Raw genomic sequence first — 109474 nt, 5'->3', positions numbered from 1 at the left:
GGAGCAGCCATGGCAGATGCTCGGCGAGAACTGCATGTCCCACTTGCGGTTGTAACGCTCGGAGTGCGTCTTGTCGGTGAACACACCGGTCGGGCAGACCTCGGTGAGGTTGCCGGAGAACTCGCTTTCGAGGGTGCCGTCTTCAACGCGACCGAAGTACACGTTGTCGTGGGCACCGAACACACCGAGGTCGGTGCCGCCAGCGTAATCCTTGTAGAAACGCACACAGCGGTAGCAAGCGATGCAGCGGTTCATTTCGTGGGAAATGAACGGGCCCAGTTGCTGGTTCTGGTGGGTGCGTTTGGTGAAGCGATAACGGCGCTCGTTGTGGCCGGTCATCACGGTCATGTCTTGCAGGTGGCAGTGACCGCCTTCCTCGCACACCGGGCAGTCGTGCGGGTGGTTGGTCATCAGCCATTCGACAACACTGGCGCGGAACGCCTTGGATTCTTCATCGTCGATGGAGATCCAGGTGTTGTCGGTGGCAGGCGTCATGCAGGACATGACGATGCGACCACGGGTGTCGTTCTCGTCGGTGTACTGCTTGACCGCGCACTGGCGGCAAGCCCCGACGCTACCAAGCGCGGGGTGCCAGCAGAAATAAGGGATGTCGAGGCCCAGCGACAGACATGCCTGTAACAGGTTGTCTGCCCCGTCGACTTCGAGCGCTTTGCCGTCTACGTGGATAGTGGCCATGGTTCAAAGTTCTTCGTTGGCCCGGTGTCAGCGGGCGTGGCTAATGGAATCTTGTTATTCGTCCGAATCCAGTCAGCCCCGAAAGGCGTCATCGGACGAAAGGCGAAGGGCACGGACCCTTCGCCTTTTTAAGCGTTTACGCGCCGACTACGATCGGCCTTGCCAGAGGCGGGACGGCGGCGCTTGCAGGCGCGATACCGGCTTCGAACTCTGGACGGAAGTATTTGATGGCACTGCCCAAAGGCTCCACGGCACCCGGTGCGTGAGCACAGAAGGTCTTGCCTGGGCCGAGGAAGCCGACCAGACCCAGCAGGGTCTCGATGTCGCCTGGCTGACCGCGGCCTTCTTCGATGGCCATCAAGAGCTTGACGCTCCATGGCAGGCCATCACGGCACGGGGTGCAGAAGCCGCAGGATTCGCGGGCGAAGAACTGCTCCATGTTGCGCAGCAGCGACACCATGTTGACGCTGTCGTCCACCGCCATCGCCAGGCCGGTACCCATCCGGGTGCCCACTTTGGCGATGCCGCCGGCGTACATCTGTGCGTCGAGGTGTTCTGGCAACAGGAAACCGGTACCGGCACCGCCTGGCTGCCAGGCCTTGAGTTTGTAACCGTCGCGCATGCCGCCGGCGTAGTCTTCGAACAGCTCGCGAGCGGTCACGCCGAATGGCAGTTCCCACAGGCCAGGGTTCTTGACCTTGCCGGAGAAGCCCATGAGCTTGGTGCCCATGTCTTCGCTGCCTTCGCGGGCCAACGATTTGTACCAGTCAACGCCGTCGGCAATGATCGCCGGCACGTTGCACAGGGTTTCCACGTTGTTCACGCAGGTCGGCTTGCCCCACACGCCCACGGCGGCAGGGAAGGGCGGCTTGGAGCGCGGGTTGGCGCGGCGGCCTTCGAGGGAGTTGATCAGTGCGGTTTCTTCACCGCAGATGTAACGCCCGGCGCCGGTGTGGACGAACAGCTCGAAATCGAAGCCGCTGCCCAGAATGTTTTTACCCAAAAGGCCAGCAGCCTTGGCTTCTTCCACGGCACGGTTGAGGTGCTTGGCGGCGGTGGTGTACTCGCCACGCAGGAAGATGTAGCCACGGTAGGTTTTCAGGGCGCGGGCACTGATCAGCATGCCTTCGATCAGCAGATGGGGCAGTTGCTCCATCAGCATGCGGTCTTTCCAGGTGTTCGGCTCCATCTCGTCCGCGTTGCACAGCAAGTAGCGGATGTTGATGGATTCGTCCTTGGGCATCAGGCCCCACTTCACGCCCGTGGGGAAGCCTGCACCGCCGCGACCTTTCAAGCCTGCGTCCTTCACGGTCTGGACGATGTCGTCCTGAGCCATGTCGGCGAAGGCCTTGCGCGCAGCGGCGTAACCGTTCTTGGCCTGGTATTCGTCGAGCCACACGGCTTCGCCGTCGTCACGCAGACGCCAGGTCAGCGGGTGAGTCTCGGCCGAACGCTTGATGCGGTTGGCAGGACCGAAAGATGTCAGGGTCATACGTAGCCCTCGAGCAGTTTGGCCACGCCGGCAGGCTGCACGTCGCCAAAGGTGTCGTCGTCGATCATCAGCGCCGGTGCCTTGTCGCAGTTGCCGAGGCAGCAGACAGGCAGCAGGGTGAAACGACCGTCGGCGGTGGTCTGACCCAGGCCGATGCCCAGATTGTTCTGGATTTCGCTGACCACCGACTCGTGGCCGCCGATGTAGCAGACCATGCTGTCGCAGACGCGAATGATGTGGCGGCCGACCGGCTGACGGAAGATCTGGCTATAGAACGTCGCCACGCCTTCAACGTCGCTGGCCGGGATGCCGAGGATCTCGCCGATCGCGTACAGGGCGCCATCCGGCACCCAGCCGCGTTCCTTCTGAACGATCTTCAGGGCTTCGATCGACGCCGCGCGCGGGTCTTCGTAGTGATGCAGCTCGTGCTCGATGGCCGAGCGCTCGGTTTCACTCAAGGTGAAACGGTCTGTCTGGATAAGCGTGCTGTTCATGCTTAGCGGTCCACGTCGGCCATAACGAAGTCGATACTACCCAGGTACGCAATCAAGTCCGCGACCATGCTGCCTTTGATCACCGAAGGGATCTGCTGCAGGTGCGGGAAGCTCGGAGTACGGATCCGGGTACGGTAGCTCATGGTGCCGCCGTCGCTCGTCAGGTAATAACTGTTGATGCCCTTGGTCGCTTCGATCATCTGGAAGGATTCGTTGGCCGGCATGACCGGGCCCCACGAAACCTGCAGGAAGTGCGTGATCAGGGTTTCGATGTGCTGCAGCGTGCGCTCTTTCGGCGGCGGCGTGGTCAGCGGGTGATCCGCCTTGTACGGGCCTTCCGGCATGTTGCGCATGCACTGGTCGATGATCTTGATGCTCTGGCGCATCTCTTCGACGCGGACCATGCAGCGGTCGTAGGCATCGCCGTTGGCAGCCAGCGGTACTTCGAACTCGAAGTTCTCGTAGCCGGAGTACGGACGCGCCTTACGCAGGTCGAAGTCGCAACCGGTCGAACGCAGGCCGGCACCGGTGACGCCCCATTCCAGGGCCTCTTTGGTGTTGTACTGGGCAACGCCGATGGTACGACCCTTGAGGATGCTGTTCTGCAGGGCGGCCTTGGTGTACTCGTCGAGGCGTTTTGGCAGCCACTCAACGAAGTCTTTCACCAGTTTTTCCCAGCCGCGCGGCAGATCGTGCGCGACGCCGCCGATGCGGTACCAGGCCGGGTGCAGGCGGAAACCGGTAATGGCTTCGATCACCGTGTACGCCTTCTGGCGGTCGGTGAAGGTGAAGAACACCGGAGTCATCGCACCAACGTCCTGAATGTAGGTGCCCAGGAACAGCAGGTGGCTGGTGATCCGGAAGAACTCGGCCATCATGATGCGGATGACGTCGACCTTTTCGGGCACCTTGATGCCGGCCAGCTTCTCGACCGAGAGCACGTACGGCAGGTTGTTCATCACGCCGCCGAGGTAGTCGATACGGTCGGTGTACGGGATGAAGCTGTGCCACGACTGACGCTCGGCCATCTTCTCGGCACCACGGTGGTGGTAACCGATGTCCGGCACGCAGTCGACGATCTCTTCACCGTCCAGTTGCAGGATGATGCGGAACGCACCGTGCGCGGAAGGGTGGTTCGGGCCCAGGTTGAGGAACATGTAGTCCTCGTTGGCACCGGAACGCTTCATGCCCCAGTCTTCAGGACGGAAGCGCGCGGCTTCTTCCTCAAGCTGTTGCTTGGCGAGGTTGAGGCTGAACGGATCGAATTCGGTGGCGCGCGCCGGGAAGTCCTTGCGCAGCGGGTGACCTTCCCAGGTCGGCGGCATCATGATGCGCGACAGGTGCGGGTGGCCTTTGAAGTCGATGCCGTACATGTCCCAGACTTCACGCTCGTACCAGTTGGCGTTCGGCCAGATGCTGGTGACGGTCGGCAAGCTCAGGTCGCTTTCGGACAAGGCGACTTTGATCATCACGTCACTATTACGCTCGAGCGACATGAGGTGATAGAACACGGTGAAGTCGGCGCCCGATGGCAGCCCTTGACGCTTGGTGCGCAGACGCTCGTCCACGCCGTGCAGGTCATAGAGCATGACGTACGGCTTGGGCAGGTTGCGCAGGAAGGTCAGGACTTCGACAAGTTTGGCGCGCGCCACCCACAGCACCGGCATGCCGGTGCGGGTCGACTGAGCGGTGAACGCTTCGGCGCCAAAACGGTTGTTCAATTCGACGACCACATCCTGGTCGTCTGCCTTATAAGGCGGGATGTACAGAGCGCTGCCTGTAGTCATGGTTATTTTTTCGCTTTCGGTCAACGTAAAGAATGAAGCCAGCTTCTCGTTTCTTTTGTAAGAACAGATCTGGATCAGACTTCGTCAGGGCTGCGCAGGTTGGTGACTGCGATTCGCTGTTCGCGGCGCTGTTCTTTCTGCGAAGGCATGTCGGCGCGATAAACGCCTTGATCACCAACGACCCAGGACAGTGGGCGACGCTCCTGGCCAATCGATTCCTGCAACAGCATCAAGCCTTGCAGAAATGCTTCTGGACGGGGCGGGCAGCCAGGTACGTAGACGTCCACGGGCAGGAACTTGTCCACCCCTTGAACTACGGAGTAGATGTCGTACATGCCACCGGAGTTGGCGCACGAACCCATGGAGATTACCCACTTCGGCTCGAGCATCTGCTCGTAGAGACGCTGAATGATCGGCGCCATCTTGATGAAGCAGGTACCGGCGATAACCATGAAGTCGGCCTGACGCGGTGATGCCCGGATAACTTCGGCGCCGAAGCGCGCGATGTCGTGGGGCGCCGTGAAGGCGGTGGTCATTTCCACGTAGCAGCACGAAAGGCCGAAGTTGTACGGCCACAGGGAGTTTTTACGCCCCCAGTTGACCGCGCCACTCAGCACGTCTTCGAGCTTGCCCATGAAAATGTTTTTGTGGACTTGATCCTCTAACGGATCGGAAACGGTTTCCCGTTCGCCAATCGGATACTGCTCGTTAGGAGCATCGGGGTCGATTCTGGTGAGATTGTATTGCATTGCCAAAGCCTCATTGTTTCAGCTTCGCCTGCCGCTTGCGACGAGCTTCCGGAGCCCAGTCAAGGGCGCCCACTCGGAACAGGTAGACAAGACCTGCCAACAGAATTGCTATGAAAACGAGAGCTTCGACGAATCCGGTCCAGCCGCTTTCGCGGACGGACACAGACCATGCAAAGAGAAAGAGGGCTTCGATATCGAAGATCACGAACAGCATCGCGACCAGATAGAATTTGGCTGAGAGCCGCAAGCGGGCGCCACCGGTAGGTAGCATGCCGGACTCGAACGGTTCGTTTTTGCTGCGGCCCCAGGCTTTTGACCCGAGGAGGCTGGAGACGCCGAGCATGAAGGCACACAGGCCGACTACACCCAGAAGGAAAATGGCAAAGCCCCAGTTGTGGGCCATGAGTCCTGTCGCTTCGGGCATGCTGGTAATCCTTAACAGAGAGCAAAGGTCTCTGAGCTTGATAAAGAAATAAGGCAGTGACGATATGTCGCAGCAATCAATCGCGCTGATTTTATGGCTAAACACCCTGCAAGTAAAATTCCTATAGCGAAATTATTTATTGGAATAAGGACATAGCGCACCTCCAATGCCCTGCAGCCCATGCATTGCGGGCATTAGCCGGGTTTGTGTGAATTATGTTTTGTAGGAAATGTAACGAACATAGTTGCTGCTAAATGATAATTGATATCGTTTGGAGTGCTTTTGTAACTGTTTAGCGGTGCAGTAAACAGAAAGTTGTCTTATATGCCTGTTACTGCAAGTAGCGGTGGCGTCCGTTTTAGCGGATTTTTCTGACATCTGTACCGCTCTGGATCAATGTTTTCTCCGGACGACACCGATCCCTGCAGGCTCACTCCTACAGGGATTTGTGGTGGTCATTGAATCCTGGGCAAAAAAACGCCCCGAACCAGTCGGGGCGTCAGTCTTGCGGCTTTGCGGTTAGCTTTCTATACGATCCGCAAAGGCCGTTTGCTCAGCGAAGCAGAATCAGTGGAACTGTTCTTCTTCGGTCGAACCGGTCAGCGCGGTCACCGAGGACGAGCCACCCTGAATCACGGTGGTCATGTCGTCGAAGTAGCCGGTGCCCACTTCCTGCTGGTGAGCCACGAAGGTGTAACCCTTGGCGGCGTCGGCGAATTCCTGCTCCTGCAGCTTCACGTAGGCAGTCATGTCGTTGCGGGCGTAGTCGTGCGCCAGGTTGAACATGCTGTGCCACATGTTGTGAATGCCGGCCAGGGTGATGAACTGGTGCTTGTAACCCATGGCGGACAGTTCGCGCTGGAACTTGGCGATGGTCGCGTCGTCCAGGTTTTTCTTCCAGTTGAAGGAAGGCGAGCAGTTGTATGACAGCAGTTGGTCCGGGTATTCCTTTTTGATCGCTTCAGCGAAGCGACGGGCTTCTTCCAGATCCGGCTTGGCGGTTTCGCACCAGATCAGGTCGGCATACGGCGCGTAAGCCAGGCCACGGGCGATCGCTTGGTCCAGGCCAGCGCGAACCTTGTAGAAACCTTCCTGAGTACGCTCGCCAGTCACGAACGGCTGGTCGTACGGGTCGCAGTCGGAAGTCAGCAGGTCAGCCGCGTTGGCGTCGGTACGAGCCAGAATGATGGTCGGAGTACCGGCAACGTCGGCAGCCAGACGGGCAGCGGTCAGCTTCTGTACGGCTTCCTGAGTTGGAACCAGTACTTTGCCGCCCATGTGGCCGCACTTCTTCACGGAAGCCAGCTGGTCTTCGAAGTGAACGCCGGCGGCGCCTGCTTCGATCATGCTCTTCATCAGCTCGTAGGCGTTCAGAACGCCGCCGAAACCGGCTTCGGCGTCAGCCACGATTGGCGCGAAGTAGTCGATGTAGCCTTCGTCGCCCGGGTTCTTGCCGGCTTTCCACTGGATCTGGTCAGCGCGACGGAACGAGTTGTTGATGCGCTTGACCACGGTTGGCACTGAGTCCACCGGGTACAGCGACTGGTCCGGGTACATGGATTCGGCGGAGTTGTTGTCCGCAGCCACTTGCCAGCCCGACAGGTAGATCGCCTGGATACCGGCCTTGACTTGCTGAACAGCCTGGCCGCCGGTCAGGGCGCCCATGCAGTTGACGAAATCTTTCTCTGGGCGGAAGGACGGCTTGGCACCCTGGGTGACCAGGTTCCACAGCTTCTCGGCGCCCATTTTCGCGAAAGTGTGCTCAGGTTGAACCGAGCCACGCAGACGGACGACGTCAGCAGCGGAATAAGTGCGAGTCACGCCTTTCCAGCGCGGGTTTTCAGCCCAGTCTTTTTCAAGGGCTGCAATTTGCTGTTCGCGTGTCAGTGCCATGGAGATAAACCTCGTCGCGTCTTTATGAAAAGTTGTTCTGCGGTGGAAAATTCCTGCGCTCGCTGACCAGAAGCTTAGGTGGTCAAGTCGGGTTCGGCGGGGGAGGCGACGGGATGAACGATGGGCTCGAGGGGAAAGTGAGCAGGTAAAGGCGAACTGGCGGGCGCAATCGGGGCGTCGTGGGCCTTTCATACGAACTGCAGTGTGGTGCCGGGTTACCTAATAACGCTTCCGTCCCTCGGGACAACTTCGTTCCAGTCGACAACCTCGTCAAACACACCTTGTGGGCGGTATAGACACGAAGCGGTTCGCGGGGTAGGTGCGAACGTCGCTTCGAAGGCCCTTGCCAGGGCCTCTGATTAGCGGGAGCGAGGCCATCATGCCTTTGCTTTTTTGCCTCGTCAAACGTTTTGTAGTGCTTTTTTTCAAGCACTACATCTTTGGTCTAATACGACTAATCAGTCAGTTTTCGGTGCTTTAGTCCAGCGCGTCGACTTTGACCCGCAAGGTCATGTCATCCCGGCCTTGAGTCGAGTAGCTGCGGGTCAGGCCCTGTTGGTCGGCCTGAGTCTGGCGATTGACGCCGGCGAGGGTGATCCATTCGCCGAGGCGTCCGCTGACGGTTGTGTCGGTGCTTTGCACGTTCACTACATCGGGACGTTCCTGGCTCATGCGGTCACGGTTGGTACTGATTGCCAGGTGAACGATGTCGCCGGTGACGCTGGCCGTCACGTAAAAACCCTGGGTGACGTTGCGATATTGCGTCTGGCTGCTGTAATCGCCATAGGAGTTGGTCTGGCTGCTGGTGATCGGCACGCTCTGGCCAACCTGGATCAGCGCCGGCATGCCGTCGGTGGCCTGTACCTGCTGCACGCCGCCGTCGCGGCTGGCGGTGCTGCGGCTGATGATCCGGGTCTGGTTCGGCGGCGCGCCGTTGACCGAGTAGCCTTCATCGCCACGGCCGTTGTTTTCGTTGGTGTCGACCGTGATCAACAAGCGTTTGGGTGCAGTGTCGAGTTGGGTGACCAGCGCCTTGAGCTCCTGAATCTTGTCCGGCTCGGCCTTGATGATCAGTTGATTGCCATAGGCGCTGACCTGGCCGTCCTTGCCGATGAAGTCTTGTGCCATCGGCAGCATGTCGGCGCTGGTGCGGTACTTGAGGGGCACGATTTCTGTGGCTGCCATCACCGACAGGCTGCAACCGAGCAGCAGGGTGGTGAGCAGGGTGCGTAGGGACATGTCCGTTATCTCCGCTTTCGAAAGGCTTGATATTGCCAGTTTGTCGGCCTGCGGTGGTGCAAGTTGAATCGTAGACAGCAAAACGCCCCGGCATCGGCGGATGTCGGGGCGTTTTGTGGTGTGCTTGCGAGCCTCTTCGCGAGCAGGCTCATTCCTACAGGGAATCGCATTTCAATTGTAGGAGTGAGCCTGCTCGCGATCGCCGCGCCGCGGTCTCAAGCCGAATGGCGAACCATATCGACATGCGGAATCCCGGCTTCAAGGAATTCCTCACTGACCAGGCTAAAGCCCAAGCGCTCATAGAACGCCGTGGCCTGTACCTGCGCACTGAGCATCTGCTGCTGCAGGCCTCGCGCTTCAGCTTCAGCAATCACCGCTTGCATCAGCGCATCGCCAACCTTCATCCCGCGCCAGTCTTTCAGCACGGATACCCGGCCAATGTGCCCGTCGGGCAACAGGCGCGCAGTGCCAATCGGAAAGTCGCCTTCAAACGCCAGAAAATGCACGGCGGTCGCGTCATCCGCGTCCCATTCCAGCTCGGGTGGCACCGATTGTTCGGCGATGAACACCGTTTCACGAATGCGCCGGATCTCGGCGATGTCCTTCTGCCAGTCTGCGACACGTACGCGAATCTTATTCATCGGCGAACCCCAGGCTGCCTTGCTTGACCAGTTCGCACAGCAGGCCGCGACCGTCTTCGTCGTCCAGCCAGTCGCCGAGGTTGTCGGTGTGCAGGGCGTCGGCGGCGCAGATCAGCTTCAGCAGTTCGCGCAGTTTGCCCGGCAGATAACGGCTCTGGCCGCTGGCGAACAGCAGCAGGTCGTCATCGACTTCCGACCAGGCCAGGCGCGCGCTCGGGTTGCGGATCAGTACCGCGCCATCCTGCAGCGCAGCGAGGAAGTCTTCTTCTTCAACTTCTTCCGGGCCCACCACCAGTTCCGGATAGCGCGGCTCGGTCATGTACTGGCCGAACCAGGTCAGCAGCAGACGCTCGTCGCTCATGTGCTCGGCGAGCAGGGCTTTCAGGCGATCCAGTGCGTCGTGTTGAATCTGATGCGGGTCAGCGGCCGGTTGCGCGTCGGCATCGGTGTAGCGCTCTTCGTCAGTCAGGAACTGGCTGAGGAAGTCGGTGAAGTGGGTCAGCACTTCAGAAGCGCTCGGTGCGCGGAAACCGACCGAGTAGGTCATGCAGTTGTCGACCGCGACACCGCAATGGGCCAGACGGGGCGGCAGGTAGAGCATGTCGCCCGGCTCCAGTACCCACTCTTCGGTTTCGTGGAATTCGGCGAGGATGCGCAGGTCGGCGTGTTGCAGCAGCGGGCTCTCGGAATCGCACATCTGGCCGATTTTCCAGTTGCGCTTGCCGTGGCCTTGCAGCAGGAACACGTCGTAGTTGTCGAAGTGCGGACCGACGCTGCCACCCGGGGCGGCGAAGCTGATCATCACGTCATCGACGCGCCAGCTCGGCAGGAAGCGGAAGTTTTCCAGCAGTTCGCTGACTTCCGGGACGAACTGGTCAACGGCCTGCACCAGCAGGGTCCACTCTTTTTCCGGCAGCTTGCTGAATTCGTCTTCGGCAAACGGGCCGCGACGCAGTTCCCATGGGCGCTCGCCGTGTTCGATCACCAGACGCGATTCGACTTCTTCTTCCAGGGCCAGGCCGGCCAGTTCGTCGGCGTCGATCGGGCTTTCGAAGTCAGGAATCGCCTGACGGATCAGCAGTGGCTTTTTCTGCCAGTAGTCGCGCAGGAATTCGCGTGCTGTAAGGCCGCCCAGAAGTTGAAGAGGAATATCGGAATTCATATGTAACCTATTGAAAAAAAGCACTTTTCAGACGGGAATAAAAACGCCCGGCGCGGCCGGGCGTCTCAAACGGATCAAGCGGTCGATCAGATGCGTTTGGCTTGCGCTACAGCGTTGCCGATGTAGTTGGCCGGGGTCAGTTGCTTGAGCTCGGCTTTCGCTTGCGCTGGCATGTCCAGGCCGTCGATGAAAGTCTGCAACGCTTCAGGGCTGATGCCCTTGCCGCGGGTCAGTTCTTTCAGCTTCTCGTACGGGTTTTCGATGTTGTAGCGGCGCATCACGGTCTGGATCGGCTCAGCCAGGACTTCCCAGCATGCGTCGAGATCAGCGGCAATCTTCTGCTCGTTGAGCTCCAGCTTGCTGATGCCTTTGAGGCTGGCTTCGTACGCGATCACGCTGTGGGCGAAGCCGACACCGAGGTTGCGCAGTACGGTGGAGTCGGTCAGGTCGCGCTGCCAGCGGGAAATCGGCAGTTTGCTCGCCAGGTGCTGGAACAGGGCGTTGGCGATACCCAGGTTGCCTTCGGAGTTTTCGAAGTCGATCGGGTTGACCTTGTGCGGCATGGTCGACGAACCGATTTCGCCCGCGATGGTGCGCTGCTTGAAATAACCCAGGGAGATGTAGCCCCAGATGTCGCGGTCGAAGTCGATCAGGATGGTGTTGAAGCGCGCAATGGCGTCGAACAGCTCGGCGATGTAGTCGTGCGGTTCGATCTGCGTGGTGTACGGGTTGAAGCCCAGGCCCAGTTCGTCTTCGATGAAGGCGCGGGCATTGGCTTCCCAGTCGATCTGCGGGTAGGCCGACAGGTGTGCGTTGTAGTTGCCGACAGCACCGTTGATTTTGCCCAGCAGCGGTACGGCAGCGACTTGAGCGATCTGACGCTCGAGACGGTACACCACGTTCGCCAGCTCTTTACCCAAAGTCGTCGGGGAGGCCGGTTGACCGTGGGTGCGCGACAGCATTGGCACGTCAGCGAAACGGATCGCCAGTTCGCGGATGGCATTGGCGGTCTGGCGCATCAGCGGCAGCATCACGTCGTCACGGCCTTCGCGCAGCATCAGGGCGTGGGACAGGTTGTTGATGTCTTCGCTGGTGCAGGCAAAGTGGATGAACTCGCTGACCTTGGCCAGCTCCGGCAGCTTGGCCGCCTGCTCCTTGAGCAGGTATTCGATCGCCTTGACGTCGTGGTTGGTGGTGCGCTCGATCTCTTTGACGCGCTCGGCGTGCTCCAGCGAGAAGTTTTCAGCCAGTTCATTGAGAACGGCGTTGGCCTCGGCGGAGAAGGCTGGCACTTCCGGGATACCGGCGTGGGCGGCCAGGCGCTGGAGCCAGCGCACTTCAACCAGGACGCGGGCACGGATCAGGCCGTACTCGCTGAAAATCGGGCGCAGGGCCTGGGTTTTGCCGGCGTAGCGGCCGTCAACAGGGGAAACCGCAGTGAGCGAAGAGAGCTGCATGGGGTGTTCTCGGACAGTCGGGCAACGAAATGGGGCGCGTATCATACATGAAAAATCCGCCGGTCCGTTGCCAACTGACCGGCGTATTACGCGCTACAGACTACAAAACTTTTATTGCGCGACGATTTACTCGCTGCGCATCAACGGATACAGCTCTTTGAGCAGCTTGCGCCGGCTGATCACCAACTGCCAGCGGTGCCCGCCAAGCTGACGCCACAGGCGCGCCGAACGGATGCCGGCGAGCAGCAGGGCGCGGATCTTCGAGGCGTTGCTCGGTTGCTGCAGGTTGCGCATGTCGCCGTGCACTTGAATGCGTTGGCGCAAGGTACTCAGGGTGTCCTGATACAGCGCGCCGCATGCGGCGACCACGTTTTCGTGGGCCGGGCCGAAGTGTTCGACCTGCGACTGGATCTGCGGCAGGCGCTTGCCGATGGTGTCGAGCATGTCGCCACGCTTGGCCAGTTGCCGCTCCAGGCCGAGCATCGACAGCGCATAACGCAACGGCTCGCGCTGCAAGGTGCTCGGGTCGCGTTCAAGGGCGCCGATCAACGCACGATAGCCTTCGCGCAGATTGATGTCGTCGCCGCCGTATACGTCGAGCGTGTCCTTGGGGTCGCGTACCAGCAGGCTGCCGAGCATGCAGCTCAGGCCGGCCTCGTTGGTCTGGCCGGTCTTGGCGATGCGGTCAACCAGCACGGCGGCGAGAAACACGCCGCCCAGCGCGGTCAGTTGCTCCTGGGTCGGGCTCATGCCTGGCCGCTCCACGGCTCGGCGACTTCGATCACGCCGCCACCGAGGCAGATTTCACCGTCGTAGAACACCACGGACTGGCCTGGAGTGACCGCACGTTGCGGTTCGTCGAACACGGCGCGGTAGCCGCTGGCGGTTTTTTCCAGGGTGCAGGCCTGGTCGCTCTGGCGATAACGCACTTTGGCGGTGAGGCGCAGCGGCTGGCTCAGGTCGATCGGGTTGACCCAATAGATTTCCGAAGCGAGCAGGGCGCTGGAGAACAGCCACGGATGGTTGTTGCCCTGGCCGACGATCAGCTCGTTGGTGTCCAGGTCCTTGCGCAGCACGTACCACGGCTCGTCGCCGGCGTCTTTCAAGCCGCCGATACCGAGGCCCTGGCGCTGACCGATGGTGTGGTACATCAAGCCGTGGTGACGGCCGATGACGTCGCCTTCGGTGGTCTTGATTTCGCCCGGTTGCGCCGGCAGGTATTGCTTGAGGAAGTCGCTGAAGCGGCGTTCGCCAATAAAGCAGATCCCGGTGGAATCCTTCTTCTTGGCGGTCGCCAGCTCGTATTTCTCGGCAATCGCGCGGACTTCAGGCTTCTCCAGCTCACCGACCGGGAACAGGGTCTTGGCAATCTGTTCGCCGCCGACGGCGTGCAGGAAGTAGCTCTGATCCTTGTTCGGGTCGAGGCCCTTTAGCAGTTCGGTGCGGCCTTCGATGTCGCGGCGACGCACGTAGTGGCCGGTAGCAATCAGGTCGGCGCCGAGCATCATGGCGTAGTCGAGAAACGCCTTGAACTTGATCTCGCGGTTGCACAGGATGTCCGGGTTCGGCGTACGGCCGGCCTTGTATTCGGCGAGGAAGTGCTCGAACACGTTGTCCCAGTATTCGGCGGCGAAGTTGGCGGTGTGCAGCTTGATACCGATTTTGTCGCAGACAGCCTGGGCATCCGCCAGGTCGTCCATGGCGGTGCAGTACTCCGTTCCGTCGTCTTCTTCCCAGTTCTTCATGAACAGGCCTTCCACCTCGTAACCCTGCTCGATCAGCAGGAGAGCGGAAACGGAAGAGTCCACGCCGCCGGACATGCCGACAATGACGCGCTTCTTGGATGTGTCAGAAGGGGCTGGATCACGCATAGGGATTCAATGAGTGTCTTGAAAAAGGACGCGATTCTATCAGGCTCACGGCCTCAAGGCTAAAGAGAAGGGCGGATCAGTTCGAGACTGAAGTGATGACCGGCCAGATAATCGTCGATGCAGCGGATGATCAGCTCGCTGCGCCAGTTGTCGCGCTGGGCGATTAATTCGCTGCGGGTCAACCACTTGGCGCCGACGATGCCATCGTCCAGTTGGTAGTCCGGGTGGTGTTTCACCGCTTTGGCGCTGAAGCACACACGCTGGTAAGTCACGCCGTTGCTCGGCGCGGTGTACAGGTAAATGCCAATCACGCCGGTGGGTTCGACGTCCCAGCCGGTCTCTTCGAGGGTTTCGCGCACGGCGGCGTCGATCAGGGTTTCGTCCGGGTCGAGGTGACCGGCGGGTTGGTTCAGCACGTTACGCCCGGCCTTGTGCTCTTCGACCATCAGGAAGCGGCCGTTGTCCTCGACGATGGTGGCGACGGTGATGTGGGGGAGCCATTCCATGAGTATACCTCGGTGTTGAATATTGAAACCCGAACCCTGTGGGAGCTGGCTTGCCAGCGATAGCAATGGATCAGTCACATCAATGTTGAATGATAAACCGCCATCGCTGGCAAGCCAGCTCCCACAGGGTTTTGTGGTGATCATAAAGCCCGGAAACACAAACCCCGGCACAAGGCCGGGGTTTGTGATGTTCCCTTTACAACCTTAAACCAGCGCAGCAATCGCCGCGTTGAAGGTTGCGCTTGGGCGCATGGCCTTGCTGATCAGCTCGGCATCGGCGTGGTAGTAACCACCGATGTCCACTGGCTTGCCCTGAACGGCGTTGAGCTCGGCAACGATGGTCGCCTCGTTCTCGGTCAGGGTTTTGGCCAGGGTCGCGAACTGCGCTTGCAGTGCAGCGTCTTCGGTCTGGGCGGCCAGGGCCTGAGCCCAGTACAGCGCCAGGTAGAAGTGGCTGCCGCGGTTGTCGATGTTGCCGACTTTGCGCGATGGCGACTTGTTGTTGTCGAGGAACTGGCCAGTGGCCTGATCCAGGGTTTTCGACAGCACCAGCGCTTTCGGGTTGTTGTAGTTCACACCCAGGTGCTCAAGGGACGCTGCCAGTGCGAGGAACTCGCCCAGCGAATCCCAGCGCAGGAAGTTCTCTTCAACCAGTTGCTGCACGTGCTTCGGTGCCGAACCGCCGGCGCCGGTTTCGAACAGGCCACCGCCGTTCATCAGCGGCACGATCGACAGCATCTTGGCGCTGGTGCCCAGTTCCATGATCGGGAACAGGTCGGTCAGGTAGTCGCGCAGGACGTTGCCGGTCACCGAAATGGTGTCCTTGCCTTCGCGAGTGCGCTGCAGGGTGTACTTCATGGCATCGACCGGCGCCATGATCTGGATGTCCAGACCGGCAGTGTCGTGATCCTTCAGGTAAGCCTGAACTTTCTCGATCACCACGCCGTCGTGGGCGCGCATCGGGTCCAGCCAGAAGATCGCCGGGGTGCTGCTGGCGCGAGCACGGTTGACGGCCAGTTTGACCCAGTCCTGGATCGGCGCGTCTTTGGTCTGGCACATGCGGAAGATGTCGCCGGCTTCAACAGCCTGCTCCATCAGCAGCTTGCCCTTGCTGTCGGTCACGCGAACCACGCCGTCAGCCTTGATCTGGAAGGTCTTGTCGTGCGAACCGTACTCTTCGGCTTTCTTCGCCATCAGGCCTACGTTTGGCACGCTGCCCATGGTGGTCGGATCGAACGCACCGTTGGCTTTGCAATCTTCGATCACGGCCTGGTAGATGGTCGCGTAGCAACGATCCGGGATCACTGCCTTGGTGTCGTGCAGCTGACCGTCGGTGCCCCACATCTTGCCGGAGTCACGGATCATCGCTGGCATCGAGGCGTCGACGATAACGTCGCTCGGCACGTGCAGGTTGGTGATGCCTTTGTCGGAGTTGACCATCGCCAGCGCAGGGCGAGCGGCGTAGACCGCTGCCATGTCGGCTTCGATCTGTGCTTGCTGCTCGGCCGGCAGGGCCTTGATGCGTGCGTACAGGTCGCCGATGCCGTTGTTCAGGTTGAAGCCGATCTGGGCCAGCACGTCAGCGTGCTTGGTCAGGGCGTCTTTATAGAACTCGGCAACGATCTGGCCGAACATGATCGGGTCGGAAACCTTCATCATGGTCGCTTTCAGGTGCACCGACAGCAGCACGCCTTGGGCCTTGGCGCTGTCGATTTCAGCGGCGATGAATGCGCGCAGAGCGTTTTTGCTCATTACGGCGCAGTCGAGGATCTCGCCGGCCTGAACGCTGGTTTTTTCTTTCAGAACGGTAGCAGTACCGTCCTTGGCGATCAGCTCGATCTTCACGGCGTCAGCGGCGTCGATCAGGGCAGCTTTTTCGCTGCCGTAGAAATCGCCGGTGCTCATGTGAGCCACGTGGGACTTGGAGTCTTTGGCCCAGGCGCCCATTTTGTGCGGGTGCTTGCGCGCATAGTTTTTAACCGACAGCGGAGCGCGACGGTCGGAGTTGCCTTCACGCAGAACCGGGTTCACGGCGCTGCCCTTGACCTTGTCGTAACGCGCCTTGGCTTCTTTCTCGGCATCGTTGGTCACGGCTTCCGGGTAGTCCGGCAGGTTGTAACCCTGGGCTTGCAGCTCTTTGATCGCGGCTTGCAGCTGTGGCACCGAAGCACTGATGTTCGGCAGCTTGATGATGTTGGCTTCAGGCGTAACGGCCAGGTCGCCCAGTTCGGCGAGGTGGTCGGCTACGGCTTTGTCGCCCAGTTGCTCGGGGAAGCTGGCCAGAATACGTGCTGCAAGAGAGATATCGCGGGTTTCCACGGCGATATCGGCCGAGGCGGTGTAAGCCTCGATGATCGGCAGCAGGGAATAGGTGGCGAGGGCTGGAGCTTCGTCGGTGAAGGTATAGATGATCTTCGAGCGGGTGGGCATATTCGGATTAACTCTCTCTTCTTTGCTAAAGCGTGCGCAGAAACTCGAGGGGCGCCGGGTAAGCGCGTTCGTTCAAAGTCATCCATGAACCGAATGTCGAGATTCTTCGCGGTGATGTTGGGTGCATCAGTAGAGCGTCAAGCAGTCGGACTGCGGTAACAACCCGACCAATCAGGCGGAAAGTCTCGTGCTAGAGAGGCCAGCCGTCGTGACCCTTTGGTCAGCGGGCGCCATTATACATAGGTAGCTGGCAATCTGCCGATGGTTCATATGCAACGATTCTCGTCCATTGGTCTAAAGGTCGCAGGGCGGGGTGGGGCGTAGAGTCGTCGCGAATGCTTGAGTTTGGCGCTTTTCCCTTTGCTTTCAGGCTTGTACGAAACGAGATGTAGGCGCGCCACGAACAGAGGGTTTGCGTGTTGATTTAACTGGGTTACGCTCGAACCAAGCCAGATGTTCAATCCAAACAATGGAGTTCAGCATGGGTTACAAGAAGATTCAGGTTCCAGCCGTCGGCGACAAAATCACCGTCAATGCAGACCATTCTCTCAATGTTCCTGATAACCCGATCATCCCCTTCATCGAAGGTGACGGCATTGGTGTCGACATCAGTCCGGTGATGATCAAGGTGGTCGATGCTGCAGTTCAAAAGGCATACGGCGGTAAACGCAAGATTTCCTGGATGGAAGTCTACGCCGGGGAAAAAGCCACTCAGGTTTACGATCAGGATACCTGGCTGCCTCAGGAAACCCTGGATGCAGTCAAGGATTACGTGGTTTCCATCAAAGGCCCGCTGACCACTCCCGTCGGTGGCGGCATCCGCTCGCTGAACGTGGCCCTGCGTCAGCAACTCGACTTGTACGTTTGCCTGCGCCCGGTGCGCTGGTTCGAAGGTGTGCCAAGCCCGGTTAAAAAGCCTGGCGACGTCGACATGACCATCTTCCGCGAGAACTCCGAAGACATCTACGCTGGCATCGAGTGGAAGGCCGGTTCGCCGGAAGCCACCAAGGTCATCAAATTCCTTAAAGAAGAAATGGGCGTCACCAAGATCCGTTTCGACGAAAACTGCGGTATCGGCGTCAAGCCGGTTTCGCTGGAAGGCACCAAGCGTCTGGCGCGCAAGGCTCTGCAATATGTGGTCGATAACGACCGCGATTCGCTGACCATTGTGCACAAAGGCAACATCATGAAGTTCACCGAAGGTGCCTTCAAAGAGTGGGCCTATGAAGTGGCGGCCGAAGAATTCGGAGCGACCCTGCTCGACGGTGGCCCGTGGATGCAGTTCAAGAATCCGAAAACCGGCAAGAACGTTGTGGTCAAGGATGCCATCGCCGATGCCATGCTCCAGCAGATCCTGCTACGCCCGGCCGAATACGATGTAATCGCGACCCTGAACCTCAACGGCGACTACCTCTCCGATGCCCTGGCGGCGGAAGTGGGGGGTATCGGCATTGCACCGGGCGCCAACCTGTCCGACACCGTGGCGATGTTCGAAGCGACCCACGGCACCGCGCCGAAGTACGCCGGCAAGGACCAGGTCAATCCGGGTTCGCTGATTCTCTCGGCGGAAATGATGCTGCGTCACATGGGCTGGACTGAGGCGGCGGATCTGATCATCAAGGGCACCAACGGCGCCATTGGTGCGAAAACCGTGACCTATGACTTCGAACGTCTGATGGACGGGGCCAAGCTGGTTTCGTCTTCGGGCTTCGGTGATGCGCTGATTTCGCATATGTAAATGAAAGCGGCTGTAACCAAAAATGCCCGGCTCGAGTGATCGAGCCGGGCGTTTTTTTCTGGCAGGTGATTCAGTCGAGTCAGCTGGTTACCGATTGCTGCTGGACGGCAGTCGAGACGGCGCCTCCCACGGTCTCGACGCTTTCAATCTTGGTCGCATGCAGGCCTTTGGGGCCTTGCACAATCTCAAACCTGACGGCTTGCCCTGCCTTGAGGGTTCTGTACCCGCCCATCTCGATGGCGGAGTAATGCGCAAAGAAGTCGATCTCTTTGCCATCCTCATCGCGGCCTTCACGGGCATCGGTATTGATAAAGCCGAATCCCTTGGCATTGTTGAACCACTTGACCTTGCCGACAGCCATGCTCAAATCCCTCTGCACCAGACTCCATCGCTGGAGTATCATCCAATTCATCCGCAATCTAATCCGTAAAAGAATTGACTCCGCGGATCTTTTTTACCCACTGTGGGCTCTATTGGTTGTAACACCGTTTTCCCGATAGTCAAGGTGACCGGGCAGTCGAAGTTGAAAACGTGGACAGCCGCCCCCACCACTGTATTTGCACAACTGAAGAACCTTTCTTTCCATGCATGCAATCAGCCAGATTCGACTAACATTCAATCAGGATCGCCCGCTTCTCCAAAAGGATCTTCCAGAGGAGCACGACGACGATTCGGCAGGCGTTGCTGTTCAGGAAGCAAAGCCTGCGTTACAGGCGCCGCCGATGTACAAGGTGGTTTTGTTTAATGATGACTACACACCGATGGATTTCGTCGTCGAAGTGCTCGAGGTGTTTTTTAACCTGAATCGCGAGCTGGCGACCAAGGTCATGCTGGCCGTCCACACAGAAGGACGGGCAGTATGTGGAGTGTTTACCCGCGACATCGCCGAGACAAAGGCCATGCAGGTCAACCAGTACGCCAGGGAAAGCCAGCATCCGCTACTCTGTGAAATCGAGAAGGACGGTTAATCGCCGACCACTTGGGTATGAGGTGAAGCTATGTTAAACCGCGAGCTCGAAGTCACCCTCAATCTAGCCTTCAAGGAGGCTCGTTCGAAGCGTCATGAATTCATGACCGTCGAACACCTTTTGCTGGCCCTATTGGACAATGAGGCTGCCGCCACCGTTTTGCGTGCCTGCGGCGCAAACCTCGACAAACTCAAGCATGACCTGCAGGAGTTCATCGACTCCACCACGCCATTGATCCCCGTTCATGACGAAGATCGCGAAACCCAGCCAACCCTGGGCTTCCAGCGTGTACTGCAACGTGCTGTTTTCCACGTACAGAGCTCGGGCAAACGCGAAGTAACCGGCGCTAACGTGCTGGTTGCAATCTTCAGTGAGCAAGAGAGTCAGGCCGTGTTCCTGCTGAAACAGCAGAGCGTGGCGCGCATTGATGTCGTCAACTACATCGCTCACGGCATTTCCAAAGTGCCGGGGCATGGCGATCACTCTGAAGGTGAACAAGATATGCAGGACGACGAGGGCGGTGAGTCTTCTTCTTCAGGCAATCCTCTGGATGCTTATGCCAGCAACCTCAACGAACTTGCGCGCCAGGGTCGCATTGACCCGCTGGTCGGCCGCGAAATGGAAGTCGAGCGTGTGGCGCAGATTCTTGCGCGCCGGCGTAAAAACAATCCGCTGCTGGTCGGCGAGGCGGGCGTGGGTAAAACCGCGATTGCCGAAGGTCTGGCCAAGCGCATTGTCGACAACCAGGTGCCGGACCTGCTGGCCAACAGCGTCGTGTATTCCCTCGACCTCGGTGCTCTGCTCGCGGGCACCAAGTATCGCGGCGATTTCGAGAAGCGCTTCAAGGCGCTGCTCAATGAACTGAAAAAACGTCCGCAGGCGATCCTGTTCATCGACGAAATCCACACCATCATCGGTGCGGGTGCTGCGTCCGGTGGCGTGATGGATGCCTCGAACCTGCTCAAGCCATTGCTCTCGTCTGGTGACATTCGTTGCATCGGTTCGACCACGTTCCAGGAATTCCGCGGCATCTTCGAGAAGGATCGTGCCTTGGCGCGTCGCTTCCAGAAAGTCGACGTGGTCGAGCCGTCGGTGGAAGACACCATCGGTATCCTGCGTGGCCTGAAAGGGCGTTTCGAGCAGCACCACAATATCGAGTACAGCGATGAGTCGTTGCGCGCCGCTGCTGAACTGGCATCGCGCTACATCAATGACCGGCACATGCCGGACAAGGCCATCGACGTGATCGACGAGGCGGGCGCCTACCAGCGTCTGCAACCGGTCGAGATGCGCGTCAAGCGTATCGAAGTGCCGCAGGTCGAAGACATTGTGGCGAAAATCGCGCGGATTCCGCCAAAACACGTCACCAGTTCCGACAAGGAACTGCTGCGTAACCTGGAGCGCGACCTGAAGCTGACGGTGTTTGGTCAGGACGCAGCGATCGACTCGCTGTCGACTGCGATCAAGCTGTCGCGTGCCGGGCTCAAGTCGCCTGACAAGCCAGTCGGTTCATTCCTGTTCGCAGGCCCTACCGGTGTCGGTAAAACCGAGGCCGCGCGGCAATTGGCCAAGGCCTTGGGGATCGAGCTGGTGCGCTTCGACATGTCCGAATACATGGAGCGTCACACCGTATCGCGTCTGATTGGTGCGCCTCCGGGTTATGTCGGGTTCGATCAGGGCGGTCTGTTGACCGAAGCGATCACCAAGCAGCCGCACTGCGTGTTGTTGCTCGATGAAATCGAGAAGGCGCACCCCGAAGTCTTCAACCTGCTGTTGCAGGTAATGGACCACGGTACGCTGACCGACAATAACGGGCGCAAGGCGGACTTCCGCAACGTGATCGTGATCATGACCACTAACGCCGGTGCCGAAACGGCGGCGCGTGCTTCGATCGGTTTCACCCATCAGGACCACTCGTCTGATGCGATGGAAGTGATCAAGAAGAGCTTTACGCCGGAGTTCCGTAACCGTCTGGACACCATTATCCAGTTTGGTCGCCTCAGTCATGAGGTCATCAAAAGCGTGGTGGACAAGTTCCTTACCGAGCTTCAGGCGCAGCTGGAAGACAAGCGTGTGCTGCTTGAGGTCACTGATGCCGCGCGTAGTTGGCTGGCGGCGGGTGGTTATGATTCGGCGATGGGCGCACGTCCGATGGCGCGTCTGATCCAGGACAAGATCAAGCGTCCGCTGGCGGAGGAGATTCTGTTTGGCGAGCTGGCCGAGCATGGCGGTGTGGTGCACATCGACATCAAGGATGGTGAGTTGACGTTTGACTTCGAGACGACGGCAGAAATGGCCTGACGGCCTTGGATCAAGAGGGCGCCTTCGGGCGCCTTTTTGTTGTCTGGGTTTTTTGGGTGAATATCCGTTGCTGCGGTGAGGGCTTATTACGGTTTCGCCCTTACGGCGACTCACTTTTTTTACAAACGCCTAAAAAAAGTAAGCAAAAAAACGCTTGCTCCTACGTGCGGCCCGCTCGCTGAGGCTCGGGGTTCCTTCGCTCCGGGATCGATCCGGGCGCAGCGCCTACGGTTTGCTTCGCTGCACCTCCTCTCGCTGTGTTTGGCTGCGCCAAACGGTCGCTACGCTCCCACGCCCGGATCAATCCCTCCACTCAGCCTTCCGATGTCGCCCGTGGATCAAGATCAAAAGCAGGCGAGCTGACACTCGGCCTATTGAGTGGTGAAGAGCGGGTGTTTGGCTTTGGATTTGTGGTGGATTTACCCCTCACCCCAGCCCTCTCCCTAGGGAGAGGGAGCCGATTTGTGGGCTTTTCAAAATCTGAGTTCGACTCGATATCGCACGTCGGCGTAGCTCTCCCAAACACTTCGATCAGTCCTCTCTCTGGGAGGGTGAGGGGCCGATTTATTTGCTTTTTAGAGCCTGAGTTCAACGCGGTATCGCACGTCGGCGCAGCTCCCCCAAACACCACGGTCAGTCCCCTCTCCCTCCGGGAGAGGGCTAGGGTGAGGGGCTCTTGATCTGGCTCTGGCTTTTGATCTGGCTTCGGCTTTTGATCTTTTGCCCCATCGGCAGGCCGAGCGTAGGTGTTCATCCGGGGGTAGGCGCGCAGCGCCGTGCGGCGAAGCCGCATTCATCGAGAGGAGGTGCAGCGAAGCAAACCGTAGGCGATGCCTCCGGATGGACTCCGTAGAGAGGGAACACTGAGCCTCAGCGAAGTGCCGTACGCCGGGGCAAAGCCTTTTGGGTGACCTTTCCGGCGTTTGGAAAAGGTGACTCGCTGTAAGAACGAAACCGCCAGCGGCAGCACCCGCAGCTACGGATATGCCCACAAAACCCAAATCCCAGACAAACAAAAACGCCCGGTATAAACCGGGCGTTCTGTATTGACTTGATTAACGAGCGCGGTAAGTAATGCGCCCTTTGCTCAAGTCATAGGGCGTCAGCTCGACGCGCACTTTGTCACCGGTAAGAATACGAATGTAGTTCTTGCGCATCTTGCCGGAAATATGCGCGGTTACGACGTGCCCATTTTCCAACTCCACGCGAAACATGGTGTTGGGCAGGGTGTCGACGACAGTGCCTTCCATTTCGAAGCTGTCTTCTTTCGACATGCAGTAAAGCCCTCGGTATCCAATGAATGGCCCGGTGCAACTGCGCCAGGCAAAAGCGGCGTGCATTGTGCCCGAAAAATGGGGTTTACGCCAAGGGGTTTAGGGCTTGGGTTTAGTTCAGGACAACCCAGCGCTGATTAATCAGCAATTCGATGGGGCGATATTGCGTCTTGTAGTTCATCTTTTTGCAGTTTTTGATCCAGTAACCGAGGTACACCGCCTCAAGCCCGAGGCGATGGCTTTCGGCGATCTGCCACAAGATGGCAAAACGGCCAAGGCTGCGGCGTTCTTCGGCGGGTTCGTAGAAGGTGTACACCGCCGACAAGCCGTTTGGCAGTAAATCGGTGACCGCCACGGCGAGCAACCGTCCGTCGAGACGGAACTCGTAAAAGCGCGAGAAGGGCAGGTCGCGGACCAGAAATGTCGAGAATTGATCACGGCTGGGCGGGTACATGTCGCCGTCGGCGTGACGTTGTTCGATATAGCGCTGGTACAGATCGAAATATTCTTCGCTGAACTTCGGCTTGGCCGGACGCACCTGCAGGTCGGCGTTGCGTTTGAAAATGCGCTTCTGCTGACGATTGGGGATGAACTGCGCCACGGGAATGCGCGCAGGTACGCACGCATTGCAGTTCTGGCAATGCGGCCGATACAGATGATCGCCACTGCGACGAAAGCCCATTTCCGACAGGTCTGCGTAGACATGCACATCCATGGGCTGGCTCGGGTCGAGAAACAGGGTCGTCGCCTGCTCCTCGGGCAGATAACTGCAAGAGTGGGGCTGAGTGGCATAGAACTTGAGGCGTGCCAACTCGGTCATGATCAACCCTCGGGATAAGCTGGTGAATTAAGTGTAAGCCACGCGCGCAAAAGTCGCTCAGCAAACCCAGGTGGCACGTTGAGGTTGATCCAGATGATTGGCCAGATAGCGCGCGAATTCACTGCGGGGAATCGCCCGGGCGCCGAGGCTGTGCAGATGATCGGTCGGCATCTGGCAGTCGATCAGCACAAACCCCGAGTCTTTCAAGTGTCGCACCAGTGTGGCAAAGCCATATTTGGAGGCGTTGTCGGCGCGGCTGAACATTGATTCGCCGAAAAACAGTTGGCCCATCGCCAGGCCATACAGGCCACCGACCAGTTCGCCCTGATCCCAGACCTCCACCGAATGGGCAAAGCCGCGGCGGTGCAATTCAATGTAGGCGTCCTGCATGGCTTGCGTGATCCAGGTGCCATCGGCGTAATCCCGTGGCGCGGCGCAGGCGCGGATGACGGCATCAAAATCCTGGTCGAAGGTCACCTGATAGCGCGCCTTGCGCAGTAATTTGCCGAGACTGCGCGAGACATGCAGTTCGTCGGGAAATAGCACCGTGCGCGGATCCGGCGACCACCAGAGAATCGGCTGGCCTTCGGAAAACCACGGAAAGCAGCCATGGCGATAAGCCTGAATCAAACGATCGGCGGACAGGTCGCCGCCGGCGGCGAGTAATCCGTTGGGTTCGCGCATGGCCTTTTCCAGCGGCGGAAAAGTCAGTGAGTTGCGTTGTAACCAAGTCAGCATGGCATCCAGGCTTGCAGAAGGGGAGGGCGGTGCGGGTCGTGTGGCCCGCGATAAAGTGTGCCGTTAAATGACAGGAATGTCGTCCAGATACTTCTCCGCATCGAGCGCAGCCATGCAACCGGCGCCGGCGGACGTCACCGCTTGCCGGTAGACGTGGTCGGCCACGTCGCCTGCGGCAAACACGCCGGGGATCGCGGTGGCCGTGGCATCGCCCTCGCTGCCGCCCTTGATCACCAGATAGCCATCGCGCATTGGCAACTGACCCTGAAACAGGTCGGTGTTGGGTTTGTGGCCAATGGCAATGAACACGCCCGCCAACGACAGTTCGCGGGTTTCGCCGGTGTGGCTGTCGCGCAGGCGGGCGCCAGTCACGCCGCTGGCGTCGCCGAGCACTTCGTCAAGGTTCTGGTTCCAGTGCAGGCGCACGTTACCGCTGGCGGCTTTGTCGAACAGCTTGTCCTGAAGGATTTTCTCCGAGCGCAACTTGTCGCGACGGTGGATCAAGTGCACTTCTTTGGCGATGTTGGAGAGGTACAACGCTTCCTCGACAGCGGTGTTGCCGCCACCGACCACCGCCACCACCTGATTGCGATAAAAGAAGCCATCACAGGTCGCACAGGCGGAAACACCCTTGCCGGCGAAGGCTTCCTCCGAGGGCAGGCCCAGATACTGCGCCGACGCGCCGGTGGCGATAATCAGTGCGTCGCAAGTGTAAGTGCCGCTGTCGCCGATGAGTTCAAACGGGCGCTGCTGCAACTTGGCCGTGTGGATGTGGTCGTAAACGATCTCTGTGGCAAAGCGTTCGGCGTGCTTTTGCATGCGCTCCATCAGCACCGGGCCGGTCAGGCCTTCGACGTCGCCGGGCCAGTTGTCGACCTCGACCGTGGTGGTGAGCTGGCCACCGGCCTGCAATCCGGTAATCACGACGGGTTTGAGGTTGGCGCGGGCGGCGTAGACGGCGGCGCTGTAGCCGGCCGGACCGGAGCCGAGAATGATCAGGCGTGAATGCTTCGCTGCGTTCATCAAATACACCTCATAAGCCTTTGTCACAAAAGACAATGCATGCTCAAATTGAACCGCAGGTTTCGTGCGCTTGGCTATGCTCAATGCTGGGCTTTGAAGCATGGCATCAGACGCACAAACCCGTACAATGCCGGGCTGTAACAGAATATTCGCTGCGCACCGTGTTTATAAAAGCCGCAGCGCAGTGTTAAAAGTAGTCTCAGTTGTGCCCGTTCACTTTTCACCTGCCTGGATTGGGCAGTTTTTTATCGTCATTCAATAGATGGACGCGCCTCGGGCGCAGGAAAAGAAGCGTTTTGAAGAAATCCACCGCAGCACCAAAAACAGTCGTCCCGCTCTGGCGCCAACAGTTGCACTACCGGCTCAAGGAAGGTGCATTGATCGCCATCGGTGCCTTGTGCCTGTTCCTGATGATGGCTTTGCTGACCTACGGCAAGGACGATCCGGGCTGGAGCCACAACAGCAAGATCGACGACGTGCAGAATTTCGGCGGCCCGGCGGGTTCCTACAGCGCCGACATCCTGTTCATGGTGCTCGGTTATTTCGCGTACATCTTCCCGTTGTTGCTGGCGATCAAGGCGTATCAGATCTTCCGTCAGCGTCACGAACCGTGGCAGTGGAGCGGCTGGCTGTTCTCCTGGCGCCTGATCGGTCTGGTGTTTCTGGTGCTGTCCGGCGCGGCACTGGCGCATATCCATTTCCATGCCCCGACCGGTCTGCCGGCGGGCGCCGGTGGCGCATTGGGCGAGAGCCTCGGCGATCTGGCGAAGAACGCGCTGAACATTCAAGGCAGCACGCTGCTGTTCATCGCCCTGTTCCTGTTCGGCCTGACGGTGTTCACCGACCTGTCGTGGTTCAAGGTGATGGACATCACCGGCAAGATCACCCTCGACTTGTTCGAGCTGTTCCAGGGCGCGCTCAACCGCTGGTGGTCGGCCCGCACCGAGCGCAAACAACTGGTCGCGCAACTGCGTGAAGTCGACGATCGCGTACATGACGTGGTGGCGCCGACGGTCACCGACAAGCGTGAACAAGCCAAGGTCAAGGAACGCCTGATCGAGCGTGAGCAAGCCCTGAGCAAGCACATGTCCGACCGTGAGAAGCAGGTGCCGCCGGTCATCGCCCCGGCCCCGGCCAAGGCCCCGGAACCGAGCAAGCGCGTGCAGAAAGAGAAACAGGCGCCGTTGTTCGTCGACAGCGCCGTGGAAGGCACCTTGCCGCCGATCTCGATTCTCGATCCGGCGGAAAAGAAACAGCTCAATTACTCGCCGGAGTCCCTGGCAGCGGTCGGCCACTTGCTGGAGATCAAGCTCAAGGAGTTCGGGGTCGAGGTCACGGTGGACTCGATCCATCCGGGCCCGGTGATTACCCGTTACGAGATCCAGCCCGCTGCGGGCGTGAAAGTCAGCCGCATCGCCAACCTGGCGAAAGACCTGGCGCGTTCGCTGGCCGTGACCAGCGTGCGCGTGGTCGAGGTGATTCCGGGCAAGACCACCGTGGGTATCGAGATTCCCAACGAAGACCGGCAGATCGTGCGCTTCTCCGAAGTGCTGTCGACCCCCGAGTACGACAACTTCAAATCGCCGGTCACCCTGGCCCTGGGCCACGACATTGGCGGCAAACCGGTCATCACCGACCTGGCGAAGATGCCGCACCTGCTGGTAGCCGGTACCACCGGTTCCGGTAAGTCGGTGGGGGTGAACGCGATGATCCTGTCGATCCTGTTCAAGTCCGGCCCGGAAGACGCCAAGCTGATCATGATCGACCCGAAAATGCTTGAGCTGTCGATCTACGAAGGCATTCCGCACCTGTTGTGCCCGGTGGTTACCGACATGAAGGACGCCGCCAACGCCTTGCGCTGGAGCGTCGCCGAGATGGAGCGCCGCTACAAGCTGATGGCGAAGATGGGCGTGCGTAACCTGTCCGGCTTCAACGCCAAGGTCAAGGAAGCCCAGGATGCCGGCGAGCCGTTGAGCGATCCGCTGTACAAGCGTGAAAGCATTCACGATGAAGCGCCGCTGCTGCAGAAGCTGCCGACCATCGTCGTGGTGGTCGACGAATTCGCCGACATGATGATGATCGTCGGCAAGAAGGTCGAAGAACTGATCGCGCGTATCGCGCAGAAGGCCCGTGCGGCAGGTATTCACTTGATCCTCGCGACCCAGCGGCCGTCGGTGGACGTGATCACCGGTCTGATCAAGGCCAACATCCCGACCCGTATGGCGTTCCAGGTTTCGAGCAAGATCGACTCGCGGACCATCATCGACCAGGGCGGCGCCGAACAATTGCTCGGCCACGGTGACATGCTCTACATGCCGCCGGGCACCAGCCTGCCGATCCGGGTTCACGGCGCATTCGTGTCCGACGATGAAGTCCACCGTGTCGTCGAAGCGTGGAAACTGCGTGGCGCACCGGAATACAACGATGACATCCTCAACGGTGTCGAAGAAGCAGGCAGCGGTTTTGAAGGCAGCAGCGGTGGCGGCGACGGCGATGATCCGGAAGCGGACGCACTGTACGACGAAGCCGTGCAGTTTGTGCTGGAAAGCCGTCGCGCCTCGATTTCCGCTGTACAGCGCAAGTTGAAGATCGGCTACAACCGTGCCGCGCGGATGATCGAAGCCATGGAAATGGCCGGTGTCGTCACCTCCATGAACACCAACGGTTCGCGTGAAGTGCTGGCCCCGGGCCCGGTACGCGACTGATCCCAGAAGCAAGAGGTGGCACAATGACGTGCCGCCGCTCTCCCACGAGTATTCAAGAGGACTCCCATGCGTCTGATCCGCATGCTGTTGCCAGTACTGGCACTGACCACATTCACGGCCCACGCCGATGACAAGGACGTGGCTCGTCTGACCCAATTGCTGGAAACGTCCAAGACCCTGAGCGCGAACTTCTCGCAGCTGACCCTCGACGGCAGCGGCACGCAGTTGCAGGAAACCACCGGCGACATGACCCTGCAGCGTCCGGGCCTGTTCTACTGGCACACCAATGCGCCGGCCGAGCAGACCATGGTCTCCGACGGCAAGAAAGTCACCTTGTGGGACCCGGATCTGGAACAGGCGACGATCAAGAAGCTCGACGAGCGTCTGACCCAGACCCCGGCGTTGTTGTTGTCCGGTGATGTGTCGAAGATCAGCCAGAGTTTCGACATCACGGCGAAAGAGGCAGGCGGCGTGATCGACTTCACTCTGAAGCCGAAAACCAAGGACACGTTGTTCGACAACCTGCGCCTGTCGTTCCGCAACGGTCTGCTCAATGACATGCAACTGATCGACAGCGTCGGCCAGCGCACCAACATCCTGTTCACCGGGGTCAAGGCCAACGAGCCAGTGCCGGCCTCCAAGTTCAAGTTCGACATCCCCAAGGGTGCCGACGTGATCCAGGAATAAACCCCGGATCCTGAACTGGGCCTTTGTGGTTTGGAGCTTTTGTGGCGAGGGGATTTATCCCCGTTCGGCTGCGCAGCAGTCGCCAAAACCATTGCACTTGGTAGGCCTGATACAACGAAATTGCTGGTTTAAGGGCCGCTTCGCAGCCCAACGGGGATGAATCCCCTCGCCACAGGGTCACCCACAGAGTTCAGAAAATTCGAGGTTTCAACGCTACGTGATGGATCTGTTTCGCAGTGCACCGATTGCCCAGCCACTGGCCGCGCGTTTGCGCGCGACCAATCTGGATGAGTACGTCGGTCAGGAGCACGTGCTCGCTCGCGGCAAGCCTCTGCGTGAAGCGCTGGAGCAGGGTGCCCTGCATTCGATGATTTTCTGGGGCCCGCCTGGCGTGGGTAAAACCACCCTGGCGCGATTGCTCGCGGAAGTCTCGGACGCGCACTTCGAAACGGTCTCGGCGGTGCTTGCCGGGGTCAAGGAGATCCGTCAGGCGGTTGAAATCGCCAAGCAGCAGGCCGGTCAGTACGGCAAGCGCACGATTCTGTTCGTCGATGAAGTGCACCGGTTCAACAAGTCGCAGCAGGATGCGTTCCTGCCTTATGTCGAAGATGGCACACTGATCTTCATCGGCGCCACCACCGAAAATCCTTCGTTCGAACTGAACAACGCCTTGTTGTCGCGGGCCCGCGTCTATGTGCTGAAAAGCCTCGACGAAGCGGCGCTGCGCAAACTGGTGCATCGCGCACTCACCGAGGAGCGTGGGCTGGGCAAGCGCCACCTGACGCTCAACGATGAAGGCTTCCAGATGTTGCTGTCCGCCGCCGATGGCGACGGTCGACGGCTGCTCAACTTGCTGGAAAATGCCTCGGACCTCGCCGAAGACAACAGCGAGATCGGCACCGAACTGCTGCAAAGCCTGCTCGGCGACACCCGTCGGCGCTTCGACAAAGGCGGCGAAGCCTTTTACGACCAGATCTCCGCGTTGCACAAATCGGTGCGAGGTTCCAACCCCGACGGCGCGCTGTACTGGTTTGCGCGGATGATCGACGGCGGTTGTGATCCGCTGTACCTGGCCCGGCGCGTGGTGCGCATGGCCAGCGAAGACATCGGCAACGCCGACCCGCGTGCCCTCAGCCTGTGCCTGGCGGCGTGGGAAGTGCAGGAACGCCTCGGCAGCCCGGAAGGCGAACTGGCCGTGGCCCAGGCCATTACCTACCTGGCCTGCGCCCCGAAAAGCAATGCGGTGTACATGGGGTTCAAGACCGCCCTGCGCGCCGCCGCTGAAAACGGTTCGCTGGAAGTGCCGCTGCACCTGCGCAACGCGCCGACCAAACTGATGAAACAACTGGGCTACGGCGATGAATATCGCTACGCCCACGATGAGCCGGACGCCTACGCCGCCGGCGAAGACTATTTCCCTGAGGAGCTTGAGCCGATCCCGTTCTACCAACCGGTGCCCCGAGGCCTGGAATTGAAGATCGGCGAGAAGCTCAACCACCTCGCTCAACTCGATCGTTTAAGCCCAAGACAGCGGAGAAAATAGTGCTTCCATTGATTGTTGCAGTCTCCGCCGGCGGGATTGCCGGCACCCTGTTGCGCTTCGCCACCGGCAATTGGGTCAATGCCAATTGGCCGCGGCACTTCTATACCGCGACGCTGGCCGTTAATATCGTGGGCTGTTTGCTGATTGGCGTGTTGTACGGCCTGTTTTTGATACGCCCGGAGGTGCCGATCGAGGTGCGCGCCGGGTTGATGGTCGGCTTCCTCGGGGGGCTGACGACTTTTTCATCCTTTTCACTGGATACGGTGCGCCTGCTGGAAAGCGGGCAAGTGCCGCTGGCCCTGGGCTATGCGGCACTCAGCGTATTCGGCGGGCTGCTCGCGACGTGGGCCGGCCTGTCCTTGACCAAACTTTGATAACGAGAAACCGACATGCTCGATTCCAAACTGTTACGTAGCAACCTTCAGGACGTAGCGGACCGCCTGGCTTCCCGTGGCTTTGCCCTGGATACCGCGCGCATCGAAGCGCTGGAAGAACAGCGCAAGACCGTCCAGACCCGCACCGAAGCACTGCAGGCTGAGCGTAACGCGCGTTCCAAATCCATCGGTCAGGCCAAGCAGCGCGGCGAAGACATCGCACCGTTGATGGCGGACGTCGAGCGCATGGCGGGCGAGCTGAGTGCCGGCAAGGTCGAGCTGGACGCGATCCAGACCGAACTGGACTCGATCCTGCTGGGTATCCCGAACCTGCCGCACGAATCGGTGCCGGTCGGCAAAGACGAAGACGACAACGTCGAAGTGCGCCGCTGGGGCACCCCGACCGCCTTCGACTTTGAAGTGAAAGACCACGTTGCCCTGGGCGAGAAGTTCGGCTGGCTCGACTTTGAAACGGCCGCCAAACTGTCCGGCGCGCGTTTCGCCCTGCTGCGCGGGCCGATCGCTCGTCTGCACCGCGCCCTGGCGCAATTCATGATCAACCTGCACGTCAACGAGCACGGCTACGAAGAGGCTTACACGCCTTATCTGGTTCAGGCTCCAGCGCTGCAAGGCACCGGGCAACTGCCGAAGTTCGAAGAGGACCTGTTCAAGATCGCTCGCGAAGGCGAGGCCGATTTGTACCTGATCCCGACCGCCGAAGTGTCGCTGACCAACATCGTGGCCGGTGAAATCGTCGACTCGAAGCAGCTGCCGATCAAATTCGTCGCCCACACCCCGTGCTTCCGCAGCGAAGCCGGCGCATCGGGTCGCGACACTCGCGGCATGATCCGTCAGCACCAGTTCGACAAAGTCGAAATGGTCCAGATCGTCGAGCCGTCGACGTCGATGGAAGCGCTGGAAGGCCTGACTGCCAACGCCGAGAAAGTCCTGCAACTGCTGGGTCTGCCTTACCGCACTCTGGCGCTGTGCACCGGCGACATGGGCTTCAGTGCCGTGAAGACCTACGACCTGGAAGTGTGGATCCCGAGCCAGGACAAATACCGGGAAATTTCGTCGTGCTCCAACTGCGGCGACTTCCAGGCCCGCCGCATGCAGGCGCGTTTCCGCAACCCGGAAACCGGCAAGCCTGAGCTGGTGCACACTCTGAACGGCTCGGGTCTGGCTGTCGGTCGTACCCTGGTGGCCGTGCTGGAAAACTACCAGCAGGCTGACGGCTCGATCCGCGTACCGGACGTGCTGAAGCCTTACATGGGTGGCCTTGAGGTCATCGGCTAAATGAAATATCTGCCGCTGTTTCACAACCTGCGCGGCAGTCGTGTGTTGGTTGTCGGTGGGGGGGAGATTGCCTTGCGCAAATCCCGCCTGCTGGCCGATGCCGGTGCGCTGCTGCGGGTGGTCGCACCTGAAATCGAACCGCAACTGCGTGAACTGATCACCGCCTCGGGTGGTGATTGCCTGTTGCGCGGTTACGGCGAGGCGGATCTGGACGGTTGCGTGCTGATCATCGCCGCCACCGACGACGAGGCGCTCAATGCCCAAGTGTCCAGTGATGCCCATCGGCGCTGCGTACCGGTCAACGTGGTGGATGCGCCGCAATTGTGCAGCGTGATCTTCCCGGCGATCGTCGATCGTTCGCCGTTGATCATCGCAGTGTCCAGCGGCGGCGATGCGCCGGTACTGGCGCGGTTGATTCGCGCCAAGATCGAAACCTGGATTCCCTCGACCTACGGCCAGTTGGCCGGTCTGGCCGCGCGTTTCCGTAATCAGGTGAAGAACCTGTTTCCGGATGTGCAGCAACGTCGCGGTTTCTGGGAAGACGTGTTTCAGGGCCCGATTGCCGACCGGCAACTGGCCGGGCAGGGTGGCGAGGCCGAGCGTCTGCTGCAAGCCAAGATTGATGGCGAAGCGGACATCACCACCGGTGAGGTGTATCTGGTGGGCGCCGGGCCGGGCGATCCGGACCTGCTGACCTTCCGCGCCCTGCGTCTGATGCAGCAAGCCGATGTGGTGCTGTACGACCGTCTGGTGGCGCCGGCGATTCTTGAGCTGTGCCGTCGCGATGCCGAGCGGATCTACGTCGGCAAGCGTCGCGCCGATCACGCCGTGCCGCAGGATCAGATCAATCAGCAACTGGTCGATCTGGCCAAGGCCGGCAAGCGTGTGGTGCGGTTGAAGGGCGGTGATCCGTTCATCTTCGGCCGTGGCGGTGAAGAGATCGAAGAACTCGCGGCTCACGGTATTCCGTTCCAGGTGGTACCGGGGATCACGGCGGCCAGCGGTTGCGCGGCGTATGCCGGGATTCCGCTGACCCATCGCGATTACGCGCAGTCAGTGCGCTTCGTCACCGGGCACCTGAAGGACGGCTCCACCGATCTGCTTTGGGCCGACCTGGTTGCCCCGGCGCAGACCCTGGTGTTCTACATGGGCCTGGTCGGGTTGCCGGTGATCTGCGAGCAGTTGATCAAACACGGTCGCTCGGCCGATACCCCGGCGGCGTTGATCCAGCAGGGCACCACGGTCAATCAGCGGGTGTTTACCGGCACCTTGGCTGATTTGCCGCGCCTGGTGGCGGAGCATGAAGTGCATGCGCCGACGCTGGTGATCGTGGGTGAAGTGGTGCAACTGCGCGAGAAACTGGCGTGGTTCGAGGGTGCTCAGGCGCAGGTTTGAAAACCGCGTCGCCTCTATCGCTGGCAAGCCAGCTCCCACGGGTTTTGTATTGAAGCTGCAATTTTCAGCTTTATACAGATCCCTGTGGGAGCTGGCTTGCCAGCGATGGCGTCCTCAACATCAGCGAATCAATCAGCCCCTGCGCCAAACCCCTTTCCCGCTCAGCCGCGCCCGATCATGGGCCACACTGAAATCCTGCGCCGGCCCCTTCGGCACAACCCCCGTCGGGTTGATCGTCTTGTGACTGCCGTAGTAGTGATGTTTGATGTGCTGAAAGTCCACGGTCTCGGCAATCCCCGGCCACTGATACAGCTCACGCAACCAGTTAGACAGGTTCGGGTAGTCGGCAATCCGCCGCAAATTGCACTTGAAGTGGCCGTGATACACCGCGTCGAAGCGAATCATCGTAGTAAACAGACGCACATCCGCTTCAGTCAGGAACTCACCGCTCAGGTAGCGGTTGGCGCCCAGCAACTGCTCCAGATGATCGAGCTCGGCAAACACCTCATCGAACGCCGCTTCATAGGCCTGTTGCGAGGTGGCGAAGCCGGCGCGATACACGCCGTTGTTCACTGCCGGGTAGATCCGCTCGTTCAGCGCGTCGATCTCGCCGCGTAACGGTGCCGGGTAGAAGTCCAGGTCGTTGCCGGTGAGGTTGTCGAAGGCGCTGTTGAACATGCGGATAATTTCCGCCGACTCATTGCTGACGATGCGCTTGAGCTGCTTGTCCCACAGCACCGGTACCGTGACGCGCCCGGTGTAGTCCGGGGTGTCGGCGGTGTAGCGCTGGTGCATGAAGTCGAAGTGATCGAGTTTGTCGCCGGTCGAGCCGAGAGCCTTGTCGAAGGTCCAGCCGTTTTCCAGCATCAGCCAACTGACCACCGAGACGTCGATCAGCTTTTCCAGACCCTTGAGTTTGCGCAGGATCAGCGTGCGGTGTGCCCACGGGCAGGCGAGGGACACGTAGAGGTGGTAGCGTCCGGCTTCAGCGGTAAAACCGCCTTCACCGCTCGGCCCCGGCTGGCCGTCAGCGGTGACCCAGTGACGCCGCTGCGCCTGTTCGCGCTGGAACGCGCCGTCCTTGCTGCTTTCGTACCACTTGTCCTGCCAGTGGCCATCGACGAGTAAACCCATGATCAAGACTCCATAAACCAATAAACGTTGGAGTCGAGTCTATTCCGATGAGTTCGAACAAAAAGCGCAAAGATCGGGCGCGAATGATCGGTTAAATCGATTTGTTCCGCGCGGCCCAGTAGCGTTCGGCGGTTTCGAAGGCTTGCTCGCGGCTTTGGCCAAGGCCGCGCAGGGCCAGGGCCATGGTCGAGATCAGGGCCAATTGCGGATAGCTGTCGACCACCTCGCCGCGCCACACCGCTTTCAGATGCTCGATGTCCAGCGCGGCCGGTTTGACGTGGCGCTGGCTCGACAGCTGCGGCCATTCCTCGTCCCAGCTCTCGCCGCCGGCGGTGCCGTACAAGTGGCTGTTGGCGTCCGGATTGATCTCGATTTCACCGCCGTCGCCCTTGACCACAATCGCCGTGTCGCCGAGCAGGCCGCTGGCCTCCCGGTGCACGGCTTGATAACCCGGGTGGAAAATACTCTGCAGACCACAACGCGCGCGCAGCGGATTGAGAATCCGTGCCAGCGAGTGGATCGGCGAGCGCAGGCCCATGGTATTGCGCAGGTCGATCATCTTCTGCAACTGCGGCGCCCAGTCCATCAGCGGCATGAACGCCAGGCCGCCGTTATCCAGTGCGCTGCCGACCTGTTGCCAGGTGCGGCACAACGGGATCTGCAGTTCACCGAGCAGTTGCTCGGTATACAGGCGCCCGGCGGTGTGGGCGCCGCCGCCATGCATGAAAATCCGCACACCGTTTTGCGCCAGGCATTTGGCCGCCAGCAGGTACCACGGCAGATGACGTTTCTTGCCAGCGTAGGTCGGCCAGTCGAGGTCGACGTTCAGCGCCGGCGTCTGCAAACGCTCGCGCAAGGCTTCGGTGAAACCGGCCATTTCCTCGGCGCTTTCTTCCTTGTGCCGAAGCAGCATCAGAAAGGCGCCGAGCTGGGTGTCTTCGACCTTATCGTCGAGCACCATGCCCATCGCCTCTCGGGCTTCCTCGCGGGTCAGGTCGCGGGCGCCGCGCTTGCCCTTGCCGAGGATCCGCACGAATTGAGCGAACGGGTGTTCGGCGGGCGTTTCGAGGGTCAGCGCTGGAAAGTCAGTCATAAGCAATTCGTCGGTTTGGGCAGGCCCGCCAGTTTCGCGGCGAGTTTGGCAGGGGTGCCTTTGAACAGTCGGTTCAGGTGCAGGCTGTTGCCTTTTTCCGCGCCGAGTTTCAACGCGGTGTACTTGATCAGCGGGCGCGTGGCCGGCGACAGCTGGAATTCGGCGTAAAAGCTGCGCAACAGTTCGAGGACTTCCCAGTGTTCGGCGGTGAGTTCGATGTCTTCGGCGGCGGCGAGGGCGCCCGCGACATCGTGGGACCAGTCTGCGAGGTCAACCAGAAAGCCATCCTTGTCCAGTTCGATGGCGCGGGTGCCGACGGTCAGGGAATTCATAGCCAGCTGTTGACCTTGTCGTGGTGGATCGATAATTCGACGAAGGCCGGGTAGTCGATGGCTTCGACCCAATCCGGAATCTGCTGGGCGCGGGCCTGGGCGTCTTCGGTGAGGACGAACAGTTGCAGCTGACGGCTTTGCAGCGCCGTGAATGGCGCGGTGCCGGATTGCAAGGCATACACGGCGTCGCCGCACAGCAGCAAGGCGTCGGCCGTGCCGATCACACGCAGGCAACTGCTCAGGCGATCGTCGCCGAACGGGGAATGAGACAACACATGCAAAGTCGACATCAGAGGGTGATCACCTGGTCGTAACGGTCAATAAGGGCGGTGATTTGCTCGGCGGCGAGCGGCTGCGCCTCGTCCAGCGACAGATCGCTCAGCCCACGCAGGCTGGCGCTGTCGGCGCAATAGAACAGTTCTTCAACACCGAACATCGGCAGCGCCTGCAGGTTGGCGCTCAGGTCCTTTTGCTGCAAGGCTTTGGCGTTTTGCCCGGCGGCCAGTTGCAGCACGCCGTCGTCGAGAAACAGCAGGCCGATCGGCAGGTCGAAGGCGCCACCGGCCAGCACGATATCCAGTGCTTCGCGGGCGCCGGGGCCGGACCAAGGCGATTGGCGGCTGATGATCAACAGGGATTTGGCCATGTCATGCGCCTCCGAAACAGATCAAGCGGTCGGCATCTTGCGCGGCGTCGTGCAACTGGCCAAGACCGGACAGCTCCCACGGCGCGCTGACGGACACGGCGTCACGCTGATAGCGTTTGGCTTCTTCGCCGTTCAAGGCACCACGGCGCAGGGCGGCGGCGATGCACACTACGCCATCGAGTTGCTGCTCGGTGATGAACGCACGCCATTGTTTGGGCAGGTCGAGTTCGTCCTGCGGGGTGACCACCGCGTCGGAAGCGTTGTAGACGCCATCCTGGTAGAAAAACAGCCGGACAATCTCATGCCCCCCGGCCAGTGCCGCCTGGGCAAACAGCAGGGCGCGGCGCGAGGAGGGCGCATGGGCGGCGGAAAACAGCGCAATGGCGAACTTCATGACGGACTCGATCAGCGAAACTGCGGCCATGATAAAGCTTTATGAAGTCATCCGCGAAACCGAAGTCATGCACATGACCCCACAGGATCGCATTTCAACGGGGCATGTAGCCTAACTGCCAACGACGCGGAATGGCCAGGGACAGCACGCCCAGCATCGCGGCCAGTACACCACTGGCCAACATCGCCTTGAGGCCAAAATGGTGTTCCAGCACCGCGCCAAGAATCGCGCCGATAAACATCCCGCTCCACGGCACCAGTTGCACCCGCCAGCCATTACGGCGTTCGCCGAGCAACCAGCGGCCCAGGCCACGGCCAAAGCGTGACAGGGCGCCGGTGACATAGGTCAGCCCGACCGGGAGGCCATTCACTTCCTCGACCGACGCGTTGAGCATGCCCATCGCAATGATCGCCGCCAGCAGCGCCGGCAATTGTGCGTCATACGGCCAGATCGCCGCCGCGCAGAGCAGGCTGGCGATACACAGCAGCAGCGGCAGCGCCCGGCGGCCGCCGAGGCGAGCAACGAGCACGCCCAGGGCGTTACCGACAATAAAGGTCGCGACGAGGATCACCAGGCGCACGGTCAGCCCGAAATCACCATCGCTGATCGCCACGGCCAGGCGTGTGGTATTGCCACTCATGAACGAAACAAAGTCGCCGCTGGCCATGAAGCCGATCGCATCGGTCATGCCCGCGAGTACCGATAGGCTGGCCACCAGCGCCAGGCCCACGCGCCCGCGCCACTTTTGCGTGTGCAGGTGGCCGGGGCTGGCGCGGTGAGTCGAGGCGGATGGCAGCATGGGTGCAGGTGTCCTTGCGCAGCGATTAAGGTTCTATGCCATACAGGTCGCAATATTCCAGCCAGTCCATGCCAGCCATCTCTGCGACTTCGCGATGCACCTCCAGGCGCTGCGCGCGATATTCCTGCGGCGAATCGGTGGTCAGTTGCAGGGTCAGTTCCCAGGCAAACAGGCCCTTGCTCTCGGCCTCCGCCTCAAATGCTTCGTGCAGACGCTCTTCGCGATACTGGGCCTGGGTTTCGCCTTTGGCCTGGGCCAGCAGTGGGTTGAGGTTGTCGAGGGTTTCGCGCAAGTCAGGTCGCGCGTCGAGAAACAGTTGCAGGGCATGTTCATGTCGCTGGTCGGTAGGCGCCATGGGTTTTCCTTGTGAGGCTGATGACCGTAGGTTGCCGTAGCTGCCGGCGTGTGTCGCGTGATAAATGCAGTAAAGCAGAACGATTCCTGCCGCTGCGGTGCTACAGTCCGCTTTTTTCTGACTGAGCGAAAACAATGCGAATTCTGATGGTAGCGCTGGCGGCAACACTGCTGGCCGGGTGCGCGGGTTCGGTGATGGATGATGCTCGCACGAGAACGCCGTACAAAGTCATGACCTCGGACAAGCCCGAGAAAAACGTGGCCCAGTGCGTGCAATTCGGCTGGCAGGACGAAGCGGTGTTCGGCGTGGATGCCGCCGCCTATCTGGAACCGCGCAAACAGGGTGGTACGACGGTGTACACGCGTTCCGCCGAGTCGTTTGTCGATGTGACGACCGGGCCGTCGGGCACGACGCTGAATTACTACGTGCAAAAGGATGATTTTGTCGCCAAGCGGCGCTTGGCGGCGTTGGCGACCTGCCTTTGATCATGCATTGATGCGGCCAGCCTCAGCGCGGGCAAGCCCACAGGATTTTGTGTGTCGCTGAAGATTTCAGCCTCACCACAAAACCTGTGGGAGCAGGCTTGCCCGCGAAGGGGCCGGCCCCTTCAAACGATCAAGCGCTTCTGGAAAAAATGCCGTTTATGTCCCGGCGGGTAGTCGTCGATTTCCCCAAACTGGCTATACCCGAGCTTTTCGTAGAACGCCGGCGCCTGAAAGTCGAAGGTGTCGAGCCATGCCCCGATGCAGCCTTTCTCCCGCGCCAGGTCTTCGGCCATGCGCATCAGCTTCGATCCAACACCCTGACCGCGGCCAGCCTCGGGCACTGACAGCAAATCGATGAACAGCCACTGGCACACCAGCCGCCCATACAGCCCGCCAAGGATCTGGTTGTCATCGTCGCGCACCAGCAGGGTGAGCGGCTCAGATACCGCGATCCCGGCCTTGGCGACGTTGTAGGCATGCAGGGGCGCCAGAATGGCCTGGCGTTCTTCTTCGGTGTTGTTCAGCGACTGCTCGATGCGCAACTTCATGCGTGACGTCCTTGTAGTGTGAACCCGCAGCCTAGCCTGTCTAGGGGGCATCTTCAAAGCCCTTGCCCCAACCGTTTGGAACCGCCGCTCCCGCGTTGCGGTCTAGCCTTTACAGCGTCATTCCAGCACGCGGTTGATGAGGACCCCCCATGAATATTTTTGAAGCCCTTCGTGAAAGCCATGACCGCCAGCGTACCTACGCCAAAGCCCTGATCGCGACCAGCGGCGATACGCCGGAGCGCGTTGAAGCCTACAAGCAGCTCAAGGCCGAACTGCAGGCCCATGAAACTGCTGAAGAGCGCCACTTCTATATCCCGCTGATGGAATTCGACAACGGTGTCGATCTCAGCCGCCACGCCATTTCCGAACACCATGAGATGGACGAAATGATGGAAGAGCTCGACGAGACCGAGATGTCCAGTCCGGCGTGGCTCGCGACCGCGAAAAAACTCTCGGACAAGGTGCACCATCACCTCAAGGAAGAGGAACAGAAGTTCTTCCAGATGGCCGGGAAACTGCTCGACGACAAACAGAAAGAACAGCTGGCCGGGCAATACGAAAAGGAGTTCCAGGCGCAACTGCCGTGACGCGTGAATGCGCGATTTCGTAACCTTGACGTGTAGGTCTTTGCCTATGCGTCGAGTGAGATTCGCCGCACTTAACTGTACATATATCCAGTATTTTCGCTGTTTTACCGATTGTGTCCCGGCAGGCTGCGACAAAACCGCCGATGGACAAAAAAATCACCTCCGTTAGCTTGAAGGCCTCTCCTCGGAATGGAGAGTTCTTAAATCAACGGAGTGAAAAACATGAATCAACCACAAGCACAAACCCAACTGCGACACGGTCGCGTCATCTCCCCGGCCAGCCGCGGTGCGGTGGCGATCGAGCAAGGATTGCTCGGCGCCTGGCAGGTCAACGAAATGGAAGGCGGCAAGAATTTCCCGGCCCTGGCTGCCGGGCCTTTTCCGGCGCCTTACCAGACTGACTCCGACAGTGTCACGCCGCCTGCCGATGGCTACATCCTCAGCGGTGGCAAGACCGATGCCCGTGACTGCGTGAACTTCACCCAGGAAGAGATGAGCAAAAAACTCGGCCGCCCGTTCACCTGGCCGCTGCTCAATGTCACCCCGGGGCAGACCCTCGACATCCAATGGGAATACACCGCGCCACACACCACTCGTGGCTATCGCTGGCTGATCACCAAGGATGGCTGGGACCCGAAACAACGCATCACCCGTGCGCAACTGGAAGCCCAGCCGTTCTTCGAGGATTTTTACACGCAGGTGCCTTACTACAGCTATCCGAATGAGCTGAAGGCCAAGGTCAATCACGCGGTGAAACTGCCGGCCAACAAAAAGGGCCACCACGTCATCGTGCTGATGTGGATCGTCGCCAACACCGGTAACGCCTTCTATCAGGCCTTCGACGTCGACTTCAAATAAGTCGTCATCACCCTGAACCCACACGTTCTGAAGGATTAGAACATGTCAAAGATCGACTTTTCTTTAATGCAAAACACCACGAGCGATGCCGCCTCGCTGATGCCAAGCATCGCCGGTAAAAAGATCCTCATGGGCTTCTGGCACAACTGGCCCGCGGGGCCGAGCGACGGCTACCGTCAGGGGCGCTTCGCCGAGCTCGCTCTGGAAGCGGTGCCCAAGGAATACAACGTGGTTGCCGTGGCGTTCATGAAGGGCAGCGGGATTCCAACCTTCAGGCCGTATAACCTGTCCGACGCCGAGTTCCGCCGCCAGGTCGGCGTTCTCAACAGTCAGGGCCGGGCGGTGCTGATTTCCCTCGGTGGCGCCGATGCGCAGATCGAGTTGCGCGCGGGGCAGGAACAGCCACTGGCCAACGAAATCATCCGTCTGGTGGAAACCTACGGTTTCGACGGGCTGGACATTGATCTTGAACAGAGCGCGATTGATTCCGCTGCCAACAAGACCGTCCTGCCGGCTGCGCTGAAACTGGTCAAGGATCACTACGCAGGCCAGGGCAAGCACTTCATCATCAGCATGGCACCGGAGTTTCCGTACCTGACCAGCACCGGCAAATATGTCGGTTACCTGCAAGCGCTGGAAGGCTACTACGACTTCATCGCCCCGCAGTTCTACAACCAGGGCGGCGATGGCATCTGGGTGCCGGAGGCCAACAGCGGCGCTGGCGCGTGGATCGCCCAGAACAACGATGCGCTGAAGGAGGACTTCCTGTATTACCTGACCGAAAGCCTGGTGACCGGCACTCGCGGGTTCACCAGGATTCCTGCCGAGAAGTTCGTCATCGGCTTGCCGGCCAACGTCGATGCGGCGGCGACCGGTTACGTGATCGACAAAGCGGCGGTGGGCAATGCGCTCAAGCGTCTGGCAATCAAGGGGCATCCGATCAAGGGGCTGATGACCTGGTCGGTGAACTGGGACAACGGCAGCAGCAAGGATCATGTGCCGTACAACTGGGAGTTCAGCCAGCGTTATGGTCTGCTGATCAATGGAGTGAAGCTGGCTGAGTAAGTGAGCCAAAGGGCCCGGTAGCGCTGCCGGGCTCTTTGCTTAGCGATCAAAAGAGCACCTCCATTGAAATTCAGTCCCCTGAAGGCGCTGCCGAAGGCTGCGATCTTTTCTTTAAAAACCCTCCAGCCGCCCCGTGCCGGGCCGCTGCCCACCTTCAAGCACCAGCAAGCGCTCCTTGGCCTCCAGCCCCCCGGCGAACCCCGTCAATTTCCCCGAGGCACCAATCACCCGATGACACGGCGCAACAATCGAAAGCGGATTTTTCCCATTGGCCGCACCGACGGCCCGCACGGCGGCGGGATGGCCGATCTGCTCGGCAATCTGGCTATAGGTTCGCGTCTCGCCAAACGGAATGGTCAGCAGCGCCGCCCAGACTTTTTTCTGGAAGTCGGTGCCGACAAAGTCCAGCTCCAGATCGAAGCAATGCCTTTGTCCGGCAAAATATTCTGCAAGTTGCCGAGCGGTTTTCATCAGCAGCGGATTGTCCGGCGCCTCGCTCATCGGCCCGAGACGTACGCGATTGGGTTTGTCGTTTTCCCAGAGGATGGCCACCAGTCGTGAACCGTTCGCGACCAGCTTCAGCTCACCGACCGGTGAGGGCAGGGTGATGAACGTATACGACATGGTGACCAGCTCCGGATCAGAGGATGAACAGTGCTCAGCATACTGCCTGATGGGGGAGGCGCAATACGCAAAGCCGACCATACTGCTTGTTGCTCTTGAAGCGTTCCCCTCTGTTTTGCACAGCCCCTAAAACAAAAAAAGAGATCGACTCATGAAGTACGAACCTTTGGCCAAATCGCTGATCGCGACCTCACTGGCACTCAGTTGCCTCATGGCTCACGCTGCTTCGGTGGCCCCGGTTGCCGCCGAGAACGGTATGGTCGTCACGGCGCAACATCTGGCCACGCATGTCGGTGTCGATGTACTGAAAAGCGGCGGTAACGCGGTAGATGCGGCGGTTGCCGTCGGTTATGCGCTGGCGGTGGTTTATCCCGCGGCGGGCAACCTCGGTGGCGGCGGTTTCATGACGATTCAACTGGCGGACGGGCGCAAGACCTTCCTCGATTTCCGTGAAAAAGCCCCGCTGGCGGCGACCGCCAATATGTACCTCGACAAGGACGGCAACGTCGTGCCCGATCTGAGCACCCGAGGCCACTTGGCGGTCGGCGTGCCGGGCACCGTTTCGGGCATGGAACTGGCGCTGAGCAAATACGGCACCAAGCCGCGCAAGGAAATGATCGCTCCGGCCATCAAACTGGCCGAAGACGGGTTTGAACTGCAGCAGGGCGACGTCGAACTGCTGGAGTACGCCACCGACGTGTTCAAGAAGGACATGCGCGATTCCGGCTCGATTTTCCTGCACAACGGCGAACCGATGCAGGTCGGGCAGAAACTGGTGCAGAAGGACCTGGGCAAAACCCTGCGCACCATTTCCGAGAAGGGCGCCGACGGTTTCTATAAAGGCTGGGTGGCCGACGCGATTGTCACGTCCAGTCAGGCCAACAAGGGCATCATCACTCAGGCCGACCTCGACAAATACAAGACCCGGGAACTGGCCCCGGTGGAATGCGATTACCGTGGCTACCACGTGGTGTCGGCGCCACCACCGAGTTCCGGCGGCGTGGTGATCTGCCAGATCATGAATATCCTCGAAGGTTATCCGATGAAGGATCTGGGCTTTCACTCGGCCCAGGGCATGCACTACCAGATCGAAGCGATGCGCCACGCTTACGTGGATCGCAACAGCTACCTCGGCGACCCGGATTTTGTGAAGAACCCACTCGAACATCTGCTCGACAAGAACTACGCGACCAAACTGCGCAACGCGATCCAGCCGCAGAAGGCCGGTGTTTCGGCGGAGCTGAAGCCTGGCGTGGCCCCTCATGAAGGCAGCAACACCACTCACTATTCGATCGTCGACAAGTGGGGCAACGCGGTGTCGGTCACTTACACCCTCAATGACTGGTTCGGCGCCGGCGTGATGGCGAGCAAGACCGGGGTGATCCTCAACGATGAAATGGACGACTTCACCTCCAAGGTCGGCGTGCCGAACATGTATGGACTGGTGCAGGGCGAGGCCAATGCCATCGCTCCCGGCAAGGCGCCGCTGTCCTCGATGAGCCCGACCATCGTCACCAAGGACGGCAAAGTGGTCATGGTGGTCGGCACGCCGGGCGGCAGCCGGATCATCACCGCGACCTTGCTGACCATGCTCAACGTCATCGACTACGGCATGGGCCTGCAGGAAGCGGTCGACGCGCCGCGCTTCCACCAGCAGTGGATGCCGGAGGAAACCAACCTCGAAGACTTCGCGGCCAGTCCGGATACGAAGAAAATCCTCGAGAGCTGGGGCCACAAGTTCGCCGGCCCGCAGGATGCCAACCATATCGCGGCGATTCTGGTCGGTGCGCCTTCGCTGGGCGGCAAACCGGTAGGGAAGAACCGCTTCTACGGCGCCAACGATCCACGGCGCAATACCGGCTTGTCACTGGGTTACTGAGCGGCGTAAAACAGGGGGCGGACGGCGTTCCGCCCCCGTCTCAAGGATTGATCAAGGAAGGCTCATCATGACCACCGCATTACTGATCATCGATGTTCAGCGGGCTCTCTGCTCGGGCCAATACCAGTGCCACGACATTCACCGCGTGATCGACACGATCAACGCCCTCGGCGCACGTGCGCGCAAGGCCGGCGTGCCGGTCGTGCTGATCCAGCATGAGGAAAAGGACAGCCCGTTGGCCTACGGTGCCGAGGGCTGGCAACTGGCCGAAGGACTGGCAACGTCCGCCAGCGATCTGCGGGTACGCAAGACTGCCCCGGATTCGTTTTATCAGACCGAACTGCGCAAACTGCTGCCCAGTGAAGATTTCGAACAACTGGTGATCTGCGGTCTGCAGACCGACTACTGCGTCAACGCCACCGTGCGTCAGGCGCATCAACTGGGTTACGACGTAGTGCTCGTTTCCGATGGCCATTCCACCCTCGACAACGGCAACATGAGCGCCGAGGACATCATCGCCGAGCACAACAAGGATCTGGCGCACCTGACCGGCTCCGTGGCGCGGATCGATGTCAAACCGGCTGCTGAAATCAGGTTCTGACCGACACATCCAATTTCCCCGTGGGAGCAGTCCCGCTCCCCCAGGATTTCTGTCAGCGTCACTGGCATACTGCGCGCCGTCTGAAGAATGGAATCTACCGATGTTCGCGCTCAAGCTCCGCCACCTCCTGATGCTCTCAGCGTTCGCTGTTGCCCCCGGCGTCCACGCCAGCAGTTTCGATTGCGCCAGTGCCGGCACCCCGACTGAAAAAACCATTTGTGCCGATCCGGATCTCTCCAATCTTGACCAGAGGCTGGGTTCGGCATGGCAGTCCGCTGTGGCAAAGGTCGCCGACCCGAAAGCCCTGAAAGCGGATCAGCGAGGATGGCTCAAGCAACGTAATCAATGTAACGAACAGGTCCCCTGTTTACGCCGGCAGTACCTGATGCGGCTCACGGCCCTTGAATACATGGTCAAGCCGTTTTCCTGGAATAGCACCTGGCAGCTGATTCCCTGGGGTGTTTCAGAAGGGGCAGAGCTGAAAACACAGCGCAAGGGGGCCTCACAGATCACCTTCGATATTTCAGCGGCGAACGGTAGTCACTCGGGTGAACTGGAGGGGGTCGCCACTGTGGAGGGTACGCAGGCCCGTTACGCAGAAGGAGACTGCGTTTTGACGTTCACGGCGCTCAATGGACTCATGGACGTGACACAGACTGGCGATGCTTCCGACTGCGGTGCCGGGATGGGTGTTTACTACGGCGGTCGGTATGTGGCATCGAAGCAAACGGTCGCGGTGGGTTATGACTTGCTCACACTGGGCGTGGTACAGACTCGACGAGAGAACGAGATCGTGCACACGCTTCTCGGCGGCGACTATCAGGTGCTTCTGCAAAACTGTGGCATTACACAGACAGGTGATGCCTCTGTCGATGTACCTAATGGTGATGTCAGCAAATACTGGGTCCGGGGGCTGCCATCGAGCAATGCAGCGATTGTGATGCGTGCACCGGATGAGCGTATCTGGCTGGTGGTGTTGGTATTTGACCAGCAGGGTAAATCCCGTGCGCGCTACTACACCAACGTTGCCGAGTGGAAAGGGCGTTTGCCTGACGCCTTGCGCGCCTGGCACAGGGACCTGGGGGGTGAATTGGTTCTGCCTCTGGACTTCATGCCCTGACCGGGTTGCGCGGCTGCCTCTTCAAGTCGCAAATAAAACCCCACGAATCGCCCCCGTCCGCGGCGGCATCATCACGCCTTCCAGCACCATCCGCGTGATCGTCAGCGCTGCCGTCTGGTAGTCCTCATCCTGCGGCTCGGGTCGGCCAGTGATGCAACCCATCTGCCAGCCAATATTGGTGTACGTGCGCGTCGCCGACCAGATGAACAGCATCAAATGCTCCGGATCCACCGGGGCCAGCAAACCGCGCTCGATCCAGCTGCGCAAACATTCAACATTGCGTCGCGCCTCAGCGTGCAAGAGGTCGCGGCACTCAGCGGGCAGTTGGCGACCACCCAGCAGCAATTCGCCGCTGAACACCTTGGCAGCCGCCGGATTTTCACGGGCGATGCGAATTCTGGCAGCGACATAGGCACGCAGGCCAATCAGCGGGTCATCGCTTTCACGCAACACCGCCGAGGCTTCCAGCAGTGGCTCGACAAAACCCAGCAGCACTTTGCAGTACAGGTTTTCCTTGGTCTGGAAGTAGTAATACAGGTTGGCCTTGGGCACCCCGGCGCGGGCCGCGATGTCACGGGTCTGGGTCGCGTCGAAGCCGTTGGCGGCGAATGCCTCGCTGGCGGCGGCCAGAATCGACTGTTCGTTGCGAACGCGGATGGCGCTCATGGATACACGGTAAGAATGGACGGCATGGGAAGGTTCTGACGAAATCGGTTTCGCAATATACAAAACTATATAGCGATGAAGCCAGCGCACTCGACACGCAGCGCTATGCTGGTTCGAACATTCAAACAAAGGAGGGAAGGGCAAATGACCATCAAGGCGCGGCGAGCGGACGCAACACATCTGGATGCGGTGGCACCGTTGTTCGACGCTTACCGGGGGTTTTATCAGCAGCCGGCGAACCTGGCGCAATCGCGGGCGTTTATTGCCGAACGCCTGGCTAACGACGAATCGGTGATCTTTTTCGCAGAGGATGACAGCGGCGAAGCGCTCGGTTTTGTGCAGTTGTACCCGACGTTTTCCTCCATTGATGCTCACCGCACCTGGCTGCTCAGCGATCTGTTTACCACGCCTGCCGCTCGTGGCTGCGGCGTGGGCCGACTGCTGATGAACAGCGCCCGCGACTTTGCCCTGCAAACCGGCGCCAAGGGCCTGGTGCTGGAAACCGCCACCGATAACCTCACCGCGCAGAGCTTGTACGAATCGCTGGGTTATGTGCGTGACACCGGTTACTACACCTACCTGCTGGATTTGCGTCAGGCTTGAGTGCAGGCCTTCAGCAACCGCTCGATCTGCGCCAATTCCCAGGTACTGAGCAAACTCACAGGATCAGTGCCGTAGCGCTGCCAGGTATCGAGCGCACCTTCCTGGCCATCGGCACTGCGGGCGTATTCACAGTGATGTAACTGCGCGTCTGCAAAATCCAGCAGCAGTCGCCAGCCTTCGATATCGACGGCAATCAGTGCGGATTCGCCTGGCGCTGCGCACACTTCAACTGTCAGTACGCCCAGTGCGGCTTCACGCAGACGCTGGCTCACTTCGCGGGCAGTCAGAAAACACGGCATGTTCTGCACTCATTCAAAGCACGAGCGCGCAGCATAAAGGTCAGGTTGATCAGTGTCAGCGTTCACTGGCCCGCGGCGGAACAATTCCGTAACATCCGCAACCCTCTTTTTCCGCGAACACCCGCGGCCGTGCTCATCGGCCGCCCAGTCAGGTAAGCCATGAAACCGATTCGTCTGCGCGCCGATGTCCTGGCCGGACTCACCACCTCGTTTGCCCTGTTGCCCGAGTGCATTGCGTTTGCGCTGGTGGCTCACCTTAACCCGCTGATGGGCCTGTATGGCGCGTTCATCATTTGTACGCTGACCGCTTTGTTTGGCGGCCGGCCGGGCATGGTCTCCGGTGCAGCGGGTTCGATGGCGGTGGTCATCGTCGCGCTGGTGGTGCAACACGGCGTGCAATACCTGCTGGCGACAGTGTTGCTCGGCGGCCTGATCATGATGGCGTTCGGGCTGCTGCGTCTGGGTAAACTGGTGCGCATGGTGCCGCACCCGGTGATGCTCGGTTTCGTCAACGGTCTGGCGATCATCATTGCGCTGGCGCAACTGGAGCATTTCAAGAACGGTGAAGCCTGGATGAGCGGCACGCCGTTGTACCTGATGACCGGGCTGGTGCTGTTGACCATGGCCATCGTCTATCTCCTGCCGCGCCTGACCCGCGCGGTGCCGCCGGCCCTGGTGGCAATCCTCGGCGTCGGCCTGCTGGTCTACCTGTTTGGCCTGCCGACCCGCACGTTGGGCGACATGGCACACATCGCCGGTGGCCTGCCGACTTTCGCGCTGCCGGACATTGCATGGGATCTCGAAACCCTGCGCATCATCGCGCCATACGCGATCCTGATGGCGCTGGTCGGGTTGCTGGAAACCCTGCTGACCCTCAACCTCACCGATGAAATCACCGAGACCCGGGGCTATCCGGATCGCGAATGCGTGGCGCTGGGCGCGGCGAACATGGTCAGTGGCGCATTCGGCGGCATGGGCGGTTGCGCGATGATTGGCCAGACGGTGATCAACCTCAGTTCCGGCGGGCGCGGGCGTCTGTCGGGTGTGGTGGCGGGGGTGTTGATTCTGTTGTTTATCCTGTTTCTGTCGCCGCTGATCGAGCGTATTCCGCTGGCGGCGCTGGTCGGGGTGATGTTCGTGGTGTCGCAGCAGACCTTCGCCTGGGCCTCGTTGCGGGTGCTGAATAAAGTGCCGCTCAACGATGTGCTGGTGATCATTGCGGTGACAACCATCACCGTGTTTACCGATCTGGCCACGGCGGTGCTGTGCGGCATCATCATCGCCGCGCTCAATTTCGCCTGGCAGCAGGCTCGCGAGTTGTACGCCGATGAACATCTGGAGGCCGATGGCAGCAAACTCTATCGCCTGCATGGCACGTTGTTTTTTGCCTCGACCACGCCGTTCCTCAATCAATTCGATCCGGCCAACGACCCGGCGAAGGTGACGCTGGATTGCCGGCATTTGAGCTTCGTCGATTATTCGGCGATCGCGGCGCTGAAAACCTTGCGCGAGCGCTACGCCAAGGCGGGCAAGGAATTGCAGGTGTTTCACCTCTCCGAGCGCTGCAAGAAACTGCTCAAGCGTGCCGGCGTCGAGCACCACTGATCCTGTGTGGAAGCGGGCTTGCTCGCGAAGGCGTCGTGTCATTCAACGCTGAAGTTGAGTGATCCATCGTCTTCGCGAGCAAGCCCGCGCCCACATTGGTTTTTGCGTTTAAGCGATGGCCGGAAAGTCGATGTCGGTCAGCGCGGTGTTGTTCAGATAGTTGGTCAGGGTCTGCACGGCCACCAGCGCGATCACTTCAATGATCTTCACGTCGTTGATGCCGGCAACGCGTGCGGCTGCGATCTGTTCGTCGTTCAAGTGGCCGCGGCTCTCGGTCAACTGCCGGGCGAGCGTGGCGTAGGCGTTGAGTTCACCCTGACGCGCGGCGACGATGTCTTCGGCCGACAGCCCGGCCTTGCCGGCAAACAGCGTGTGTGCTGCCAGGCAATAATCGCATCCGTTGACCTGTGACGTGGCGAGGTACACCGCTTCCTTTTCCTTGGCGCTGAGCGAGGTTTTGCCGAGGATCGCCGAGGCTTGCACGTAGGTTTCCAGCGCCACCGGCGCCTGGGCCAGGGTGGCGAACAGATTCGGCAGGAAACCGATCTTCTTTTTCACGCCTTCCAGTACCGGGCGAGTGGCGTCAGTGGCGGTGTCGAGGCTGATAGCGTTGATGCGGCTCATGGTGATTCTCCGAAAATCCGCGGCGAAGTGCAGCGGGGGTGGAGGCCATGTTAGGCAGCGCAACTGGCGCCTTGGCGGCAAATCGTCGAGGATATGCGGCAGATCGTCCAGAATTGCCGGCCAAGCGCCTTCGCGACACGGCGTCAGCGGTGCAACCAAAAAAGCAGCAGATTTGCCTCGGAGTCGCCCATGGATCGCCTTTCCACCTTGCTCAGCCATTTCGGCGTAAACGCCGGGACCTTTCACAGCGGCACGTTTTGCGGCCTCAGCGTGCATGCCGACGAACCGTGTGGCCATGTGCACCTGTTGCAAGCGGGCGAGTTGCTGCTCAAACCCGGCAACGCGCGCGAAATCAGACTCGATGAGCCCTCGCTGATTTTCTTTCCCGGCCCCTTTGCCCATCGGATGTTCGCCGACGAGGCCATGAACCCCCGGATCGTCTGCGCGACGCTGACATTTGACGGCGGTTCCGGTAATGCCCTGGCGGCAGCCTTGCCGGATTATCTGGTGCTCAAACTCACGGAGATACCGGAGCTGGGCGGCACGCTGGAGTGGTTGTTCAAGGAAGCTTTCGAAGCGCATTGCGGGCGGGTGGCAGTGATGGACCGGTTGTTCGAGTTGTTGGTGATTCTGTTGTTGCGCCACCTTATCGAGCGTCGCGAACAGCAGCCGGGGATGATGGCCGGGCTGGCCGATCCACGGCTGTCACGTGCACTGAACCTGATCCACGAACAACCGGAAAAACCGTGGAGCGTGGCCGAACTTGCCGCCGCCGCCAACCTGTCCCGCGCAGGATTTGCCGAACACTTTCGCCGCGTCGTCGGGCAGCCACCGGCGGACTATCTGCTGAGCTGGCGAGTCAGTCTGGCGCAAAAACGTCTGCGCGAAGGCAAGCCGATTGCGTTGATTGCCGAAGAAGTCGGCTATGAAAGTCCGTCGGCGCTGGCCCGGGCGTTTCGACGCAAGACCGGGCTCAGTCCTCGAGCGTGGAAGGCAGCCAACTGAGGTCATTTGGCGAATTTCTTCGCTCCGACCACGCATGAAATCACGCCCAGCGTCACTGCCAGCATGCCGAGGCTGACGTGTTCATGCAGCAGTGTCGCGGCCAGGGCCAGGCCGAAAAACGGTTGCAGCAACTGCAACTGACCGACCGCCGCGATCCCGCCCTGAGCCAGGCCGCGATACCAGAAAACGAAGCCAATCAACATGCTGAACAACGCGACGTAGGCCAGGCAAAGCCACGCTGACAGACTGATGTCGCGGAACGAGGCGGGCGCCAGCCACAGACTCAGCAGCGCCATCACCGGCAGCGCCAACACCAGAGCCCAGCAGATCACCTGCCAGCCACCGAGGCTTCGCGACAGTTTTGCGCCTTCGGCGTAACCGAGGCCGCAGGCCAGAATGGCGGCGAGCATCAGCAGGTCGCCGGTGGGCGAAGCGGTCAGCCCTTGGGCCAGGGCGAATCCGACCACCAGCGCACTGCCAAGTATCGAGAAGATCCAGAACACCGGTCGTGGCCGTTCACCGCCGCGCAACACGCCGAAAATCGCGGTGGCCAGCGGCAGTAGTCCGACGAACACAATCGAATGCGCCGAGGTCACGTGTTGCAAGGCCAACGCGGTCAGCAACGGAAAACCGAGCACCACGCCGAGCGCGACAATCAACAGCGACCACCACTGCTCGCGCGCCGGGCGTGGTTCGCGAAACAGCCACAACAGCGCCACCGCACACAACCCGGCAATGGCTGCGCGTGCCACGGTGAGAAACACCGGATCGAATTCCAGCACGGCCAGACGCGTGGCCGGCAATGAGCCGCTGAAGATCACCACGCCGATAAAGCCGTTGATCCAGCCGCTGGTTTTGTCCAGGGTCGGGTGGGGCAGATTCGAGGTTTGTTCCATACGCCTTCATGCTCGGAGAGGGGGTTGTGTTTCGGTCATGCTAGGGCCGAGAATCAGCACAATCAAAGAATTGTCATGGATACATCCAGCGATGCCGCGATCCCGCTACAAGACACTGGTCGACGCTTACGCCGGCGACATCCGCGCCGGGCGTCTGGCGCCGGGCACACGATTGCCGACCCACCGGGAACTGGCGGCCAGCGCCGGGCTGGCGCTGGCCACCGCGTCGCGGGTGTACGCCGAGCTGGAGGCGATGGGGCTGGTCAGCGGCGAAACCGGACGCGGCACTTTTGTGCGGGAGACCTCGTTGGCGCCGGGGCAGGGCATTGATCAGAAAGACGTGGCGGTCGGCATGATCGACCTCAATTTCAACTACCCGTCGTTGCCCGGTCAGGCCGACCTGTTGCGCACGGCGCTGCGCCAGTTGGCACTGTCCGGCGACCTTGAAGCGCTGTTGCGTTACCAGCCCCACGCCGGTCGCCAGCACGAACGCGCTTCGGTGGCGCGCCATCTGACGGCGCGCGGGGTCAACGTCGACGCCGCGCAAGTGTTGATCGTCAATGGCGCTCAGCAAGGGCTGACGGTGACGCTAATGGCGTTGCTCAAGCCCGGCGATGTCATCGCGGCCGACGCGCTGACCTATTCCGGTTTCAAAGTGCTGGCCGAAGCGTTGCATCTGGAGGTGGTGGCGATCCCGTGTGGCGAGCACGGGCCGGATCTGTCGGCACTCGACGCGCTGTGCCGCCAGCGTCCGGTGCGCGCGGTGTACAGCATGCCGACGCTGCACAATCCACTGGGTTGGGTGATGCCGATCGAGCAGCGCGAGCAACTGGTCATGCTTGCCCGCCAACATGACCTGATCCTGATCGAAGACGCGGCCTACGCCTTTCTGGTGGACAACCCGACACGGACCTTGATCGACATGGCACCCGAGCGCACGGTGTACGTGTCCGGGCTGTCAAAAAACATTGCGACCGGTCTGCGCGTCGGTTTTATTGCGGCGCCCGACACGAGGGTGCCGGCACTGGAGCGGATCATCCGCGCCACCACTTGGAACACCCCCGGGGTGATGACCGCGATGGCATGCGGCTGGCTCGATGACGGCACCGTCGCGCTGCTCGAGGCGCAAAAGCGTCACGATGCCAGGGCGCGTCAGGCGCTGGCCGCCGAGTTGTTGACAGGACTGCGCTGCATTGGCCATCCGTCCTCTTACTTCCTGTGGCTACCGCTGCCGGAAGACGTGCGCGCCGATCAGATCGTCGTGGCGTTGATGCACGAACAGATTTCGGTCACCACGGCGGAGCCGTTTTCGGTGTCGGCGCAGGTGCCCCACGCGATTCGGCTGGCGTTGGGGTCGGTGGACATGGACGTCTTGCGTCAAGCGTTAATCACCGTCAGAAAGGTCATCGGCGCGTACCTGTAAGCTTTCGCTGGCGAGAAAACCGTGGCGAGGGAGCTTGTTCCCGCAGGACTGCGCAGCAGTCCTGTGTTTGCGGCCGCTTCGCCACCCGGCGGAAGCAAGCTCGCTCGCCACAAAATGTTAGCCTTGGCGCACTTGCACGACACTGCTTTGGATCGTTTGATGAAAAACAGCGCTTTCCTGTCCCTGACCTTGATCCTTGCCGCAGGCCTTTTCGGCACCACCGCGCACGCCGCCGGTGACCCGGAGGCTGGCGCCAGGATCTTCCCGCGCCTGTGCGGCGGCTGCCATCAGGTCGGCGAATCCGCCCGGCCGGGCTTCGGTCCGCAACTCAACGGCATCATTGGCCGCAAGGCCGGGACCTCGGCGAACTACGTTTATTCCGACGCGATGAAAAATGCCGGCCTGACTTGGGACCGCGACACGCTGACGGCGTACCTGAAAGATCCGAAAGGCGTGGTGCCTGGCACGCGGATGATTTTCTGGGGGCTGAGCGACCAGGAAAAACTCGACAACCTGCTGGCCTACCTCCAGACCTTCGCGCAATAAGGGCCGGCGCTTGATTTCTGATCGCCGCCACGCTTGGCGTGGGAGTGCCTCACGGACTGCGTACCCACGTAGCGCGTGGGAACGATCAGAGAGGCGAGGTGATGATTACGTGATGCGCCACTCGGTTGCGTCCCGCCGCTTTCGCCTGGTACAGCTGTTGATCGGCGCGTTTGATCAGGGCGGTGGGGCTGTTGTCCGCCGGGTCAGCCAGGCCCACGCCGATGCTCACCGTGACGTGTTCGACCACCGGGAAGTGCGTGTCGGCAATCGCCGCGCGGATTTTCTCGGCGACCACTTCCGGGGTGTCGGGCTGGGCGATTTCCGGCAACAGGACAGCGAACTCTTCACCGCCGTAACGGGCGACGAAATCGGTGGTGCGCAGGCTGGCGCCGATCAATTGGGCCAATTGCCTGAGCACGTCATCGCCCACCGCATGGCCGTGGGTATCGTTGATGCGTTTGAAATGGTCGGCGTCGATCAACAGCAGTGCAAACGGGCGCCCGGTGCGGCGCGACAGCAGCGTGTATTCGGTGAGTTTTTCGTCGAAGCGGCGACGGTTGTAGGCGCCGGTCAGCGCGTCGTGGGTCGCCAGGCTCAGCAGCTCGGCGTTGGCCTGGCGCAGATCGGCCGTGCGCTGCGCCACGATGGCTTCCAGCGATGCATTGGCCTCCTGCAGTTCGCGTTCCTTGCCGAGCAGCGACTGCGTCATTGCATCGATCGACTGGCCAAGCTGGGCGATTTCCCGCACCGGGTGCTGCAACGGAAAGTGCGCACCGGGCTGGTTGTCCTGCACCTGTTTGGCCGAACGCGCCAACTGTTCGATCGGACGACTCAGGTACAGCGCCAGATAATAGGCCACCACGCCAAACAGCACGGCAGCGACCACCCCCAGCAAGAGCAATTTATACAGCAGCATATGCGCCGGTTGCAGCGCGGTTTCCAGGGGCTGGCGCACGGCAATCGACCACGACAGTGCACTGCTCGACGGTGTTGGCACTTTGACCATACTGGTCAGGTAGCCATCGCCCACCGACCAGCCCGGCGCGCGTGAATCACTCGTCGACAATCGCTGGCCCATCAAGGCTTCGGGGTAGAGCACTTTGCCGTCGTGATCGATGATCAGCGCTTCGATGTCCGGTGCCGAGTTCTTGTGGGAGAACGCCGCCGATTCGACAATGCGCGTCACCCAGTTCCAGTGCGCGTGCGCGCCCAGCACACCAATCACCTGATCGTCGGCATTACGGATCGGCGCCGCGAAGTCGATGAAACGCAACGGTTCGCCGCTGGGCGACCCCGGCAGCATTTTGGCCAGCAGCACCGCTTCATGAGGATTGCCGGTGTATTCGCCGCGCAGTCCGGCCTGAAACCACGGCCGTTGTTGCACCGATTGGCCGACCAGCAAGCCATTCACCGCTTGATGCACGTTGCCTTGGGCATCGGTCACACCCATCCACGCATATTCGGCACGGGCCTGAGTGCGCAGTTGCAACGATTTGAGAATGGCCGGGTTGTCCAGATCACCGCGTTCCAGATGCGGTGCCCGGCTGAGCAGATACACCTCCAGCTGCCGCTCGCGCAGTTGTTCACCCAGCAACGACGCGGCCGAACGTGCCGTATTGAGCAGCGCGCTGCCACTGGCCTGCTTCATCTGCTCGGTGGCGATATGGCCCACATAAAAGCCCACGCTCAATAACGTCAGCAGGGACAAACCGGTAAACCAGAGAGTGAGATGGCTACGCAGACTGGCTTTGAGCATGGGCGGTGTCTGTCTTCATTGGAGTGGCGCCATGGTATGCGACATCGACGATCAGCTGCCAGCGAAGCGGTTCACGAACCGGGACGAAACCGCCGACACGAAAAAGCCCGGCTGATCAGGCCGGGCTTTCAATGGGGACAGCGGCAGTGCTTTGGGCTCAAGCGTTGCGGCTTTCGATCAGACGATCCGAACCGCCTTCGGCAACGCGGCGTTCGAGCAGACGATCCGAACCACCTTCGGCAACGCGGCGTTCGAGCAGACGATCAGAGCCACCTTCGGCAACGCGGCGGTCGATCAGACGATCCGAACCACCTTCGGCAACGCGGCGTTCGAGCAGACGATCCGAACCACCTTCGGCAACGCGGCGTTCGAGCAGACGATCCGAACCACCTTCGGCAACGCGGCGTTCGAGCAGACGATCCGAACCGCCTTCGGCAACGCGGCGTTCGAGCAGACGATCAGAGCCACCTTCGGCAACGCGGCGTTCGAGCAAACGATCCGAACCGCCTTCAGCCACACGGCTTTCAATCAACTTGTCCGAGCCGCCTTCGGCGATCAGGGTGTGCGCCGGGGTTGCGGCGAAAGCGTTAACTGCAAAAACCGAGAAAGCGATGCTGAGAAGGGTCTGGCGTTTCATGATCGTGTGCTCCGGGGTGTTTTGGGTTGGTATGGAGCGGATGTTACGCCGCAGAATTTTTATGAGAACTTCATTGCCGTGATGGTAAACATCGACGGCAATGATGGTCCCCCAAACCCCACACCAACCACTTGTAGGTGCTGGCGCCGGCTGCGATCTTTTGATCCTGACGTCGCTCAGCGTGAGTTCCCGGCCCGAACACACAACTCCCCGGTAGCCCTGACCAACGCCAGCTCATGCAGCGCATCCCGCGCCAGCCCCTTGCGCGCCTCCATCACCCAGGCTGGACAATCCGCAGCCTGGCGATACGGCGCAAACGCTGCATATTGCTGCAACAGCCGGCTCTGCAGCTCATCCAGTCGCGGGCGGATCTGCTGGCCCAGGTCCGGCCGCGGTGTGTCCGGCGCCGCCCCGGCCGCCTGCCATTGCGCGAGCAAGCCGTACTGCACCAGCTTGTTGGCTTCCATCTGCGCCGCGAGCAACTGTGCAACTTCTTCAGGATCCAGCTTGCGTTCAACGGCCAGCGCGCGGGCGTTGGCAATGACCTGCGCTTCACGCGGGCCGTCCTGAATCGGCTTGCCGCTGTCCCATTTGGTCAGCGCCACCTGATCGCCGATGTTCAGGCGTTCGTTCAGGGTCATCAACAAGGGTTTCAACGACTCGGGCGCTGCGGCTGAGGCGGCGTGGGCGGTGCCGGCGAACAAAGCCAGCAAGGCACAGGAGAGCAGGCGTGACGGCTGGAGCATGGGCATGGCCTCGATTGAAATATAAACACGGGGCTCAAATGTTAATTGCACCCCGCTTGCAAGTCACCGAAGCTATCCTGCATCAGTCTTCCCGTGTCGAGATGGACCTCCAGTCAATGCAAACCCCCAGCGCCATCAAACCTCTCTGGCAAACCTACTTGCTGTTTCTGGCGCCGATGGTGTTGTCCAATTTCCTGCAATCGATGTCCGGCACCGTCAACAGCATCTACATCGGTCAGATGCTCGGCACGCAGGCCTTGGCGGCGGTGTCGGGGATGTTTCCCATCGTGTTCTTTTTCATTGCCCTGGTGATCGGCCTCGGTGCCGGCGCCGGTGTACTGATCGGCCAGGCATGGGGCGCGCGTGAGCCGCACATGGTCAAGGCGATTGCCGGGGCGACGCTGCTGTTGGGGGTATTGATCGGTCTGGTCGCGGCGGTACTCGGCAGCGTTTTTGCGCGGCAGGCGTTGGCCGGGTTGGGCACGCCGGCGGATGTGCTCGACGATGCGGTGGCGTATGCCCACGTGATGATGTGGATTCTGCCGTCGATGCTGGTGTTCGTGTTGTTCACACAGTTGCTGCGCGGGGTCAGCGATACGCTGTCGCCGTTGCTGGCGTTGATGGTGTCGACCTGCGTCGGGCTGGCGCTGACGCCAGCGCTGATACGCGGTTGGTTCGGCTTGCCGCAGATGGGCATTCAGAGCGCGGCCTATGCGGGACTGGCGGGTAACCTGTCGGCGATGGCGTGGCTGGCGTGGCGCCTGATTCGCAAGGGGCATCCGCTGGCGCCGGATCGCGAGTTCTTCGCCGCGTTGCGCCTGGACGCGGCAATTCTCGGCAAGGTCCTGCGCATCGGTCTGCCGACCGGTGTGCAGATGATCGTGCTGTCGTTGTCCGAGCTGGTGATTCTGGCGCTGGTCAACCAGCATGGTTCACAGGCGACGGCGGCCTATGGCGCGGTGACCCAGATCGTCAACTACGTGCAGTTCCCGGCGTTGTCGATTGCGATCACCGCGTCGATCCTCGGCGCCCAGGCCATCGGGGCCGGACGGCTGGAACGCATGGGGCCGATCCTGCGCACCGGGCTGCTGATCAACGTGTGTCTGACCGGTGGATTGATTGTGCTGGGCTATTTGCTGTCGCACTGGTTGCTGGGTTTGTTCCTGACCGAGGACAGCACCCGCGCCATGGCCGAACATCTGCTGCACATCATGTTGTGGAGCCTGCTGGTGTTTGGCTTCCAGGCGATCATCGGCGGGATCATGCGTGCCAGCGGTACGGTGCTGGTGCCTGTGGCGATCGCAATCATCTGCGTGGTCGGTGTGCAGTTGCCGGCGGCGTACTGGCTGGACGGGCAATATGGTTTGCAGGGCGTGTGGATGGCGTTCCCGGTCGCGTATCTGGGGATGCTGGTGCTGCAGACCCTGTATTACAAGCTGGTCTGGCAGCATCAGAAGATCGAACGCCTGGTTTGAATACAGCCAAATGCAGAAGCTGCCGCAGGGGCGTGGGTGGTGTAACCGGCCGATGTTTGCTTAAGTCAATCGAGCCCCCGACGACAACGCGCTGCCCGGAGAATCCCATGTCGATTCGTTTGTTGCTGGTTGCCGCGTTGTTCCTGTGCGCCATTCCCGCCGTGCAGGCGGTGGAATACACCCGGGTCAACACCGCCGCCAGCCAGATCAGTTTCACGTACAACCAGATGGGGTCGCGGATGTACGGCACGTTCGGCAAGTTCGACGCGACGCTGAAGCTCGACACCGACAACCTCGCCAACGCCCAGACTACCTTGCACATCGACCTCACCAGCATCGACGCCGGCAGTGAAGATGCCAATACCGAACTGGTGAAACCGGCGTGGTTCGATACTGCGAAATTCCCCGTGGCGGTGTTCGAGTCCAGCCAATTCACTCGGGTTTCCGCAAACCACTACCTGATCGCCGGCCGTCTCACCCTCAAGGGCATCACCCGTGATGTGAAGGTGCCGGTGGAACTGAAACCAGACAGTGACATCGGCATTTTCGACGGTGAACTGTTGCTCGACCGCGACAGGTTCTGCTTGGGTGCGGGGGAGTGGGCCGACACTGTGGTGTCCAGGGAAATTGCCATCAAGTTCCGAGTGGTGGCGCCACAACAGTGACGCCACCTGCCCGGTTCAATAGGCGCGCCAGTGCCCCGGCACCCAGCGCCACTCATTGCCGCCCCAGCGATAATGGCCTGCGACCCAGTGATAGCCCGGTGCAGGCATCACCGGCACCACTTCCACCGGTGGCGGTGGCCGGTGCGGACGCGCCGGTGCAATCACGCAACCGGACAGGGTGATCGCCACCAGCGTAGCGGCGAGGAGCGATTTAACGGTGTTTGACATGGTGAAGTTCCCGATAGATGAGGTGTACAGCGTGTCGGGCGATCAACGCACCCAATGCCCTTCAATCCAGACCCAGTTAGGCCCGCGAGCCTGCCAGTGCCCCGGTTTCCAGCGCGCGCCGTAGCGCACCGGTTGCCAGTGACCGGGCACCCAGACATAACCGCGTCCTTGCCAGCGCCAATGGCCCTGATCCCAGACATAACCGGGACGCGCGCCCGGCATCACTTCCATGCGCATCGGCGGCGGTGCTTGCTGAACGATCACCACCGGTTGCGCGAACACCGGCGCGCTGCCCAGCGCGGCCAGGGTGAGCGGCACCAGCAGCAGGTTTTTTCGCCATTTGGACAGGGAACGCAAAACGCTCATGACAACTCCTCAAGGCCTGCGTGGAAAAGTGAACGCAGTTGAGGAATTGGACGCCGAATCGGCAAAAGATCCTGTGCGCGGCAGATGAAATTTTATTCAGAGAGGAGGGCGGCGCGAGGCTGACAGCGTGGCGCGCCAGCAAGGTATGCCGCACGCGCCGAGGCCGGGAGGTGAACCTGGGTTCAATAGAACCGGTCTTGTTCTTTCATCGCCTGAATCTGCCAGAACGTCCTGCCCGAGATCAGCAGAAACAGCAGGGCGAGCAACACACCACCGGCCATGATGTAGAACCCGGTCTTGTAGCTTTGCAGCTGGCTGGCGATGCAGCTTTTGTCAGGCATCCAGCGCGAAACCAGCAGCGGGATGGGGCCATCGACTTCGTACTGGGTGTGTTCGGCGTAGCGCTCGTCGGCATGCTGCCCTTCATGAACCTGGCCTTGCTCATCGGCATAGCGATAGTGGATGACCTTGCCATTCTTGTTCATCGGGATGTTTTCCAGCTGCGTGACAGTGCCGCGGGTGTCCACGCCGTTGAGATTCAACACGCCATACAGGATGCCCTGATTGCGGGCCATACCGGCCAGAAGCAAGACCACGCAGCAGGCGACGGTCAACATGACGATGCGGTTATAGAGGTGATCCTTGGCAGCTTCGCGCGGGTAATACATGGCCCGATCCTTGGTCTTGGCGGAGAGAGAGGTCGTTACATCGGCCCGCGCAAAGGGATCTTTAGGCGGTAGCCGGTCGCGTCACGGTATGATGTCGCGGTTCGTCGACCGCCGCGGTTGTCGGCGACGCTTTTTACCGTCGGAGTTCGCCATGCCACGCATCACCCATTACAAAACCCCATGCCCGGAAAGCGTCAACAGCCAGATCCTGCAGATGGTCGTCGACTACTTGACCGACATCAGCGCGGTCGGACTCGGCCCGAGCAACCTGCTGTACAACGTTTATCAGTACGTGGTCGGTTATGAGGTGCATTTGTATCTGGAAGCGTTGAACGGCGAGAAGGGCACCGAGGTGGAGTTGCTCGTGGCGACCGATGACGATGACCCGCAACAGCTGATCGGTTTTCTGCTGTACCTGCCGGTGCAGGGCGATTGGGAAGCCTGCAGCGTGGCGTACATGGCCGTGCGTGAAGGGCATCGGCGCCAAGGGGTGGCACGGGCGATGATCGCTGAAATGGTCGGGCGTTACCCTCACGCCGAACTGGCCTGTAGCGTCGGCAAAGTCCCGTATTTCGAGGCGCTGGGTTTTGACGTGATCGGGCAGCGCGAGACACAGGTGCTGATGAGTACCCGGCATTACCGCAGCAACGGTCTGCGCGGTTTCATCGACACCACGCCGATCTACCGGTCACTGGAAGTGCAGCAGATTCACACCTATCTGCTGCAGAAGAACGGCAAGCGCGCCATGCTCGATGCGGAGAAACAACGCGACCGGCATCTGGATCAAGTCACCCGCCACACCGAAGCATTCGTGCGCCAGCGCCTCACCGTGCACTGATTGCGTACCCGGCCAATTCGCGCAGACAAAAAAAGAGCCTCAAAGCTCTTTGATGGGGAGGAAGTAGAGCCCGTGAGGCTCAAGATGCGCATGAAGCCAGGCACGGGCTTGATTTGGGGTTCAGAGCACCCGCGCCTACGCAGCGCTGGATGAGCCAAGTCACTGCGTCATTCCATTCTGTGAGCGTGGCAGGGCGGGCTCAAGTACCGCCAGTCGCGCGGATTGCGCCGCGAGGCAGCGCCGCGGTGGCGCCGCTCCTCCAGGCAACAGTGATGTTAGCGAGCGCCGGGCCAGCCTGCTTGGGCGAGGGCGGCGAGCAGGGTCTCGGCATCCAGTCCCGGCACCGAGTGGCCGTTGCCGTCGGTGCTGTCGCTGGCGAGCAGGGCGTTGATGATCGCTTCTTCCACCGCTTCAGTCGCCGCCAGAAACAGCTCGCTGATGTGGTCGTTATTGACCATGCGCAACCCGTCGCAGGTCGGCGCGCCTTTGCCTTCGTAGGCAGCGGGTGGCACCTGAGCGTTACCAGTGGCGAAGGCGATGAAAATGTCGCCGCTGTGGTCTTCATTACCACCGCCGGTCCGCGCCAGGCCAAGGCTGGCACGCTGTGCCAGACGCGTGCATTGATGCGGCAACAACGGTGCATCGGTGGCCAGGCAGACGACGATCGAGCCCATGCCCGGGTGCGGCAGCGAGGCACGCAAAAACGGCGAGTCCTTTTGCTCCATGTAACGCCCGACCGGATAACCATCGACCCGCAGCTCACTGCGAATGCCGTGGTTGGCTTGGACGATGGCGCCCACGGTCCAGCCGCCCTCGGCAGCGCTCAAACGCCGCGATGCGGTGCCGATGCCACCCTTGAATTCATGGCAGATCATGCCACTGCCACCCCCCACGGCGCCTTCTTCGACCGGGCCGTCCACCGCACTGTTCATTGCTTCGGCAACATGCTCGGGCTGCACGTGGAAACCGTTGATGTCATTGAGCAAGCCATCGAAGGTTTCCAGCACCACCGGCATGTTCCAGTAGAGCCGGCCGTCATCCGGTTGTTGCTGACGATCCAGGGCAATCATCGCATCACGCACCACACCGAGGCTGTGGGTGTTGGTGAAGGCGATCGGGCTGGTCAGCAGGCCGGCCTCGCGAATCCATTCCAGCCCCGTGGCATCGCCGTTGCCGTTGAGCACATGCACACCGGCGAAACACGGCTGCTCGTTGGTTGACCCCGGACGCGGTTCGATCAGCGTGACGCCGGTGCAGATGTCTCGGCCGGCGCTGCTGCGCCCGCGCACATTGCTGTGGCCGACACGGATGCCGGGCACGTCGGTGATGGCGTTGAGCGGGCCGGGCGATAACTGACCGATGCGGATATTGAGGTCGCGGGCACGAGGTTTCATTGAGGTTGGTCTCTCTATAAAAAGTGTGAACAAGTCACGATTGCTGAGGGAGCGGGCTTGCCCGCGAAGGCGGCGTGTCAGGCGACAACGATACTGGCTGACCGGACGCTATCGCTGGCAAGCCAGCTCCCCCAGGGGTTTGTGGTCTACAGGAGGGTTACTGGCCGTTCTTGACCTTGCTCCACACCCGCGTGCGCACCCGCTCGGTGGCTTTGGGCAGCGGCTCGAGGGTGTACAGCGTGGCCATGGCGCTGGCAGACGGATACACCGCCGGGTTGTCGCGCGTGGCTGCGGCCACCAACGGCGTGGCCGCACGATTGCCGTTCGGATAGGACAGATGCTCACTGACCGGCGCGATCACTTCAGGGCGCAGCAGGTAGTCGATGAAGGCCAGGCCTTGCGTGCGGTTCGGTGCGTCCTTGAGCAACACCAGGGTGTCGAACCACACCGGCGCACCTTCCTTGGGCAGGCTGTAGGCGATCTTCACGCCGTTGCCTGCCTGCTCGGCGTTGGTCTTGGCTTCGAGCATCGCCCCCGACCAGCCCACTGCCACGCAGATGTTGCCGTTGGACAGGTCGCTGATGAATTTCGACGAGTTGAAGTAAGCGATGTGCGGGCGCAGTTTGAGCAGCAGCGCCTCGGCTTTCTTGTAGTCCTCGGGATCGGTGCTGTTTGGCGGCAACCCCAGATAGTGCAGGGCCACCGGCAGCATTTCCGAGGGTGAATCGAGCATCGCCACGCCGCACTGGCCGAGTCTGGCGAGGTTGTCTTCGTTGAACACCAGGTCCCAGGAGTCCACCGGCGCCTTGTCGCCCAGGGCTGCGCGCACCTTGTCGACGTTGTAGCCGATGCCATTGGTGCCCCACAGATACGGCACGGCGTACTGGTTGCCGGGATCGTTGTTGGCGAGTTTTTTCAGCAGATCGTGGTCAAGGTTTTTCCAGCCCGGCAGTTGCTCACGGGGCAGCGGGGCGAGGGCGCCGGCCTTGATCAGCGTCGGCAGGCTGTAGTTGCTCGCCACTACCACGTCGTAGCCACTGCGGCTGGTCATCAGTTTGCCTTCGAGCACTTCGGCGCTGTCGAAGGTGTCGTAGACCGGTTGAATGCCGCTGTCGCGCTGAAAGTCGTGCAGGGTGTTCGGGCCGATGTAGTCGTACCAGTTGTAAACGTGCACGCTCGGCGCATCAGCGGCCATCGCGCTCGAGGCGACGCTGATACAGGCCAGCAGACCCAGGTTGATGCCCAAGTTGATATAGCCACGGTGACGACGCATGATGCGGCACTCCTGGCCTGTGCAGGCCGGTGATGAACAGGAGTGCTCAGCCTATCGGGGCGGTCACGCCTGACCCATTCCCATCACGGGTTACTCAAAAGGGGTAGTGCGTGGACGCGTTGTTGCAGGAATTGCCGGTGCATCAGAGCCTGGCGCGGGTGTTCAGCGGCGTCGGCGAAGACGGTTTCTGGCGGGCGCTGGTCGACACCCTGCGCCTGCTGGTGCCGCTGGACAACGCGCTGGTCGCGGTCATGAAAGCCGCTCAGGCACCGCAATTGTTGATCGACTTCGACAGCAAGGGCGGCGCCGATGAGCAACAGGAACTTGCCGGTTACAGCGCCGGAATGTATCTGCTCGATCCGTTTTATCAAGCCGCGTCGAATGGCATCGCCGACGGTTTGCATAGCCTGGCCTCGGTGGCGCCGGACCAGTTTCTGCACAGCGAGTATTACCAGAGCTATTTTCGCTCGGTGGTGGGCGAGGATGAGCTGCAGTTCATGATCAACGTCGAAGGCGGCGTGCTCGGTTTGTCACTCGGTCGGGCGACGAGGTTCGACCTGGCCGAGCAGGGCCGGTTGTTATGCGTACGTGATTGGGTCCTGGCAGCGATGCGTCGGCATGTGCAGTTGTTGCCGCCGCAGGGCGTGCCGGTTGAGGCGGTGATCGGCGATCTGGCGACGCTGCTCGATCGTTTTGACGCGCGGCTGACGGTGCGCGAAATCGACACGGCGCGCCTGATTCTGCAGGGCTTTTCCAGCAAGGCGATGGCCCGGCAGCTGGGCATTTCACCGGAAACCGTCAAGGTCCACCGGCGCAATCTCTATCACAAGCTCAATGTGAACGGGCATGGCGAGCTGTTTGCGCTGGTGTTGCGTCCACCCACTGCCTGATGCACCACAGTCCCTGTAGGCGTGAGCCTGCAGGGTTTTTCGGGGGTGTCAGCCGTGGCGCTGGAAGACCAAGGCCTTGAGGCCGCTTTGCGGGTCGATATCGGGGAATTCCGGTGGATTTTCCAGTCGCTGTTCAAAGCGCAGGCTCGGGGCCTCCTGCATCACCCCGTCGATCAGGAAGTCCGCCCCGAACGACGGATCGTTCATGCACGCCAGCACCGTCCCTTGTGCTGTCAGCAACTCAGGCAGACGCCGCAGCACGCGCTGGTAATCCTTGGTCAGCAGAAAACTGCCTTTCTGAAACGACGGCGGGTCGATGATCACCAGGTCATACGGGCCGCTGTTGATCACCTTGCCCCAGGACTTGAACAGGTCATGCCCGAGGAAGCTGACCTTGCTCAGGTCATGGCCGTTCAGGCGATGGTTGTCGCGACCGCGGCTCAGTGCCGCGCGAGACATGTCGAGGTTGACCACATGGCTGGCGCCACCCGCGATGGCCGCCACGGAGAAGCCGCAGGTGTAGGCGAAGAGGTTGAGCACCCGTTTGCCGCTGGCCTGCTCGCGCACCCAGTTGCGCCCGTAACGCATGTCGAGAAACAGCCCGGCGTTCTGCTTGCGCCCCAGATCGACGCGATACTGCAAGCCGCCTTCGACGATGGTCATTTCCTCGATCTCCTCGCCCAGCAGCCACTCGGCGGTGCTCTGCGGCAGGTAACGATGCTGGATCAGCAAGGTCTGCGCGCCAGACTGCAGCCACTGCGGCGAACGGCTGATCTGCAGCAACAAGTCCTTGAGTGCTGCGAGTTGTTCGGGCGCCGGCTCCTTGAACAGCGACACCAGCACCACGCCCTGCAACCAGTCCACGGTCACCTGCTCAAGCCCCGGCCAGCAGCGCCCGCGTCCGTGAAACAGGCGACGGGTTTCGCTCGGTGCCGCCGCCAGCGCGGGCAGCAAATGGGCGTGAAGGGTGGCGAGGGCTTCAGGGTTCATCGGTCAGGGTCGGCAAGCAAAAGGGCCGGCATTTTAACCACAAACGGGCGGCGGCGAACGTCTGTCTGCGCCGGTCTTGGGCGTTCTTTCGGAAAAGATCTGTATCAAAAGTGAATTTCTGTAGAAGCCGCTGCTCATACCAGTTAAGCAGCGGATTCACGCCGCTAAATCGTTAATGCAATTCAGGGAGTGCTGTTCCATGTGCCCAACACCAACGGCGAACGCGCACCTTCCTGGCGGGTTGATTCTGGTGGTTGAGGATGACCCGTTGATTCTGGAGTTTCTTTGCGAAATTCTTCAGGAGGAAGGTTTCAAGGTCGAACCGCAAACCAGTGCCGATGCGGCGTCGCTTTACCTGGAAAAGCACGCGCAGCAAGTGGCGCTGTTGCTGACCGACATCACCATGCCCGGCACCCTCAACGGTGCTGATCTGGCCAACCTCGTCGGCGACCGCTGGCCAGAGAAGCCGGTGATGGTCATGTCAGGTTATGAAACCCCGGAAACCTCGGGGGTCAAGCATCCGGTCGCGTTCATCAAAAAGCCGTGGGCCATCGGCCAGTTGCTCGATTGCGTGGACAGCGCATTCAAGTCCAAGGCTCCGCGCCTGCACTGACAAGTGCTACATTGCCGGGCCTATTGTGCCCGGCACCTTGCCAGAGGAAGCGACCCTTGCCTGTTCACGACGCTGTATTCAATCGCGCATTCGGCGCCTTTCTGTTCGACATGGACGGCACCGTCCTCAACTCCATCGCCGCCGCCGAACGCATCTGGTCCGCCTGGGCCGTGCGCCACGGCGTCGATGTCGAGGCGTTTTTGCCGACCATTCATGGCGTGCGGGCCATCGACACGATCAATCGCCTGAACCTGCCCGGGGTGGACGCTGAAGCACAAGCGGCGTTTATCACCGAAGCGGAAATCGAAGACGTCGAAGGCATTGTCGAGATTCCCGGTGCGGCGGCATTTCTCAACAGTCTGCCTGGGGATCGCTGGGCCATGGTGACCTCGGCGCCGCGGGATCTGGCATTGCGGCGGATGGCGGCGGCGGGGATACCCGAACCGGCGGTGATGATCACCGCAGAAGATGTGCAGGCCGGCAAACCTGATCCGGCCGGCTACCTGCTGGCGGCCCGACGCCTGGGCCTCGAGCCGCGTGATTGCCTGATTTTCGAGGACGCCGCCGTCGGTATCCAGGCCGCTGAAGCGGCTGGCGCAGCACTGGTGATCATCACCACCACGCATCAGCATCCGCTGCACACAACTCATGCAACGCTGGCCGGTTATGACGCAGTCCAGGTCAACGTCGACAGTGCTGGCAAGCTGCGCCTGCAAGCCGACTGATTCAACTCAATCCCTGGGGGAGCGTGTTGTCAGTAAACCCCCGGCAGCAAGCGCCAGCTGCGCGCGCAATAAGCGTCGTACTCGGCGCCAAACTGCCCGCGCAGCAGCGCCTCTTCGGAATGAATGCGGGCGATCAACGGGATCAGGGTCAGTGCGGCGAGCAGCAGCCCGACCAGCGAACGAAACGCCAGCGCCCAGCCTACAGCGTTGATCACCAGCCCCAGATAACTGGGATTGCGCAACCGTTGGTAGATGCCATCGGTGACCAGCCGATGCCCCGGCTGGATCGCCACCAGTCCGCTGAAGCGCCGCCCGAGCACAAACACCGGCCACAAGCGCAGTGCGCCGCCGATGATAAACAGCAGCGCGCCGAACCAGCGGATGCCTTCGCCACCCAGCGTCAGGATATTCAGGCGGTCGCAGTAGGCCGGCAGAAAACCGCTGATCAAACCAATCACGCCGAATGCGGGAATCACCCAGCGATTGGCCCGGTCCTCGCGTTCGCCCGAACTCAGGTTCACTTCGGTGAACAGCGAGGCGATCACCATCGCCAACGTCGCCAGGGTCACGACCACCAGCGAGCCATGGGAAAAGAACACCGCCACACCACCAATTCCCCACATTGCCAGCCCCAGGTAAGCGAGCGTGGCGAGTATCGCGACGACGGTCATTTGCGCAGACATTTTCATGGCGGCCTCACGGCAAAAGGCTGATCCGTTCAGTGTAGATCGCCAGTGTTTTTCTGGAGGAGTGAGCCTGCTCGCGATGGCGATGCTTCATTCAATGGCTGCTCGGGCAAGGCCGGCAGCATCGGATCGTCGAGCACCTGAACACCTGGCAGGTCGGAGTCGTCATCGGTCGGCGGCTCACTCACCAACGCGATATCGAGGCTACGCTGACGCAGGCCTTCGAGTTGCTCGGCGGCGCTCAAGTTGTACCGCGCCACATGCGCTTGCCGAGGATGTCGCGGCGTCGGCGGCGGTGATACCTGCCGGCTTCTGGCAGGTGTTGCGTGAGGCAAAACTGGTTTCTGAACGGGCGCCGTTGCCGGATCAACAGATCGCAGCCTGCGGCAGCTCCTACCTGGGAGGTGTGTGATGAAAATTGATTTGAGCGGTAAGTTGGCCATTGTCAGTGGCAGCACGGCGGGTATTGGCCTGGGCATCAGCCAGTCGCTGGCCGAAGCCGGCGCCACGGTCGTGGTGATCGGTCGCGACACGGCCAAGGTTGACGCGGCGCTGGCGAGCATTCGGCAGAAGGTGCCGGGCGCGCAATTACGCGGTCTGACGGCTGATCTGGGCAGCGCCGAAGGCGCCGAAAAACTGTTCGCTGCACAACCGCGGGCGGACATCCTGGTGAACAACCTCGGGATCTTCGACGCGGTGGATTTCTTCGACACCCCGGACAGCGAGTGGACGCGGTTCTACGAGGTCAACGTGATTTCCGGCGTGCGCCTGTCGCGGCACTACGTGCCGGCGATGGTCGAGCAGGGCTGGGGGCGGGTGATTTTCCTGTCTTCTGAATCCGGTGTGGCGACGCCGGCCGACATGCTCAACTATGGCGTGACCAAAAGCGCTAACCTCGCGGTGTCGCATGGCCTGGCCAAGCGCCTGGCTGGCACTGGCGTCACGGTCAATGCGATCCTGCCGGGCCCGACGTTCACCGACGGTCTGGAGCAGATGCTCAAGGACGCCGCTGCCGAGTCCGGTCGCAGCCTGCGCGATGAGGCCGACGCCTTTGTGCAAAAGGCTCGACCCACCTCGATCATCCAGCGCGTGGCCGATGTCGAAGAAGTTGCGCATCTGGTCACCTACATCGCTTCGCCGCTGTCCTCGGCCACGACCGGCGCGGCCCTGCGGGTTGATGGCGGTGTCGTCGACAGCATGGCGATCTGAAACCGAAGTCTTCTGGAGAAACCTTTATTTATGGCAACTGCATCAGCAACGATCGACATCCCGGCCTCGGCCGATCAGGTCTGGCAATTGATCGGCGGCTTCAACACGCTGCCGGACTGGCTGCCGTTCATTCCCAAGAGTGAGCTGAGCGCGGGCGGGCGCGTGCGCACCCTGCAAACCGCTGACGGCGCAGTGGTGATCGAACGCCTGCAAACGTTCGATAACGCAGCGAAGACCTACAGCTATTCAATCGAACAGGCGCCGTTCCCGGCCACGGATTACCTGGCGACGATCAAGGTCGAGGCGCACGGGCAGGGCGCGCGGGTGACGTGGTCGGGACGCTTCACGGCCAACGGCGTAAGTGAGGAGGAGGTGGTGGCGTTGTTCAGCGGCATCTACCAGGGCGGCCTCGAAGCCCTGCGGGCCAATTACCCCACCTGATTGAACACCACAAAAACCCTTGCAGGCGTGAGCCTGCTCGCGATAGCGGTCGATCATTCAACAAACATGTTGGCTGACCCACCGACATCGCGAGCAGGCTCACGCCTACATTGCATCGCGGTGATTTTCAGGATTTTGAAATCAGACTTTGCCGACAATCGAGCATCAGTTTCGCCCCGCCAAGATCGCTCTGGCCCACTTCAAGACTGAAGCCATGCAGGCTGACAATCGCCGCCACAATCGACAGGCCGAGGCCAAAGCCACTTTGCGGTTGCCCACCCTCGGCCCGGTAGAACCGCTGAAACACCGCCTCACGCTCGGCCTCGGGAATCCCCGGCCCGGAATCGTGGACTTCGATCCGCGTATGCCCGCCGTCATTCACGCCGCGCAGGATCACCGTGCCGCCAGCCGGGGTGAACTTGATCGAGTTGCTCAACAGATTCGCCAGCGCCTCGAATAACAGTGCCCGATCACCGTTCAGGCGTGGCAGGGTTTCCGGCATGTTCAGTACAAACAGCAGTTCGCCTTCCTCGGCCAGCGGCAGGTAAAACTCGTGCAGTTCTTGCAGCAATTGCACCGGATCGAGCTCGACAAAACCCGAGCGGCGCTGCCGGTCTTCCAGTTCGGAAATCCGCAACAACCCGCGAAACCGCGCCATCAGCGTATCCGCTTCCGCCAGCACCAGATCCAGTTGCGCCGCTTCCTGCGAGCCTTCGCCGGCCTGTTGTTGCATGCGGTACAACTGCGCGCGCAGGCGGGTCAGCGGGGTGCGCAGATCGTGAGCGATGTTGTCGCACACGCCTTTGACCTCATGCATCAAACGTTCGATGCGCTCAAGCATGGCGTTGACGATGGCGGCGAGCATGTCCAGTTCATCGCGGCGATTGGACAGCGGCAAGCGGTGGGTCAAATCGCCCGCGACGATGGCCTGGGCACTGGCCTGAATCGCTCGAATCCGCCGCAAGGGCCGACGGCGTAACAAATGCCAGCCGGCAATCCCCGGCAAAATCGTCAGCGACACGCCCCAGAACAACGCGTGCAGGATGATCCGCGTCACCGCGAACAGCGAGCCGTTGTCGCGCAACAACACCAGCCAGCGTCCGTCACGGGTTTGCGTGGCAACGGCGTCGCAACTGTCGGCGGGCAGGGTCGGATCGTCGGAGTCGGCGCAGTCGACGAGCATGTGGATCTTGCCGTCCAGCGGCAGGCCTTCGGGGATCCGTTGCAGTGCGCCACCGAGGTAGGTGCCTTCGGCATCGAACAGGCCATAGGCGTCGATGCCGCGGATGTCGAAGGTCATGCTCGCGGCGAGGGCTTCTTCCAGTTGCTCGCCACGAAAGTGCGAAAACAGGTGCTGACGCTGCATCAGCGAATGTTTGGCGAGGTTGTCGAGGTAGCCGGACACCTCGAAATACATGACCCCCATGAGGATCGCGCTCCATGCCACGAACAGCGAACTGTACAGCGCCAGCAAACGGCTGCTGGAGGAGCGCCAGCCGTCAGACGGGTTCGGCAATGACATAACCCGAGCCCCGTACCGTGCGGATCAGCGGAACGTTGCCGGCAGCGTCGATTTTCTTGCGCAGACGGCCGATGTGTACGTCGATCAGGTTGGTGCCCGGGTCGAAGTGATAACCCCAGACCTCTTCGAAAATCATCATGCGCGAAAGGATCTGGCCGCTGTTGCGCATCAGGAATTCCAGCAGTTTGTATTCGGTCGGCAACAGCGTCAGGACTTGTTCGGCGCGACGCGCTTCGTGGCTGATCAAGTCCAGCTGCAGATCCGCGACCTGCAAGGTCGTCGCCTGGGTGGCGCCGCTGTTCTGCCGGCGCAACAACACTTCGACCCGCGCCGCCATCTCGTCGGTGGCGAACGGTTTGGTCAGGTAATCATCGCCACCGGCACGCAGGCCGCGCACGCGCTCGTCGACATCGGACAGGGCGCTGATCATCAGGATCGGCGTGGCCACGCCCATGGTGCGCAGGGTGGTGACGATGGCCAGGCCATCCAGTTCGGGCAACATGCGGTCGAGGGTGATCAGGTCGTAATTGCCGCTCACCGCCCGGTCGAGGCCTTCGCGGCCATTGTCGACCCAGTCGACGTCGAGCCCGTGGCTGCTCAATTCGGCGACGATTTCCCGGGCGGTCACGGCGTCGTCTTCGATGGTCAAAATACGCGTCATAGGGCTGGCCTTGATCGGTTCAACGGAATGGCTGCATTTTGCCAAGAAATTTCCGTGACGCTTTAAATTAACTTTCATGTTGTAGCTGCCATTGAGCGGGCTTGGGGAAATATTTTCCTGAACGTTGATGTCATCTGGCCACAATCTCAATAAGGAGTGGTTTCGGTGCGTACGTTGATTCGCCGTGGCTGGATGCCAATAACCGGGTTGGTGCTGACGCTGTTGAGTGCTTCGGCGATCGCCGCCAATACCCCTTGTTCCGGGAAGAAGGGCGGAATTGATCGTTGCGACGGCGACCTGTTCCTGTGCAATGACGGCTCTATCAGCGGCTCGAAGAAAAGCTGTGCCGCCCTGTTCGGCGAACGCCAGCAGGCGCGCCCGCAAAACTTTCTCCAGAGCGATGATGGCTGTGCCTGCGGCACAGGCTCGTTTTGCACGGGGCCGCGCGGAGGCGTGTATTGCCTGACGCCCAGTGGTAACAAAAGCTACAAGCGCAAATAACGTGCCTCGCCGCCAATGCATAAAACCCGCTGTTCTCGGGCATTTGTTGCAAGTTGCATGGTCCGGGGAAGTTCATTTTTTATAACTGATTGAAACCAAAGGATTTATTTAATTTCTGCGACTGGCACGGTCACTGCAATTCGTCTGATGACGAGTTGTAACACTATTTTTCATGCCTGGAGCGGTACAACAATGAATAGATCCTCAGATGGGTTTTATCCTGCTTACGAAGACTCGAGCAGCGTGTCAGGCGTTTCCTGGGGCGCGATTTTCGCCGGTGCGGCGGCTGCCGCTGCACTGTCGATGATTCTCGTGCTGCTCGGTTTCGGTTTGGGTTTCTCTGCCGTTTCACCGTGGGCCGGAGAGGGCATCAGCGCCAAGGGCCTGGGCATTTCCACGATTGTCTGGCTGGCGGCGACGCAAATCATCGCTTCGGGCATGGGGGGTTACATCGCCGGTCGTCTCCGGGTGAAGTGGGCGAACATGCACGGTGACGAAGTGTATTTCCGCGACACCGCCCACGGCTTCCTCGCCTGGTGTGTGGCCACGCTCGTTACCGCAGTGCTGGTGGTGGGCTCGGTCAGCAGCGTGATCAGTGGTGGCGTGCAGGCGGGTGCCAGTGTCGCCGGCGGTGCCGCCAGCGCCATTACCCAGGCAGCCGGTACGGCTGCGGCAAACACCGACAGCAATCAGTACGGTTACTTCGTCGACAGCCTGTTCCGTGATGACCGTCCTGCAGCCGTCAGCGATGACGCCGCCCGTGGCACCGTGACTCGTATCTTTGCGCAAAGCCTGGCCAATGGTCAGCTCAGCGCCGAAGACCGTACTTACCTTGCGCAACTCGTCGCTCAACGGACCAACCTGACCCAGGCCGATGCCGAACGTCGCGTCGATGAAATCTACGCACGTACCCAGAAAGCCATCGCCGACGCCAAAGTCAAAGCTCAAGAAGCCGCCGACACCGCTGCCAAAGTCGCTGCCTGGACGTCGCTGTGGATGTTCATCTCGCTGCTGGCCGGTGCGTTCTTCGCCAGCTTCGCCGCCACCTTCGGCGGTCGTCGTCGCGATGCGGTCGAGTACGTTGAAGTCGACACTTACACCACGACCACCCCGGTCCGTTAATCAAGGAGAACCACCATGCGCTCACTACTGCTGTTTTTCCTCGGCGTACCGATCCCGATCATCATTCTGATCGCCCTGTTCGTGCACTGATTGCTCTATAGGGGTTCATTGCCTCGGCCGCTTCCACTTCACGGTGAAAGCGGCTTTTTCATTATTGCCGCTGACCTGCGCAGGGGCTGCCGAAGGCTGTGATCCTTTGACTTTGATTTTTTAAAACAGGATCAAGAAATCGCAACCCGCAGCAGCGCCTGCAGGGAGAGATGTTTTAACGATCTGGATCAATATTCCCTTGGGCGAGATCACCTAACTTAAAAGATCCAGGCCCTTGTCGCGGTATCGACTACAGTGCTCCGGTGCGCAATTTGCTGCGCTCATGGAGTCGCCCGGCAGATCCCACCAAAAACCACAACGGATCGCCAGGCAGAGTGCAGCAAGGAGCTGACGTAGAACTCCCCTGAACCTTTTCACGGATGAACATTGCAATGCACTGCCTAGAACGAACCTTTGATATTCAGCCTTTGACCCAGGCGGATATGACCGTCCACATCAACGGCCAACCGGTGACCGCCGCCATCGGCGAAACCGTGCTCAGCGTCATTCAATCCCTTGGCGTACGCCAGATTGCCCGCAACGATCATGACCAGATCAGCGGCGCCTACTGCGGCATGGGCGTGTGCCAGTGTTGCCTGGTCAAAATCAACGGCCGACACAAGCGCCGCGCCTGCCAGACCGTGGTACGCGACGGCATGCGCATCGAGACCCAGGTCAACCGCGTCGCCGCGCAGGAGGTCCTATGAGTCAGCAACCGTTGATCGTCGGCGGCGGCCCGGCGGGCATGGCTGCGGCCATCGAACTGGCCCGGCACGGCGTGCGTTGTACCCTGCTCGAAGAAGCGTCGCGCCTTGGCGGGGTGGTCTATCGCGGGCCGCTGCGCGATGGCGTGCAACTGGATTATCTGGGGCCGCGTTACGCTGAAGTGCTGGGCAAACTGCACGGTGATTTTCAGGCGCAGGCCGGGTTGATCGACGTGCGTCTGAACCATCGCGTGATCGGCGCCGAGGGCTCGCGGGCACTGGTGGTGCTGGACGGCGACGAGCAACTGCACTCGATCGAGTACCCGCAAGTGCTGCTGGCTGCCGGTTGCCACGAACGCAGTGTGCCGTTTCCCGGCTGGACGCTGCCGGGGGTCATCATGCTGGGCGGTCTGCAACTGCAAATCAAAAGCGGTGTGGTCAAGCCGCAAGGGCCGGTGATCATTGCCGGCACCGGGCCGTTGTTGCCGCTGGTAGCGACGCAACTGCACGCCTCGGGCGTGCGTGTGGCGGGGGTGTATGAGGCCTGCGTGTTCAGCAAGATCGCCCGCGAGAGTCTGGCGCTGTTGAACAAACCGCAGCTGTTCCTCGATGGCCTGAGCATGCTCGCGTACCTGAAACTGCACGGCATCCCGATGAATTACGGCTGGGGCGTGGTCGAAGCCCACGGCGAAGGCGAACTGAAAAGTGTCAGCGTCGCGCCCTATTCGGCGACGTGGGAGCCGGACCTGTCCCGTGTCGAACGCTTCGAAGCGCAGACGCTGGCGGTCGGTTACGGCTTCATCCCGCGTACCCAACTCAGCCAGCAGATGGGCCTCGATCACGGCTTCAGCGACGACGGCTATCTGCGCGCCAACGCCAATATCTGGCAGCAAAGCAGCGAACCCCATGTGCACCTGGCCGGCGACATGGGCGGGATTCGCGGCGGGGAAGCGGCGATGCTCGCCGGCAAGATCGCTGCGACGTCGATCCTGTTGCAACGCGGCGTGCTCGAAGAGGAGCTGGCGCGGGTCCGCCGTGACCGCTACTTGAGCAAACTCAAAGCCATCGTGCGCTTTCGCGCTGCCGTGGATCGCTACACTGAGCGCGGCGTCGGCCAGACCGCGTTGCCGGCCGCCGACACGGTGATCTGCCGCTGCGAACACACGACCCGCGCCGACATCGACCGCGCGCTGGAGCAGGGCGTGCAAGACATCGCCAGCCTGAAAATGCGCACCCGGGTGAGCATGGGCGACTGTCAGGGGCGGATGTGCGTCGGCTATTGCAGCGACCGTCTGCGCCAGGCCACCGGACGCAAGGACGTCGGCTGGCTGCGTCCGCGTTTCCCGATTGATCCGATTCCATTTTCCGCGTTCCAGTCCGTCGGCACGGAGGCCGCTGCCCATGAGTAAGTTTTATGACGTGATCATCGCTGGTGGCGGCGTGATCGGCGCGTCCTGCGCCTATCAATTGTCCAAGCGCCAGGGCCTCAAGGTCGCGCTGATTGATGCCAAGCGGCCGGGCAACGCGACCCGTGCTTCGGCCGGTGGTTTGTGGGCGATCGGTGAATCGGTCGGCCTCGGCTGCGGGGTGATTTTCTTCCGCATGATGTCGGCCAATCGCAAGCGCGAAACCCAGGGCGCGGCGGTGGCGGTAGACGCCAGCACACCGCATATCCTGCCGGCGTCGTTCTTCGATTTCGCCCTGCAGTCCAACGCGCTGTACCCGGCGTTGCACCGGGAGCTGAAAGACCACCACGGGATGGATTTCAAGTTCGAAAAGACCGGTCTGAAATTCGTCATTTATGACGACGAAGACCGGCTCTACGCCGAACACATCGTCGGCTGCATTCCGCACCTCGCCGATCAGGTGCGCTGGCTCGATCAGGCGGCGCTGCGTGCAGCCGAGCCGAGCGTCAGTCACGAGGCCCGTGGCGCACTGGAGTTTCTTTGCGATCACCAGGTCAGCCCGTTTCGCCTCGCCGATGCCTATCTGGAGGGTGCGCGGCAGAACGGTGTCGATATCTTCGTCAACACCAACGTGACCGGTGTGCTGCACCACGGCACCCGCGTGACCGGGGTGCAGACGGCGGAGGCGGGGGTGTTTCACTGCAAGACGCTGATCAACGCGGGCGGCGCCTGGGCGGCGGATTTGAGCGAGTGGGCGACCGGCATCCGCATTCCGGTGAAACCGGTGAAGGGCCAGATTCTGCTGACCGAACGTCTGCCGAAAATCCTCAACGGCTGCCTGACCACCAGCGATTGCTACGTGGCGCAAAAGGACAACGGCGAGATCCTGATCGGCAGCACCACCGAAGACAAGGGTTTCGACGTGACCACCACTTACCCGGAAATCGCCGGGCTGGTGCAGGGGGCGGTGCGCTGCCTGCCGGAACTCAAGGACGTCAACCTCAAGCGCACCTGGGCCGGACTGCGTCCGGGCTCGCCGGACGAGTTGCCGATTCTCGGGCCGATGCGTGGGGTGGAGGGCTATATGAATGCCTGCGGACACTTCCGCACCGGCATTCTGACGTCGGCGATTACCGGTGTGCTGCTGGACAAACTGATCAACGACGAGCCGTTGCCGCTGGATATCACGCCGTTCCTGGCCGACCGGTTTGAGGTCGCGCCGGTCAAGCACGAGCATGAATTAGAGCTGGCCTGATTCAAGTCACATTGATGCGGAATGTGCTGGCCTCTTCGCTGGCAAGCCAGCTCCCCCAGGGTTTGCAGTCGTTCACAAAACCTGGGGGAGCGGGCTTGCCCGCGAAGGCGTCGGCCCTGGCGGTCTGAAATTTGGATCTGTTCAAGGACGTCAGTCCTGGCGCGATTCCTCTTCCAGCTGATCCGACTCAAACAGCCGCGCCAGTTCCGCCCGGGCTTCCTGAGCGGTCTGCAGGACTTTGGCGGCGTCGTCGTAAACCGCGTGCTGGGCTTCCAGCACCTGTTCGTCGTGGTGCTTGAAGCGCTTGATCCGCGCATCGGCCTGGGCCTGGGTCAGACCGAGGCCGACCAGGGTGCGGCGGCTCATTTCCAGACTCGAATAGTAGGTTTCCCGAATCGGCTCGGCGCCGACATCGACCAAGCGGTGCACGTGCTGACGGTTACGTGCCCGGGCGATGATTTTCATGTGCGGATACAGCTTGCGCACGATTTCGGCCGTCTTGATGTTGGTCTCCGGGTCATCCGTGGCAATCACGAAATACTCCGCCTCGCCAACTTTGGCCGCATTGAGGATTTCCGGGCGCATCGGGTCACCATAGAACACCGGCACACCGCCGAAACTGCGCGACAGCTCGATGGTTTCCACCGAGGTGTCCAGCGCCACGAACCGGATGTTCTGCGCCCGCAGAATCCGCGCCACGATCTGCCCCATCCGGCCCATGCCGGCAATCACCACCCGTGGCGTTTCGGTGTCGATCTGGCGGAACTGCTCCGGCACTTCCACCGGTTGCACTTTCGGGCTGACCAGACGCGCACAGAGCAACAGCAACAATGGCGTCACCGCCATCGACAGGGTGATGGTCAGCACCAGCAAGTCGTACAGGCGCGGTTCGAACAGACCCTGATCGCGACCGATCTTGAACACCACGAAGGCGAATTCACCACCGGCAGCCAGGACGATACCGAGGCGAATGGCGCTGATCTTGTTGAGACCACCGGCCAAACGCCCGACAACGAACAGCAACGGCAGCTTAAGACCGATCAGCAACAGCGTCAGCCCCAGCACGGTGATGGGGGCGCTGAGCAACAGGCTGAGATTTGCGCCCATGCCGACGCTGATGAAAAACAACCCCAGCAGCAGCCCTTTGAACGGTTCGATCTGTGCTTCCAGTTCATGGCGATACTCCGAATCCGCCAGCAGCAGCCCGGCGAGAAACGCCCCCAGCGCCATCGACACACCGACCAGGTCCATCAGCCACGCCGTACCGATCACCACCAGCAGCGCGGTGGCGGTGGACACTTCCGGCAAGCCGGTTTTCGCCACCACGCGGAACACCGGACGCAACAGATAACGCCCGCCGACCACCACCACGGCGATGCCGCCGAGCACTTGCAAGGCGTGATTGAGGCTGTCGGCGCTGCTGGTGTCCTGACCGCTGCCGGCGAGCATCGGCACCAGGGCGATCAACGGGATGGCGGCGATGTCCTGAAACAGCAGAATCGCAAATGCCAGCCGTCCGTGGGGGCTGGTCAGTTCCTTGCGCTCGGCCAGGCTTTGCAGGCCGAACGCGGTGGACGACAGCGCCAGGCCGAGGCCGAGCACTATTGCGCTGTTAAGAGGCTGGTCAAACAGCGCCAGCGCCAGCCCGCCAATCACCGAGGCGGTCAGCAACACCTGCGCCAGGCCGACGCCGAACACCGATTTGCGCATTACCCACAAACGTCGCGGCGACAGTTCGAGGCCAATGATGAACAGCAGCAGGACCACACCCAGTTCCGAGATGTGCGCCACGCTCTGCGGATTGCCGATCAGGCCCAGCACGGAAGGACCGATGATCACCCCGGCAAACAGATAACCGAGCACAGCGCCCAGTTGCAGGCGTTTGGCCAGAGGCACGGTGAGCACCGCCGCTAACAGAAACACGACAGCGGCTTGCAACAGATTGCCTTCATGGGGCATGGGGTAACTCCTGACAACGGTACGGCGGGGGCGATAAGGATAAGGGCTGAAACGATTCAAGATCCACTGAAGATCCCCTGTAGCAGCGAGCCTGCTGGCGATAGCAATCTGTCAGATTCCCGGTTGTTGACTGACATTCCGCCATCGCGAGCAGGCTCATTCCTACAAGGGCTGCTTATGCGCTCTGTAATATTTTGCATCAGTTGGTTACATTGATAGCCTTTGTGAATCAATCTTTTTAGAGTTCGCCATGGCCATCAACTTCGACCTCAACGACCTGCAGGCCTTTCGCGCGGTGGTCGAGCAGGGCAGTTTTCGCAAGGCTGCCGACACCGTGCGCCTGTCACAACCGGCTCTGAGCCGGCGCATCGAAAAGCTCGAAGACGCCCTCGGTGTGAAGTTGTTCGAGCGCACCACGCGCAAGGTCAGCCTGACCCAGGCCGGGCGCGGATTCATGCCCAGCGTCGAGCGCTTGCTGGATGACCTCGACGTGGCATTGCTGGGCATCAGCGAAGTCGCTTCGACCCGAATGGGTCACGTCACCGTGGCCTGCGTGCCGTCGGCGGCGTACTACTTCATGCCGCGGGTGGTGGCGCGTTACCACCAGCAGTTTCCGCGGATCAAGGTCAAGGTCCTCGATTCCAGCGCCCACGATGTGCTCAGCGCAGTGGTGAATGGCGAGGCGGATTTCGGTTTGAGTTTCCTGGGCACTCAGGATGCCAAAGTCGATTTCGAACCGCTTGTGCAGGAGTGCTATGTCGTTGCTTGCCGGCGCGATCACCCGTTGGCCGGGCGCAGCAGCGTGACGTGGGACGAGTTCTATCAGCAGGATTACATCTCGCTCGACAAGACGTCGGGCAACCGCTTTTTGCTTGATCAGGCCTTGAGCAGCGTGGTGCCGCAGCGTCAGAGCATCTGCGAGACGCGGCATGTGACGACCATGATTGGTCTGGTGGAGGCGGGGCTGGGGGTGGCGGCCGTGCCGCTGATGGCGATGCCGGGGCCGGATCATCCGATCCTGACGCGGGTGCCGCTGACCGATCCGCAAGTGATGCGCAGCGTCGGCATCATCAAGCGCCGGGGTCGCACGTTGACCCCGGCGGCACTGGAACTGGAGCGGCTGGTGGTGGAAATGAAAGTCCAGCCGCCAACGATCAGCGCTTGACCGAATCCAACCCGGTGGCTTGCACGTCTGCCTGGGCCGCAGGTGCGGCGAGGTAGTCGAGCAGGGCCTTGGCCTCTTTTGGATGCTGCGCACCGACCGGGATACCGGCGGCGAAGCGCGTCACCGACTGCACCGACTCCGGAATCTTGCCGACAAATGTCACGCCCGGCACGGGCAGCAATTCGCTGACCTGCTGGAAGCCCAGCTGATAGTCACCGGTGGCCACCACGGAGCCGACCGGGACTTTCGGGATCATCTTCGCTTTCGGTTTCAGTTGATCTTCGACGCCGAGTTTCTTGAACAGCTGCTGCTCGATGTACACGCCGCTGGCGCTGTCGGAGTAGGCCACCGATTGTGCGTCGAGCAGGGTTTTCTTCAGGCCTTCGACGCTGCTGATGTCCGGTTTCGGCGCGCCTTGGCGCACCACCAGGCCGATCCGCGAATCCGCCAGTTCAACCCGCGAAGCCGGGTCGACCTTGCCCTGCTTGATCAAATCGTCGAGGGCGTAGCCGACCATGATCACCACGTCAGCGTGTTCGCCACGGGCGAGGCGATTGGGGATCGCTTCCGGCGCCTTGCCCATCGACGGGCCGAGCTGGGTGTCGAGCGTGTTGCCGGTGGCCGCGGCGAATTTCGGCCCGAGGATTTTGTAGGCGGCAGTGAAGCCGCCCGACGTCATCACGTTCAGTTGTTCAGCGTGTGCCAGGGCGCTGAACGCGAAGAGGGCGACGGCACTGAGGTTAATGAGTTTTTTCAAGGTGATTGCTCCTTATGCGGCAACCGGTTGCAGACGGCCGCCTGCGCGGCGATAGAGATACAAGGTGGCGCACAAGGCGCACAGCGCGCCGATGCTCATCCAGTAACCCGGCGCAGCCTTGTCGCCGGTGTACTGGATCAGAAAGGTCGACATCGCCGGGGTGAAACCGCCGAAGACCGCAGTGGCCAGGCTATAGGCCAGCGAGAACCCGGCAACGCGCACTTCCACCGGCATGATCTCGGTAAGCGCCGGGATCATCGCGCCGTTGTACATGCCGTAGATAAACGACAGCCACAGCAGCGACAGCAACATGTGGCTGAAGCTCGGCGCCTGCACCAGGTACGACAGCGCCGGGTAGGTGGTGGCCAGGGCCAGCAGCGACATCGCGATCAGCACCGGGCGACGACCGATACGGTCGGACAACATGCCGCCAATCGGCAGCCAGCAGAAGTTCGACACACCCACCAGCAAGGTCACCAGCAGCGCGTCGGAGGTGCTCAGGTGCAGCACGGTTTTGCCGAAGGTCGGCGCGTACACGGTGATCAGGTAGAACGCCGTAGTGGTCAACGCCACCATCAACATGCCGCCCAACACCACGCCCCAGTTCTGGCCGAGGGTGTGGAACACTTCGCGCATGCTCGGACGGTGTTTGCGTGCGGCGAACTCTTCGGTTTCCGCCAGGTTACGGCGCAGCAGAAAGATGAACGGCACGATCAGGCAACCGACGAAAAACGGAATGCGCCAGCCCCAATCGGCCACCACGCTTGGCGCCATCCACGCATTCAGTGCGTAGCCCAACGCAGCAGCGACGATGATCGCCACTTGCTGACTGGCCGACTGCCAGGCCGTGAAGAAACCCTTGCGACCCGGGGTGGCGATCTCCGCGAGATACACCGAAACCCCGCCCAGCTCCGCACCGGCGGAGAAGCCTTGCAGCAGCCGCCCGATCAACACCAGTGCGGGTGCGAACAAGCCGATGCTTTCGTATCCGGGCACCAGCACAATCAGGATCGTACCGCTGGCCATGATCGACAGGGTGACGATCAAGCCCTTACGGCGGCCCACGTCGTCGATGTACGCACCGAGCACAATGGCGCCCAGCGGTCGCATCAAAAAGCCGGCGCCGAACACGGCGAACGTCATCATCAGAGACGCGAACTCACTGCTCGCCGGAAAGAACACCGCCGCGATCTGTGTGGCATAGAAACCGAACAGAAAGAAGTCGAACTGTTCGAGGAAGTTGCCCGAGGTGACTCGGAAAATGGCACCGGCCCGCGAGCCGCCGTGTGGGATTGAGGCTGTCATAGCAAAGGACTCCACCGCTTTTATGACGTGCGCGACGTGGAAGCGGCGCACGGTTGTTATTGCGGTGGATGGTGGCGCAGGTGTAACTGGATGTTAATTGCATTATTGGCATGCATTGATGCGCAAAGCGGATCAATCTCTTGAAACACCTCTAACCCTGTGGGAGCTGGCTTGCCAGCGATAGCGGTGTGTCAGTCAATGAAAATGCTGAAAGGCCTGTCCCCATCGCTGGCAAGCCAGGCTTGTATGGTAGGACTTGAAGGGAGGAGGAGGGACAAAGCCCGATTCTGACTGTTGACGCAGTACAGATCCGTGGGAGATTTCGCCCCTCCTCCTTTCACCCAAGCGCCGATAAAGAATGCATCTGGCTAGACCGACGATAGGAACAAGCCTGCGCCTCTGGGTGAGCCCTTCAAGTGCTCAAAACCATATCCCGGAGGAAAACCAATGGCAATGCCGGTTTCTGTCACAAAGCCGATCGTAGGCGTGGATGTCGCCAAGAACGAACTGGTGATCTATCACGCCGAACTTGACCTGCTTGAAGAGATCCCCAACAACAAAACAGCCATCAAGCAATGGTTGAAAGCCTTGTCGGGGACCGTCGCTGTAGCCATTGAGTCGACTAATATCTATCACCTGGAGTTCGCCGATCTGGCCTATGAGGCCGGCTGCGTGATTTACATGGTGGGTGGCTATGAACTTAGCCATTACCGCAAAGGGGTGAATATCCGCGCCAAAACCGATGCGCTGGATGCCAGGCTGCTCGCTCGCTATCTGAAGAACGAAGGTGATGATCTTCACCCTTGGACCCCGCCATCACCGCTGTACCGCCAGCTCTTGAGCCTTTTTCGTCGTCGCGCAGCCTTGGTCCAGGCGCGGGTCGCTCTGGTGCAAAGCTGGGCGAATGAGCCGCTGCTGAAATCTGCGTTTGCCGAGCAAGTGAAGTCCATGCAAAAGCTTGAAACGCTGGTCGAAAAGACGATTAATGATCGTCTGAAAGAAGCTGGTTTGCTCGGTCAGTTGAAGCGTTGCCTGAAAGTTGAAGGCATTGGATTTCTGACCGGAGCCCGTTTGCTCACGACGTTTCAGCGGGGCGAGTTCAGAAGCGCGGATGCGTTTATCGCCTTTCTGGGGATGGATTTACGAGTGTCGAAGTCAGGACAAAAAGACGGTCGTCGGAGTTTGACCAAGCGAGGTGACCCTGAAGCCCGCCGGCTTCTGCACAACGCGGCCATGTCGGCCAGCCGAACACCAGCCTGGAAAGGCTTTTACGAAGAGCAAAGATCTCGAGGTTTTAGTACCACTCAGGCGCTGGTGATACTGGCTCGCAAGCTTGCTCGGATCGTATTCGCCCTACTGAAGAGGCAGAGCGAATACCAACCAAAAGCCGGTTGAGGGCTTCCCCTCAACCATAGAATCTCCCACAGGGTTTGGTGGTGTTCAAAAAAGTCGAGTACAGCCAAGACACTTGTGGGAGCTGGCTCGCCAGCGATGGCGGTGTGTCTGCCAACTACAATGCCCCGGCCAGCCCATGCAAAAAAACAAGGAATGATTCCAGTCCTCCGCAGTCGGAGTTCAGGTATCACAAATCTGAAGGAGGTTCACCGATGAACAGCAAAACCCTAATCGCCAGCCTGGCCCTCGTCGCCGGCATTGCCGGGATCAGCCCACTTGTTCAAGCGGCGCAAACCTCAAGCGAACCTGCCGTCCAGTCCCCGACCAGCGACCGTGAATTGAAGGTCAACGACCGGGCCCCGGACGTTTATCAGCGCAGTGACAAAGCGCTGAAAAACTGGAAACAGAAAGGTTTGAAAGCACCGGTCGAACAGGCGCAGTGGGTGCAGATCAACGACAAGTACGTGATGGTCATGATCACCAATGGCACCATCGTCGAGATGCAACCTGTCGAGCGTTAAGCCCCGGATTCAAAAGCCCTGCGCATGCACCCGCGCAGGGCTCACGCCCCCCAACCGATACTGATTGTTCCCACTGCGCTTGGCTTCATACATCGCCAGATCGGCAATGTGCAACAGCCGATCCATGGTCGGCGCATGATCCGGAAACACCGCCACCCCAAGGCTGGTGCCGACATGGCGCTGGTCGTTGCCGATGGTGATCGGCGGCGACAGTTCGATGAAGATCTTCTGACAGATGCGGCGGGCTTCGTCCTGCAGGTCGAGGTCCGGGGCGAGGCCTTGCAGGATCACCACGAACTCATCGCCGCCGATCCGGGCGACCGTGTCGGTGTTGCGCAGAATGCGTTTCAGGCGCGTGGCGGTGGTGATCAGCACCCGGTCGCCGGCGGCGTGCCCATAGTGGTCGTTGATGTTCTTGAAGCCATTCAAGTCGACAAACACCAGCGCCACCCGCGTAGCGGTCTGACTCGCCTGATCCAGCGCTTCGGACAAACGTTCTTCCAGCACCAGGCGGTTGGGCAGGCCGGTCAGCGGGTCGAAGTGGGCGAGGTGCTTGAGGTAACTCGCCGAGGCTTTTTCTTCGGTGATGTCGCGCACCACGCCCATCATCTTGATCACCGCGTCGTGATCGTTGCGCACCACGTTGCCGGTTTCGCGCAGCCAGCGAATGGTGCCGTCGGGCCAGACCACGCGGTATTCCTCGTCGTGGTTTTCGCCGGTTTCCAGGCAACGCAATTCACCGTCGCGGACCCTGATGCGATCGTCCGGGTGCACGCAAGAACAGAACAAGGCATAGGACGGGGTGATTTCGCCGATCTTGAACCCAAACATGCCGTAGATCGCATCCGACCAGTACAGCCGATCGGTGTCGACCTCCCAGTCCCAGGTGCCGATACGCGCAAAATACTGGCTGCGCTTGAAGCGCTCGGCGTCGCCGTCCTGATGGATATTGCGACCCTCAGCCGCGCGGGTCAGCAGGTCTCGGTACTCAGCCAGGCGACGGCGTAACCCGCGCTCGCGCAGAACCAGTACGACAATCACGGCAAGCATGACGACGCCAATGGCCAGGCTGATCCAGAGGTCAATCATTCGGGAACTGCCAGCATGACGTAACAATCCGTGAAGTAATGGCGGATGGCTATATTAAGGGTTCCGCCACCGATTGGGATACAGCGGCCATCTTCGTTTATGAGTTGCGAATGAGCGACAATTCTGGGAAAACGGCGGCCAGCTGAATAACAGAGTGAATGTCATGAACGATGAATTGCAGGTAATCGATCTTCAGGTCGGCGAAGGCAAAGCCGCCGTCAAAGGCGCACTGATCACCACCCATTACACCGGCTGGCTGGAAGACGGCAGCGAGTTCGACTCTTCCCACAGCCGTGGCAAACCGTTTCAGTGCGTGATTGGCACAGGGCGGGTGATCAAGGGTTGGGATCAGGGACTGATGGGAATGCAAGTGGGCGGCAAGCGCAAACTGCTGGTGCCGGCGCACCTGGGGTACGGCGAGCGGTCGATGGGCAAGATTCCGCCGAATTCGAATCTGGTGTTCGAGATTGAGTTGTTGGAAGTTCTGACGCGGGACGATTGAGGCGGGTGTAATAACGACCTTGATTTTCCTTATCTGACATTCGGTATCCGTCATTGCCAGCGGGCTCTCACAGGGGGATCGAGCTCGCTCTCAGTATCCCGTTCATCCTTTGATTGCTCATCCGGCTTGCGATTGCCGAAGCCATCGACGATCATGCGCGGCATATAGGGGTAGGGGGTATAGGTATGTCGCACATTCACGAACACAAAGACGAATTGCTCAACCGCGTCCGACGTATCGCCGGGCAGGTGCAGGCGGTTGAAAAAGCGCTGGAGGGCGACGCCGATTGCGCCAAGACCTTGCACTTGGTGGCGGCGATTCGCGGCGCGGTCAACGGTTTGATGGAGCAGTTCATCGAGGCTCACACCCGAGAGCACGTGGCGCATCCCGACCTGACCGACGAAGAGCGCGCCCAGGGCGCCGAAGACTTGCTGCAAGCCATCCGCCGTTATTCCAAATAGAGCACGAGCATCATGAGCCTGACTCCAAGCGCTGATCGTTTCAGCCACGATCACCAGTTCCTCGGCGCGTCCCACGACGAAAACGCCCGCCGCACCCTGTGGGTGGTGGCGCTGACGTTTGTGATGATGATCGGCGAGATCGCCGCCGGCTACATCACCGGCTCCATGGCCCTGCTGGCCGACGGTTTCCACATGGCGACCCATGCCGGCGCGTTGGGCATCGCCGCGGCGGCCTACGGTTTCGCCCGGCGCAATGCCAACAACCGACGCTACAGTTTCGGCACCGGTAAAGTTGGCGATCTGGCCGGATTTGCTTCAGCCATGGTGCTGGGGCTGGTGTCGCTGGGCATTGCCGGCGAGTCGCTTTTTCGTTTGTTCGAACCCACCACCGTAGCGTTTGGCGAAGCGACGGTGATTGCGATTGTTGGACTGGGCGTGAATATCCTCAGCGCTTTTCTACTGATGGGCCATCACGGTCACGATCACGGCCATCAGCATGACCACAGCCATGCTCATCATCATCACCATCACGACAACAACCTGCGCTCGGCCTACGTCCACGTGCTGGCCGATGCGCTGACCTCGGTGCTGGCGATCGCCGCGTTGCTGGCCGGGCGTTACCTCGGTTGGGTATGGCTGGACCCGGTGATGGGTATTGTCGGCTCCATTGTCATCGCGAAATGGGCCTACAACCTGATGCGTGACAGCGCGGCGGTGCTGCTCGACACCACCGACGAACCGGTGGCGGCGGAAATTCGCGAGCTGCTGGAAACCTCGGACGACGTGCGCATCAGTGACCTGCACGTCTGGCAGGTCGGCCCGCAGGCACGGGCGGCGATTGTCAGTGTGGTGGCGGCCGCCGGCGTCACCGCCGAGGCAATTCGCGAGCGGCTGGCGCCGGTGCATGAGCTGTCGCACCTGACGGTTGAGTTACGCAGCGCTTAACACTGCGCCTGGCTGAATAACGGGACCCGCCCATTCAAGGAAGGGCGGTAGTGCCAGGCCAGTTGCTGCAGATTCACACCGTGATCAAGGATTTCTCCGACAGTCGCAGCGGCAATCGTCAGCGCCAGCCGTTGTCCCGGGCATTGATGCCGGCCGCTGCCGAAGCTGAAACTGCGCCGGTTCGGGCGATCCAGCAGAAACTCGTCGGGGCGTTCGTTGAGTGCCGGATCGCGATTGGCCGAGGCCAGCAACAGCAGAATCACCTCGCCGGCCTCGACCCGCACTCCATCAATCTCGCAAGCCTGCGCGACAAAGCGCCGAGTGTTCTGCACCGATGGATCGAAACGCTGAACCTCAGCCAACAGCGCATCCATCGGTGCGCTGCGTAGCGCGGGCTGACGCCGCACCGCGACCAAGGTATTACCGATCAGCCCGGCCGTCGCTTCGAACGTCTGTGAGCAAAGCCCGATCAGATTGGCGATCAGCGTTTCTTCGTCGCCCGCGAAGCGTTGCAGGATGGCCTTCAACCAGTCGCTGTTCGATTCGGCGAGTAGCTCGATGAAGTAACCGCGTAATTGTTCAGCCGCCGCGTGTGCCGCCATCAGTTGCAGATCATTGCTCAACGGCGACAGGCACGCGACAAAGTCAGCGGTCAGCTCACTGATCGCCCGGCCTTGCGCCGGGCTGAAGCCGAGCAGTGCTGCGACCACGCACACCGGGCCGCGAAACATGGCTTTGTATACGCCGTCGGCATCTGCGCTGATCAGGCGTGCAGCCACCAGCGCCCGCACCCGGGCTGCATCGAACACGTCAAGCGCCGGCTCGATCGCCGAACGTGGGCAGCGCTGGCGTTCGCCCTCACTCATTCGCATCAACCGGGCAAAGACCTTGCCGGCCATTCCCGAGGCAATCGCTTTCGGCACTGGCTCCTGTGTTGGACGCACCTGGCAATCGGCATGGGCCAATACCGCACAGACTGCGCGAGCGCTGCTGGCGACCCACAGTTTCTGCGGGTGATGAAAGGTCAGTCCGCCCTGCGCGCGCAGTTCGGCGTAGTAGGGGTAGGGATCGGCCTGCGTCGCAGCGATGATCGGGTCCATGGTGCATAGCCTTGTCGTCGGGAAAGTGATGCGAGTATCTTCAGTCCGCAGCGACGACGATTCGTCGGGGAGCGAAATATGCACGCAGAACATCAAGACATCGGCGTCTCGCAAGTGGCCGCCGCCATCGCCGAACCGGCGCGCACGAAAATCCTCTGCTCGCTGATGGACGGCCATGCGCGCACCAGTACGGAGCTCGCGGCCATCGCCGAAGTCAGCGCCTCGACCGCCAGCGCGCACCTGAGCAAACTCAAGGATCTGGCCCTGGTGCGCCTGCATGTGCAGGGTCGCCATCGCTATTACAGCCTCGCCGACCAACGTGTGGCCCAGGCGCTGGAGGCGTTGATGGTGATCGGTCAGAACGCCGCGCCAATGTTCAAACCGCATACGCCGGATCGCCTGCAATTCGCCCGCACCTGTTACGACCATATGGCCGGTACGCTGGCGGTGTTGCTGCACGACCGCATGCTGGAGGCGGGGTGGCTGGTGATGACCGATGAGCAGGTATATCGGTTGAGCGACAGTGGCGAGGCGCTGTTCGGCGGATTGGGCATTGAGGTGCAGGATCTGAGCACGTTGCGCCGCAAGTTCGCCTGCCCGTGCCTGGACTGGAGCATGCGCCGGCCGCATCTGGGTGGCTCGCTGGGGGCGGCATTGTTGCAAACGGCGTTGAAGCGCAAGTGGGTAACCCAGGATCTGGACAGTCGGGCGTTGGCGTTGACGGCGTTGGGGCGCAGGGAGATCGGGGCGCGGTTCGGGGTTGAGGTGCCATTGCAAGCGCAGAGTAAAAGATCGCAACCTGCGGCAGCTCCTGCAGGGAGTGCGTACACCTGATCGGCCGAGATCTTTTGATCCTGCTTTGCACCTTGTGCCAATCCTATAGACTCGATACTGTACGCATAACCAGTACCGAGTCTTCACCATGCAAATCATCGACAAGCTCAGCATCCTCGCCGACGCCGCCAAGTACGACGCCTCCTGCGCCAGCAGCGGCGCGCCCAAGCGCAGTTCCGAGGGCAAGAGCGGGCTGGGTTCGACCGATGGCATGGGCATCTGTCACAGCTACACGCCGGACGGGCGCTGCGTCTCGCTGCTGAAAGTGCTGCTGACCAATTTCTGCCTCTATGACTGCCAATATTGTGTCAACCGCCGCTCCAGCGATGTGCCGCGCGCCCGTTTCACCCCCGAGGAAGTGGTTACGCTGACCCTGGATTTCTACCGGCGCAACTGCGTCAGCGGGTTGTTTCTCAGTTCCGGGATCATCCGCTCGGCGGACTACACCATGGAGCAACTGGTGCGCGTGGCGAAGCTGCTGCGTGAAGAACATGAGTTTCGCGGCTACATCCATCTCAAGACCATTCCCGAGGCCGACCCGGCGCTGATCAAGGAAGCCGGGCGCTATGCCGATCGGTTGAGCGTCAATATCGAGTTGCCCACCGATGCCAGTCTGCAAACCCTGGCTCCGGAGAAGCAGATCGGTTCGATCAAGCAGGCGATGAACACCATCTACACCGGCGTGCAAACGGTGCTCAATGAGCCTCGTTCGGCGAAATTCGCCCCGGCCGGGCAGAGCACGCAAATGATCGTCGGCGCCGATGACACCGACGACAGCACGATCCTGCACAGCGCCCAGTCGTTGTATGGCAACTACCGTTTGCGGCGCGTTTACTACTCGGCGTTCAGCCCGATCCCCGACAGCCCGAAAAGCGTACCGCTGGCCGCGCCACCGCTGATGCGCGAGCACCGTTTGTATCAGGCCGATTTTCTCTTGCGCAGCTATGGCTACAGCGCCAGTGAGTTACTCAAGGGACCGGGAAATCTGGCGTTGGACATTGATCCGAAACTGGCCTGGGCGCTGCAGAATCGCGAGGTGTTCCCGCTGGATCTCAACCGCGCCGAACCGGCCTTGATCGCACGCATTCCGGGCATTGGTTTGCGTACCACCGAACGCCTGGTGCAATTGCGCCAGCAACGGCGCATCCGTTACGAAGACGTGGCGCGCATGCGCTGTGTGCTGGCCAAGGCCAAGCCGTTCATCATCACCAGCGACTATCACCCGCAACAGGCCGAAGTCACCAGTCACATGCTCTACCAGCAACTGCGCGACCGGCCGCAGCCGCAGCAGATGGGGTTGTGGGGATGATCAATCTCGATTGCGACGATCTGTTCGTTACCTGGCGGCAGCAGGCGCGCTGGTTGCTTAGCCATGAGATCGACCCGAGTCTCGTCAGTTGGGCGTCCGAAGGCGTGAATGACCTGTTTGCCAGTGATGTGCAGGTGCCCGAAGGGCATGGCCCGTTCCAGGCGCGCATCCCCCGTGCATTGCTCGACACGCTGGAGCAAGCGGCCCGCTACCGTGGCGACCAGCGCTGGAGTCTTTTGTACGAAGTGTTGTGGCGTGTCAGTCACGGCGACCGCACGGCGATGATGGCCGGCGACAAACTCGGCAGTGAGCTGCAGCGGCGGATCAAGCAGGTACAGCGCGAAGCCCACCATCTGCATGCCTTCGTGCGGTTCATCGAACGCCCGCAGGATCAGCCAGGCCCGCAATACGTGGCGTGGCACGAACCGGCCCACGACATCCTGCACAGTGCCAGCGAACACTTCGTCGGGCGCATGGGCCGATACCGCTGGTTGATCGCCACCCCGCGTGACGGTGTTTACTACGACGGCGAACAATTGATTCATCAGCGCCAGTGCCCGCTGGAATGGCAGCAACTGGCGCAGAACGTCGACGACCCCCACGGCGATCTGTGGCTGACCTATTACAGCCACATCTTCAACCCGGCGCGGTTGAACGAGAAGGTCATGCAGGGGCACTTGCCGGCGCGGTTCTGGAAGAACCTGCCGGAAGGGGAATTGATACCCGGATTGATCACCCAGGCGCGCATGGGCAAGCAACAGAATGGTCAGGCCAGCGGGATAGCCGGGCGGGCCGGCAAGCGGATTGCCTTGAAGCAGGATGAGCCTGAGCAGGTTGTTCAGCGGGTTGCCGAAGCCATCAACAGACCAAAACCGGCAAAGGTCACCCCCGAGACTTTCGCCGCCAGCCAAGAGCCTTTCGGGCTCGACAACCAGCCTTTGGCCGCATTGGCGAGCAGGGCATAGCTGCCGTGCACCAGAATCACCAGCGTTGCGTAAGAGGCCACCAGTTTGAAGAACTGCGGGTAAAAAGCCTGTTCAGTGTCAATGAACTGCGGGAACACGGCCAAAAAGAAGAAGATCGCTTTCGGATTGAGAAACTGCAGGGACGCGGCTTCGAGAAAGCGGTAGCCCGGACGAGAAGGGCGAACCTGCTGCAGGGCACGGAAACGATCTGAACGCCAACTCTTGAAGCCCAAGTACAACAGATAGGCGGCCCCGGCATATTTCAGCACGGTAAACGCCTCGGCCGAGGCGCTGAGGATCAAGCCGACGCTGGTGGCGCTGAGGGCCGCCACCACGAAAGCGCCCGAGGCGATTCCCAGTATGCCGGGCACTGCGCCGGTCCAGCCCAGGCGCACGGCGTTGGACAGGGTCAGCACCACGCCCGGGCCGGGGCTCAAAATAGTCAGGGTGGCGAACAGTACGAAGAGTCCGTAGCTGTGCATGATGTTGCTCCGTCGAATCGCGTGTCTGCATGTGGGCAGATTGGCGTGGCGACAAGGCGCTGACAAACGCTTTAAATGCAGTGCATATGTGACTAAATTAGACCCATGAAAAATTCACTTCCCCCGCTCAACGCAGTTCGCGCTTTCGCTGTTGCTGCTCGTCATCAGAGTTTCAGCCTGGCGGCCGAAGAGCTGCATGTCAGCCATAGTGCAGTCAGCCGTCACGTCAAACTGCTTGAAGAGCACTTGGGCGTTTTACTGTTTGAACGGCGTGTTCGGCAATCGCTGCTGACGCCGGCGGGTGAGCATTTCTATCAGCAAGTCAGTACCGGCCTGGCACAGATAGCCGACGCCGCTGCCGAGTTGAAGCGGCAGGCAGCGCGGCCGACGATCAGGATCAATGTCCGGCCGTCCTTCGCCCTGTTATGGCTGACGCCTCGTTTGACAGACTTCTCGACGCAGCATCCGCACATCGACACCCAGGTCGTCACACAGACTCAGTCGCCGGATCCGGTCCGCGACGATTTCGACATTGTCATCCGCCGGGGCCGTGACGATTGGGCGCCGTCGCTCGAGGCGCAAGCGTTGTTCGAGGATGAATTGGTCATGGTCGCGGCGCCGGCATTGATTGAGCGACTGCCGCTGACAAATCTCGCCGGTCTCAGTGCGCACACCTTGCTGACCGTCAGGGCGCGGCGAGAAGACTGGCACCACTGGGCCATGCATTTCGGCCAGAGCCAGAGCAGCAGCCAAGTGATCCGCCAGTTTGATTACATGCACCGGGTGCTGGAAGCGGCCGTTGCGGGCGAGGGCATCGCACTGTGTCCGACCACTTTGCTCGGCACGCATTTGTCGAGTGGTCGCCTGATCTGCCCGTTGCCGGAGCTGCGCATGCCGCTGCCTCGCTATTACTACGGTGTTGCCCCGCAAGCGTCGGCGCACACCAAGGTGTTCATTGAGTGGATACAGCAACAGCGCCCATGAAAAAGCCCCCCATCGATTACTCGATGGGGGGCTTTTGTGCATCAGCAGCCGTCAGATCAAACCTTGACGATCCAGCCCGCTGGCGCTTCGATGTCGCCGGTCTGCACGCCAGTCAGCTCTTTGTAGAGCTTCTGGGTGACCGGGCCGACTTCGGTTTCGCTGTGGAACACGTGCAGGTGGTCGTTGTAGCTGATACCGCCGATCGGGGTGATCACGGCGGCTGTGCCGCAAGCGCCAGCTTCCTTGAAGTCCGACAGTTTGTCGATCAGCACATCACCTTCAACCACTTCCAGGCCCAGACGGGTCTTGGCCAGTTCGATCAGCGAAAGGCGGGTGATGCCTGGCAGAACCGACGGCGAGTTCGGGGTGATGAACTTGTTGTCGTGGGTGATCCCGAAGAAGTTGGCCGAACCGACTTCCTCGATCTTCTTGTGGGTCAGCGGATCCAGGTAGATGGCGTCGGCGAAGTGCGCCTTCTTGGCCTGGGAACCCGGCATCAGGCTGGCGGCGTAGTTGCCACCGACCTTGGCCGCACCGGTGCCTTGTGGGGCTGCGCGGTCGAAGCTGGAAATCTGGAAGTTGTGCGGGGTCAGGCCGCCCTTGAAGTAGGCGCCGACCGGGATCGCGAACACCGAGAAGATGAACTCCGGAGCGGTACGCACGCCGATGTTGTCACCCACGCCGATCACGAACGGGCGCAGGTACAGCGCGCCGCCGGTGCCGTAAGGCGGGATGAAGCGCTCGTTGGCACGAACCACTTGCTTGCACGCTTCGATGAACTGCTCGGTGGACACGTGCGGCATCAGCAGGCGGGCGCAGCTGCGTTGCATGCGCGCGGCGTTCTGATCCGGGCGGAACAGGTTGATCGAGCCGTCCTTGCAACGATAGGCCTTCAGGCCTTCGAAGCACTGCTGGCCATAGTGAAGGGCCGTCGAGCCTTCGCTGATGTGCAGCACGTTGTCTTCGGTCAGGGTGCCTTTGTCCCACTCGCCATCGCGAAAGTACGACAGATAGCGTTTGTCGGTCTTGATGTAGTCAAAACCCAGCTTGTCCCAATTGATGCTTTCGTTACCCATGACACCCTCTATCACTGAACAACCGCCGAAACGGTTCAAGGCTTCTGACGTTTTTTGGATGGGCACAACAATACTTCATTCTTGAGCGGTTTCGCAGCCCGGACTATCGGATGGCACACAGATAAATCGTGTTGCCCTCAGGAATTCGCGAGCAAGCTCGCTCCCACAGGGGAATGCATTCCAAATGTGGGAGCGAGCTTGCTCGCGAAGGGGCCATCACTGCCACCCTCCATTTGACGGATTTACAGGTGTAGCGCATGCCCCAAAGCACGCAACGCCGCTTCCTGCACCGCTTCACCCAAGGTCGGGTGCGCATGGATGGTGCCGCCAATGTCTTCCAGCCGCGCACCCATTTCCAGGCTTTGTGCAAACGCGGTCGACAACTCGGAAACCCCGACTCCCACTGCCTGCCAGCCGACAATCACATGATTGTCGCGACGGGCGACCACCCGCACGAAGCCGCTTTTCGATTCCAGGGTCATCGCCCGGCCATTGGCGGCGAACGGGAAGCTCGACACGATGCAGTCCAGTCCGGCGGCCTTGGCCTCGTCCGGAGTCTGGCCGACCACCACCAGTTCCGGGTCGGTGAAGCACACGGCGGCGATGGCGGTCGGGTTGAATTCGCGGTGTTTACCGCTGATCAGCTCGGCGACCATTTCGCCTTGGGCCATGGCCCGGTGCGCGAGCATCGGCTCGCCGCTCAGGTCGCCGATGGCGTAGACGTTGCGCATGCTGGTCTGGCAACGGCTGTCGATCTTGATCGCCGAGCCATTCATGTCCAGGTTCAGCGCTTCGAGGTTCCAGCCCTGCGTATTCGGTTTGCGGCCGACGGCCACCAGCACCTGATCGGTTTGCAGATTCAGGGTGTCGCCGTTCGGGTCACGCACCTGCAAGGTCCCGTCGAACCCCAGCACGCTGTGTTTGAGATAGAGCTTCACGCCCAGTTGCTTCAGGGCTTCGTGTACCGGTTGCGTCAGCTCGGCATCGTAGGCTGGCAGGATGCGATCCTGCGCCTCGACCACACTGACCTCGGCACCGAGCTTGCGGTAAGCAATGCCCAGCTCCAGACCGATGTAACCGCCGCCAACCACCACCAGCCGCTTTGGCACAGACGTCGGTGCCAGCGCTTCGGTGGAGGAGATGATCGGCCCGCCAATCGGCAGGATCGGCAGGTTGACGCTGGTCGAACCGGTGGCGAGTACCAGGTGTTCGCACTGGATTCGGGTGTCGCCGACTTCAACCGTTTTGCCGTCAATGACCTTGGCCCAGCCGTTGATGACCTGAACCTTGTGCTTTTTCAGCAGTGCGGCGACGCCGGTGGTCAGGCGATCGACGATACCGTCCTTCCACTCAACGCTTTTAGTGATATCGAGGGTCGGCGCCGACACGCTGATGCCCAGCGCCGAATGCTCGCTGTGATGCTGCGTCTGGTGAAACTGCTCGGCCACATGAATCAGCGCTTTTGACGGGATGCAGCCGATGTTCAGGCACGTGCCGCCCAGCGATTGGCCTTCGACCAGAATCGTCGCAATCCCCAGTTGCCCGGCGCGAATCGCCGTGACGTAACCGCCAGGACCGCCGCCAATAATCAGCAGCGTGGTGTTCAGAGTTTGCATGCCTTACTCCACAAACAAAGTGGCGGGTTGTTCGAGCAAGCCACGGATGGCCTGGATGAAGAGTGCCGCGTCCATGCCGTCGACCACGCGGTGATCGAAGGAACTGGAGAGGTTCATCATCTTGCGGATCACCACCTGGCCTTTGACGACCATTGGCCGTTCGACAATTTTGTTCACGCCGACGATTGCCACTTCCGGCAGGTTCAGCACCGGGGTGCTGACGATGCCGCCCAGGGCACCGAGGCTGGTCAGGGTGATGGTCGAGCCGGACAGTTCGTCGCGGCTGGCCTTGCCATTGCGGGCAGCATTCGCCAGGCGCGAGATTTCCGCAGCGCTGTCCCACAGGCTGCGGGCTTCGGCGTGACGCACCACCGGCACCATCAGGCCAACGTCACTTTGCGTGGCGACGCCGACGTGTACCGCGCCGGGGCGGGTGATGACCTGGGCTTCGTCATCGTACCGGGCGTTCATCTGCGGGAAGTCGCGCAAGGCAACGACCAGCGCACGCACGAGGAACGGCAGCAAGGTCAACTTGCCACGGCTGGCACCGTGTTTTTCATTCAGATGCGCGCGCAGCTCTTCAATGGCAGTGACGTCGATTTCCTCGACGTAGCTGAAGTGCGCGGCGCGCTGGGTGGCGTCCTGCATGCGTTGGGCGATCTTGCGACGCATGCCGATCACTGGAATCTGTTCTTCATCGTGACGCTGGGCGTAAGCGGCGGCTGCCGGCGCCGAAGCGTTCGACTGACCTTGCGCCAGATAGGCCTCGAGGTCCTCGTGCAGCACACGACCGGCCGGGCCAGTGCCGCGGACCAGACGTAATTGAATGCCCAGATCCAGCGCATGTTTGCGCACGGCCGGGGAGGCCAGTGGACGTTCATCGGCTTCACGGGCAACCATCGGGCCCTGGCAAACGGCAGCCGGACGCGGTGCAGCAGCGGCGACCGGTCTGCTTTCGACCGTCGCTTCAGCTTTCGGCGCAATCGGTGCCTCTTTGACAGGCGCGGGTGCGGCGGACTCCTTCAAGTTGCCGGCACCTTCCACCTCGATGCTGATCAGCACACTGCCGACCGCCATCACTTCACCCGGCTGACCGCCGAGAGCAATCACCTTGCCGTGCACCGGCGATGGAATATCGACCATGGCCTTGTCGGTCATCACGTCCGCCAGCACCTGGTCTTCAACCACCAGATCGCCAACCTTGACGTGCCACTGCGACAGTTCGACTTCTGCGATGCCTTCGCCGATGTCCGGCATCTTGATAACGTGCGTGCCCATTCAGACCTCCATGACCCGTTTCAGAGCTGCGCCCACACGGGACGGCCCAGGGAAATACGCCCACTCTTGCGCGTGCGGGTAGGGGGTGTCCCAGCCGGTGACGCGTTCGATCGGCGCTTCCAGGTGATGGAAGCAATGCTCTTGCACCAGCGCGACCAGTTCGGCGCCGAACCCGCAAGTGCGGGTGGCTTCGTGCACCACTACGCAACGGCCGGTTTTCTTCACCGACTTGACGATGGTTTCCAGGTCCAGCGGCCACAGGCTGCGCAGGTCGATGACTTCGGCATCAACGCCGGATTCTTCGGCCGCGACTTGCGAGACGTAGACGGTGGTGCCGTAGGTCAACACGGTCACGTCCTTGCCCGGACGGGTGATCGCGGCGACGTCCAGCGGCACGGTGTAGTAACCGTCCGGCACCTGGGCTTGCGGGTGTTTCGACCATGGGGTTACCGGGCGGTCGTGGTGGCCATCGAACGGGCCGTTGTACAGGCGTTTTGGCTCAAGAAAGATCACCGGGTCATCGTTTTCGATGGAGGCGATCAGCAGACCCTTGGCGTCGTACGGGTTGGACGGCATCACGGTGCGCAGACCACAGACCTGGGTGAACATCGCCTCGATGCTCTGGCTGTGGGTCTGGCCGCCGTAGATGCCGCCGCCGCATGGCATGCGCAGGGTCATCGGTGCGGTGAACTCACCGGCCGAGCGATAACGCAGGCGCGCCGCTTCGGAAATGATCTGGTCGGAGGCCGGGTAAACGTAGTCGGCGAACTGAATCTCGGCGACCGGACGCAGACCGTAAGCGCCCATGCCCACGGCAACACCGACGATGCCGCTCTCGGAGATCGGTGCGTCGAACACCCGCGAGGTGCCGTACTTGGTCTGCAGGCCTTCGGTGCAACGGAACACGCCACCGAAGTAGCCGACGTCCTGACCGAACACCACCACATTGTCGTCACGCTCAAGCATCACATCCATGGCCGAGCGCAGGGCCTGGATCATGGTCATGGTGGTCGTGGTCATGGCGGTTTCCAACTGAATATTGTTGTTGTGATCGTTCATGTCAGATCCCCAACTGCTGACGCTGGCGCTTCAAGTGCTCCGGCATCTCTTTGTAGACGTCTTCGAACATGGTCGCGGCGCTTGGAATCTGGCCGCCGGCGAGGGTGCCGTACTGCTCGGCCTGTTTCTGCGCGGCAATCACTTCGGCTTCGAGCTCGGCACTGACGGCGGCGTGTTCTTCTTCCGACCAGTGGCCGACCTTGATCAGGTGCTGCTTCAGGCGGGCAATCGGGTCGCCCAGCGGGAAGTGGCTCCAGTCGTCGGCAGGACGGTATTTGGAAGGATCGTCGGAGGTCGAGTGCGGGCCGGCACGGTAGGTGACCCATTCGATCATGGTCGGCCCGAGGTTGCGCCGGGCGCGTTCAGCGGCCCAGGCAGATGCTGCATACACGGCGTAGAAGTCGTTGCCATCCACGCGCAGCGAAGCGATGCCGCAACCGACGCCGCGGCCGGCGAAGGTAGTGGCTTCACCACCGGCGATGGCCTGGAAGGTCGAGATCGCCCATTGATTGTTGACCACGTTGAGGATCACTGGCGCACGGTAAACGTGGGCGAAGGTGAGGGCGGTGTGGAAGTCCGATTCGGCGGTGGCGCCGTCACCGATCCACGCCGAGGCGATTTTCGTGTCGCCCTTGATCGCCGAGGCCATGCCCCAGCCGACAGCCTGAATGAACTGAGTGGCGAGGTTGCCGGAAATGGTAAAGAAACCGGCGTCCTTGACCGAGTACATGATCGGCAACTGGCGGCCCTTGAGCGGATCGCGCTCGTTGGACAGCAGTTGGCAGATCAGGTCGACCAACGGCACTTCGCGGGCCATCAGAATGCTTTGCTGGCGGTAGGTCGGGAAGCACATGTCGTCGATGTTCAAGGCCAGGGCCTGAGCGCTGCCAATGGCTTCTTCGCCAAGGCTCTGCATGTAGAACGACATTTTTTTCTGCCGCTGGGCGACCACCATGCGGTTGTCGTAGATCCGCGTCTTGAGCATGGCGCGCATGCCCTTGCGCAGGATCTCGACCGGCACGTTTTCAGCCCATGGGCCGAGGGCGTTGCCCTGATCATCGAGCACGCGAATCAGGCCACGCGCCAGATCGGCGGTGTCGGCGGGTTCGACGTCGATGGATGGTTTGCGCACCGTACCGGCATCGGTCAGATGCAGGTAGGAAAAGTCGGTTTTGCAGCCTGGGCGGCCCGAAGGTTCAGGGACGTGCAGACGCAGCGGTTCATACGCTTGGGTCATGGCTTCTACGCTCGATCTTGTGAATTTCTTGTAGTGAGCTGGCAATCATTCTTGGGTGAAAGAAATCTTGTCCTACAACAATCATAGGCCCGGGCCAGAAGAATATTTCTCTCTGTTTCGTTGCGCTGGAGACGATTTGCAGATAGAAATTCTGCATAAACATAAAAAACAGGTGGTTTTGTCTCATGCGCAAACTGGACCGTACCGACATCGGCATTCTCAACAGCCTTCAAGAGAACGCGCGCATCACCAACGCCGACCTCGCACGCTCGGTGAATCTGTCGCCGACACCGTGCTTTAACCGGGTCAAGGCGATGGAAGAATTAGGGCTGATTCGCGAGCAGGTGACGCTGCTGGACGCCGACCTGCTGGGACTGCATGTCAACGTGTTCATCCACGTCAGCCTCGAGAAGCAGGTGGAGGAGGCGTTGCAGCATTTTGAAGAAGCGATTTCCGATCGCCCGGAGGTGATGGAGTGCTATTTGATGGCGGGTGACCCGGATTATCTGATCCGCGTGCTGGTGCCGACCATTCAGTCGCTGGAGCGTTTCATGATGGACTTTCTGACCAAGGTGCCGGGGGTGGCGAATATTCGCTCGAGTTTTGCGCTCAAGCAGGTGCGCTACAAGACTGCATTGCCCTTGCCGGCAAACGGCCTGACGCTAGGTAACTGAAAGTCAGATGTAGTCATACCGGTAATCGAGTTCTGCGGTATAGAGGGTTTGTCGGACGGTAAAGGTTTGCGCCCAGGGCGCCCTTTCATTGGCAGGATGAAAGATCAGGACGGTTTCGTTCGTGTCTGCCGAGCCAGCTCCATTGGTAAAGCCTGGAGTTCCAGCATGCTGATGTTTCCAGCGTTCCCACAGCAAGTCGAGGTAGCAGTGGTGCAGGAAGAATATCGGATCGTTGGGTGAGGAGGCTTGTGCCATGCTGCCGCCAATCCAGGCATGTACCGGATTGTGCAAAAGGCTTTCCGAGACGTTTTCCCAGCCGCTTTCATCCATCCAGTAAGGCGTTCTGTTCAGGGTCGAAATAACATCCAGCGGGGTGGGCAGTGCGCCGCTTGCCCCCAGATTTCGACGAATGCCGGTGTTGCCAGTGCCCTCGTCCCAGACCCTGACATCGAATTGTGAGTGCTCCCTGGAAAACGGACCGCTGGTGACACGCTGATCTTGCAGGTTGTCACCGTTTGAACCCATGAAATCCGACGTGAAGGGGTTGTCTGCTCCGGTCAGTTGCCAGTTCCAGTAGGGCAGGGTAATGGTCGGATCATTGGTGGCGGACTGCAGGGCCAGTTCGAACTGGCGAATCAGAATTCGATGCCACGGATAGAACAAAGGGCTGCGATGCGGATTGGGTATCAGCGGATTGGCGCCGCCCATCGAGTTTTTGTGGATCTGCACAAAGTCATCGTAGCGATTTTGCTGTCCGGGGCGCAGGACGCTGTCGACGTTGTTTTTCAGTACCAGGATCGCATCGACGAACGCAGCTTTCTGTTGCGGTGTCATGTCGCGGTGATTACGGCGAATATCCATATTGCGAAAACTCCATTGAATGTTTGCCCAATGGAGTCTGATCGCTGAGAGGATTTTCACCAGTTCATCACTATCGCCAGCGTTCGTAGGAAAAATAATCTGGTGATGGTTCGAGCGACGTTTTCCTATAGAGAGTTGAGCGGAATCTTCAGGTACACCACGCCGTTTTCCTCTGCCGGTGGCAGATTCCCCGCCCGCACATTGACCTGAATCGCCGGCAGCAGCAGCGTCGGCATGCCCAGCCCGGCATCGCGTTTGGTGCGCATCTCGACGAACGCCGCCTCGTCGATTCCGTCATGCACATGAATATTGCTTTTGCGCTGCTCGCCGACAGTGGTCTGGCACTGCGCGGCGCGGCCTTCGGGTGGGTAGTCGTGGCAGACGTAGAGTTTGACGCTGGCGGGGAAGGCCAGCAGCTTGTGGATCGAGTTGTACAGTTGATGCGCGTTGCCGCCGGGGAAGTCGCAGCGGGCGGTGCCGACGTCGGGCATGAACAGCGTGTCGCCGACCAGAATCTGTTCGCCGTCGATCAGGTAAGCCATGTCCGCCGGGGTGTGGCCGGGGACGTGCAGGGCGGTGGCCTTGAGGTTGCCAATGCGGAATGACTCGTTCGGCGCAAACAGGTGATCGAACTGCGAGCCATCGACGCAGAATTCCGGCTCCAGGTTGAACAGCGCCTTGAACACGTTCTGCACTTTGCTGATGGATTCGCCAATGGCGATTTTTCCGCCCAGTTCCCGGCGCAGGTAAGGCGCTGCGGACAGATGATCGGCGTGGGCATGGGTTTCCAGCAGCCACTGCACTTGCAGGCTGTGCGCGTGAACGAAGGCGATGATTCTGTCGGCCTGGGCGGTGCAGGTACGGCCGGCGGCGCCGTCATAATCAAGCACCGGGTCGACGATTGCGCACTGTCCGCCATCGTCTTCGTAGACCACGTAGCTGTAGGTCGAAGAGGCGGGGTCGAGGAAAGCTTCAATCTGCGCGGGCATGGACACCAACCTGAACAAGGAAAATGGGTTGCAACACTTTATCTAAAAACATAATGTTCACAGCTTAAGTGACGTTGAAGGCATCGTGCAAATGCAATCCAGTCTGACCGAATGTGAAGTCGCCCAATTGCGCGCCTCGGCCTCCAAGGCCTGCGCGCTGCTCAAGGCCCTGGCCAATGAGGATCGCTTGTTGATCCTGTGCCAATTGACCCAGGGTGAACGCAATGTCGGCGAACTGGAAAAAATGACCGGCGTGCGTCAACCGACGCTGTCCCAGCAACTGGGCATCCTGCGCGATGAAGGGCTGGTGGCGACTCGCCGTGAAGGCAAATACATTTTTTATGGCCTGGCCAGTCCTGAAGTGATTCAGGTGATGAAGACCCTGTCCGGGTTGTATTGCGGCGCGGTGCTGAAAAGCCTCGGTCACCCATAAATGCTTGCCAGCACACTACCCCTGCAGGAGTGAGCCTGCTCGCGAAAGCGGTGGGTCAGCCAGCATCTTCTGTGACTGTCACGCCGTTATCGCGAGCAGGCTCACTCCTGCAATGGATTTGTGGGATGGCCGGAAAAAACCTTGCGTGCAGCAATAAGGAACAAGCAATGAACGATCAACACTGGGGCCCATCCATCAGTGCAGACATCGTGGTCATCGGCGGCGGTACGGCGGGCATCGGCTTCGTCGCCAGCCTGCTCAAGCGCGATCCACATTTGAACGTCACGGTGATCGAGCCGAGTGCCCAGCACTACTATCAACCGGCGTGGACGCTGGTTGGCGGTGGCGCCTACGACGCCAAAGACACCGCCAGGCCGATGAGCAAGGTGATGCCCCGTCATGCCACCTGGATTCAAGCAGCGGTGACCGCTGTCGATCCTGACAAGCGCCAGCTGACCCTCAACGATCAACGCACCGTCAGCTATCAGAACCTGATTGTCTGCCCCGGCCTGCGCCTGGCCTGGGACAAGATCGAAGGCTTGCAGGAAAGCCTCGGCCAGCACGGCGTCACGTCCAACTACAGCTATCAGCATGCGCAATACACCTGGGATCAGGTGCAGAAACTGCGCGACGGTAAAGCGCTGTTCACGCAACCGGCGATGCCGATCAAATGCGCCGGTGCACCGCAGAAAGCGCTGTACCTGTCCTGTGATCACTGGCTCAAAAGCGGATTGCTGAACAACATCAAGGTCGAGTTCAACCTGGCTGGCGTCGCGCTGTTTGGCGTGGCGACATTCGTGCCGCCATTGATGAAGTACATCGAAAAATACAACGCGCAACTGGCGTTCAACTCGAACCTGGTCAAGGTCGACGGCCCGGCGAAAACCGCGTGGTTCGAGACCAAGGACGCCGACGGTAACGTCACCCGTGAGGCGAAAACCTTCGACCTGCTGCACGTCGTTCCACCACAGGTGTCGCCGGATTTCATCGCACAAAGTCCATTGGCCGATGCCGCTGGCTGGTGCGAGGTCAATCCGCACAGCCTGCAACATCCGCGTTATCCGCACGTGTTCGCGCTGGGTGATATCTGCGGCACCAGCAATGCGAAAACCGCTGCGGCGGTGCGCAAGCAAATCGTGGTGGTGGCGCAAAACCTGCTGGCCTTGCGCAAGGGCCAACCGCTGCCGCTGAAATACGACGGCTACGGTTCCTGCCCGCTGACGGTGGAGAAGGGCAAGGTGATCCTCGCCGAGTTTGGCTACGGCGGAAAACTGCTGCCGACCTTTCCCCTCGATGCGACCGTACCGCGCCGTTCGGCCTGGTGGCTCAAGGCGACGCTGCTGCCGTGGTTCTACTGGAACGGCATGCTCAAGGGCCGTGAATGGCTGACCGCCGTGTCCAACGTCGACTGAGAGGCCTCTATGTTGCTGGCTAGTCTGTTTGGCGTGGTGATGGGGTTGGTGCTCGGGCTGACCGGCGCGGGCGGCGGGATTCTCGCGGTGCCGGCGCTGGTGCTCGGGCTCGGCTGGACGATGACTCAGGCTGCGCCCGTGGCCTTGTTTGCAGTGGGCAGTGCCGCGGCGGTCGGTGCCGTCGACGGTTTGCGCCATGGTCTGGTGCGTTATCGTGCGGCGTTGCTGATTGCGGCACTGGGCGCGGTGTTTTCGCCGCTGGGCATCTACTTCGCGCATCAGTTGCCGGAGCAGATCCTGATGATGCTGTTCAGTCTGCTGATGGTCATAGTGGCCTGGCGCATGTTGCGCCGCGAGCGCGCGCAAGCAGGCCCGAGTGACCACGGTCACGCCAGTTGGGGCCAGAAGAACTGCATGCTCAACGAGCAGACCGGGCGCTTCGACTGGACCGCCAAATGCACCGCGACGTTGGCGGCGTTGGGCGCGATTACCGGCGTGGTGTCCGGGTTGCTCGGCGTTGGCGGCGGCTTCCTGATCGTGCCGGCGTTCAAGCAACTGACCGATGTGCAGATGCGCGGCATCGTCGCCACGTCGTTGATGGTGATCAGCCTGATCTCGGCGATTGGCGTGATCGGGGCGTTTCACGCCGGTGTGCGGATAGATGCTCAGGGTGCGGCGTTCATCGTCGCCAGCATCGTCGGCATGATCATCGGTCGCAAGCTCTGCGCACGGGTGCCGGCGCGAGCGTTGCAGGTGGGGTTTGCCAGTGTGTGTCTGGTGGTGGCGGCCTACATGGTATGGCGGGCCTGAAGCAACACCTGTGGCGAGGGAGCGGACTCTCTCGCCACAGCGTCGGGGTTACAACACCAGATGCGGTAACCACAGCGAAATCGCCGGAATGTAGGTCACCAGCATCAATACCAGAAACAGCACGGCGTAGAACGGCAGCAGCGCCTTCACGGTGCTTTCGATACTGACCTTGCCCACCGCCGAGCCGACAAACAGCACCGCGCCCACCGGTGGCGTGATCAGCCCGATCCCCAGGTTGACCAGCATGATCATGCCGAACTGCACCGGATCGACACCGATGCCGAGAATCACCGGCATCAGAATCGGCGTGAGGATCAGGATCAGCGGCGCCATGTCCATCACCGTGCCGAGCAACAGCAGCATGACGTTGATGCACATCAGGATCACGTAGCGGTTGTCCGACAGGGTCAGGAACAGCGTGGTGATCTTCGCCGGGATCTGCATCAGGGTCATGATGTAGCCGAAGCTCGCCGCGAAGCCGATCAGGATCATCACGATCGAAATCGTGCGCACCGTGCGGTGCATCAGTTTCGGCAGTTCGCTCCATTTATAGTCGCGATAGATGAACATGGTCACGAAGAACGCCCAGAGCACGGCGATGGCCGCGGACTCTGTGGCGGTGAAGACCCCGGACAGAATGCCGCCCAGAATGATCACCATCGCCATCATGCCCCATAGCGCTTCGCCGCAGATCTTCAAGGCCTCGCGCAGCGGGATGACGTCGCCCTTCGGGTAGTCGCGTTTTTTCGCGAAGATCAGGCACAGCACCATCAGGCATGCGCTCATCAACAGGCCCGGAACCACGCCGGCCATGAACAGCGAGGCGATGGACACGGTGCCACCGGCCGCCAGCGAATAAAGCACCGAGTTATGGCTTGGTGGCGTCAACAGCGCCTGCACCGACCCGCTGACCGTCACCGCCGTGGAGAACTCGCGCGGATAACCCTTGCGCTCCATCTCTGGAATCAGCACCGAGCCCACCGATGCCGTGTCGGCCACCGACGATCCCGAGATCGCACCGAAGAAGGTCGAGGCCATGATGTTGACCAGCGACAGACCGCCACGCACGAACCCCACCAACACCCCGGCAAACGCCACCAGCCGCCGCGACATGCCGCCCTCGGCCATGATCGCCCCGGCCAGCACGAAGAACGGAATCGCCAGCAAGGAAAATTTATTGACCCCGCCGGCGACCTGAATCATCAAGGCCTGGAACGGGATGTCGATCCACCACGCGCCGATCAGCGCCGACAACCCGAGGGCGTAGGCGACCGGCATGCCGATCAGGATCAACACGATAAAACTGCCTAACAGAATCAATGCGTCCATCAGGCAGCCCCTTCGTTTTCTTCAACCAGGTCGAACCGCACCACGCGGCGATTGCTTTGGTCACCGAACAGCAGTTTTTCCACGACAAAGATCAGCGTCAGTGCGCCGCCGATCGGGATTGGCATGTAGGTGATGCCCACGCGCAAGGTTGGCAGGGCGCTCATGAACTGGTTCCAGGTCGAGGCGCACAGCTTGGCACCCCAGATGGTCATGAACAGGCAGATGGTGCCCATCAGTAACTGCGAGATGACGCTCATCGTTCTGCGCAGGTTGGGTGGTAAACGGTCGGTGACCATGGCGACGGCCATGTGCGCACCGGCGCGATAACTGGCAGCGGCGCCGATGAAGGTGAAGACCATCATCAGCAGGATCGCGGTGGGTTCCGGCCAGCTCGAACCGGTGCCGAGGGCATAACGGGCGAATACGCCCCAGGGAATGATCAGGGCGATGGCCAGGACCGACAGGCCCGCGACCCAGATGCAGGTCATGTACAGCTTATCGTTGAGGCGCAGCAGCGAATTCTTCATCGGGATCCACCGTAACCGGGCAGCCGCGAGCGTCAGTGGACGCCAGCGCTGCCGGGCCTTTCATTGAGGGCTGGGAGGGTTACTGCACCGCTTCGATACGCTTGATCAGGTCGGCGTAAGGCGCGCCGTATTTCTCGCGAACCGAGGCAGTGGCCTCGTAGAAGGGTTTCTTGTCGACGGTGATGAACTCGACGCCGGCGGCCTTGAGTTTTTCTTCGCTGCTGGCGGACTTCGCGTCCCACAGTGCGCGCTCTTCAAGCTGGGCCGCCTTGGCGGCTTTCTTCACCAGTGTTTGCTGTTCAGGGGTGAGTTTGTCCCAAGTGATTTTCGACATCACGATCGGCTCCGGCAGGATCAGGTGGCCAGTGAGGCTGTAGAACTTGGCGTTCTGGAAGTGATTGTGCTCGAGCAGGGTTGGCGGGTTGTTTTCCGCGCCGTCGATCACGCCGGTCTGCAGGGCGCTGAAGATTTCCCCGGTGTCCATCGCAATGCCGTTGCCGCCCATGGCATTGATGGTTTCGATGAACATCGGGTTGCCTTGCACGCGGATCTTCATGCCCTTGAGGTCTTCGAGTTTGCGCACCGGTTTCTTGGTGTAGAGGTTGCGCGTGCCGCCGTCCATCCAGGCCAGCGCGACCAGACCGAATTCCGATTGGGTGATCTTGTCGAGGATCGCATCGCCGACGTCGCCGTCGATCACCGCACGCATGTGCGCCTGGTCGCGGAAGATGAACGGCATGTTGAACACGTTCACATCCGGCACCACCGGGCCGACGATGCCGAGGCTGACGCGGGTCATCTGGATTGCGCCGACCTGAGCCTGTTCGATGACTTCCTTTTCCGAACCGAGCACGCCGCCCGGGAAATACTTGAAGGTGAGGTCGCCGTTGGTTTCCCTGGTCAGGGTTTTGCCCATGCCTTCTTCCGCGACCACGGTCGGGTAACCGGCGGGGTGAATGTCGGCGAATTTGATTTCCAGCGCCTGCGCGGCGCTGGCGAGAGTAAAGGCAAACGGTAAAGCGACGGCGAGCAAGGTGCGTTTGAAGTACATGGGGGTGAGTCTCCAGTCTTGTTATTGTTGTGTTCAAGGCGCAGCGGTGCAGCAGAGGCGGGTGTTACAGCACATCGTCGAATATCGGCTCCGGCAGGCCCTTGACGTTGGGGTTAAGGGCGAACACGCCGCCGGCCAGGGATTGCGGATCGTGGTCATCGCCGGGACGAATCGAGGTCACGAACAAGGTGTCCATACGGCTGCCGCCGAAGGCGCACATGGTCGGTTTTTTCACCGGTACGGCCAGCGAGAAATCGAGTCGACCGTCCGGCGCGAAGCGGTGAATGAGGCCGGCGTCGTTGGCACAGATCCAGTAGAAACCCTCGGCATCCACAGCAGCCCCGTCGGGGCGTCCGGGGAAATGATTCATGTCGATGAATACCCGGCGATTCGACGGCGTGCCGCTGTCGGTGTCGTAATCGAAGGCCCAGATCAATTGCACGGCGGGGTGCGAATCAGACACATACATCGTCTTGCCGTCGGGGCTGAAACCGAGGCCGTTGGGCACGATGAAACCGTCCAGTTGCGCTTCGATCACGCCCGACTGCCCGGTGCCGTAGCGGTACAGCCGGCCTTCGGGCAAGTTCAGGCCCATGTCCAGCACCATACTGCCGGCCCAGAAGCGGCCCTGACGATCGCAGCGGCCGTCGTTGAGGCGCATGTCATTGCGGCTGTGTGCAACGCTGGCGAGCCGTTCGCTGTCGAGACTGCCGTCGCTGTGCGGGTGCAGATGAAAGAAACCGCTCTCCATGCCAGCGACCCAGCCACCCCGGCGGTGGCGAGCGATGCAGGCGAGCATTTCCGGGGTTTTCCACGCATGGACGTGGCCGGTGTCGGCGCTCCAGCGTTGCAGCCCGCCGTTGGGGATGTCCACCCAGTACAGGGCGTTGTCCTGCGGCACCCAGACCGGGCTTTCACCCACGGCATTGCGGGCATCGACGATCAATTCGGCTTGCATATTCATTCCCTTGTGTCGTGGTCAGCGTGATCAGTCACCGAACGGACCTGCCGCGACAAACGCGCCGCCCTGATAGATGCGTGCCGGGTCATCGGCCGCTGGCATCGGTTGTGCTTCGACCCGTTCGCGGAACACTTCAGAGGTGTCTTTCGGCGTGAACCCGAGGTGGCTGGCCAGGCGGTTGTCCCACCACAGGTCCTTGTTGTCGGACATGCCGTAAACCACGGTGTGGCCGACGTTCGCCGTGTACAACGAGTGTTCGAGCAGTTGCGTGAGGTCGTCGAAGCTCAACCAGGTGTGCATCATCCGGCGGTTTTGCGGCTCGGGAAACGAGGAGCCGATGCGGATGCTGACGGTCTCGATGCCGTAGCGATCGAAGTAGAAACTGGCCATGTCTTCGCCGTAGGACTTGGACAAACCGTAGTAACCATCGGGACGGCGCGCTGAGCTGGCGTCGAGTTTTTCGTCCTGCTTGTAGAAACCGATGACGTGGTTGGAGCTGGCGAAGATCACGCGCTTCACGCCGTGCCGGCGCGCCGCTTCGTAGATATGGAAGACGCCGCAGATGTTGGCCCCGAGGATTTCTTCGAACGGCCGCTCCACCGAGACGCCGCCGAAGTGCAGGATCGCATCCACGCCTTCGACCAGTTGGTGCACGGCGTGTTTGTCGGCGAGATCGCAGAGCATGATTTCTTCACGATCATCGGTGGCCGGGGCGAGGGCGGCGATGTCGGACAGGCGCAACACCTTGGCATAGGGGCGCAGGCGTTCACGCAGGACCTTGCCGAGGCCACCGGCAGCGCCGGTCAGCAGCAGGCGATTGAAAGGGGCGCGGGGTGCAGAAGTAGACGTCATGGCAATCCCTTACATGTTTTGTTTTTAAGTTTGTTGTAGGTTGTCGTATGACTGCGCTGAAGTATCGGTAGGGTTTCCGGAACTTGTCAACGCGACTTTTGGTGTAAATGACGGAAGGCCCAAAACACTTTTCGATCACCACAATGCCCACCTGGCAACGCAATCCCTTGCAGGAGCGAGCCTGCTCGCGAAAGCGGTGTGTCAATCAACATCCATGGTGAATCTGCCGCCGCCATCGCTGGCAAGCCAGCGCCCACAGGAGTTTGTGGTGAATGCGCTAATTGAAAACAACGCTGATACCTGCGGGAGCTGGCTTGCCAGCGATGAGGCCGGTCCAGGCACTCTTGCATCGACTGCCAAGGCGCCTTTGCGAGCAGGTTCGCTCCCACAGGGTAAAAAGAGATCTGCTTACAACAACGAAATCGGATAGCTGATAAAGACCCGGTTCTCGTCGAACTCGTTGGTGCTGAAGTCCCGGCGGATCGTCGCGTTGCGCCATTTCACGTTGAGGTTTTTCAACGGGCCGCTTTGCACCGTGTAGGCCAGCTCCGACTCGCGGCCCCATTCCTTGCCGTCGGTCACGGTGCCGGTGTGCACGTTGTCGCCGCTGATGTAGCGGTTCATCAGGGTCAGGCCTGGAATGCCGAGGGCGACGAAGTTGTAGTCGTGGCGCAGTTGCCAGGAGCGTTCCCTGGCGTTGTCATAACTGGCGTTGTAACTGTCGTTGGCCAGAGTGCCGCCGCTGGTGCCGTTGACCCGCATCCAGGCATCGTCACCGGAGAGTT

111 protein-coding genes and 4 pseudogenes (2 of these 115 only partly in view) are annotated in these 109474 nt (G+C 60.7%); 49 read left to right on the top strand and 66 right to left on the bottom strand.

All coding sequences use genetic code 11. The annotated features are described in order from the left end of the window. The 15 genes from nuoG to ACXX9E_RS22950 form a co-directional block, all read right to left on the bottom strand. Positions 1–696, bottom strand: partial view of an NADH-quinone oxidoreductase subunit NuoG gene (gene nuoG, locus ACXX9E_RS23020; RefSeq protein ID WP_340134199.1) — the beginning only. It extends 2019 nt beyond the left edge of the window; the window shows 696 of its 2715 coding nt (coding positions 1–696); its start codon is at positions 694–696; its stop codon lies off the left edge, out of view. A gap of 136 nt (positions 697–832) precedes the next feature. Then, positions 833–2188, bottom strand: a complete 1356-nt coding sequence (nuoF, locus tag ACXX9E_RS23015) for an NADH-quinone oxidoreductase subunit NuoF (RefSeq protein ID WP_064586999.1) — start codon at positions 2186–2188, stop codon at positions 833–835. Beyond that, entirely contained in the window at positions 2185–2682 is a 498-nt protein-coding gene (nuoE, locus tag ACXX9E_RS23010; RefSeq protein WP_003223804.1) for an NADH-quinone oxidoreductase subunit NuoE, read from the bottom strand. Before nuoE ends, nuoF begins: the two co-directional genes overlap by 4 nt. 2 nt (positions 2683–2684) lie before the next feature. Further along, on the bottom strand, positions 2685–4469 hold the full coding sequence (nuoC, locus tag ACXX9E_RS23005) for an NADH-quinone oxidoreductase subunit C/D (RefSeq protein WP_123462468.1): 1785 nt from the start codon (positions 4467–4469) through the stop codon (positions 2685–2687). Positions 4470–4543: 74 nt separating this feature from the next. Further along, the gene (locus tag ACXX9E_RS23000) at positions 4544–5218 is read right to left on the bottom strand and encodes a NuoB/complex I 20 kDa subunit family protein (protein WP_003223809.1); all 675 of its coding nucleotides are present in this window, start codon (positions 5216–5218) and stop codon (positions 4544–4546) included. 10 nt (positions 5219–5228) lie between these two features. Beyond that, positions 5229–5642, bottom strand: a complete 414-nt coding sequence (locus ACXX9E_RS22995) for an NADH-quinone oxidoreductase subunit A (RefSeq protein WP_003223812.1) — start codon at positions 5640–5642, stop codon at positions 5229–5231. A 567-nt stretch (positions 5643–6209) separates the two neighbouring features. Then, on the bottom strand, positions 6210–7535 hold the full coding sequence (gene aceA, locus ACXX9E_RS22990) for an isocitrate lyase (protein ID WP_003223815.1): 1326 nt from the start codon (positions 7533–7535) through the stop codon (positions 6210–6212). A gap of 477 nt (positions 7536–8012) precedes the next feature. Continuing rightward, positions 8013–8774 (bottom strand): secretin N-terminal domain-containing protein, encoded by a 762-nt coding sequence (locus ACXX9E_RS22985; protein ID WP_123462470.1) that lies wholly within the window; start codon positions 8772–8774, stop codon positions 8013–8015. A gap of 215 nt (positions 8775–8989) precedes the next feature. Continuing rightward, the gene (locus tag ACXX9E_RS22980) at positions 8990–9415 is read right to left on the bottom strand and encodes a GNAT family N-acetyltransferase (protein ID WP_095138930.1); all 426 of its coding nucleotides are present in this window, start codon (positions 9413–9415) and stop codon (positions 8990–8992) included. After that, positions 9408–10577 carry a ribosomal protein uL16 3-hydroxylase gene (locus tag ACXX9E_RS22975; RefSeq protein WP_123462472.1) on the bottom strand — a complete coding sequence of 390 codons (1170 nt, stop codon included), beginning with the start codon at positions 10575–10577 and terminating at the stop codon, positions 9408–9410. The genes ACXX9E_RS22980 and ACXX9E_RS22975 overlap by 8 nt, the downstream gene beginning before the upstream one ends. Positions 10578–10663: 86 nt before the next feature. Beyond that, on the bottom strand, positions 10664–12034 hold the full coding sequence (purB, locus tag ACXX9E_RS22970; protein WP_016987412.1) for an adenylosuccinate lyase: 1371 nt from the start codon (positions 12032–12034) through the stop codon (positions 10664–10666). Between the two features lie 126 nt (positions 12035–12160). Then, positions 12161–12784, bottom strand: a complete 624-nt coding sequence (gene hflD / locus ACXX9E_RS22965; RefSeq protein WP_123462474.1) for a high frequency lysogenization protein HflD — start codon at positions 12782–12784, stop codon at positions 12161–12163. Beyond that, positions 12781–13905, bottom strand: coding sequence for a tRNA 2-thiouridine(34) synthase MnmA (gene mnmA / locus ACXX9E_RS22960; protein WP_128614943.1), 1125 nt, complete (start codon positions 13903–13905; stop codon positions 12781–12783). Before mnmA ends, hflD begins: the two co-directional genes overlap by 4 nt. 59 nt (positions 13906–13964) lie before the next feature. Beyond that, positions 13965–14411 (bottom strand): NUDIX hydrolase, encoded by a 447-nt coding sequence (locus tag ACXX9E_RS22955; protein WP_128614942.1) that lies wholly within the window; start codon positions 14409–14411, stop codon positions 13965–13967. Between the two features lie 204 nt (positions 14412–14615). After that, a complete protein-coding gene (locus ACXX9E_RS22950; protein ID WP_123462478.1) occupies positions 14616–16841 on the bottom strand; it encodes an NADP-dependent isocitrate dehydrogenase in 2226 nt (741 codons plus the stop codon). Positions 16842–17322: 481 nt separating this feature from the next. On the opposite strand from ACXX9E_RS22950, the gene icd reads away from it, so the two are divergent. Further along, complete coding sequence (gene icd, locus ACXX9E_RS22945) at positions 17323–18579, top strand: NADP-dependent isocitrate dehydrogenase (protein WP_034155137.1); 1257 nt, start codon at positions 17323–17325, stop codon at positions 18577–18579. A 79-nt stretch (positions 18580–18658) separates the two neighbouring features. Here icd and ACXX9E_RS22940 read toward each other — a convergent pair whose 3' ends face one another. Next, entirely contained in the window at positions 18659–18940 is a 282-nt protein-coding gene (locus ACXX9E_RS22940) for a cold shock domain-containing protein (protein WP_458556251.1), read from the bottom strand. Positions 18941–19163: 223 nt separating this feature from the next. Between ACXX9E_RS22940 and clpS the strand changes: the two genes are divergently transcribed. Both clpS and clpA read left to right on the top strand, forming a co-directional pair. Beyond that, positions 19164–19547: an ATP-dependent Clp protease adapter ClpS gene (clpS, locus tag ACXX9E_RS22935; RefSeq protein ID WP_016987405.1), complete on the top strand. Its 384-nt coding sequence runs from the start codon at positions 19164–19166 to the stop codon at positions 19545–19547. A 30-nt stretch (positions 19548–19577) separates the two neighbouring features. Next, positions 19578–21848: an ATP-dependent Clp protease ATP-binding subunit ClpA gene (gene clpA / locus ACXX9E_RS22930; protein WP_097088113.1), complete on the top strand. Its 2271-nt coding sequence runs from the start codon at positions 19578–19580 to the stop codon at positions 21846–21848. A gap of 1055 nt (positions 21849–22903) precedes the next feature. Here the strand turns inward: clpA and infA are convergent. From infA to trxB, 4 genes are all read right to left on the bottom strand, one after another. Continuing rightward, positions 22904–23122: a translation initiation factor IF-1 gene (infA, locus tag ACXX9E_RS22925; RefSeq protein ID WP_002553999.1), complete on the bottom strand. Its 219-nt coding sequence runs from the start codon at positions 23120–23122 to the stop codon at positions 22904–22906. A gap of 112 nt (positions 23123–23234) precedes the next feature. Beyond that, on the bottom strand, positions 23235–23942 hold the full coding sequence (locus ACXX9E_RS22920) for an arginyltransferase (protein WP_123462480.1): 708 nt from the start codon (positions 23940–23942) through the stop codon (positions 23235–23237). Between the two features lie 57 nt (positions 23943–23999). Then, positions 24000–24680, bottom strand: coding sequence for a leucyl/phenylalanyl-tRNA--protein transferase (gene aat, locus ACXX9E_RS22915; protein WP_123462482.1), 681 nt, complete (start codon positions 24678–24680; stop codon positions 24000–24002). A gap of 63 nt (positions 24681–24743) precedes the next feature. Next, entirely contained in the window at positions 24744–25703 is a 960-nt protein-coding gene (gene trxB / locus ACXX9E_RS22910) for a thioredoxin-disulfide reductase (RefSeq protein ID WP_123462484.1), read from the bottom strand. A gap of 296 nt (positions 25704–25999) precedes the next feature. On the opposite strand from trxB, the gene ACXX9E_RS22905 reads away from it, so the two are divergent. From ACXX9E_RS22905 to cysG, 6 genes are all read left to right on the top strand, one after another. Further along, entirely contained in the window at positions 26000–28408 is a 2409-nt protein-coding gene (locus ACXX9E_RS22905; RefSeq protein WP_123462486.1) for a DNA translocase FtsK, read from the top strand. Positions 28409–28474: 66 nt separating this feature from the next. Beyond that, positions 28475–29095, top strand: a complete 621-nt coding sequence (gene lolA, locus ACXX9E_RS22900) for an outer membrane lipoprotein periplasmic chaperone LolA (RefSeq protein WP_123462488.1) — start codon at positions 28475–28477, stop codon at positions 29093–29095. Positions 29096–29315: 220 nt separating this feature from the next. Beyond that, positions 29316–30638, top strand: coding sequence for a replication-associated recombination protein A (locus tag ACXX9E_RS22895; protein ID WP_128615705.1), 1323 nt, complete (start codon positions 29316–29318; stop codon positions 30636–30638). Next, positions 30638–31012 (top strand): fluoride efflux transporter CrcB, encoded by a 375-nt coding sequence (gene crcB / locus ACXX9E_RS22890; RefSeq protein ID WP_123462490.1) that lies wholly within the window; start codon positions 30638–30640, stop codon positions 31010–31012. Before ACXX9E_RS22895 ends, crcB begins: the two co-directional genes overlap by 1 nt. 15 nt (positions 31013–31027) lie before the next feature. After that, positions 31028–32308 (top strand): serine--tRNA ligase, encoded by a 1281-nt coding sequence (serS, locus tag ACXX9E_RS22885; protein ID WP_123462492.1) that lies wholly within the window; start codon positions 31028–31030, stop codon positions 32306–32308. Continuing rightward, positions 32309–33703: a siroheme synthase CysG gene (gene cysG / locus ACXX9E_RS22880; protein ID WP_123462494.1), complete on the top strand. Its 1395-nt coding sequence runs from the start codon at positions 32309–32311 to the stop codon at positions 33701–33703. A 132-nt stretch (positions 33704–33835) separates the two neighbouring features. On the opposite strand, the gene ACXX9E_RS22875 is transcribed toward cysG, so the two are convergent. The 8 genes from ACXX9E_RS22875 to ACXX9E_RS22840 form a co-directional block, all read right to left on the bottom strand. Further along, positions 33836–34837 carry a glutathione S-transferase family protein gene (locus ACXX9E_RS22875; RefSeq protein WP_458556250.1) on the bottom strand — a complete coding sequence of 334 codons (1002 nt, stop codon included), beginning with the start codon at positions 34835–34837 and terminating at the stop codon, positions 33836–33838. Positions 34838–34928: 91 nt separating this feature from the next. Next, a complete protein-coding gene (locus tag ACXX9E_RS22870) occupies positions 34929–35930 on the bottom strand; it encodes a glycosyl transferase family protein (protein WP_458556249.1) in 1002 nt (333 codons plus the stop codon). Then, entirely contained in the window at positions 35927–36262 is a 336-nt protein-coding gene (locus ACXX9E_RS22865) for a TusE/DsrC/DsvC family sulfur relay protein (protein ID WP_123462500.1), read from the bottom strand. The genes ACXX9E_RS22870 and ACXX9E_RS22865 overlap by 4 nt, the downstream gene beginning before the upstream one ends. Continuing rightward, on the bottom strand, positions 36259–36552 hold the full coding sequence (gene tusB / locus ACXX9E_RS22860; RefSeq protein ID WP_429540746.1) for a sulfurtransferase complex subunit TusB: 294 nt from the start codon (positions 36550–36552) through the stop codon (positions 36259–36261). Before tusB ends, ACXX9E_RS22865 begins: the two co-directional genes overlap by 4 nt. Continuing rightward, positions 36552–36908, bottom strand: a complete 357-nt coding sequence (gene tusC, locus ACXX9E_RS22855) for a sulfurtransferase complex subunit TusC (RefSeq protein WP_123462504.1) — start codon at positions 36906–36908, stop codon at positions 36552–36554. Before tusC ends, tusB begins: the two co-directional genes overlap by 1 nt. A 1-nt stretch (position 36909) precedes the next feature. After that, a complete protein-coding gene (tusD, locus tag ACXX9E_RS22850; protein ID WP_128614206.1) occupies positions 36910–37302 on the bottom strand; it encodes a sulfurtransferase complex subunit TusD in 393 nt (130 codons plus the stop codon). A gap of 94 nt (positions 37303–37396) precedes the next feature. Next, positions 37397–38101 carry a YoaK family protein gene (locus tag ACXX9E_RS22845; protein WP_458556248.1) on the bottom strand — a complete coding sequence of 235 codons (705 nt, stop codon included), beginning with the start codon at positions 38099–38101 and terminating at the stop codon, positions 37397–37399. A 25-nt stretch (positions 38102–38126) separates the two neighbouring features. Next, positions 38127–38456 (bottom strand): DUF6388 family protein, encoded by a 330-nt coding sequence (locus tag ACXX9E_RS22840; protein WP_123462960.1) that lies wholly within the window; start codon positions 38454–38456, stop codon positions 38127–38129. Between the two features lie 134 nt (positions 38457–38590). Here ACXX9E_RS22840 and ACXX9E_RS22835 point away from each other — a divergent pair, with 134 nt between their 5' ends. Then, complete coding sequence (locus tag ACXX9E_RS22835) at positions 38591–38941, top strand: hypothetical protein (RefSeq protein ID WP_186744348.1); 351 nt, start codon at positions 38591–38593, stop codon at positions 38939–38941. 122 nt (positions 38942–39063) lie between these two features. Here ACXX9E_RS22835 and ACXX9E_RS22830 read toward each other — a convergent pair whose 3' ends face one another. Continuing rightward, on the bottom strand, positions 39064–39489 hold the full coding sequence (locus tag ACXX9E_RS22830) for a GNAT family N-acetyltransferase (RefSeq protein ID WP_458556247.1): 426 nt from the start codon (positions 39487–39489) through the stop codon (positions 39064–39066). Positions 39490–39638: 149 nt separating this feature from the next. On the opposite strand from ACXX9E_RS22830, the gene ACXX9E_RS22825 reads away from it, so the two are divergent. The 3 genes and pseudogenes from ACXX9E_RS22825 to ACXX9E_RS22815 form a co-directional block, all read left to right on the top strand. Next, on the top strand, positions 39639–40076 hold the full coding sequence (locus ACXX9E_RS22825; protein WP_123462512.1) for a hemerythrin domain-containing protein: 438 nt from the start codon (positions 39639–39641) through the stop codon (positions 40074–40076). 222 nt (positions 40077–40298) lie between these two features. After that, positions 40299–40934 (top strand): lytic polysaccharide monooxygenase auxiliary activity family 9 protein, encoded by a 636-nt coding sequence (locus ACXX9E_RS22820; protein ID WP_123462513.1) that lies wholly within the window; start codon positions 40299–40301, stop codon positions 40932–40934. 42 nt (positions 40935–40976) lie between these two features. Next, positions 40977–41978 (top strand): annotated as a pseudogene (locus ACXX9E_RS22815) (chitinase); the annotation flags it as partial. Positions 41979–42110: 132 nt separating this feature from the next. Here ACXX9E_RS22815 and ACXX9E_RS22810 read toward each other — a convergent pair. Continuing rightward, the gene (locus tag ACXX9E_RS22810; RefSeq protein WP_123462517.1) at positions 42111–42623 is read right to left on the bottom strand and encodes a methylated-DNA--[protein]-cysteine S-methyltransferase; all 513 of its coding nucleotides are present in this window, start codon (positions 42621–42623) and stop codon (positions 42111–42113) included. 151 nt (positions 42624–42774) lie between these two features. Between ACXX9E_RS22810 and ggt the strand changes: the two genes are divergently transcribed. The 3 genes from ggt to ACXX9E_RS22795 all read left to right on the top strand — a co-directional run bounded on the left by ggt (position 42775) and on the right by ACXX9E_RS22795 (position 46223). After that, complete coding sequence (gene ggt / locus ACXX9E_RS22805) at positions 42775–44502, top strand: gamma-glutamyltransferase (protein WP_186744347.1); 1728 nt, start codon at positions 42775–42777, stop codon at positions 44500–44502. 67 nt (positions 44503–44569) lie between these two features. Further along, positions 44570–45103 carry a cysteine hydrolase family protein gene (locus tag ACXX9E_RS22800; protein ID WP_123462521.1) on the top strand — a complete coding sequence of 178 codons (534 nt, stop codon included), beginning with the start codon at positions 44570–44572 and terminating at the stop codon, positions 45101–45103. 100 nt (positions 45104–45203) lie between these two features. Then, complete coding sequence (locus ACXX9E_RS22795) at positions 45204–46223, top strand: lysozyme inhibitor LprI family protein (protein WP_458556246.1); 1020 nt, start codon at positions 45204–45206, stop codon at positions 46221–46223. Between the two features lie 21 nt (positions 46224–46244). On the opposite strand, the gene ACXX9E_RS22790 is transcribed toward ACXX9E_RS22795, so the two are convergent. Further along, entirely contained in the window at positions 46245–46889 is a 645-nt protein-coding gene (locus tag ACXX9E_RS22790; RefSeq protein ID WP_458556245.1) for a TetR/AcrR family transcriptional regulator, read from the bottom strand. A 144-nt stretch (positions 46890–47033) separates the two neighbouring features. Here ACXX9E_RS22790 and ACXX9E_RS22785 point away from each other — a divergent pair, with 144 nt between their 5' ends. Next, positions 47034–47492, top strand: coding sequence for a GNAT family N-acetyltransferase (locus ACXX9E_RS22785; protein ID WP_336346371.1), 459 nt, complete (start codon positions 47034–47036; stop codon positions 47490–47492). Here the strand turns inward: ACXX9E_RS22785 and ACXX9E_RS22780 are convergent. After that, on the bottom strand, positions 47483–47791 hold the full coding sequence (locus tag ACXX9E_RS22780) for a DUF7693 family protein (protein WP_123462529.1): 309 nt from the start codon (positions 47789–47791) through the stop codon (positions 47483–47485). The genes ACXX9E_RS22785 and ACXX9E_RS22780 overlap by 10 nt on opposite strands. 159 nt (positions 47792–47950) lie before the next feature. Between ACXX9E_RS22780 and ACXX9E_RS22775 the strand changes: the two genes are divergently transcribed. Continuing rightward, entirely contained in the window at positions 47951–49396 is a 1446-nt protein-coding gene (locus tag ACXX9E_RS22775; protein WP_458556244.1) for a SulP family inorganic anion transporter, read from the top strand. 108 nt (positions 49397–49504) lie between these two features. Here the strand turns inward: ACXX9E_RS22775 and ACXX9E_RS22770 are convergent, their stop codons facing one another. Continuing rightward, positions 49505–50020: a carboxymuconolactone decarboxylase family protein gene (locus ACXX9E_RS22770; protein ID WP_458556243.1), complete on the bottom strand. Its 516-nt coding sequence runs from the start codon at positions 50018–50020 to the stop codon at positions 49505–49507. A gap of 189 nt (positions 50021–50209) precedes the next feature. Here ACXX9E_RS22770 and ACXX9E_RS22765 point away from each other — a divergent pair, with 189 nt between their 5' ends. Beyond that, positions 50210–51025: an AraC family transcriptional regulator gene (locus ACXX9E_RS22765; protein WP_123462535.1), complete on the top strand. Its 816-nt coding sequence runs from the start codon at positions 50210–50212 to the stop codon at positions 51023–51025. A gap of 2 nt (positions 51026–51027) precedes the next feature. Here the strand turns inward: ACXX9E_RS22765 and ACXX9E_RS22760 are convergent, their stop codons facing one another. Further along, a complete protein-coding gene (locus ACXX9E_RS22760; RefSeq protein ID WP_186744341.1) occupies positions 51028–51921 on the bottom strand; it encodes a DMT family transporter in 894 nt (297 codons plus the stop codon). A gap of 91 nt (positions 51922–52012) precedes the next feature. Between ACXX9E_RS22760 and ACXX9E_RS22755 the strand changes: the two genes are divergently transcribed. Both ACXX9E_RS22755 and ACXX9E_RS22750 read left to right on the top strand, forming a co-directional pair. Next, entirely contained in the window at positions 52013–53344 is a 1332-nt protein-coding gene (locus ACXX9E_RS22755; protein ID WP_458556242.1) for an aminotransferase-like domain-containing protein, read from the top strand. A gap of 159 nt (positions 53345–53503) precedes the next feature. After that, entirely contained in the window at positions 53504–53890 is a 387-nt protein-coding gene (locus ACXX9E_RS22750; protein WP_123462539.1) for a c-type cytochrome, read from the top strand. An 85-nt stretch (positions 53891–53975) separates the two neighbouring features. Here ACXX9E_RS22750 and ACXX9E_RS22745 read toward each other — a convergent pair whose 3' ends face one another. The 3 genes from ACXX9E_RS22745 to ACXX9E_RS22735 all read right to left on the bottom strand — a co-directional run bounded on the left by ACXX9E_RS22745 (position 53976) and on the right by ACXX9E_RS22735 (position 57029). Further along, on the bottom strand, positions 53976–55646 hold the full coding sequence (locus tag ACXX9E_RS22745; RefSeq protein WP_458556241.1) for a sensor domain-containing diguanylate cyclase: 1671 nt from the start codon (positions 55644–55646) through the stop codon (positions 53976–53978). 157 nt (positions 55647–55803) lie between these two features. Further along, positions 55804–56283 (bottom strand): phage infection protein, encoded by a 480-nt coding sequence (locus ACXX9E_RS22740; protein WP_458556240.1) that lies wholly within the window; start codon positions 56281–56283, stop codon positions 55804–55806. A gap of 176 nt (positions 56284–56459) precedes the next feature. Beyond that, positions 56460–57029 carry a chorismate mutase gene (locus ACXX9E_RS22735; RefSeq protein WP_458556239.1) on the bottom strand — a complete coding sequence of 190 codons (570 nt, stop codon included), beginning with the start codon at positions 57027–57029 and terminating at the stop codon, positions 56460–56462. A gap of 116 nt (positions 57030–57145) precedes the next feature. Here ACXX9E_RS22735 and ACXX9E_RS22730 point away from each other — a divergent pair, with 116 nt between their 5' ends. Both ACXX9E_RS22730 and ACXX9E_RS22725 read left to right on the top strand, forming a co-directional pair. Continuing rightward, positions 57146–58504 carry an MATE family efflux transporter gene (locus ACXX9E_RS22730; protein ID WP_128613682.1) on the top strand — a complete coding sequence of 453 codons (1359 nt, stop codon included), beginning with the start codon at positions 57146–57148 and terminating at the stop codon, positions 58502–58504. A 107-nt stretch (positions 58505–58611) separates the two neighbouring features. After that, a complete protein-coding gene (locus ACXX9E_RS22725; RefSeq protein ID WP_458556238.1) occupies positions 58612–59169 on the top strand; it encodes a YceI family protein in 558 nt (185 codons plus the stop codon). Between the two features lie 15 nt (positions 59170–59184). Here the strand turns inward: ACXX9E_RS22725 and ACXX9E_RS22720 are convergent, their stop codons facing one another. The 3 genes from ACXX9E_RS22720 to ACXX9E_RS22710 all read right to left on the bottom strand — a co-directional run bounded on the left by ACXX9E_RS22720 (position 59185) and on the right by ACXX9E_RS22710 (position 60431). After that, positions 59185–59397, bottom strand: coding sequence for a YXWGXW repeat-containing protein (locus tag ACXX9E_RS22720; protein ID WP_123462545.1), 213 nt, complete (start codon positions 59395–59397; stop codon positions 59185–59187). A gap of 42 nt (positions 59398–59439) precedes the next feature. Beyond that, a complete protein-coding gene (locus tag ACXX9E_RS22715; RefSeq protein ID WP_458556237.1) occupies positions 59440–59763 on the bottom strand; it encodes a YXWGXW repeat-containing protein in 324 nt (107 codons plus the stop codon). A gap of 182 nt (positions 59764–59945) precedes the next feature. Continuing rightward, positions 59946–60431: a hypothetical protein gene (locus ACXX9E_RS22710; protein ID WP_458556236.1), complete on the bottom strand. Its 486-nt coding sequence runs from the start codon at positions 60429–60431 to the stop codon at positions 59946–59948. Between the two features lie 151 nt (positions 60432–60582). On the opposite strand from ACXX9E_RS22710, the gene ACXX9E_RS22705 reads away from it, so the two are divergent. After that, a complete protein-coding gene (locus tag ACXX9E_RS22705) occupies positions 60583–61269 on the top strand; it encodes a GNAT family N-acetyltransferase (protein WP_128613685.1) in 687 nt (228 codons plus the stop codon). A gap of 275 nt (positions 61270–61544) precedes the next feature. On the opposite strand, the gene ACXX9E_RS22700 is transcribed toward ACXX9E_RS22705, so the two are convergent. Together ACXX9E_RS22700 and ACXX9E_RS22695 are read right to left on the bottom strand one after the other, a co-directional pair. After that, positions 61545–62663 carry a DmpA family aminopeptidase gene (locus ACXX9E_RS22700; RefSeq protein ID WP_458556235.1) on the bottom strand — a complete coding sequence of 373 codons (1119 nt, stop codon included), beginning with the start codon at positions 62661–62663 and terminating at the stop codon, positions 61545–61547. 157 nt (positions 62664–62820) lie between these two features. Further along, the gene (locus ACXX9E_RS22695) at positions 62821–63936 is read right to left on the bottom strand and encodes an extracellular solute-binding protein (RefSeq protein WP_458556234.1); all 1116 of its coding nucleotides are present in this window, start codon (positions 63934–63936) and stop codon (positions 62821–62823) included. Positions 63937–64046: 110 nt separating this feature from the next. Here ACXX9E_RS22695 and ACXX9E_RS22690 point away from each other — a divergent pair, with 110 nt between their 5' ends. Continuing rightward, positions 64047–64826 carry a helix-turn-helix transcriptional regulator gene (locus tag ACXX9E_RS22690; RefSeq protein ID WP_458556233.1) on the top strand — a complete coding sequence of 260 codons (780 nt, stop codon included), beginning with the start codon at positions 64047–64049 and terminating at the stop codon, positions 64824–64826. A gap of 48 nt (positions 64827–64874) precedes the next feature. Here the strand turns inward: ACXX9E_RS22690 and ACXX9E_RS22685 are convergent, their stop codons facing one another. Next, positions 64875–65816 carry a class I SAM-dependent methyltransferase gene (locus ACXX9E_RS22685; protein WP_322374959.1) on the bottom strand — a complete coding sequence of 314 codons (942 nt, stop codon included), beginning with the start codon at positions 65814–65816 and terminating at the stop codon, positions 64875–64877. A 199-nt stretch (positions 65817–66015) separates the two neighbouring features. Here ACXX9E_RS22685 and ACXX9E_RS22680 point away from each other — a divergent pair, with 199 nt between their 5' ends. Beyond that, the gene (locus ACXX9E_RS22680) at positions 66016–66429 is read left to right on the top strand and encodes a response regulator (protein ID WP_123462561.1); all 414 of its coding nucleotides are present in this window, start codon (positions 66016–66018) and stop codon (positions 66427–66429) included. A gap of 56 nt (positions 66430–66485) precedes the next feature. Next, a complete protein-coding gene (locus ACXX9E_RS22675; RefSeq protein ID WP_458556232.1) occupies positions 66486–67154 on the top strand; it encodes an HAD-IA family hydrolase in 669 nt (222 codons plus the stop codon). Between the two features lie 29 nt (positions 67155–67183). On the opposite strand, the gene ACXX9E_RS22670 is transcribed toward ACXX9E_RS22675, so the two are convergent. Next, positions 67184–67843, bottom strand: a complete 660-nt coding sequence (locus ACXX9E_RS22670) for a methyltransferase family protein (protein WP_186744309.1) — start codon at positions 67841–67843, stop codon at positions 67184–67186. Between the two features lie 98 nt (positions 67844–67941). After that, positions 67942–68103 (bottom strand): annotated as a pseudogene (locus tag ACXX9E_RS22665) (LysR family transcriptional regulator); the annotation flags it as partial. Here ACXX9E_RS22665 and ACXX9E_RS22660 point away from each other — a divergent pair. The 3 genes and pseudogenes from ACXX9E_RS22660 to ACXX9E_RS22650 form a co-directional block, all read left to right on the top strand. Next, positions 68097–68252 (top strand): annotated as a pseudogene (locus tag ACXX9E_RS22660) (aldo/keto reductase); the annotation flags it as partial. The pseudogenes ACXX9E_RS22665 and ACXX9E_RS22660 overlap by 7 nt on opposite strands. Then, positions 68252–69049, top strand: coding sequence for an SDR family NAD(P)-dependent oxidoreductase (locus ACXX9E_RS22655; RefSeq protein WP_123462567.1), 798 nt, complete (start codon positions 68252–68254; stop codon positions 69047–69049). The pseudogene ACXX9E_RS22660 and the gene ACXX9E_RS22655, both read left to right, overlap by 1 nt. Positions 69050–69079: 30 nt before the next feature. Next, on the top strand, positions 69080–69490 hold the full coding sequence (locus ACXX9E_RS22650; protein ID WP_458556231.1) for an SRPBCC family protein: 411 nt from the start codon (positions 69080–69082) through the stop codon (positions 69488–69490). Between the two features lie 127 nt (positions 69491–69617). Here ACXX9E_RS22650 and ACXX9E_RS22645 read toward each other — a convergent pair whose 3' ends face one another. Both ACXX9E_RS22645 and ACXX9E_RS22640 read right to left on the bottom strand, forming a co-directional pair. Beyond that, a complete protein-coding gene (locus tag ACXX9E_RS22645) occupies positions 69618–71012 on the bottom strand; it encodes a sensor histidine kinase (RefSeq protein ID WP_447808058.1) in 1395 nt (464 codons plus the stop codon). Continuing rightward, a complete protein-coding gene (locus ACXX9E_RS22640; protein ID WP_042559723.1) occupies positions 70990–71673 on the bottom strand; it encodes a response regulator transcription factor in 684 nt (227 codons plus the stop codon). The genes ACXX9E_RS22645 and ACXX9E_RS22640 overlap by 23 nt, the downstream gene beginning before the upstream one ends. Before the next feature lie 165 nt (positions 71674–71838). On the opposite strand from ACXX9E_RS22640, the gene ACXX9E_RS22635 reads away from it, so the two are divergent. From ACXX9E_RS22635 to hcnC, 5 genes are all read left to right on the top strand, one after another. Then, complete coding sequence (locus ACXX9E_RS22635) at positions 71839–72174, top strand: YdcA family protein (RefSeq protein ID WP_123462572.1); 336 nt, start codon at positions 71839–71841, stop codon at positions 72172–72174. Positions 72175–72366: 192 nt separating this feature from the next. Further along, on the top strand, positions 72367–73296 hold the full coding sequence (locus ACXX9E_RS22630) for a hypothetical protein (RefSeq protein WP_123462574.1): 930 nt from the start codon (positions 72367–72369) through the stop codon (positions 73294–73296). Between the two features lie 482 nt (positions 73297–73778). Beyond that, entirely contained in the window at positions 73779–74093 is a 315-nt protein-coding gene (locus ACXX9E_RS22625; RefSeq protein WP_458556230.1) for a (2Fe-2S)-binding protein, read from the top strand. After that, a complete protein-coding gene (gene hcnB / locus ACXX9E_RS22620; protein WP_123462576.1) occupies positions 74090–75499 on the top strand; it encodes a cyanide-forming glycine dehydrogenase subunit HcnB in 1410 nt (469 codons plus the stop codon). Before ACXX9E_RS22625 ends, hcnB begins: the two co-directional genes overlap by 4 nt. Continuing rightward, the gene (gene hcnC / locus ACXX9E_RS22615; protein ID WP_128615751.1) at positions 75492–76751 is read left to right on the top strand and encodes a cyanide-forming glycine dehydrogenase subunit HcnC; all 1260 of its coding nucleotides are present in this window, start codon (positions 75492–75494) and stop codon (positions 76749–76751) included. The genes hcnB and hcnC overlap by 8 nt, the downstream gene beginning before the upstream one ends. 150 nt (positions 76752–76901) lie before the next feature. Here hcnC and ACXX9E_RS22610 read toward each other — a convergent pair whose 3' ends face one another. Beyond that, positions 76902–78710, bottom strand: coding sequence for a monovalent cation:proton antiporter-2 (CPA2) family protein (locus tag ACXX9E_RS22610; RefSeq protein ID WP_458556229.1), 1809 nt, complete (start codon positions 78708–78710; stop codon positions 76902–76904). 250 nt (positions 78711–78960) lie between these two features. On the opposite strand from ACXX9E_RS22610, the gene ACXX9E_RS22605 reads away from it, so the two are divergent. Continuing rightward, positions 78961–79875 (top strand): LysR family transcriptional regulator, encoded by a 915-nt coding sequence (locus ACXX9E_RS22605; RefSeq protein ID WP_186744298.1) that lies wholly within the window; start codon positions 78961–78963, stop codon positions 79873–79875. Here ACXX9E_RS22605 and ACXX9E_RS22600 read toward each other — a convergent pair. Then, complete coding sequence (locus ACXX9E_RS22600) at positions 79865–80632, bottom strand: substrate-binding domain-containing protein (protein ID WP_123462584.1); 768 nt, start codon at positions 80630–80632, stop codon at positions 79865–79867. The genes ACXX9E_RS22605 and ACXX9E_RS22600 overlap by 11 nt on opposite strands. 12 nt (positions 80633–80644) lie before the next feature. Next, positions 80645–81937: an MFS transporter gene (locus tag ACXX9E_RS22595; protein ID WP_123462586.1), complete on the bottom strand. Its 1293-nt coding sequence runs from the start codon at positions 81935–81937 to the stop codon at positions 80645–80647. Positions 81938–82384: 447 nt separating this feature from the next. On the opposite strand from ACXX9E_RS22595, the gene ACXX9E_RS22590 reads away from it, so the two are divergent. Further along, a complete protein-coding gene (locus tag ACXX9E_RS22590; RefSeq protein ID WP_447808931.1) occupies positions 82385–83332 on the top strand; it encodes an IS110 family transposase in 948 nt (315 codons plus the stop codon). Positions 83333–83544: 212 nt separating this feature from the next. Continuing rightward, entirely contained in the window at positions 83545–83853 is a 309-nt protein-coding gene (locus ACXX9E_RS22585; RefSeq protein WP_123462588.1) for an RcnB family protein, read from the top strand. Positions 83854–83862: 9 nt separating this feature from the next. Here the strand turns inward: ACXX9E_RS22585 and ACXX9E_RS22580 are convergent, their stop codons facing one another. Then, complete coding sequence (locus ACXX9E_RS22580; protein ID WP_123462590.1) at positions 83863–84942, bottom strand: sensor domain-containing diguanylate cyclase; 1080 nt, start codon at positions 84940–84942, stop codon at positions 83863–83865. Positions 84943–85105: 163 nt separating this feature from the next. Here ACXX9E_RS22580 and ACXX9E_RS22575 point away from each other — a divergent pair, with 163 nt between their 5' ends. The 3 genes from ACXX9E_RS22575 (at position 85106) to dmeF (ending at position 86850) form a co-directional block, all read left to right on the top strand. Beyond that, positions 85106–85444, top strand: a complete 339-nt coding sequence (locus ACXX9E_RS22575) for an FKBP-type peptidyl-prolyl cis-trans isomerase (RefSeq protein ID WP_322374952.1) — start codon at positions 85106–85108, stop codon at positions 85442–85444. A 185-nt stretch (positions 85445–85629) separates the two neighbouring features. Then, positions 85630–85905, top strand: a complete 276-nt coding sequence (locus ACXX9E_RS22570) for a metal/formaldehyde-sensitive transcriptional repressor (protein WP_123462594.1) — start codon at positions 85630–85632, stop codon at positions 85903–85905. A gap of 12 nt (positions 85906–85917) precedes the next feature. Continuing rightward, positions 85918–86850 (top strand): CDF family Co(II)/Ni(II) efflux transporter DmeF, encoded by a 933-nt coding sequence (gene dmeF, locus ACXX9E_RS22565; protein ID WP_458556228.1) that lies wholly within the window; start codon positions 85918–85920, stop codon positions 86848–86850. Here dmeF and ACXX9E_RS22560 read toward each other — a convergent pair. Further along, positions 86847–87950, bottom strand: a complete 1104-nt coding sequence (locus tag ACXX9E_RS22560; RefSeq protein WP_458556227.1) for a cytochrome P450 — start codon at positions 87948–87950, stop codon at positions 86847–86849. The genes dmeF and ACXX9E_RS22560 overlap by 4 nt on opposite strands. Positions 87951–88028: 78 nt before the next feature. On the opposite strand from ACXX9E_RS22560, the gene ACXX9E_RS22555 reads away from it, so the two are divergent. From ACXX9E_RS22555 to ACXX9E_RS22545, 3 genes and pseudogenes are all read left to right on the top strand, one after another. Beyond that, on the top strand, positions 88029–88784 hold the full coding sequence (locus tag ACXX9E_RS22555) for an ArsR/SmtB family transcription factor (protein ID WP_186744281.1): 756 nt from the start codon (positions 88029–88031) through the stop codon (positions 88782–88784). Between the two features lie 88 nt (positions 88785–88872). Continuing rightward, entirely contained in the window at positions 88873–90093 is a 1221-nt protein-coding gene (locus tag ACXX9E_RS22550; protein ID WP_458556226.1) for a putative DNA modification/repair radical SAM protein, read from the top strand. After that, a pseudogene (locus tag ACXX9E_RS22545) lies at positions 90090–90902 on the top strand (TIGR03915 family putative DNA repair protein); the annotation flags it as partial. The gene ACXX9E_RS22550 and the pseudogene ACXX9E_RS22545, both read left to right, overlap by 4 nt. A 29-nt stretch (positions 90903–90931) precedes the next feature. Here ACXX9E_RS22545 and ACXX9E_RS22540 read toward each other — a convergent pair. Continuing rightward, on the bottom strand, positions 90932–91540 hold the full coding sequence (locus ACXX9E_RS22540) for a LysE family translocator (RefSeq protein ID WP_186744279.1): 609 nt from the start codon (positions 91538–91540) through the stop codon (positions 90932–90934). Between the two features lie 105 nt (positions 91541–91645). Here ACXX9E_RS22540 and ACXX9E_RS22535 point away from each other — a divergent pair, with 105 nt between their 5' ends. After that, positions 91646–92524 carry a LysR substrate-binding domain-containing protein gene (locus tag ACXX9E_RS22535; protein WP_186744277.1) on the top strand — a complete coding sequence of 293 codons (879 nt, stop codon included), beginning with the start codon at positions 91646–91648 and terminating at the stop codon, positions 92522–92524. Between the two features lie 56 nt (positions 92525–92580). Here ACXX9E_RS22535 and ACXX9E_RS22530 read toward each other — a convergent pair whose 3' ends face one another. The 5 genes from ACXX9E_RS22530 to ACXX9E_RS22510 all read right to left on the bottom strand — a co-directional run bounded on the left by ACXX9E_RS22530 (position 92581) and on the right by ACXX9E_RS22510 (position 98790). After that, a complete protein-coding gene (locus ACXX9E_RS22530; protein WP_123450621.1) occupies positions 92581–93600 on the bottom strand; it encodes a branched-chain amino acid aminotransferase in 1020 nt (339 codons plus the stop codon). A 242-nt stretch (positions 93601–93842) separates the two neighbouring features. Continuing rightward, on the bottom strand, positions 93843–95216 hold the full coding sequence (gene lpdA, locus ACXX9E_RS22525; protein ID WP_123462608.1) for a dihydrolipoyl dehydrogenase: 1374 nt from the start codon (positions 95214–95216) through the stop codon (positions 93843–93845). Positions 95217–95219: 3 nt separating this feature from the next. After that, entirely contained in the window at positions 95220–96494 is a 1275-nt protein-coding gene (locus ACXX9E_RS22520) for a dihydrolipoamide acetyltransferase family protein (protein WP_458556225.1), read from the bottom strand. Beyond that, positions 96495–97553, bottom strand: coding sequence for an alpha-ketoacid dehydrogenase subunit beta (locus ACXX9E_RS22515; protein WP_123462612.1), 1059 nt, complete (start codon positions 97551–97553; stop codon positions 96495–96497). It lies immediately after the preceding gene. Position 97554: 1 nt separating this feature from the next. Beyond that, positions 97555–98790 carry a 3-methyl-2-oxobutanoate dehydrogenase (2-methylpropanoyl-transferring) subunit alpha gene (locus ACXX9E_RS22510; RefSeq protein ID WP_003224001.1) on the bottom strand — a complete coding sequence of 412 codons (1236 nt, stop codon included), beginning with the start codon at positions 98788–98790 and terminating at the stop codon, positions 97555–97557. A gap of 185 nt (positions 98791–98975) precedes the next feature. Between ACXX9E_RS22510 and bkdR the strand changes: the two genes are divergently transcribed. Then, positions 98976–99464 (top strand): Bkd operon transcriptional regulator BkdR, encoded by a 489-nt coding sequence (gene bkdR / locus ACXX9E_RS22505; protein WP_007915088.1) that lies wholly within the window; start codon positions 98976–98978, stop codon positions 99462–99464. Between the two features lie 3 nt (positions 99465–99467). Here the strand turns inward: bkdR and ACXX9E_RS22500 are convergent, their stop codons facing one another. Continuing rightward, entirely contained in the window at positions 99468–100325 is an 858-nt protein-coding gene (locus ACXX9E_RS22500) for a tyrosinase family protein (RefSeq protein ID WP_222832606.1), read from the bottom strand. Between the two features lie 125 nt (positions 100326–100450). After that, complete coding sequence (locus tag ACXX9E_RS22495) at positions 100451–101314, bottom strand: MBL fold metallo-hydrolase (protein ID WP_458556224.1); 864 nt, start codon at positions 101312–101314, stop codon at positions 100451–100453. Between the two features lie 91 nt (positions 101315–101405). Between ACXX9E_RS22495 and ACXX9E_RS22490 the strand changes: the two genes are divergently transcribed. The 3 genes from ACXX9E_RS22490 to ACXX9E_RS22480 all read left to right on the top strand — a co-directional run bounded on the left by ACXX9E_RS22490 (position 101406) and on the right by ACXX9E_RS22480 (position 103969). Beyond that, complete coding sequence (locus ACXX9E_RS22490) at positions 101406–101747, top strand: ArsR/SmtB family transcription factor (protein WP_123462618.1); 342 nt, start codon at positions 101406–101408, stop codon at positions 101745–101747. 167 nt (positions 101748–101914) lie between these two features. Further along, positions 101915–103159 (top strand): NAD(P)/FAD-dependent oxidoreductase, encoded by a 1245-nt coding sequence (locus ACXX9E_RS22485; RefSeq protein ID WP_458556223.1) that lies wholly within the window; start codon positions 101915–101917, stop codon positions 103157–103159. A 9-nt stretch (positions 103160–103168) separates the two neighbouring features. Continuing rightward, positions 103169–103969 (top strand): sulfite exporter TauE/SafE family protein, encoded by an 801-nt coding sequence (locus ACXX9E_RS22480; RefSeq protein WP_458556222.1) that lies wholly within the window; start codon positions 103169–103171, stop codon positions 103967–103969. Between the two features lie 48 nt (positions 103970–104017). Here the strand turns inward: ACXX9E_RS22480 and ACXX9E_RS22475 are convergent, their stop codons facing one another. From ACXX9E_RS22475 to ACXX9E_RS22450, 6 genes are all read right to left on the bottom strand, one after another. Continuing rightward, on the bottom strand, positions 104018–105298 hold the full coding sequence (locus ACXX9E_RS22475; RefSeq protein ID WP_222832610.1) for a TRAP transporter large permease: 1281 nt from the start codon (positions 105296–105298) through the stop codon (positions 104018–104020). After that, a complete protein-coding gene (locus tag ACXX9E_RS22470) occupies positions 105298–105825 on the bottom strand; it encodes a TRAP transporter small permease (protein WP_123462626.1) in 528 nt (175 codons plus the stop codon). The genes ACXX9E_RS22475 and ACXX9E_RS22470 overlap by 1 nt, the downstream gene beginning before the upstream one ends. Positions 105826–105904: 79 nt before the next feature. Beyond that, a complete protein-coding gene (locus ACXX9E_RS22465) occupies positions 105905–106876 on the bottom strand; it encodes a TRAP transporter substrate-binding protein (RefSeq protein ID WP_458556221.1) in 972 nt (323 codons plus the stop codon). A 64-nt stretch (positions 106877–106940) separates the two neighbouring features. Then, on the bottom strand, positions 106941–107834 hold the full coding sequence (locus tag ACXX9E_RS22460) for an SMP-30/gluconolactonase/LRE family protein (protein WP_336346393.1): 894 nt from the start codon (positions 107832–107834) through the stop codon (positions 106941–106943). Positions 107835–107864: 30 nt separating this feature from the next. Next, positions 107865–108689, bottom strand: a complete 825-nt coding sequence (locus ACXX9E_RS22455) for an NAD-dependent epimerase/dehydratase family protein (protein ID WP_458556220.1) — start codon at positions 108687–108689, stop codon at positions 107865–107867. 408 nt (positions 108690–109097) lie between these two features. After that, on the bottom strand, positions 109098–109474 hold the 3' portion of the coding sequence (locus ACXX9E_RS22450; RefSeq protein WP_458556219.1) for an OprD family porin. Its footprint extends 919 nt past the window's final position; only the last 377 of its 1296 coding nucleotides appear in the window; its start codon lies beyond the right edge, outside the window; it ends in the stop codon at positions 109098–109100.

Source organism: Pseudomonas sp. GNP014 (genome assembly GCF_054344005.1).
Note: the sequence above shows the minus strand (reverse complement) of the source record. Positions and strands in the feature narration are given on the sequence as shown.

What these genes read in the sequence shown, in the direction of transcription:
- nuoF (WP_064586999.1), bottom strand. Translation starts at nt 2,188, where the DNA reads ATGACCCTGACATCTTTCGGTCCTGCCAACCGCATCAAGCGTTCGGCC.
- nuoE (WP_003223804.1), bottom strand. Translation starts at nt 2,682, where the DNA reads ATGAACAGCACGCTTATCCAGACAGACCGTTTCACCTTGAGTGAAACC.
- nuoC (WP_123462468.1), bottom strand. Translation starts at nt 4,469, where the DNA reads ATGACTACAGGCAGCGCTCTGTACATCCCGCCTTATAAGGCAGACGAC.
- ACXX9E_RS23000 (WP_003223809.1), bottom strand. Translation starts at nt 5,218, where the DNA reads ATGCAATACAATCTCACCAGAATCGACCCCGATGCTCCTAACGAGCAG.
- ACXX9E_RS22995 (WP_003223812.1), bottom strand. Translation starts at nt 5,642, where the DNA reads ATGCCCGAAGCGACAGGACTCATGGCCCACAACTGGGGCTTTGCCATT.
- aceA (WP_003223815.1), bottom strand. Translation starts at nt 7,535, where the DNA reads ATGGCACTGACACGCGAACAGCAAATTGCAGCCCTTGAAAAAGACTGG.
- ACXX9E_RS22985 (WP_123462470.1), bottom strand. Translation starts at nt 8,774, where the DNA reads ATGTCCCTACGCACCCTGCTCACCACCCTGCTGCTCGGTTGCAGCCTG.
- ACXX9E_RS22980 (WP_095138930.1), bottom strand. Translation starts at nt 9,415, where the DNA reads ATGAATAAGATTCGCGTACGTGTCGCAGACTGGCAGAAGGACATCGCC.
- ACXX9E_RS22975 (WP_123462472.1), bottom strand. Translation starts at nt 10,577, where the DNA reads ATGAATTCCGATATTCCTCTTCAACTTCTGGGCGGCCTTACAGCACGC.
- purB (WP_016987412.1), bottom strand. Translation starts at nt 12,034, where the DNA reads ATGCAGCTCTCTTCGCTCACTGCGGTTTCCCCTGTTGACGGCCGCTAC.
- hflD (WP_123462474.1), bottom strand. Translation starts at nt 12,784, where the DNA reads ATGAGCCCGACCCAGGAGCAACTGACCGCGCTGGGCGGCGTGTTTCTC.
- mnmA (WP_128614943.1), bottom strand. Translation starts at nt 13,905, where the DNA reads ATGCGTGATCCAGCCCCTTCTGACACATCCAAGAAGCGCGTCATTGTC.
- ACXX9E_RS22955 (WP_128614942.1), bottom strand. Translation starts at nt 14,411, where the DNA reads ATGGAATGGCTCCCCCACATCACCGTCGCCACCATCGTCGAGGACAAC.
- ACXX9E_RS22950 (WP_123462478.1), bottom strand. Translation starts at nt 16,841, where the DNA reads ATGCCCACCCGCTCGAAGATCATCTATACCTTCACCGACGAAGCTCCA.
- icd (WP_034155137.1), top strand. Translation starts at nt 17,323, where the DNA reads ATGGGTTACAAGAAGATTCAGGTTCCAGCCGTCGGCGACAAAATCACC.
- ACXX9E_RS22940 (WP_458556251.1), bottom strand. Translation starts at nt 18,940, where the DNA reads ATGGCTGTCGGCAAGGTCAAGTGGTTCAACAATGCCAAGGGATTCGGC.
- clpS (WP_016987405.1), top strand. Translation starts at nt 19,164, where the DNA reads ATGCATGCAATCAGCCAGATTCGACTAACATTCAATCAGGATCGCCCG.
- clpA (WP_097088113.1), top strand. Translation starts at nt 19,578, where the DNA reads ATGTTAAACCGCGAGCTCGAAGTCACCCTCAATCTAGCCTTCAAGGAG.
- infA (WP_002553999.1), bottom strand. Translation starts at nt 23,122, where the DNA reads ATGTCGAAAGAAGACAGCTTCGAAATGGAAGGCACTGTCGTCGACACC.
- ACXX9E_RS22920 (WP_123462480.1), bottom strand. Translation starts at nt 23,942, where the DNA reads ATGACCGAGTTGGCACGCCTCAAGTTCTATGCCACTCAGCCCCACTCT.
- aat (WP_123462482.1), bottom strand. Translation starts at nt 24,680, where the DNA reads ATGCTGACTTGGTTACAACGCAACTCACTGACTTTTCCGCCGCTGGAA.
- trxB (WP_123462484.1), bottom strand. Translation starts at nt 25,703, where the DNA reads ATGAACGCAGCGAAGCATTCACGCCTGATCATTCTCGGCTCCGGTCCG.
- lolA (WP_123462488.1), top strand. Translation starts at nt 28,475, where the DNA reads ATGCGTCTGATCCGCATGCTGTTGCCAGTACTGGCACTGACCACATTC.
- ACXX9E_RS22895 (WP_128615705.1), top strand. Translation starts at nt 29,316, where the DNA reads ATGGATCTGTTTCGCAGTGCACCGATTGCCCAGCCACTGGCCGCGCGT.
- serS (WP_123462492.1), top strand. Translation starts at nt 31,028, where the DNA reads ATGCTCGATTCCAAACTGTTACGTAGCAACCTTCAGGACGTAGCGGAC.
- cysG (WP_123462494.1), top strand. Translation starts at nt 32,309, where the DNA reads ATGAAATATCTGCCGCTGTTTCACAACCTGCGCGGCAGTCGTGTGTTG.
- ACXX9E_RS22875 (WP_458556250.1), bottom strand. Translation starts at nt 34,837, where the DNA reads ATGGGTTTACTCGTCGATGGCCACTGGCAGGACAAGTGGTACGAAAGC.
- ACXX9E_RS22870 (WP_458556249.1), bottom strand. Translation starts at nt 35,930, where the DNA reads ATGACTGACTTTCCAGCGCTGACCCTCGAAACGCCCGCCGAACACCCG.
- ACXX9E_RS22865 (WP_123462500.1), bottom strand. Translation starts at nt 36,262, where the DNA reads ATGAATTCCCTGACCGTCGGCACCCGCGCCATCGAACTGGACAAGGAT.
- tusB (WP_429540746.1), bottom strand. Translation starts at nt 36,552, where the DNA reads ATGTCGACTTTGCATGTGTTGTCTCATTCCCCGTTCGGCGACGATCGC.
- tusC (WP_123462504.1), bottom strand. Translation starts at nt 36,908, where the DNA reads ATGGCCAAATCCCTGTTGATCATCAGCCGCCAATCGCCTTGGTCCGGC.
- tusD (WP_128614206.1), bottom strand. Translation starts at nt 37,302, where the DNA reads ATGAAGTTCGCCATTGCGCTGTTTTCCGCCGCCCATGCGCCCTCCTCG.
- ACXX9E_RS22845 (WP_458556248.1), bottom strand. Translation starts at nt 38,101, where the DNA reads ATGCTGCCATCCGCCTCGACTCACCGCGCCAGCCCCGGCCACCTGCAC.
- ACXX9E_RS22840 (WP_123462960.1), bottom strand. Translation starts at nt 38,456, where the DNA reads ATGGCGCCTACCGACCAGCGACATGAACATGCCCTGCAACTGTTTCTC.
- ACXX9E_RS22835 (WP_186744348.1), top strand. Translation starts at nt 38,591, where the DNA reads ATGCGAATTCTGATGGTAGCGCTGGCGGCAACACTGCTGGCCGGGTGC.
- ACXX9E_RS22830 (WP_458556247.1), bottom strand. Translation starts at nt 39,489, where the DNA reads ATGAAGTTGCGCATCGAGCAGTCGCTGAACAACACCGAAGAAGAACGC.
- ACXX9E_RS22825 (WP_123462512.1), top strand. Translation starts at nt 39,639, where the DNA reads ATGAATATTTTTGAAGCCCTTCGTGAAAGCCATGACCGCCAGCGTACC.
- ACXX9E_RS22820 (WP_123462513.1), top strand. Translation starts at nt 40,299, where the DNA reads ATGAATCAACCACAAGCACAAACCCAACTGCGACACGGTCGCGTCATC.
- ACXX9E_RS22810 (WP_123462517.1), bottom strand. Translation starts at nt 42,623, where the DNA reads ATGTCGTATACGTTCATCACCCTGCCCTCACCGGTCGGTGAGCTGAAG.
- ggt (WP_186744347.1), top strand. Translation starts at nt 42,775, where the DNA reads ATGAAGTACGAACCTTTGGCCAAATCGCTGATCGCGACCTCACTGGCA.
- ACXX9E_RS22800 (WP_123462521.1), top strand. Translation starts at nt 44,570, where the DNA reads ATGACCACCGCATTACTGATCATCGATGTTCAGCGGGCTCTCTGCTCG.
- ACXX9E_RS22795 (WP_458556246.1), top strand. Translation starts at nt 45,204, where the DNA reads ATGTTCGCGCTCAAGCTCCGCCACCTCCTGATGCTCTCAGCGTTCGCT.
- ACXX9E_RS22790 (WP_458556245.1), bottom strand. Translation starts at nt 46,889, where the DNA reads ATGAGCGCCATCCGCGTTCGCAACGAACAGTCGATTCTGGCCGCCGCC.
- ACXX9E_RS22785 (WP_336346371.1), top strand. Translation starts at nt 47,034, where the DNA reads ATGACCATCAAGGCGCGGCGAGCGGACGCAACACATCTGGATGCGGTG.
- ACXX9E_RS22780 (WP_123462529.1), bottom strand. Translation starts at nt 47,791, where the DNA reads ATGCCGTGTTTTCTGACTGCCCGCGAAGTGAGCCAGCGTCTGCGTGAA.
- ACXX9E_RS22775 (WP_458556244.1), top strand. Translation starts at nt 47,951, where the DNA reads ATGAAACCGATTCGTCTGCGCGCCGATGTCCTGGCCGGACTCACCACC.
- ACXX9E_RS22770 (WP_458556243.1), bottom strand. Translation starts at nt 50,020, where the DNA reads ATGAGCCGCATCAACGCTATCAGCCTCGACACCGCCACTGACGCCACT.
- ACXX9E_RS22765 (WP_123462535.1), top strand. Translation starts at nt 50,210, where the DNA reads ATGGATCGCCTTTCCACCTTGCTCAGCCATTTCGGCGTAAACGCCGGG.
- ACXX9E_RS22760 (WP_186744341.1), bottom strand. Translation starts at nt 51,921, where the DNA reads ATGGAACAAACCTCGAATCTGCCCCACCCGACCCTGGACAAAACCAGC.
- ACXX9E_RS22755 (WP_458556242.1), top strand. Translation starts at nt 52,013, where the DNA reads ATGCCGCGATCCCGCTACAAGACACTGGTCGACGCTTACGCCGGCGAC.
- ACXX9E_RS22750 (WP_123462539.1), top strand. Translation starts at nt 53,504, where the DNA reads ATGAAAAACAGCGCTTTCCTGTCCCTGACCTTGATCCTTGCCGCAGGC.
- ACXX9E_RS22745 (WP_458556241.1), bottom strand. Translation starts at nt 55,646, where the DNA reads ATGCTCAAAGCCAGTCTGCGTAGCCATCTCACTCTCTGGTTTACCGGT.
- ACXX9E_RS22740 (WP_458556240.1), bottom strand. Translation starts at nt 56,283, where the DNA reads ATGAAACGCCAGACCCTTCTCAGCATCGCTTTCTCGGTTTTTGCAGTT.
- ACXX9E_RS22735 (WP_458556239.1), bottom strand. Translation starts at nt 57,029, where the DNA reads ATGCTCCAGCCGTCACGCCTGCTCTCCTGTGCCTTGCTGGCTTTGTTC.
- ACXX9E_RS22730 (WP_128613682.1), top strand. Translation starts at nt 57,146, where the DNA reads ATGCAAACCCCCAGCGCCATCAAACCTCTCTGGCAAACCTACTTGCTG.
- ACXX9E_RS22725 (WP_458556238.1), top strand. Translation starts at nt 58,612, where the DNA reads ATGTCGATTCGTTTGTTGCTGGTTGCCGCGTTGTTCCTGTGCGCCATT.
- ACXX9E_RS22720 (WP_123462545.1), bottom strand. Translation starts at nt 59,397, where the DNA reads ATGTCAAACACCGTTAAATCGCTCCTCGCCGCTACGCTGGTGGCGATC.
- ACXX9E_RS22715 (WP_458556237.1), bottom strand. Translation starts at nt 59,763, where the DNA reads ATGAGCGTTTTGCGTTCCCTGTCCAAATGGCGAAAAAACCTGCTGCTG.
- ACXX9E_RS22710 (WP_458556236.1), bottom strand. Translation starts at nt 60,431, where the DNA reads ATGTATTACCCGCGCGAAGCTGCCAAGGATCACCTCTATAACCGCATC.
- ACXX9E_RS22705 (WP_128613685.1), top strand. Translation starts at nt 60,583, where the DNA reads ATGCCACGCATCACCCATTACAAAACCCCATGCCCGGAAAGCGTCAAC.
- ACXX9E_RS22700 (WP_458556235.1), bottom strand. Translation starts at nt 62,663, where the DNA reads ATGAAACCTCGTGCCCGCGACCTCAATATCCGCATCGGTCAGTTATCG.
- ACXX9E_RS22695 (WP_458556234.1), bottom strand. Translation starts at nt 63,936, where the DNA reads ATGCGTCGTCACCGTGGCTATATCAACTTGGGCATCAACCTGGGTCTG.
- ACXX9E_RS22685 (WP_322374959.1), bottom strand. Translation starts at nt 65,816, where the DNA reads ATGAACCCTGAAGCCCTCGCCACCCTTCACGCCCATTTGCTGCCCGCG.
- ACXX9E_RS22680 (WP_123462561.1), top strand. Translation starts at nt 66,016, where the DNA reads ATGTGCCCAACACCAACGGCGAACGCGCACCTTCCTGGCGGGTTGATT.
- ACXX9E_RS22670 (WP_186744309.1), bottom strand. Translation starts at nt 67,843, where the DNA reads ATGAAAATGTCTGCGCAAATGACCGTCGTCGCGATACTCGCCACGCTC.
- ACXX9E_RS22655 (WP_123462567.1), top strand. Translation starts at nt 68,252, where the DNA reads ATGAAAATTGATTTGAGCGGTAAGTTGGCCATTGTCAGTGGCAGCACG.
- ACXX9E_RS22650 (WP_458556231.1), top strand. Translation starts at nt 69,080, where the DNA reads ATGGCAACTGCATCAGCAACGATCGACATCCCGGCCTCGGCCGATCAG.
- ACXX9E_RS22645 (WP_447808058.1), bottom strand. Translation starts at nt 71,012, where the DNA reads ATGTCATTGCCGAACCCGTCTGACGGCTGGCGCTCCTCCAGCAGCCGT.
- ACXX9E_RS22640 (WP_042559723.1), bottom strand. Translation starts at nt 71,673, where the DNA reads ATGACGCGTATTTTGACCATCGAAGACGACGCCGTGACCGCCCGGGAA.
- ACXX9E_RS22630 (WP_123462574.1), top strand. Translation starts at nt 72,367, where the DNA reads ATGAATAGATCCTCAGATGGGTTTTATCCTGCTTACGAAGACTCGAGC.
- ACXX9E_RS22625 (WP_458556230.1), top strand. Translation starts at nt 73,779, where the DNA reads ATGCACTGCCTAGAACGAACCTTTGATATTCAGCCTTTGACCCAGGCG.
- hcnB (WP_123462576.1), top strand. Translation starts at nt 74,090, where the DNA reads ATGAGTCAGCAACCGTTGATCGTCGGCGGCGGCCCGGCGGGCATGGCT.
- hcnC (WP_128615751.1), top strand. Translation starts at nt 75,492, where the DNA reads ATGAGTAAGTTTTATGACGTGATCATCGCTGGTGGCGGCGTGATCGGC.
- ACXX9E_RS22610 (WP_458556229.1), bottom strand. Translation starts at nt 78,710, where the DNA reads ATGCCCCATGAAGGCAATCTGTTGCAAGCCGCTGTCGTGTTTCTGTTA.
- ACXX9E_RS22605 (WP_186744298.1), top strand. Translation starts at nt 78,961, where the DNA reads ATGGCCATCAACTTCGACCTCAACGACCTGCAGGCCTTTCGCGCGGTG.
- ACXX9E_RS22595 (WP_123462586.1), bottom strand. Translation starts at nt 81,937, where the DNA reads ATGACAGCCTCAATCCCACACGGCGGCTCGCGGGCCGGTGCCATTTTC.
- ACXX9E_RS22590 (WP_447808931.1), top strand. Translation starts at nt 82,385, where the DNA reads ATGGCAATGCCGGTTTCTGTCACAAAGCCGATCGTAGGCGTGGATGTC.
- ACXX9E_RS22585 (WP_123462588.1), top strand. Translation starts at nt 83,545, where the DNA reads ATGAACAGCAAAACCCTAATCGCCAGCCTGGCCCTCGTCGCCGGCATT.
- ACXX9E_RS22580 (WP_123462590.1), bottom strand. Translation starts at nt 84,942, where the DNA reads ATGATTGACCTCTGGATCAGCCTGGCCATTGGCGTCGTCATGCTTGCC.
- ACXX9E_RS22575 (WP_322374952.1), top strand. Translation starts at nt 85,106, where the DNA reads ATGAACGATGAATTGCAGGTAATCGATCTTCAGGTCGGCGAAGGCAAA.
- ACXX9E_RS22570 (WP_123462594.1), top strand. Translation starts at nt 85,630, where the DNA reads ATGTCGCACATTCACGAACACAAAGACGAATTGCTCAACCGCGTCCGA.
- dmeF (WP_458556228.1), top strand. Translation starts at nt 85,918, where the DNA reads ATGAGCCTGACTCCAAGCGCTGATCGTTTCAGCCACGATCACCAGTTC.
- ACXX9E_RS22560 (WP_458556227.1), bottom strand. Translation starts at nt 87,950, where the DNA reads ATGGACCCGATCATCGCTGCGACGCAGGCCGATCCCTACCCCTACTAC.
- ACXX9E_RS22555 (WP_186744281.1), top strand. Translation starts at nt 88,029, where the DNA reads ATGCACGCAGAACATCAAGACATCGGCGTCTCGCAAGTGGCCGCCGCC.
- ACXX9E_RS22550 (WP_458556226.1), top strand. Translation starts at nt 88,873, where the DNA reads ATGCAAATCATCGACAAGCTCAGCATCCTCGCCGACGCCGCCAAGTAC.
- ACXX9E_RS22540 (WP_186744279.1), bottom strand. Translation starts at nt 91,540, where the DNA reads ATGCACAGCTACGGACTCTTCGTACTGTTCGCCACCCTGACTATTTTG.
- ACXX9E_RS22535 (WP_186744277.1), top strand. Translation starts at nt 91,646, where the DNA reads ATGAAAAATTCACTTCCCCCGCTCAACGCAGTTCGCGCTTTCGCTGTT.
- ACXX9E_RS22530 (WP_123450621.1), bottom strand. Translation starts at nt 93,600, where the DNA reads ATGGGTAACGAAAGCATCAATTGGGACAAGCTGGGTTTTGACTACATC.
- lpdA (WP_123462608.1), bottom strand. Translation starts at nt 95,216, where the DNA reads ATGCAAACTCTGAACACCACGCTGCTGATTATTGGCGGCGGTCCTGGC.
- ACXX9E_RS22520 (WP_458556225.1), bottom strand. Translation starts at nt 96,494, where the DNA reads ATGGGCACGCACGTTATCAAGATGCCGGACATCGGCGAAGGCATCGCA.
- ACXX9E_RS22515 (WP_123462612.1), bottom strand. Translation starts at nt 97,553, where the DNA reads ATGAACGATCACAACAACAATATTCAGTTGGAAACCGCCATGACCACG.
- ACXX9E_RS22510 (WP_003224001.1), bottom strand. Translation starts at nt 98,790, where the DNA reads ATGACCCAAGCGTATGAACCGCTGCGTCTGCACGTCCCTGAACCTTCG.
- bkdR (WP_007915088.1), top strand. Translation starts at nt 98,976, where the DNA reads ATGCGCAAACTGGACCGTACCGACATCGGCATTCTCAACAGCCTTCAA.
- ACXX9E_RS22500 (WP_222832606.1), bottom strand. Translation starts at nt 100,325, where the DNA reads ATGGATATTCGCCGTAATCACCGCGACATGACACCGCAACAGAAAGCT.
- ACXX9E_RS22495 (WP_458556224.1), bottom strand. Translation starts at nt 101,314, where the DNA reads ATGCCCGCGCAGATTGAAGCTTTCCTCGACCCCGCCTCTTCGACCTAC.
- ACXX9E_RS22490 (WP_123462618.1), top strand. Translation starts at nt 101,406, where the DNA reads ATGCAATCCAGTCTGACCGAATGTGAAGTCGCCCAATTGCGCGCCTCG.
- ACXX9E_RS22485 (WP_458556223.1), top strand. Translation starts at nt 101,915, where the DNA reads ATGAACGATCAACACTGGGGCCCATCCATCAGTGCAGACATCGTGGTC.
- ACXX9E_RS22480 (WP_458556222.1), top strand. Translation starts at nt 103,169, where the DNA reads ATGTTGCTGGCTAGTCTGTTTGGCGTGGTGATGGGGTTGGTGCTCGGG.
- ACXX9E_RS22475 (WP_222832610.1), bottom strand. Translation starts at nt 105,298, where the DNA reads ATGGACGCATTGATTCTGTTAGGCAGTTTTATCGTGTTGATCCTGATC.
- ACXX9E_RS22470 (WP_123462626.1), bottom strand. Translation starts at nt 105,825, where the DNA reads ATGAAGAATTCGCTGCTGCGCCTCAACGATAAGCTGTACATGACCTGC.
- ACXX9E_RS22465 (WP_458556221.1), bottom strand. Translation starts at nt 106,876, where the DNA reads ATGTACTTCAAACGCACCTTGCTCGCCGTCGCTTTACCGTTTGCCTTT.
- ACXX9E_RS22460 (WP_336346393.1), bottom strand. Translation starts at nt 107,834, where the DNA reads ATGCAAGCCGAATTGATCGTCGATGCCCGCAATGCCGTGGGTGAAAGC.
- ACXX9E_RS22455 (WP_458556220.1), bottom strand. Translation starts at nt 108,689, where the DNA reads ATGACGTCTACTTCTGCACCCCGCGCCCCTTTCAATCGCCTGCTGCTG.